The organism is Helicobacter pylori, assembly GCF_030062585.1.
Taxonomy (GTDB): domain Bacteria; phylum Campylobacterota; class Campylobacteria; order Campylobacterales; family Helicobacteraceae; genus Helicobacter; species Helicobacter pylori_CN.
Window position 1 is genome coordinate 1,477,611 of the sequence record NZ_CP071935.1, and the last position, 115,343, is coordinate 1,592,953.

The 115,343-nt window shown below is 39.3% G+C and carries 88 protein-coding genes, 2 tRNA genes and 4 pseudogenes (2 of these 94 cut by a window edge); 35 read left to right on the forward strand and 59 right to left on the reverse strand.

Translation table 11 applies throughout. From position 1 onward, the window contains the following. Positions 1–28, forward strand: partial view of a NanQ anomerase/TabA/YiaL family protein gene (locus J5F42_RS07140; RefSeq protein WP_097699373.1) — the end only. 509 nt of this gene lie to the left of the window's left edge; the window shows 28 of its 537 coding nt (coding positions 510–537); the start codon falls outside the window, past its left edge; its stop codon occupies positions 26–28. Next, positions 25–522 (forward strand): DUF2147 domain-containing protein, encoded by a 498-nt coding sequence (locus J5F42_RS07145; RefSeq protein WP_000844094.1) that lies wholly within the window; start codon positions 25–27, stop codon positions 520–522. The genes J5F42_RS07140 and J5F42_RS07145 overlap by 4 nt, the downstream gene beginning before the upstream one ends. Before the next feature lie 20 nt (positions 523–542). Here the strand turns inward: J5F42_RS07145 and fur are convergent, their stop codons facing one another. The 4 genes from fur to J5F42_RS07165 all read right to left on the reverse strand — a co-directional run bounded on the left by fur (position 543) and on the right by J5F42_RS07165 (position 3,574). Continuing rightward, entirely contained in the window at positions 543–995 is a 453-nt protein-coding gene (gene fur, locus J5F42_RS07150; RefSeq protein ID WP_001253271.1) for a ferric iron uptake transcriptional regulator, read from the reverse strand. Positions 996–1,154: 159 nt separating this feature from the next. Then, positions 1,155–2,330, reverse strand: coding sequence for a replication-associated recombination protein A (locus tag J5F42_RS07155; RefSeq protein ID WP_283491292.1), 1,176 nt, complete (start codon positions 2,328–2,330; stop codon positions 1,155–1,157). Continuing rightward, the gene (locus J5F42_RS07160; RefSeq protein WP_000332999.1) at positions 2,327–2,698 is read right to left on the reverse strand and encodes a heat shock protein transcriptional repressor HspR; all 372 of its coding nucleotides are present in this window, start codon (positions 2,696–2,698) and stop codon (positions 2,327–2,329) included. The genes J5F42_RS07155 and J5F42_RS07160 overlap by 4 nt, the downstream gene beginning before the upstream one ends. A 9-nt stretch (positions 2,699–2,707) precedes the next feature. Further along, positions 2,708–3,574, reverse strand: coding sequence for a DnaJ C-terminal domain-containing protein (locus J5F42_RS07165; RefSeq protein ID WP_097699371.1), 867 nt, complete (start codon positions 3,572–3,574; stop codon positions 2,708–2,710). Between the two features lie 167 nt (positions 3,575–3,741). Between J5F42_RS07165 and J5F42_RS07170 the strand changes: the two genes are divergently transcribed. Further along, a complete protein-coding gene (locus J5F42_RS07170) occupies positions 3,742–4,992 on the forward strand; it encodes a hypothetical protein (protein ID WP_097699370.1) in 1,251 nt (416 codons plus the stop codon). 106 nt (positions 4,993–5,098) lie between these two features. Here the strand turns inward: J5F42_RS07170 and J5F42_RS07175 are convergent, their stop codons facing one another. The 27 genes and pseudogenes from J5F42_RS07175 to J5F42_RS07305 form a co-directional block, all read right to left on the reverse strand. After that, the gene (locus J5F42_RS07175) at positions 5,099–5,965 is read right to left on the reverse strand and encodes a 5'-3' exonuclease (protein WP_097699369.1); all 867 of its coding nucleotides are present in this window, start codon (positions 5,963–5,965) and stop codon (positions 5,099–5,101) included. A 225-nt stretch (positions 5,966–6,190) separates the two neighbouring features. Then, positions 6,191–7,087: an OriC activity response regulator gene (locus J5F42_RS07180; protein WP_097699368.1), complete on the reverse strand. Its 897-nt coding sequence runs from the start codon at positions 7,085–7,087 to the stop codon at positions 6,191–6,193. 22 nt (positions 7,088–7,109) lie between these two features. Continuing rightward, positions 7,110–8,330, reverse strand: a complete 1,221-nt coding sequence (locus tag J5F42_RS07185) for a bifunctional 2-C-methyl-D-erythritol 4-phosphate cytidylyltransferase/2-C-methyl-D-erythritol 2,4-cyclodiphosphate synthase (protein ID WP_097699367.1) — start codon at positions 8,328–8,330, stop codon at positions 7,110–7,112. A 21-nt stretch (positions 8,331–8,351) separates the two neighbouring features. Next, positions 8,352–9,782 (reverse strand): Do family serine endopeptidase, encoded by a 1,431-nt coding sequence (locus tag J5F42_RS07190; RefSeq protein ID WP_000976622.1) that lies wholly within the window; start codon positions 9,780–9,782, stop codon positions 8,352–8,354. A 44-nt stretch (positions 9,783–9,826) separates the two neighbouring features. Continuing rightward, positions 9,827–11,269, reverse strand: a complete 1,443-nt coding sequence (locus tag J5F42_RS07195) for an amino acid permease (RefSeq protein WP_078243277.1) — start codon at positions 11,267–11,269, stop codon at positions 9,827–9,829. 196 nt (positions 11,270–11,465) lie between these two features. Then, a complete protein-coding gene (pgsA, locus tag J5F42_RS07200; protein WP_001890782.1) occupies positions 11,466–12,005 on the reverse strand; it encodes a CDP-diacylglycerol--glycerol-3-phosphate 3-phosphatidyltransferase in 540 nt (179 codons plus the stop codon). Next, positions 12,002–12,610 (reverse strand): hypothetical protein, encoded by a 609-nt coding sequence (locus J5F42_RS07205; protein ID WP_283491293.1) that lies wholly within the window; start codon positions 12,608–12,610, stop codon positions 12,002–12,004. Before J5F42_RS07205 ends, pgsA begins: the two co-directional genes overlap by 4 nt. A gap of 9 nt (positions 12,611–12,619) precedes the next feature. Continuing rightward, entirely contained in the window at positions 12,620–13,408 is a 789-nt protein-coding gene (locus tag J5F42_RS07210; protein ID WP_283491294.1) for an enoyl-ACP reductase, read from the reverse strand. Then, on the reverse strand, positions 13,405–14,307 hold the full coding sequence (dapA, locus tag J5F42_RS07215; RefSeq protein ID WP_283491295.1) for a 4-hydroxy-tetrahydrodipicolinate synthase: 903 nt from the start codon (positions 14,305–14,307) through the stop codon (positions 13,405–13,407). Before dapA ends, J5F42_RS07210 begins: the two co-directional genes overlap by 4 nt. A 14-nt stretch (positions 14,308–14,321) precedes the next feature. Continuing rightward, positions 14,322–15,656, reverse strand: a complete 1,335-nt coding sequence (gene pqqE, locus J5F42_RS07220) for a zinc protease PqqE (protein WP_283491296.1) — start codon at positions 15,654–15,656, stop codon at positions 14,322–14,324. Further along, a complete protein-coding gene (locus J5F42_RS07225; protein ID WP_283491297.1) occupies positions 15,653–16,708 on the reverse strand; it encodes a quinone-dependent dihydroorotate dehydrogenase in 1,056 nt (351 codons plus the stop codon). Before J5F42_RS07225 ends, pqqE begins: the two co-directional genes overlap by 4 nt. 36 nt (positions 16,709–16,744) lie before the next feature. Continuing rightward, on the reverse strand, positions 16,745–18,772 hold the full coding sequence (locus tag J5F42_RS07230; RefSeq protein WP_283491298.1) for an RNA degradosome polyphosphate kinase: 2,028 nt from the start codon (positions 18,770–18,772) through the stop codon (positions 16,745–16,747). 93 nt (positions 18,773–18,865) lie between these two features. Further along, positions 18,866–18,943, reverse strand: a tRNA-Pro gene (locus tag J5F42_RS07235). A 483-nt stretch (positions 18,944–19,426) separates the two neighbouring features. Further along, a complete protein-coding gene (locus tag J5F42_RS07240; protein ID WP_283491299.1) occupies positions 19,427–20,617 on the reverse strand; it encodes a restriction endonuclease subunit S in 1,191 nt (396 codons plus the stop codon). Further along, complete coding sequence (locus J5F42_RS07245; RefSeq protein ID WP_283491300.1) at positions 20,610–22,241, reverse strand: N-6 DNA methylase; 1,632 nt, start codon at positions 22,239–22,241, stop codon at positions 20,610–20,612. The genes J5F42_RS07240 and J5F42_RS07245 overlap by 8 nt, the downstream gene beginning before the upstream one ends. After that, the gene (locus J5F42_RS07250) at positions 22,234–24,513 is read right to left on the reverse strand and encodes a DEAD/DEAH box helicase family protein (RefSeq protein WP_283491301.1); all 2,280 of its coding nucleotides are present in this window, start codon (positions 24,511–24,513) and stop codon (positions 22,234–22,236) included. The genes J5F42_RS07245 and J5F42_RS07250 overlap by 8 nt, the downstream gene beginning before the upstream one ends. A 173-nt stretch (positions 24,514–24,686) precedes the next feature. Then, positions 24,687–25,363, reverse strand: a pseudogene (locus J5F42_RS07255) (type I restriction endonuclease). Between the two features lie 47 nt (positions 25,364–25,410). Next, complete coding sequence (locus tag J5F42_RS07260) at positions 25,411–27,306, reverse strand: motility associated factor glycosyltransferase family protein (protein WP_283491302.1); 1,896 nt, start codon at positions 27,304–27,306, stop codon at positions 25,411–25,413. A 24-nt stretch (positions 27,307–27,330) separates the two neighbouring features. Beyond that, positions 27,331–28,098: a TerB family tellurite resistance protein gene (locus J5F42_RS07265; RefSeq protein ID WP_283491303.1), complete on the reverse strand. Its 768-nt coding sequence runs from the start codon at positions 28,096–28,098 to the stop codon at positions 27,331–27,333. Positions 28,099–28,107: 9 nt separating this feature from the next. Beyond that, the gene (locus tag J5F42_RS07270) at positions 28,108–28,422 is read right to left on the reverse strand and encodes a hypothetical protein (protein WP_001861281.1); all 315 of its coding nucleotides are present in this window, start codon (positions 28,420–28,422) and stop codon (positions 28,108–28,110) included. Position 28,423: 1 nt separating this feature from the next. Next, a complete protein-coding gene (locus J5F42_RS07275) occupies positions 28,424–29,911 on the reverse strand; it encodes a DUF5644 domain-containing protein (protein ID WP_000114701.1) in 1,488 nt (495 codons plus the stop codon). Between the two features lie 11 nt (positions 29,912–29,922). Then, on the reverse strand, positions 29,923–30,411 hold the full coding sequence (locus tag J5F42_RS07280; protein ID WP_097699836.1) for a hypothetical protein: 489 nt from the start codon (positions 30,409–30,411) through the stop codon (positions 29,923–29,925). Beyond that, entirely contained in the window at positions 30,396–32,132 is a 1,737-nt protein-coding gene (locus J5F42_RS07285; RefSeq protein WP_283491304.1) for a M3 family oligoendopeptidase, read from the reverse strand. Before J5F42_RS07285 ends, J5F42_RS07280 begins: the two co-directional genes overlap by 16 nt. A 97-nt stretch (positions 32,133–32,229) precedes the next feature. Further along, the gene (locus J5F42_RS07290; RefSeq protein WP_053576552.1) at positions 32,230–33,480 is read right to left on the reverse strand and encodes a cation:proton antiporter; all 1,251 of its coding nucleotides are present in this window, start codon (positions 33,478–33,480) and stop codon (positions 32,230–32,232) included. A gap of 156 nt (positions 33,481–33,636) precedes the next feature. Further along, entirely contained in the window at positions 33,637–33,819 is a 183-nt protein-coding gene (locus tag J5F42_RS07295) for a hypothetical protein (protein WP_283491305.1), read from the reverse strand. After that, positions 33,803–34,363 carry an outer membrane beta-barrel protein gene (locus tag J5F42_RS07300; protein WP_000595776.1) on the reverse strand — a complete coding sequence of 187 codons (561 nt, stop codon included), beginning with the start codon at positions 34,361–34,363 and terminating at the stop codon, positions 33,803–33,805. The genes J5F42_RS07295 and J5F42_RS07300 overlap by 17 nt, the downstream gene beginning before the upstream one ends. A gap of 43 nt (positions 34,364–34,406) precedes the next feature. Continuing rightward, a pseudogene (locus tag J5F42_RS07305) lies at positions 34,407–34,555 on the reverse strand (orotate phosphoribosyltransferase). Between the two features lie 18 nt (positions 34,556–34,573). Here J5F42_RS07305 and modA point away from each other — a divergent pair. From modA to J5F42_RS07320, 3 genes are read left to right on the forward strand one after another with little or no spacing between them, the layout of a single operon-like run. Further along, positions 34,574–35,314 carry a molybdate ABC transporter substrate-binding protein gene (gene modA / locus J5F42_RS07310; RefSeq protein WP_283491306.1) on the forward strand — a complete coding sequence of 247 codons (741 nt, stop codon included), beginning with the start codon at positions 34,574–34,576 and terminating at the stop codon, positions 35,312–35,314. 21 nt (positions 35,315–35,335) lie between these two features. Next, positions 35,336–36,010 carry a molybdate ABC transporter permease subunit gene (gene modB / locus J5F42_RS07315; protein ID WP_097699877.1) on the forward strand — a complete coding sequence of 225 codons (675 nt, stop codon included), beginning with the start codon at positions 35,336–35,338 and terminating at the stop codon, positions 36,008–36,010. Further along, positions 36,007–36,804 (forward strand): ATP-binding cassette domain-containing protein, encoded by a 798-nt coding sequence (locus tag J5F42_RS07320; protein ID WP_097699878.1) that lies wholly within the window; start codon positions 36,007–36,009, stop codon positions 36,802–36,804. The genes modB and J5F42_RS07320 overlap by 4 nt, the downstream gene beginning before the upstream one ends. A 162-nt stretch (positions 36,805–36,966) precedes the next feature. Here J5F42_RS07320 and gltX read toward each other — a convergent pair whose 3' ends face one another. Next, complete coding sequence (gene gltX, locus J5F42_RS07330) at positions 36,967–38,358, reverse strand: glutamate--tRNA ligase (protein WP_097699879.1); 1,392 nt, start codon at positions 38,356–38,358, stop codon at positions 36,967–36,969. 236 nt (positions 38,359–38,594) lie between these two features. Here gltX and J5F42_RS07980 point away from each other — a divergent pair. Beyond that, positions 38,595–38,795, forward strand: a pseudogene (locus J5F42_RS07980) (DUF874 family protein); the annotation flags it as partial. A 225-nt stretch (positions 38,796–39,020) separates the two neighbouring features. Here the strand turns inward: J5F42_RS07980 and J5F42_RS07340 are convergent. After that, entirely contained in the window at positions 39,021–39,764 is a 744-nt protein-coding gene (locus J5F42_RS07340) for a carbonic anhydrase (protein WP_097699494.1), read from the reverse strand. 277 nt (positions 39,765–40,041) lie between these two features. Here J5F42_RS07340 and J5F42_RS07345 point away from each other — a divergent pair, with 277 nt between their 5' ends. From J5F42_RS07345 to J5F42_RS07355, 3 genes are all read left to right on the forward strand, one after another. Continuing rightward, on the forward strand, positions 40,042–41,217 hold the full coding sequence (locus J5F42_RS07345; RefSeq protein WP_097699495.1) for a sugar transporter: 1,176 nt from the start codon (positions 40,042–40,044) through the stop codon (positions 41,215–41,217). Positions 41,218–41,376: 159 nt separating this feature from the next. Next, a complete protein-coding gene (locus J5F42_RS07350; RefSeq protein ID WP_097699496.1) occupies positions 41,377–42,756 on the forward strand; it encodes an HP1184 family multidrug efflux MATE transporter in 1,380 nt (459 codons plus the stop codon). Positions 42,757–42,781: 25 nt separating this feature from the next. Continuing rightward, entirely contained in the window at positions 42,782–43,933 is a 1,152-nt protein-coding gene (locus J5F42_RS07355) for a cation:proton antiporter (RefSeq protein ID WP_000542870.1), read from the forward strand. A 4-nt stretch (positions 43,934–43,937) separates the two neighbouring features. Here the strand turns inward: J5F42_RS07355 and J5F42_RS07360 are convergent, their stop codons facing one another. Next, positions 43,938–44,699 carry a tRNA 2-thiocytidine biosynthesis TtcA family protein gene (locus tag J5F42_RS07360; RefSeq protein ID WP_097562633.1) on the reverse strand — a complete coding sequence of 254 codons (762 nt, stop codon included), beginning with the start codon at positions 44,697–44,699 and terminating at the stop codon, positions 43,938–43,940. 15 nt (positions 44,700–44,714) lie between these two features. After that, a complete protein-coding gene (locus tag J5F42_RS07365) occupies positions 44,715–46,007 on the reverse strand; it encodes an MFS transporter (RefSeq protein ID WP_341777798.1) in 1,293 nt (430 codons plus the stop codon). A 172-nt stretch (positions 46,008–46,179) separates the two neighbouring features. On the opposite strand from J5F42_RS07365, the gene J5F42_RS07370 reads away from it, so the two are divergent. The 7 genes from J5F42_RS07370 (at position 46,180) to J5F42_RS07400 (ending at position 55,476) form a co-directional block, all read left to right on the forward strand. Then, positions 46,180–46,257 (forward strand) — tRNA-Met (locus J5F42_RS07370). 104 nt (positions 46,258–46,361) lie between these two features. Beyond that, on the forward strand, positions 46,362–47,618 hold the full coding sequence (locus J5F42_RS07375; RefSeq protein ID WP_283491307.1) for a NupC/NupG family nucleoside CNT transporter: 1,257 nt from the start codon (positions 46,362–46,364) through the stop codon (positions 47,616–47,618). A gap of 11 nt (positions 47,619–47,629) precedes the next feature. After that, positions 47,630–48,871 carry a phosphopentomutase gene (locus tag J5F42_RS07380; RefSeq protein WP_097699499.1) on the forward strand — a complete coding sequence of 414 codons (1,242 nt, stop codon included), beginning with the start codon at positions 47,630–47,632 and terminating at the stop codon, positions 48,869–48,871. Then, positions 48,868–49,569: a purine-nucleoside phosphorylase gene (deoD, locus tag J5F42_RS07385; RefSeq protein WP_078260485.1), complete on the forward strand. Its 702-nt coding sequence runs from the start codon at positions 48,868–48,870 to the stop codon at positions 49,567–49,569. The genes J5F42_RS07380 and deoD overlap by 4 nt, the downstream gene beginning before the upstream one ends. Positions 49,570–50,408: 839 nt before the next feature. After that, positions 50,409–52,334 carry a Hop family adhesin HopQ gene (gene hopQ, locus J5F42_RS07390; protein WP_283491308.1) on the forward strand — a complete coding sequence of 642 codons (1,926 nt, stop codon included), beginning with the start codon at positions 50,409–50,411 and terminating at the stop codon, positions 52,332–52,334. A 482-nt stretch (positions 52,335–52,816) separates the two neighbouring features. After that, on the forward strand, positions 52,817–54,124 hold the full coding sequence (locus tag J5F42_RS07395) for an NCS2 family permease (protein ID WP_078243348.1): 1,308 nt from the start codon (positions 52,817–52,819) through the stop codon (positions 54,122–54,124). 128 nt (positions 54,125–54,252) lie between these two features. Next, positions 54,253–55,476, forward strand: coding sequence for a sugar MFS transporter (locus tag J5F42_RS07400; RefSeq protein ID WP_057112641.1), 1,224 nt, complete (start codon positions 54,253–54,255; stop codon positions 55,474–55,476). Positions 55,477–55,751: 275 nt separating this feature from the next. Here the strand turns inward: J5F42_RS07400 and J5F42_RS07405 are convergent, their stop codons facing one another. The 5 genes from J5F42_RS07405 to J5F42_RS07425 form a co-directional block, all read right to left on the reverse strand. Then, positions 55,752–56,303, reverse strand: coding sequence for a hypothetical protein (locus tag J5F42_RS07405; protein WP_283491309.1), 552 nt, complete (start codon positions 56,301–56,303; stop codon positions 55,752–55,754). Between the two features lie 119 nt (positions 56,304–56,422). Beyond that, on the reverse strand, positions 56,423–57,256 hold the full coding sequence (locus J5F42_RS07410; RefSeq protein WP_283491310.1) for a transporter substrate-binding domain-containing protein: 834 nt from the start codon (positions 57,254–57,256) through the stop codon (positions 56,423–56,425). Positions 57,257–57,304: 48 nt separating this feature from the next. Next, positions 57,305–58,051 carry an amino acid ABC transporter ATP-binding protein gene (locus tag J5F42_RS07415; protein ID WP_078248935.1) on the reverse strand — a complete coding sequence of 249 codons (747 nt, stop codon included), beginning with the start codon at positions 58,049–58,051 and terminating at the stop codon, positions 57,305–57,307. Position 58,052: 1 nt separating this feature from the next. Then, entirely contained in the window at positions 58,053–58,724 is a 672-nt protein-coding gene (locus J5F42_RS07420; RefSeq protein ID WP_078264905.1) for an amino acid ABC transporter permease, read from the reverse strand. Position 58,725: 1 nt separating this feature from the next. After that, a complete protein-coding gene (locus tag J5F42_RS07425; RefSeq protein ID WP_283491311.1) occupies positions 58,726–59,379 on the reverse strand; it encodes an amino acid ABC transporter permease in 654 nt (217 codons plus the stop codon). Positions 59,380–59,559: 180 nt separating this feature from the next. On the opposite strand from J5F42_RS07425, the gene J5F42_RS07430 reads away from it, so the two are divergent. Then, a complete protein-coding gene (locus J5F42_RS07430) occupies positions 59,560–61,653 on the forward strand; it encodes a carbon starvation CstA family protein (protein WP_283491312.1) in 2,094 nt (697 codons plus the stop codon). Between the two features lie 379 nt (positions 61,654–62,032). Here the strand turns inward: J5F42_RS07430 and hofH are convergent, their stop codons facing one another. Both hofH and pgi read right to left on the reverse strand, forming a co-directional pair. Further along, positions 62,033–63,448, reverse strand: a complete 1,416-nt coding sequence (hofH, locus tag J5F42_RS07435; protein ID WP_097700624.1) for an outer membrane beta-barrel protein HofH — start codon at positions 63,446–63,448, stop codon at positions 62,033–62,035. Between the two features lie 303 nt (positions 63,449–63,751). Beyond that, positions 63,752–65,389, reverse strand: coding sequence for a glucose-6-phosphate isomerase (pgi, locus tag J5F42_RS07440; protein ID WP_283491313.1), 1,638 nt, complete (start codon positions 65,387–65,389; stop codon positions 63,752–63,754). Between the two features lie 63 nt (positions 65,390–65,452). Between pgi and J5F42_RS07445 the strand changes: the two genes are divergently transcribed. Continuing rightward, positions 65,453–66,613 carry an HP1165 family MFS efflux transporter gene (locus tag J5F42_RS07445; protein WP_097699542.1) on the forward strand — a complete coding sequence of 387 codons (1,161 nt, stop codon included), beginning with the start codon at positions 65,453–65,455 and terminating at the stop codon, positions 66,611–66,613. Between the two features lie 197 nt (positions 66,614–66,810). On the opposite strand, the gene J5F42_RS07450 is transcribed toward J5F42_RS07445, so the two are convergent. After that, positions 66,811–67,779: an NAD(P)-binding domain-containing protein gene (locus tag J5F42_RS07450; RefSeq protein ID WP_283491314.1), complete on the reverse strand. Its 969-nt coding sequence runs from the start codon at positions 67,777–67,779 to the stop codon at positions 66,811–66,813. 25 nt (positions 67,780–67,804) lie between these two features. Next, on the reverse strand, positions 67,805–67,996 hold the full coding sequence (gene ccoS, locus J5F42_RS07455; RefSeq protein WP_001090949.1) for a cbb3-type cytochrome oxidase assembly protein CcoS: 192 nt from the start codon (positions 67,994–67,996) through the stop codon (positions 67,805–67,807). A 126-nt stretch (positions 67,997–68,122) separates the two neighbouring features. On the opposite strand from ccoS, the gene J5F42_RS07460 reads away from it, so the two are divergent. The 3 genes from J5F42_RS07460 (at position 68,123) to ybeY (ending at position 69,771) form a co-directional block, all read left to right on the forward strand. Further along, positions 68,123–68,704, forward strand: a complete 582-nt coding sequence (locus J5F42_RS07460) for a DedA family protein (protein WP_283491315.1) — start codon at positions 68,123–68,125, stop codon at positions 68,702–68,704. A gap of 90 nt (positions 68,705–68,794) precedes the next feature. Continuing rightward, a complete protein-coding gene (locus J5F42_RS07465; RefSeq protein ID WP_145816665.1) occupies positions 68,795–69,289 on the forward strand; it encodes a flavodoxin in 495 nt (164 codons plus the stop codon). A gap of 56 nt (positions 69,290–69,345) precedes the next feature. Next, positions 69,346–69,771 (forward strand): rRNA maturation RNase YbeY, encoded by a 426-nt coding sequence (gene ybeY, locus J5F42_RS07470; RefSeq protein ID WP_283491316.1) that lies wholly within the window; start codon positions 69,346–69,348, stop codon positions 69,769–69,771. Between the two features lie 86 nt (positions 69,772–69,857). Here ybeY and fic read toward each other — a convergent pair whose 3' ends face one another. The 6 genes from fic to fliW all read right to left on the reverse strand — a co-directional run bounded on the left by fic (position 69,858) and on the right by fliW (position 78,641). Further along, positions 69,858–70,391: a protein adenylyltransferase Fic gene (gene fic / locus J5F42_RS07475; protein ID WP_000280371.1), complete on the reverse strand. Its 534-nt coding sequence runs from the start codon at positions 70,389–70,391 to the stop codon at positions 69,858–69,860. Positions 70,392–70,417: 26 nt separating this feature from the next. Continuing rightward, the gene (gene proC / locus J5F42_RS07480; protein WP_283491317.1) at positions 70,418–71,191 is read right to left on the reverse strand and encodes a pyrroline-5-carboxylate reductase; all 774 of its coding nucleotides are present in this window, start codon (positions 71,189–71,191) and stop codon (positions 70,418–70,420) included. A gap of 14 nt (positions 71,192–71,205) precedes the next feature. Then, entirely contained in the window at positions 71,206–74,937 is a 3,732-nt protein-coding gene (gene hopL, locus J5F42_RS07485; RefSeq protein WP_283491318.1) for a Hop family outer membrane protein HopL, read from the reverse strand. 22 nt (positions 74,938–74,959) lie between these two features. Then, positions 74,960–77,053 carry a Hop family outer membrane protein HopI gene (gene hopI / locus J5F42_RS07490; protein ID WP_283491319.1) on the reverse strand — a complete coding sequence of 698 codons (2,094 nt, stop codon included), beginning with the start codon at positions 77,051–77,053 and terminating at the stop codon, positions 74,960–74,962. Positions 77,054–77,160: 107 nt separating this feature from the next. Further along, complete coding sequence (murG, locus tag J5F42_RS07495; RefSeq protein WP_283491320.1) at positions 77,161–78,222, reverse strand: undecaprenyldiphospho-muramoylpentapeptide beta-N-acetylglucosaminyltransferase; 1,062 nt, start codon at positions 78,220–78,222, stop codon at positions 77,161–77,163. Positions 78,223–78,233: 11 nt separating this feature from the next. Beyond that, positions 78,234–78,641 carry a flagellar assembly protein FliW gene (fliW, locus tag J5F42_RS07500; protein WP_001105855.1) on the reverse strand — a complete coding sequence of 136 codons (408 nt, stop codon included), beginning with the start codon at positions 78,639–78,641 and terminating at the stop codon, positions 78,234–78,236. 136 nt (positions 78,642–78,777) lie between these two features. Between fliW and valS the strand changes: the two genes are divergently transcribed. The 8 genes from valS (at position 78,778) to J5F42_RS07540 (ending at position 86,457) form a co-directional block, all read left to right on the forward strand. After that, positions 78,778–81,396 carry a valine--tRNA ligase gene (gene valS / locus J5F42_RS07505; RefSeq protein WP_283491321.1) on the forward strand — a complete coding sequence of 873 codons (2,619 nt, stop codon included), beginning with the start codon at positions 78,778–78,780 and terminating at the stop codon, positions 81,394–81,396. Positions 81,397–81,410: 14 nt separating this feature from the next. Continuing rightward, positions 81,411–82,757, forward strand: a complete 1,347-nt coding sequence (gene ffh / locus J5F42_RS07510; protein WP_283491322.1) for a signal recognition particle protein — start codon at positions 81,411–81,413, stop codon at positions 82,755–82,757. Between the two features lie 73 nt (positions 82,758–82,830). Further along, a complete protein-coding gene (gene rpsP / locus J5F42_RS07515; RefSeq protein ID WP_000216122.1) occupies positions 82,831–83,061 on the forward strand; it encodes a 30S ribosomal protein S16 in 231 nt (76 codons plus the stop codon). A gap of 16 nt (positions 83,062–83,077) precedes the next feature. Beyond that, a complete protein-coding gene (locus J5F42_RS07520; RefSeq protein WP_283491323.1) occupies positions 83,078–83,425 on the forward strand; it encodes a KH domain-containing protein in 348 nt (115 codons plus the stop codon). Beyond that, on the forward strand, positions 83,426–83,980 hold the full coding sequence (gene rimM / locus J5F42_RS07525; RefSeq protein ID WP_283491324.1) for a ribosome maturation factor RimM: 555 nt from the start codon (positions 83,426–83,428) through the stop codon (positions 83,978–83,980). Then, positions 83,981–84,670, forward strand: a complete 690-nt coding sequence (trmD, locus tag J5F42_RS07530) for a tRNA (guanosine(37)-N1)-methyltransferase TrmD (protein WP_078240924.1) — start codon at positions 83,981–83,983, stop codon at positions 84,668–84,670. 21 nt (positions 84,671–84,691) lie between these two features. Next, positions 84,692–85,048, forward strand: a complete 357-nt coding sequence (rplS, locus tag J5F42_RS07535) for a 50S ribosomal protein L19 (protein ID WP_000797699.1) — start codon at positions 84,692–84,694, stop codon at positions 85,046–85,048. A 620-nt stretch (positions 85,049–85,668) separates the two neighbouring features. Continuing rightward, positions 85,669–86,457 carry an NYN domain-containing protein gene (locus J5F42_RS07540; protein ID WP_097713187.1) on the forward strand — a complete coding sequence of 263 codons (789 nt, stop codon included), beginning with the start codon at positions 85,669–85,671 and terminating at the stop codon, positions 86,455–86,457. Between the two features lie 501 nt (positions 86,458–86,958). Here J5F42_RS07540 and J5F42_RS07545 read toward each other — a convergent pair. Together J5F42_RS07545 and gap are read right to left on the reverse strand one after the other, a co-directional pair. After that, positions 86,959–94,146: a vacuolating cytotoxin domain-containing protein gene (locus J5F42_RS07545; protein WP_283491325.1), complete on the reverse strand. Its 7,188-nt coding sequence runs from the start codon at positions 94,144–94,146 to the stop codon at positions 86,959–86,961. A 79-nt stretch (positions 94,147–94,225) separates the two neighbouring features. Next, the gene (gap, locus tag J5F42_RS07550; protein WP_283491326.1) at positions 94,226–95,224 is read right to left on the reverse strand and encodes a type I glyceraldehyde-3-phosphate dehydrogenase; all 999 of its coding nucleotides are present in this window, start codon (positions 95,222–95,224) and stop codon (positions 94,226–94,228) included. Between the two features lie 144 nt (positions 95,225–95,368). Here gap and J5F42_RS07555 point away from each other — a divergent pair, with 144 nt between their 5' ends. The 5 genes from J5F42_RS07555 to hofG all read left to right on the forward strand — a co-directional run bounded on the left by J5F42_RS07555 (position 95,369) and on the right by hofG (position 104,352). After that, positions 95,369–96,061 (forward strand): Bax inhibitor-1/YccA family protein, encoded by a 693-nt coding sequence (locus tag J5F42_RS07555; protein WP_097699430.1) that lies wholly within the window; start codon positions 95,369–95,371, stop codon positions 96,059–96,061. 98 nt (positions 96,062–96,159) lie between these two features. Further along, positions 96,160–99,417 (forward strand): carbamoyl-phosphate synthase large subunit, encoded by a 3,258-nt coding sequence (gene carB / locus J5F42_RS07560; RefSeq protein ID WP_283491327.1) that lies wholly within the window; start codon positions 96,160–96,162, stop codon positions 99,415–99,417. A gap of 4 nt (positions 99,418–99,421) precedes the next feature. Then, positions 99,422–99,853 carry a Sua5 YciO YrdC YwlC family protein gene (locus J5F42_RS07565; RefSeq protein WP_078250636.1) on the forward strand — a complete coding sequence of 144 codons (432 nt, stop codon included), beginning with the start codon at positions 99,422–99,424 and terminating at the stop codon, positions 99,851–99,853. 182 nt (positions 99,854–100,035) lie between these two features. Beyond that, positions 100,036–102,477, forward strand: a complete 2,442-nt coding sequence (locus J5F42_RS07570) for a TonB-dependent receptor domain-containing protein (RefSeq protein WP_283491328.1) — start codon at positions 100,036–100,038, stop codon at positions 102,475–102,477. Between the two features lie 330 nt (positions 102,478–102,807). Further along, positions 102,808–104,352 (forward strand): outer membrane beta-barrel protein HofG, encoded by a 1,545-nt coding sequence (gene hofG, locus J5F42_RS07575; RefSeq protein ID WP_097699926.1) that lies wholly within the window; start codon positions 102,808–102,810, stop codon positions 104,350–104,352. Positions 104,353–105,179: 827 nt separating this feature from the next. Here hofG and alpB read toward each other — a convergent pair. The 7 genes and pseudogenes from alpB to flgD all read right to left on the reverse strand — a co-directional run. Beyond that, complete coding sequence (gene alpB, locus J5F42_RS07580; protein ID WP_283491329.1) at positions 105,180–106,775, reverse strand: Hop family adhesin AlpB; 1,596 nt, start codon at positions 106,773–106,775, stop codon at positions 105,180–105,182. A 21-nt stretch (positions 106,776–106,796) separates the two neighbouring features. Further along, positions 106,797–107,456, reverse strand: a pseudogene (alpA, locus tag J5F42_RS07985) (Hop family adhesin AlpA); the annotation flags it as partial. A gap of 1,435 nt (positions 107,457–108,891) precedes the next feature. Then, the gene (locus tag J5F42_RS07590) at positions 108,892–110,922 is read right to left on the reverse strand and encodes an ATP-dependent helicase (RefSeq protein WP_283491331.1); all 2,031 of its coding nucleotides are present in this window, start codon (positions 110,920–110,922) and stop codon (positions 108,892–108,894) included. 8 nt (positions 110,923–110,930) lie between these two features. After that, positions 110,931–112,076 (reverse strand): Eco57I restriction-modification methylase domain-containing protein, encoded by a 1,146-nt coding sequence (locus J5F42_RS07595; protein WP_283491332.1) that lies wholly within the window; start codon positions 112,074–112,076, stop codon positions 110,931–110,933. After that, the gene (locus tag J5F42_RS07600; protein ID WP_097699337.1) at positions 112,057–112,674 is read right to left on the reverse strand and encodes a restriction endonuclease; all 618 of its coding nucleotides are present in this window, start codon (positions 112,672–112,674) and stop codon (positions 112,057–112,059) included. Before J5F42_RS07600 ends, J5F42_RS07595 begins: the two co-directional genes overlap by 20 nt. Positions 112,675–112,725: 51 nt before the next feature. Further along, the gene (locus tag J5F42_RS07605; RefSeq protein ID WP_097699338.1) at positions 112,726–114,543 is read right to left on the reverse strand and encodes a flagellar hook protein FlgE; all 1,818 of its coding nucleotides are present in this window, start codon (positions 114,541–114,543) and stop codon (positions 112,726–112,728) included. Next, positions 114,540–115,343, reverse strand: the 3' portion of a protein-coding gene (gene flgD / locus J5F42_RS07610) for a flagellar hook assembly protein FlgD (RefSeq protein WP_283491333.1). The gene runs 222 nt beyond the window's last position; only the last 804 of its 1,026 coding nucleotides appear in the window; its start codon lies beyond the right edge, outside the window; its stop codon occupies positions 114,540–114,542. Before flgD ends, J5F42_RS07605 begins: the two co-directional genes overlap by 4 nt.

Below are 115,343 nucleotides of genomic sequence, written 5' to 3' on the forward strand. Positions count from 1 at the left end.
TAAAGGATTGATCAAATTAAAATTATGAAATCGGTGAGTCTTGTTATAGTTTTTTGTTGTTTTTTAGGGGCTGTAGAGTTGCCTGGAATTTATCAAACTCAGGAATTTTTATACATGAAAAGCTCTTTTGTGGAGTTTTTTGAGCATAATGGGAAGTTCTATGCCTATGGTATTTCTGATGTGGATGGCTCTAAAGCCAAAAAAGACAAACTCAATCCTAACTCAAAGCTAAGGAATCGCAGCGATAAAGGCGTGGTGTTTTTAAGCGATTTGATTAAGGTTGGGGAACGATCTTATAAAGGCGGTAAAGCGTATAATTTTTATGACGGCAAGACCTACTATGTAAGGGTTACTCAAAATTCAAACGGGGATTTGAAATTCACTTCAAGCTATGATAAATGGGGGTATGTGGGCAAGACTTTCACTTGGAAACGCTTGAGCGATGAAGAAATCAAAAATCTAAAACTCAAGCGTTTTAACCTAGACGAAGTCCTTAAAACCATTAAAGATAGCCCTATTTAAGCTAGCTTCTTTAAATTTTTTTAATCATCACTCTCTTGGCATTCTTTACACCACACAAACATTTTCATGTCATGGCTAATCAGCTTGGCTTGATATTTTTTAACGACTTCATTCTGGCGGTGTTCAATTTCAGGGTCTGCAAATTCAATGATCTTACCGCAATGCAAACAAATGATGTGATCATGGTGCTCTTTAGCCGCAATTTCATAGCGCCGGCCGCTTTTTGAAGTCTCTAAAACGCAGATAAAATTTTCTTTTTCTAAGAAATTCAAAATGCGATAGACTGAAGAAATGCTGGTGTTTTTGTCCTTTTGGCGGATAGAGTGCGTGATTTCTTCAGGGCTTAGGTGTGTACCGCTGCGATACAAAACGCTCACCACTTCTTCTCTTTGTTTTGAATTTTTGAGTCCGTTTTTTTTGATAGACATCCTCAAGCGCTCTAAAATGGATTCTAAAGTTTCTAACCTTCTCATGCTAATATTTCCCTTGTCCGTAAAATGATTTTTATAACTAGAATGTTATTATACAATAATAATGCGATGAACCATAGATAAAACTCATTATTATTTTAATTCAATCAAAAAATGTTGATTTTTTATTACCATTGTCGCATTTTAATGCAACTTATAAGATCAATTTCTTATTTTATCAAGCCATTCTAAAAGGGTTTTTTCAAACCCTATGCCTTGAGAAGAAACCAAATCTAGGGGTTTTTCCAAATAATCTTGTTTGACATAGCCGTTATAATCATGTGGGTAAAGGTAGTCTTTAGCGTTAGGCAACAGGTGTTTAGGAATAGGGTAGAGTGAGCCTTTTTGAACGCAATCCAAAGCCTGATTGATCGCTCTATAAGCCGTGTTGGATTTAGGCGAACAAGCCAGATAAATCACGCATTGGCTTAAAATGATGCGCGCTTCAGGGTAGCCGATTTGTTTGACTGCAAACAAGCAAGAAGTGGCTAAATTAAGGGCGTTTGGGTTAGCGTTACCAATATCTTCGCTCGCAAAAATCACCAGCCTTCTGGCGATAAATTCCGGGTTTTCCCCGCCAGCAATCAAACGCGCCAGATAATAGATGGAAGCGTTTTCATCGCTCCCTCTTAAAGACTTGATTAACGCGCTAGTAAGGTTATAATGCGTATCATCGCTATAAGATCCGTCATTTAGGCTATGAGGCCGTAAGGATTGCAGCGTTTCTAAAGTGATAGGATTTTCTATTTTAGCGCTCAAATCTAAAAGGTTTAATAACGCTCTAGCGTCGCCAGCGCTGTTGTTTAAAAGATAGGTTTTAGCGTCAGGCTCTATTTGTTTTTTGAGCAATGTTAAAGCTTTAGCGCAAAGCTTGTCTAAATCGCTCTTTTTTAGGGGGGTTAATTCAAAAATAAAACTTCTTGAGCGGATCGCATGGCTTAGGCTGTAATTAGGATCTTGCGTGCTAGCCCCTAAGATTAAAGCGTGATTTTTTTCCATAATGGGGAGTAAAAATTCTTGTTGGGTTTTATTCAATCTGTGGGTTTCATCAATAAAAACAACGGGTTTTAAAAGGGTGTTTTGGTAATTTTTAAGCTTAAGGCGCAAATCCTCTAGCTTAAAATCCGTCGCATTGAATAAAAGAATGGGGCGCTCCAGCATGCAAGCGATGATTTGAGCTAGGCTTGTTTTGCCCACGCCAGGAGGGCCATAGAAAAAGGCATGGGGGAAGTGTTTGGATTGTAGGGCTTTAAATAAGGGGGCGTCTTTCCCCACTAAATGCTCTTGGCCTAAAAAATCTTCTAGGCTTGTGGGGTTTAAAAGTGCAGTCAAACTCATTTTTTAAATAAAATCAATTCGTAAAAATTCGTAGGGGTGTTTAGATTTTTCGTTGGGGTTTTGGTGTTTTTAGAGTGTTTTTGCAGAGCGTCTTGCAATTCTTTATTGAGATTGTCTAATTCATCAAGCTTTTCTTTTAAACGCAAGATAATATCCACGCCCGCTAGATTAACCCCCATATCCCTTGTAAGGCGTAAAATCGTTTTGATTTTGTCCATGTCTCGTTGGGAATACAAGCGCATTTTCCCATCAGTCCTGCTAGGCTCTATCAAACCCTCTTTTTCGTATTGGCGCAAGGTTTGAGGGTGCACGCCTAAGATTTTAGCCACAACGCTGATTAAATAAAGCGGTTCATCATAATCACACACGATTCCTCCTTACAATTCTTTTTCTAATAACGCTTTTAACTCATTAGAAAGCGTTTCCGTTTTAGGCAAAATCAAACGAGCCTGCAAATACAAATCCCCCACATGCGAAGTTTTTCTGTTTTTAATCCCTTTTTCTTTAATGCGGAATTTTTGCATCGCTTTGGTGTTAGGGGGAATGGTTAGGGTTAAGGTTTTATGCCAAGTAGCGATTTCAATTTTCCCTCCAAAAAGAGCCGTCTTTAAGGGTAAATCAAAGGTTTGGATAATATCGTCTTTTTCGCGCCTATACATTTCATCTTCTTCAATATGGATCTCTAAGAGCAAATCGCCCCTACCCGTTCGCCCCGTTTTCCCCTTGTTGCGAACCCTGATTTTTTCGCCCTCTTCCACGCCGATAGGGATTTTAAGGCTAAAAGTGTCATTATTGATGCTCACTTGTTTTTTATTGCCTAAAAGGGTGTCTAAAACAGAGACATTTAAAGTGGCGGTCATGTCTAAATTTTCAGGGGCGAAATTGGAAAAATTAAAGCCAGAAAAGCCTTGCGAGTTTTGAGAAAATCTTTGCGAAAAGCCTCCTCTCCCAAAAATAGAGCTTAAAATATCGTCTAAATCTTCACTAGTTCTGCGGCTTCTGGCAAAATCGCTGAAATTCTGCCCCCCAAACATGTTGTCGCCAAACTGATCGTATTGGCGGCGTTTTTCTTCGTCGCTTAAAATTTCATAAGCGGCGTTGATTTCTTTGAATTTCTCTTCGGCTTCTTTGGTTTTATTCAAATCCGGATGGTATTGCCTAGCTAAACGGCGGTAGGATTTTTTGATTTCATCTTGGCTGGCGTTTTCGCTCACGTTTAAAGTTTGGTATAAACTCTTACTCATGGATCACCTTTAAAATAGTTTTATTAGAATACTATCATAAATCTTTAGTGTTAGTCAATCAAGTTTATTGATAATGTTTAGTGGTAATTGAGATTTTAAACCCGTTTCAGCGCAATTAAAAGGAATTTTAACTAAAATATCGAGTTTAAATCAACGATGAGTTTTTAATGCAATATAAGAAAAATAAGAAAAAATATTATTATTTAGCGTTAGGGATCCTTTTTTTAAATGGTCTGTCTTTGAAAGCTTTAGAAATCGCAGTCAAACCTTTTGGCTATCTGGGGCTATTGTATAATCAAGGGGTGCAAAAAAACCCTCACAGCTATGTGGGGGCTTTAGCGCGCCTTGGGGTGGATTTTTCTTATAGCAATGGGTGGTCCTTTGGTATTGGAGCGATTGGGGCTTGGAATGTTTATAACAAACAGCGTTTGGCTAACCTTTACATCAGTCTAGGGAATTTTTTTGGTAACCCTAACAATGTTAAACCTTATTTGAGCGCTGGCGATGTTTCTGATGCGTATCTTCAATACGCTAACCAGCGTTTTAAAATCGCTTTAGGGCGTTTCAATACCGATTTTGTGGATTTTGATTGGATAGGGGGTAATATTCAAGGGATCTCTGTGGCTTTTAAGCAAAATTCCATGCGTTATTTTGGGATTTTTATGGATAGCATGCTTTATAATGGGCATCAAATCAACAAAGAGCAAGGGAATCGGATCGCTACTTCCCTAAACGCTCTAGCGTCTTATGATCCTGTGTCTAAACGCTTGTATGTAGGGGGGGAAGTGTTTGTTTTAGGAGCAGAATATAGGCATGAAAACCTTAAAGTGGTTCCTTTTATTTTAACGGACACCCGCTTGCCTTTGCCCACTCAAAATGTTTTAGTGCAAGTGGGGGGTAAGTTGGAGTATGACGCTTCTTTAGCTAAGGGTTTCACTTCGCGCACTCTAGTGCATGGCATGTATCAATACGGCAACACTGATAGTGCTACAAACGCTAAAAATGCCGGCTTGTTTTTGATCGATCAAACTTTTAAATACAAAATTTTTAATTTTGGAACGGGTTTTTATATCGTTCCGGCAAGGAACAATAAGGGCTATCTATGGACTTTTAACGACAGGACTAAATTCTATGGCCGTGGGATCAACGCGCCCGGCGTGCCAGCGATTTATTTTGCTAATTCTAGCATTTCAGGCTATGTTTTTTTAGGGCTTAAGACTAAAAGGGTGCGTTTAGACGCGATGGTGGCTTTTGGGGATTACCAAGAATATTCTTTAATGAGCAGCTTTAGGGTTTGGACTTATAGGAGTTTGTCTTTTGATATGGGTGGGGGGTATGTGTATGCTTACAATTCTAAAGCCACGAGAAAAAGCCTTGGAGATAGTTCTTTTGTCTTTTTTGGGAAGTTTTTGTTTTAAAAAAATGCCATTTTTGCAATCAATAGCAAAGGGCTTGCCAAAAGTAAGCGATAATTTCTTTTTTTAAAAAAACAATATTAAAAGAAGTTTTTGTTTTAAAAATGTTTTAAGAAATTCTTTTAAAATCAGGTCTTTGGGGTTTTTTAGGGAAAAAAGCTTTTTTAAACTCAGGTTCCCATAGTTTGATCACGCCATGGTGGGTCATCTGGTGCATATTGACTAAACGCATGTTTAAAAGAGCCTTTTCTTTAGCTTCGCTATCGCTCAAGTCTTCTTTAATTTTGAACGCTTGAATGATCTGCTCCCACAATTCATGCTCTTTAGCGTCTTCGTTTAAAAAATCTTTATAGTTGAAGCCACCAATCCCTTTGACCCCCTTAATATTATCCCCCTTATCCCCCACAACGCACTGGTAATAAGCAAAAAAATGGGCTTCTTTTTGACTCACATTAAAAAAAGCGTTGGTTTTCAAGTTGAAATGAGAACCTCTATTGGAATACAAAATATCCTTATCCATGCTGGCTATCACATAATTGTTGGGGTCTTTCTTTTTGTAAAAAGAGATAATATCATCGGCTTCATATTCAAAACAATGTTCGCCCTGGATTTTAGCCCCTTTTTTTAGGGGGTATTTTTCCACAATGGCGATTTTTAGGGTTCTTAGAAGGGCTTTAAAATCTTCATCAAATTGGTGGCGTTTTTGTTTGTAATGATCGCACAGCTGGTAGCGGAAACTCTCTCTACCTCTAGTGATAAAAAAAAGCGTTTTAGAGCAACGGGTTTTGCGCATGATAGATAAAATCTGAGTGGTAAGGAAAATAACGCCCACTTCTTGCAAGCTGTAAGCGGCGAATCTTTTAGGGAGTGTTTTATTAGAGAGCAAACGCCTAACAATATTAGGGATAACGCAATCAATGTCTAGTAAAAGAGTTCTTGAATGCGTGAATCTTGTTTTGTTAAACGCTTGTCTAATGGTTAATCCTTAAGTTGAATTTCTCTTTTTCAAAGGCTAAACTATTATAGCAAATATATAGCAAATAATAAGTTATTTTAATAATAATTAGCTCTATTCTCATTAAATACGCTAAATTTTGAGAGGTTATCGCTTGCTTTAGATCTTTTGATTGTAAAAACGCTTTTGGCATTTTTACATTTTGTGATCAAACACCCAATGAAAACAGGGCTTAAGGATTTTCTTTTATTTGCGCGGTAAGTTATACTTCCGGCGTTTTTCCCAAAGGCTTTTGCGGCTAATGCCAAGCTTGTTAGCCAATTCTGTATCGGTGCAAGTAGAAGAAAAATGCCTGATCGCTTCTCTTTCATATTCTTGAATGGAAAGGAAAGTCGTGTGGTTGCTAAACAAATTTAGGGGTCTGTTGCCGCATCCAATGCTCACAATTTTAGGAAATTCTAGGGGTTCTTTATGGGTATAGGACAAAACAATAGGGCATGAACGGGCCAATTCTAACAATTTCAATTGCTCATCTTTTTTAAGCTCTTCTAAATGCATGATGTAAAAAGGGCGTTCTAGTTTGTCTTTATTCTTGTATAGTTCTTTCCAAGTGGTATCCTTTAAAGAGAAAAAAGAAAAATCCATTTGCCTTTCTTTAGCGTATTGCAATAAATAAGCGTTCGCAAGCTCTTGAGAGGGCGTGTGGATGATAAAGGGCGGCCGGTAAGAAAAATCTTTAGGCAAGGGCAATTCCGCATGGATAAAGTCTAAGTAATTTTCATAAAATCCTAGGCGAGCGGTCATTTCTTGGTAGGCTTTGTGGTATTGGATCTTACGCAACAATTCATCCATTTTAAAAGGTTTTAGAATATAATCTCTCGCTCCCGCTTGAATGGGTTTATTCACGCCATCTTCATTGACATGCGAAGCCATCATGATAATGATTTGCTTGGAATTATAACGCACAAAGTGTTCGCAACGCCCTTGAGTGCAAACTTTAGAAGAAACCAAAATCACATCATAAGGCTCTTTATTTTCTTCTGAAATGCTAGAGATGATCTCGCAAAAATGCCCTAAATCATGCAAATTATGCGAAATACTCCTGGCTAGCGCTAAATCGTCTTCAATGATTAAGATTTTCATTAATCGTTCCTTTTATCACATTTTAAAGTTTTTGCTTATAACGCATGCTCACATGCACTTGGACTAACAGCCCTTCTTGTTTGCCAATGAACCCCATTTTTTCCATAGTAGTGGCTTTCAAGCTGATTTGAGATTTTTCTAAACCCAAAAGTTGGCTCAAATTCTCTAAAATCGCCGGTTTGTAAGGAGTGATTTTAGGGATTTCGCTAAAGATGGTCGCCCCCATTTCAAACAATTCAAACCCAATGCTTTGAGAAAAATCCAACACGATTTTTAAAAGTTCTTTAGAAGAGGCGTTTTTATATTTGGGGTCATTATCAGGGAACCATTCGCCAATATCCCCCCCTTTAATCGCCCCTAAAATCGCATCAATAACCGCATGCAACAAAGCATCGCCATCGCTATGAGCCTTTAACCCAAACCCGCAATCCAAAACAACCCCCCCTAAAACCATAGGCTTATTTTTAATGAACGCATGCGTATCAAAACCCATGCCGATAAAAGTGTCCTTTGCTGGGTTGAAAAAGAGCGCGAAATGTTTCAAATCGCCGCTCGTGGTGAGTTTGTGCAAATTTTTACTGCCTTCAATATAACTCACACGATTAGGGAAAGCTTGTAAAATCGCGCTGCTTTCATCTTTAAAATCCCCTTGGTTTAGGGCTGATTGGAGCGTTTTGGTGTGGCTTAATTGCGGGGTTTGAATGAGTTTGATCGCCTCTCTATCTAAAGCCTCGTTATAATAGATCGCTGTGTCATAGCAAGGCAAGTAAGGAGCGATGCAATAATGGCTCGTTTGTTGGAGGGTTAAAAACAAACTTTTGAGCGTTTCAATATTGGCTAAACCCCTAGCCACATCGCTGGTGAGCGTGTAAGCGCTATCAATTACTTTTAAAGCGTTACGCACGGATTCTTGCCTTGATGCCCCGCCTTTTACAAGCTTGATTTTGGGGTAATGGCGTTGGATATAAACATAATCCAATCCGCTTACGACTAAAACGACTTCCTTAAAGTCTAGGGCTTCTTTAAAGCTTTCATACACGCTGAGCCATAAGGGGGTGTGGTTAGAGCGCAACCATTGTTTTTTAATCGTTTGAGAAAAACGCCTAGATTCCCCAGCAGCCAATAAAACAACGCTCGTTTGTTTGATAAGCGTTTCTAGCGTTTCTTTAGTTTCAAAAGGATCTTCTTCTAAACTTTCTAAAGAGAGTTTAAAAGCTTCCCCATTCACTCTAATCAAAGACATGCGACTAACGACCCACCCCTATCATTTCACCAAAATGATCCTATAACCTTGATTCAAGTCTAAAACTAAGAATCGTTTGGGTTTGCCTTTATACTTTTCTAAAGCATGGTTAAAATCCGCAACGCTTTTCACTTCAATCTCTTCAATTTTTGTGATGATATTACCTTGCCTAAAGCCAGCTTGCTCCGCTGGGGAATTTTCATTCACTTGAGAGACTAAAACCCCTTGAACATCATCGCTCAAACGCATAGACCTTTTGGTTTTTTGGGTTAAATCTTCTACTTGAAGCCCGTTCAATTGGCCTTGCACACCGTTTTGAGCAGAAATGGTTTCTTTTTTGTTAGGGTTTTTCCTTTCGGCAAGAGTGAGGGTGAAGGTGCGTTCTTTTTTGTCTCTAATGACTTTTAAGGTTACTCTTTGATTGGGTAGCATAGAGCCGATTAGATTTCTCAATTCGTTCGTGTTTTTAACCTTTTTCCCATTGACTTCAGTGATCAAATCCCACACCAAAATCCCTGCTTTTTTAGCCGGAGAGTCTTTTTCTACGCTAATGACCACCGCTCCTTCTTTATTGTCATAAGAATTTTGCAAATCGCCACTCAAATCTTGCAAGCCCACGCCCAAGTAACCTCTTTCAATTTTACCGGTTTTGATGAGCTGGGTTACAATATCTTTAACCATGTTAGAAGGGATGGCAAAGCCAATGCCGTGGTTACCGCCGGTTTTAGAGATAATAGCGGTATTGATCCCCACTAACCCTCCACGGCTATCAATTAAAGCGCCGCCGGAATTTCCAGGATTGATAGAAGCGTCTGTTTGAATGAAATTTTCATAGCTGTTGATCCCAATCCCGCTTTTATTGAGCGCTGAAACAATGCCTTGAGTAACGCTTTCGCCCACGCCAAAAGGGTTACCGATCGCAAAAACCAAATCGCCCACTAAAATATCATTAGAATCAGAGAATTTGATGGTGGGCAGGTTGTCTTTAGTGATGCGAATCACGGCTAAATCGCTTTCAGAATCGGTGCCTACTAAAGTGGCGGAATACTCTTTATTGCTCCCTGGAATGGTCACTTTAATCTTATCCGCGCCATCAATCACATGGTTATTCGTAACGATATAGCCATCTTTAGAAATGATGACGCCGCTGCCTAAAGCCCTTTCCATTCTTTCTTTAGGGATCATACCGCCCAAATCCCCAAAAAATTGTTGGAAAAAGGGGTCATTAAACACACCGCCACCTATAAAATTGTTTTTAATCTTCTTTTCAGTGGAGATATTTACCACCGCTTTAATAGAGTCCTTAATAGAATCGTGGTAAGAATAGATCGTATCCTCTTTAGAGGGGACGCTTATTCGCTCTTTCACTTTGGGCATGTTTTGGATTTGGATATTGCCCGCATTCAAGCTTAACGCTAAAGCCAAAGAGATAAAAAGGGTTTTTTTCATCATGGTTACTTCCTTAAAATGTGCTAAACTTCAAAATTAAAAAAAGATTATATCAAATCTTTTTTGTTATTTTCATTAGCTTTTTGTGTAAAATAGTATCCAATGTAACAAATAACAGCAAAAACAATCGTTAAAATCATCCCAATGCGTTGATCCTTATCCATAGCCGAACCAATCACGCCGATGACACACCCAGTGATCCCTATGAGTTGCAAAAAGGGCAGGAAAGGGGCTTTATAGGGCAAATCCTCTAAAGAATGCCCGGCTTTTAAGTATTGCTTGCGGAAAGAATATTGCGAAATGGACACGCTAACCCACACAATAATCACCGTGAAACTGATCACATTAATCAAAGCTTCCACGACATTTTCTTTGGCATAAATTTGGACTAAAAGCCCTATGAGAGAAAAAGAAAGGGAAAAAAACATCGCATAAGTGGGCGTGCCTTGTCGGTTGAGTTGGGAAAAAACCTTAAAAAACATCTTTTGTTTGGACAGCCCATAAATCATGCGACTCGCTCCATAAAGCCCTGAATTAGCGGTAGAAAACATCGCCGTAATGATAACAGCGTTCATTATGTCAGCCACATAAGGGATACCCATGCCAATAAAGGGCAAGTTGATGCGTTCTAAAGCGCTCACAAAAGGGCTTTGCACGATAGAAGAATCGCTCATGGGTAAAAAAACAGAAATGACAAACACAGAGCCTAAAAAGAAAAAGACAATCCGCCACAAGGTCGCTTTAATCGCTTTGGGCATCACCTCGCTAGCGTTTTTAGTCTCTCCTACAGCCACCCCAATCACCTCTGTGCCAGTGAAAGCAAAAATGACAGCGAGCATCGCGCTAAAAACCGCTGCGCTCCCGTTAGGGAAAAACCCCTTATCGCCAAAATGGAAGTTATCAAAAATAGAACTAAACCCATGCAAATAGATTTGATAAATGATCCCAATCGCACCAATGCCTATAAAAGCGATCACCGCTAAAACTTTAATTAGGCTAAAGAAAAACTCGCCCTCGGCAAAAATTTTAACCGAAAAAAAGTTTAATAAAAAAACTAACGCAATGCATAAAATAACCCAATAATGGATAGGAATACCCGCAAACCAGCGTTGCATGAGCATGCCTATAGCAATATATTCTAACGCAACCGTGATCACCCAGCCAAGCCAATACATCCAAAAAACCATATAGCCCGTGCCAGGGCCTATGAATTTAGCCGCATAATCCCCAAAGCTTCCCGTAGTGGGATAAACGCTAGCCAATTCGCCTAAAGAGAGCATGATGCAATAGACCACAAGCCCTCCAAAACCATAAGCGATCAAGGTCCCTAAAGGGCCAGCGCTCGCAATATTACCCCCAGTGCCTACAAAAAGCCCTGTGCCGATCGCTCCCCCAAAGGCAATCATTAAGAGATGGCGCATTTTCATGTCTCTTTTAAGTTCGCCTTGTTTTTGCGTGGTATTTTGATGCGTTATCTTTTGATTGTCCATGCGACACCTCCTTAGATTGAAAATAAAAATAGCTTGAATTATAACAAAAATAAAATAAAATGATTTTTTTAATTGAATATTGAAAATAAAATTTAAAAAAAACGAAAGAATGCTAAAGTTAATGTTTATCAATATTTGATGAGAGCGGATTTTTAAGGTATTTTCTTAAAGAACGCTAAAAACTTCTTTTAAAACATTAAGATTTATAATATTTAATCGTGTAATCTATCCCCGAATAAAGGGTTAAAAAAACCGCTATGGCCACAAGCACATAAGAGTAAGTTAAATTGGCTAATAAAGCGCCAATCGCCACGACTTGAGACACGGTTTTATACTTGCCTAACGCATTGACAGGAATATCCTTTTTTTCATTAGCGGCTAAGACTCTAAGCCCTGAAATAAAAAATTCACGCCCTAAAATCACAAACGGGATCCACGCATTCACACGATCCAAATAAACTAACCCTAAAAACGCGCTCAAAATAAGGATTTTATCCGCTAAAGGGTCAAAGATTTCCCCAAAGCGCGATTTGGCTTTATAGCTTCTAGCGATGTAGCCGTCCAATAAATCCGTGAGCGCGGCAAACAAAAAAACCAATGAAGAGATCATGTTGATGTGAAAGGGGGTTAAAAAACTGAAATAAGTGTGCGTGTTTAACAATAAAAATAATAAAAATAAGGATAAGACAATGCGTAAAATCGTTAAAAAATTAGGCAGGAGTTTTAAAACTTTCATGCTTTCAAAAAGACTTGTGAAAAATTCAAAAACGCACGCCCCAAAAAGCCAAGCGCCACACACATTAAAATCACAGCGATCGTTAAAAAAATGATAACTAACGCTTGCACTAAAACCCCTAAAAGAGCCAGCATGAAACTAAAAAGCAATAACCTAAAACCGCTTAAAAAAAACCTTTCTTGCGTGTAAAGGCTCAATTCTCTATAGAGTTTGTGCAAATAAAAAATAGAAACACCATTACCGATTAGTGAAAGGGCGTTACTGGCGTTAGGGACAAGATAGCTTAAAAGAGCGCATAAAATCACCGCCAAAAAACTGAAAGCAAAATTTTCAAAAAACCCTAAATGGTGCGTGATTTTAGAAAGCTTATAAAAACCAACCGCTCCGGCAATAAACCCAAGCGCGCACAAAAAAAGAGACAATAACACGATATAAGCCAATTGATTATTGAAGAGGTTAGAAATTTGAAACGATTTCGCTCCGCTTGAAACAAGAAAAAGCACCAACAAAACAGCCCCACACAAAGGGGCGAAGAAATAGCCCAACAAGCATTTTTTAATGAATTGCAACTCTTTATTTTGGTGGATATGGATAATGTTTTTCAAAAAAAATCTTTATTTAAAAGTGGTCCCGCCATCTACAACGATCGTTTGCCCTGTAAGCCAACCGCTTTGGGTCTCATCGCATAAAAAATAAGCCGCTCCGGCTAGATCGTTAGGATTGCCCATGCGTTTTAGGGGCGATTGCTCTTCTACTTTTTCTTTAATCTCCACATAATCAGGGAAGGCTTTCAAAGCGTCCGTATCAATAGGCCCGCCACTAACCGCATTCACTCTAATGTTAAATTCGCCTAAATCCACAGCAGCGTATTTGACCATGGTTTCTACGGCATTTTTAGAATTGCCATGCCCAGCGTAATTAGGCATATAGACCAAATTCCCGGTAGAGCTTAAGCTCACGATCGCCCCACCGCCTATTTTTTGCATGCGTTTTGCCGCTTCTTGAGCCCCCACCACAAACGCTAACACGGTGGCTGTGTAAATGTTGTTTAACCCCTTAGGTTTTAATCGCATAAACGGTGCAAATCCCCCCACGACAGAACGCCCATAAATAATAGCGTTAGAAATAAAAAAATCCACTCTGTCAAAATCAGCGTCAATTTGCTTAAAAAGCTCTGTGTATTGCTCAGGCTCTAAAATATTAAGGGGGTAGGCTTTGGCTTTAATGGAATACTTTTGCTCCACATCTTCTATAATTTTGTTGGCTTCTTCAACATTTTTATTGTAAGTGAAAGCGATATTCACGCCGCTTTGAGCGAAACGATACAATATCGCCTTGCCAATCCCTCTAGTCGCGCCGCTAATCACTAGGGTTTTATTTTTCATGTGATTGGAACCATTCATGCAATTACCTCATATTGTTGTAAAGTTTTTTCTAAAAGTTTGATCGTTTCTTTGCTTGGGGCCACTAAAGGCAGTCTGTAGCTTGGGTTTTCAATCAAGCCGGCTAAATGCATAGCCATTTTAATAGGGATAGGGTTCGTTTCCACAAAAAGGGCTTGGTGCAAACTAAAAAGCTTATTTTGGATTTCTAGGGCTTGTTGGTATTTTTGCTTAATCGCACAATTGACCATTTGTGAAATCAAATTAGGCATTAAATTACCGGTCACTGAAATCACGCCACACCCCCCTGAAAACATGATAGAGTGGTTGAGCGAATCTTCCCCGCTAAAAATTTTAAAATCTTTTTCATAATAATGCAATTCTGTTACTCTTTTCAAAGAACCAGACGCTTCTTTAATGGCTTTAATGTTAGGGATTTCTCTAAAGAGTTTGAGAGCGGTTGGAACTTCAATAGACACGCCTGTTCTACTTGGCACATCATAAAGCATGACAGGGATTTCCACTGATTGAGCGATAGTTTTATAATGTTCAAACAAGCCTTGTTGGGTGGGGCGGTTATAATAGGGGCTTACGCATAAAATCGCATCTGCACCGATTTTTTGAGCGAACTTTGCTAAAGAAAGCGACTCGCTCGTGGCGTTACTGCCCACGCCGGCTAACACTTTCATGCGTGAATTGGAAGGTGTTTTAGTGCTTTTGCAAGTCTCTATGGCGATTTCAATGCAACGCATATGCTCTTTGTGGGTGAGCGTGGCGGATTCTCCTGTCGTGCCAACAGGCACGCATGCGTCCATACCCTGAAAAATTTGGCGCTTGATCAAAGTTTCATAAGCGGCCTCATCAACGCTCAAATCTTTTTTAAAAGGCGTAATCAACGCGCTAGATGAATGAAATTGCATGTTATAAGGCTCTTTTAAGGTTTCAAAAACACGGTGGTTGATTGGGTGTCTTTAAAATATTCATTAGCCACACGCACCAAATCGCTCACTTTTAAATCCAAAAATTGTTGCTGATAATCCGTCAAGCCTTGAATATCGTTTTGCACTAAATAGTCCGCAAAAAGCCCCGCAACATCGCTAGAACTTTCTAAGTTAGAAATAAAGTCAGCTTTTTGATTGATTTTGAGCTTGTCTAACTCCGCTTGAGTGATTTCGCCTTTTTTCAGCTTTTCTAAAAGCGCTACGATTTCTTTTTGTAAATCTTCAGCTTTGACATTAGGGTTACCCCCCGCAATGAATAAAAACACGCTTTCATCTTGTAATTGCATGTTGTGTGAGAAAGCTTGAGAAGCCAGGCGTTTTTTATCCACCAATTCGCTTTGTAACCATGAGCTTTTACCTTCGCCTAAAAGCCTGCTTAACGCATCTAGGGCGACTTGATCTTTATGCTTGAAAGCAGGCACTTTATACCCTAACGCTACCCACTCTAAATGGACCCCATCTTTATGTACGACTGCCGTTCTGGCCCCATCTTGTTTAGGCTCTTTCATGTAAGGGGTGGGGATAGCTTTTTCATCAAGGTTTTTTAAGGATTCAAAATGCTTTTTAGCTAATTCAAAAACCTTTTGAGAATTGACATCGCCCACCACTAAAATAATAGCGTTTTTAGGCTGATAATAGAGCGAATGGAATTTTTTAATGTCTTTTAAAGTCCAGTTTTGAATATCGTCCATAAAACCAATGGGTGTCCAATGGTAGGGGTGATAGACATAAGCGGTGTTGAAAAAGCGGAAATAAAGCATGCCGATAGGGGAATTATCAGTGCGCCATCGCCTTTCTTCAGCGACCACTTGACGCTCAGGCAAAAACTCATCTTCTTTTAAATTCAAAGAACCCATGGTTTCAGCGAACAATTCTAAAGATTTATCCAAGTTAGCTTGACTGGTTTTAATGAAGTAGCGCGTGATATCAAAGCTCGTAGAAGCGTTACTCACGCCCCCAAAACGCTTCACGATCTTATCAAATTCGCCGGCTTTAAGGTTTTTGGTGCTTTTAAAATTCAAATGCTCTAACATGTGAGCGATCCCGCTTTTGCCCATGACTTCGTTTCTAGAGCCGACTTTATAAAGCACATCCACTTCTATAACCCCGGTTTTATTTTCTAAGGGGACGCTTACGACTTGCAACCCGTTTTTTAAGGTAACGCTCTCATGTTTGGGTAAGTAAGATTGTGCGTGCATGCTCGCTCCTAAAGTGACTAACAAGACAGAACTAAGCCCTAAAAGTCTTTTAACAGAAAAGTGTTTCATCTTAAATCCGCTCCTATAGCCTCTTTGACGCTCAAAAATCCATCTTTTTGGAGTAATTTTACCAAATCTTTAAGAATATTTTGGCATAAATTTGGCCCGTTGTAAATAAAAGCGCTATAAATTTGTAACAGACTCGCTCCCATTTTAATCCTTTCATAAGCTTCTTTGGCATCGCTAATCCCCCCCACAGAAACAAGAACGCTTTTATTAAAAAAAGCTTTAGCCAATTCTTTAAAGACTTCACGGCTTTTTTTAGTCAAGCATTTCCCGCTCAAGCCCCCCATTTCTTTAGGAGCGAACACCAGGCTTTTATCAATGGTCGTGTTAGTCGCAATAATCCCATGCGCTCCCGCTCCAATAGCGCTATTGACGATTTCTAGCATGTCATCTGTTTCTAAATCCGGGGCGATTTTTAAAAATAAAGGCTTAGGGGTCATTTCTTTAGCCATGCAAAAAAGCTCATGCACAAACGCTTTATTTTGTAAATCCCTTAAATTAGGGGTGTTGGGCGAAGAAAGGTTGAAAGTGTAATAATCGCCAATGTTTAAACATTGATTTAAAACCGCCTTGTAATCTTCTAGGGCATGCGCTTGCTCTATGTGTTTGTTTTTGCCTAAATTGATGCCAATAGGGGTTTTATAGGGGGCGAAGCGATTGAAAGATCTCGCTCCTAAAATCGCCCCATGATTATTAAACCCCATCGCATTTTGTAAGGACTCTTCTTCAATGTGCCTGAAAAGCCTTGGTCTTTCATTCCCGCTTTGTGCGGTATTAGTCAATGTGCCTGCTTCCAAATAGCCAAACCCAAAAGCGATTAACGCCCTAAGCATGGAAGCGTTTTTATCAAAACCGGCGGCTAAGCCCAAGGGGTTAGGGAAATGCAAGCCTAAAATTTCATTTTCAAGCTTTGGGTTTTTATAACCCCATTGAGAATCAATCAAATTGCACAAAAAGGGCGATGAAGAAAGCATTCTTAAAATTTGACAAACTTTTTCGTGCGCGTCTTCAGCGTCTAGGCTAAAAAGATATTTTTTTACTAATGAATAAAGCATTTAAATCCTTGTCTTTTATGATTTGAACAATAACCCTTAAAAGGTTTTAAGGGCTTGTTTTTCAAAGTAATCTTGTGAATTTAAAGGATCGTTAGGGTTTGAAACTTTAGCGTAACGGCCTTTAGAATTTAACTCGTAGCGTTTTAAAGTGTCTTTGAGTTGGATTTCTAAAATATGCAACAATTTATGAGCGATCTTTGGGTTTGTGGCCGGAACAAGCAATTCCACGCGCCTTTCTAAATTCCTGGGCATTAAATCCGCACTAGAAAAATAGATATTTTCATGTTTAAAATAATAAATGCGTGCATGTTCTAAATATTTCCCCACGATAGAATACACCCTGATATTTTCGCTCAACCCCTTGACTTGGGGTTTTAAACAGCAAATCCCTCTAATAATGAGATCGATTTTAACCCCTTTTTGAGAGGCTTGATAGAGCCATTCAATGATTTCGCTATCCACTAGGGCGTTGGCTTTTAAGATGATATGGCCTTCTTGTTTGTGATTCATTTCATTTTGAATGATTTCAATGATTTTAGGCTTGATCTGTTTGGGCGCCATAAAAAGCGTTTCTAATGCACTATTAGTTGCGCTACTAGTGAGCAAGGAATGGAAAAGTTTGATAATGTCGTTAGCGATTTCATTTTTAGCGCTAAAAAAACTCACATCGGTATAGACTTTAGCACTCAAAGGGTTGTAATTGCCCGTGCTTAAATGGGTGAAATGGCGTAATTGGTTGTCTGTTTTTTTGGTGATCACTAGCATTTTAGCATGCACTTTGAGTTTGAAAACGCCATAAACGACTAACGCGCCCGCCCTTTCTAAAGCTTTTGCCCAATGCAGATTGCTTTCTTCATCAAAGCGTGCTTTTAATTCCACTAAAACGCTCACTTGAATCTTACTCGCCGCTTCAATTAAAGCTTTGACAATGGGGGAATGCTTGCCCACACGATAAAGCGTCATTTTGATAGAAAGGGTGGTCGGATCATTAGCGGCTTGCTCTATCAAGTCAATCACAGGCTCAAAACTTTCATAAGGGTGGAACAGCAACAGATCCTGTTTTTCTATGGATTTGAAAAGATCGTTTTCATTGAAATGAGGGTGGATCTTGGGCGTGAAATTGGGTGATTTGAGCGCTTTAAAGTCGCTATGATTGACTAATTCCCACAAATCCCCTAAATTGAGCATGATCGCGCTTTTATAGGCATGCATGCCGGTGAGTTTGTGTTTTTTGTAAGAGTGGGTTTGAAAGCTCCTTAAAGACGCTAAAAGGGTTTTTAAAAGCTCTTGACTCCCTTTTTGGGTTTGCAAGCGCACGATTTCGCCTTGATTGCGTTTCCTCAAACTCTTACTCATCAAATCCGCATAATCATGCGCTTCATCTTCAGTGATAGCAATATCCGCATCGCAAGTTACCCTAAACGCCATGCAATCTAAAATCTCATGCTCTAAAAACAATTCTTCTAAATGCGCTTCTACGATTTCTTCAGCCAGTGCAAACAAGCCTTTTTCTAGCTCTACAAAACGGAAGATAAAAGAGGGGAGTTTGATGAGCGCATAGGAGATGGTTTGGGTTTCTTTGTCTTTAATGCGGGCAAAAAGTGCGAAAGTCAAATTCCCTAAAGGCGGGAAAGTGTGCGAAGAATCCAACTTAAAAGGCAAGACTAACGCATAAAGTTGCTCTTTGAAATAGGTTTTAGCCTTAGCTTTTTGCTCCAAATTCAATTCATTATAGGGGGTGATACAAAGCCCTTTTTTAAAGAGTAGAGCCTGGATTTTTTGAAATTCCAACTCCCTTTCTTCAATTTCATGCGCTAAATAATGCTTGATTTTTTCTAGTTGCTCTTCAGGGCTTGCGCCATCAATGCCTTTAGAGGCGATTTTATGCTCATAGAGTTGTTTAAGCCCCGCCACTCTTATCATGTAAAATTCGTCTAAATTCGTGTCATAAATGGCTAAAAATTTCAAGCGCTCTAATAAAGGCAAGCTCTCATCTTTGGCTTCGTTCAAAACCCTTGTGTTAAAAGCTAACCATGAAAGCTCTCGGTTGAAGAAACGATTCAATAGAAATCCTTTAAATCATCATGTTTAAAAATCAGTTTGTTTGGTGTGATTATATAATGAAATGATAATCATTGAAGCTTTTTTAAAAAGTCATGGTCGGAGTAGCGGGATTCAAACCCACGACCTCACCCACCCCAAGGGTGCGCGCTAATCAGGCTGCGCCATACTCCGCAATCAAAAAGGGGGATTGTAGCGCGAGTTTGCTTAGTTGTTGTTTAAAGACTCTTTTTTGTAAAACTTCATTTTTTGAATAAAACTTCATTTAACCCTAAAAGATCGCTTAAAATTTTTTTAGCGTTTTTTGGGTTGATTGTTTCTATAATAAACGAACGCAAGTAATAATTTCTTGGTTTTCTCTTTGGTTGCGGCATTTGGAGTATGTTAGGGTTGGGGGTAACAGTGGGCGGTTACCTCGAAAGGAGATAACCTAACATGAGATTAGTAATCATAGTTTTAATGGCACTCGCAACGCCATTATACTAAAATTTTGGCTCTGGCGCAAGAGCGCTAGGGTCAAATCTTACTAGCGGATTTGACTCAAACTTTTAATTTTTGAAACTTCTTTTTCTTTAAAAAATTTCTTTTGATGACAAAACTTCTCTTTCCTGTAACTAAAGGGTTTTTACCCCTTAAAAAGTTTTGTTTTAAAATCTTTCATTGGGGTTTGACTTGTTGTTTTAGGAGTAGGGGGAGTAGAAAATCTCTGATCGCGGTTAGGGTTTGGGTTGCTTGCATGTTATTGTGAATTAAATTCCATAATAGACTAGATATATTATTCCACTTATTTAGGGTTTTTCTTTTGGGTATAAGAATTGGCATTGTGGATAGGTTTTGTCGTGTAATTTGGGGTTGAACGGATCCAGTTATATAATTTGTGAGCTTGTATTTCTTTATTGTGTGATAAAGATAAGTTTTAGAAGTATAAGATTTAGTAGGTCGTATTACCATCGCATTACCTGTAATCCAAGATTTTGGTAAAGTTAGATACGATATTCCACATTGACCACGACATGAAATAATAAATTCTGATTGCTCATGATTGTATTCTGTAAATCTCCCTATTATTCCACCGCCACCATATACGCTATAAGAATAACTATCATTTAGTAAGGTTTTGCTAATGGTTTTAGGTTGATAAGTTGATACAATTTTATGATTTAAAAATCTTACGCTCCACCCACTAGGGATAAGGCGGTTTAATTCTTTAGAAAATTTCATTTTTCCGCCGCTAGTTTGATAGGGTTTGTTGTTTTCATCTAAAAAATCAAAACGAACGAAGTATTGCTCATAAAGAAGTTCTAGGATTTTGTGTAAAAGCTCATTGATTTTGTGGTTGTTTTCAATCTTTTGATCCAGGATAGAAAGCGTGCGGGCGATTTTTTGTTGTTCATAATAAGTAGGGGGTATCTTAACTTTAAACAGACCTAAAGTAGCCCCTGAAACTTCTTTAAAAGTAGTTCCGCCCCCTATGTTAGAGATATTATCCTTATGGTATTTGAGTAAGTAATATAAAAATTCAAAATAAATTTTTTTGTTAGGGATAATGCTTTTAAAACCTTGATTGGTGCATAGCCTTTTTTTGGCAATAGCCACATAACCTATAGGAGCTCTTGAAGAAAATAAAATGGCATGTTTTGGGAGTAACACACAAGAGCATGACTTAAATCCTAAGCGTGAAATGCTGCGGCTACCTTTTTTAATGTAACGCCCTTGTAAAGTGGATAAATCTTTAGGGGTAATCCAAGCAATTTTATTGCCATAGTTTTTGGGGTTATTGGTAGGTGGGGTAGCACCACCGACGATTTTTCCTAAATCTTTTAAACAAAATGTTTGCCACTCACTCAAACCTAACCCCTTTTAAAGTTTCTAAAATTTCTTGTTGCAAGCTCTGGCTTTCATCAAAAAGGCTTGTCAGTTCGCTTGAATATTGCTGCATTAAGTTTTCAAACTCTGCTTGGCTGATTGTTTCGCTCGTGTCTTCTATAGTGAAATACTGCCCGGGGTTTAGAGAATAGTTTTTTTCTGTGATTTCATCAAAAGAAACCAGAGCGCAAAAATCCGCTTTTTGGGTTTTATTTTGAAAAGTTTCTAAAATCAAATCAATATCGCTCCCTCTTAAGCGCGTTTTTTTGTTTTTGTTTTCGGTGTATTCTTCGCCGAGTTTGGAAGCGTCAATCAAGATCACTTCATTTGCGCCTGGCGTTTTTTGAAAAAAGATGATGCTCACATTAGTGCCGGTGTTGGCAAAAACTTGACTGGGCATGCAAATCACCCCATAAACGAGCTTTTCATCCACTAAATGCCTGACAATCTTATTTTCTATCCCGCTTTTAGCGCTAATGAATCCGGTTGGCACGACGATAGCCCCCTTACCCTTATCGCTAAGCATGTTCAAGCAATGCTGGAAAAAGAGCGTGTAAATGGGCATTTTGCTTTTATCGTTTTTAGGGATATTAGGCACGCCTAAGAAAAAATCGTTTTTGTTTTGCGAAATTTCGGCATGCTCGTTGGAAAAATCCAGCTTGAAAGGGGGGTTACTCACGATGAAATCCATTTTCCCTTTGTGGTCTTTGGAGTGGTAGGGGTTGGTTAAAGTGTTTCCCTCAATGGCGTATCTTAAAGAGTGGGTCAAGTCGTTTAAAATCAGGTTGAGTTTGAGCATTCTTAAGGATTTTTGCGAAATGTCTTGGGCATAAAGGGTGCAAGAATCCGTGCCTATTTGGTGGGCTAACGCCATTAAAAGCGTTCCTGTGCCAGCGCTTGGGTCATAGATTTTGACGCTTTGAGTGGGTTCGATCACTAAAAGTTTAGCGATGATGCTAGCGATGCTTAAAGGGGTGTAGTATTCGGCGTATTTCCCTCCGCCGGCGTTATTGTAATCTTTGAGTAAGTATTCAAAAATAGGGGCGAAAAAATCATAGCCTTGTTGGTTTTGTAAGTTTAAAAAAGCTTGTTTGAAATTAAAATTTTTGAGTTTGTCTAATAAAGATCTTGTAAAACTAGCCCTTTTAGACTCTTCATTAATATATTGTGAGACGCTTTCAAATAAGGCGATAGTGGTTTTATCCGTGCTTTTGGTGTTAAAAAGTTCGGCATTATTGCTAGAAATACGATTAAAAATGGCATCTAGCTTAAGGTGTAAATCGTTATCGTTAAAATGCTTTTCAAAAAGATAGTTTAAAAGCTCATCATAAGAGAGTTTGGGGAGTTTTTTATCGTTTAAGGTAATAAAGAAATCTTCTTTTTCTTCTTCGTTCAAGTCTTTGTAATCTTGTATCGTTTGGTTGGGGAATTCTTGTTCAAAAAGGAATTCAAACTTATCGCATAAGAATTTATACAAAAAGCATTGCGTGATGATCTTGTATTCGTTGCCATCATTCCCTAAACCAAAACTCGTGCAAATGACTTTTAAATCGTCAATGAGGCTTAGGGTGTCTTGTTTGATTTGCAATAAGGCGTTATTAGGCATTCAAATTTCCTTGATGGTGGTTTTGCGTGAGTTCGTTAAAAAGGGTTTGAGCGATAAATTCTGTTTCTTTTTGTAAATCTTTTAAGGAGGGGTCTTTGTTGAAAGCGTCCCTTAATTCTACTTTTATGGCAGTTTTTAGGGTATCTTCTTCGTTTAAGATTTCTTGACGCTTAAAAATACGCGCATCAAGAGCTTTTTTGAGCGCGCTTAAAAGCGTGAAAATTCCCTTAGAAATGTTTTCTTCCATGAGGCGATTGTGAAGTCGCTTATGCGTGATCACATAAGCTCGATCATTATTGTATTTGTTTAATAGGTTGGTAGTTTGTTCTTTGTGTTGTTTTAGTTGTGAAATGATTACGCTATAGGAATGAGAAATTCCATCAAAATTATGATTGGTTAGGGGTTCTTGGATCAGTTTTGAAAGCTCTTTAGAAATCTTTTGAACTTCTTTGTCTTGTTTGTCCGGGATTTTTTCTAACATCTCTTTAGCTTGCTTGTATTTAGCGCTAATCTCTTCTTTTTCTTTAAAGCGTAATTCTTCGCTTTCTTTAAACTCTATTTTAAAGTCTAAAAGAGCGATGAGGTCTTCTAAAACGATTAAATCGTTTGGGTTTTTAGGCTCATTGATATTTTTTAATGCATGGAGTTGTTTGGCTTTTTTGCCAAGCATTGAAGAGATTTTGCTGATCTTTTCAATATCCATTTTTTCTTTTAAGGAAAGGATTTTTTCATCATTAGAAGTGCGGATTAAATTGTAGCGCTCTTTAAGCGTGTTAATGGCGTGTGAGACTTTTAAAAGCTCGTTCATTTCGCTGATATTGACAATGGCGCTAGTCATGTTCTCTACATCATCAATGGGGTAATTAAACAGATCATCATAAGCGTTTTTAATGTCTTTTTCTAAAATATTGCGATCCGCAAACATGTCTTTGAGATTATCTTTGATATTAAAATCGCCTTGATTGAATTGGTTTAACTCTTTCAAATAATCATCAGTTGTTTTGTCATAATTTTCTTTAATGCCTACAAAATCTATAAGGTAGCCAAAAGACATGTTTTTATAGGAGCGATTCACTCTGGCTAGGGCTTGGAGCAAATTGTGATCTTTTAATTCTCTGTGGATATAAAGGCGCTTGAGATTGGGTAAATCAAAGCCGGTTAAAAGCATGTTAAACACAAAGGCTATATCCGTATCTTCATGTTTGAAAGAATAAATCTTTTCTTTGACTTCTTGTTCGTCATGCAAAATCAGGCTGGATTGGAGTTTTTTTAAAATTTTCAGGTTAGGGTTTTCTTGTAAGACTTCTTCTTGGACTTCATTAAAAAGAAAATTAGCTAATCTAGCTTGCTTGCTTGAAAAACAAACCACCATAGCCTTTAATTGTTCGTTGTCGTCATGCAGTTGTCTGAATTTCAATAAATCTCTAATGATATAAGATAGCATGGCTTTAATGTATTTTTCATTATTAAAAATCGTTTCTTTTTTAACCTCTATGTCTTCAATAATGATGCTTTCTTGTAAAAGGCGATAGATTGCTTGTAGTTTTTCTTTGTAGCTCTTTTCAATGATTTCTAATTGGAGTTTTAGGGTGTGTCTGTCTTTAATGGATTCTGCATAAGAATAGGTGTGCAAGTAGTCGCCAAAAGTGTTTTTAGTGGCTTTATCTTGCGCGTTGTCTTCTAATAGGGGCGTGCCTGTGAGGGCGATTTTTACCGCTGTTTTGTCGCATTCTACCAAATTAGCGTAAAAGCAACCTTTAGGGTCATAGCTTCTGTGGGCTTCATCTATGATAAACACCCTTTGTAAATCGTGGCTATCTTTTGTCGCTTCTTGTAATTCTGTTTTAGAAATGATTTCTTTAGGAGCGCTATTAGAGGGGTCTTCATTGGGGGCTTTTTCTTCATTGGGGGCTTTGAATTTCTGGATATTCACAACGATGATTTCATCATTCCCTTGATGGCCATCAAACACGCTAGAGCTTTTTAATTTTTGGCTCAAATCCTCTTTATCTTTTGCCTCATGCACACAAAGGCCTCTTTTTGAAAACTCGCTTTTGGCTTGTTCTAATAAATCCAACCTGTCCACAATAAAATAAAATTTAGTCTTTTTGTTTAGCGGGCTAAAAAAGTCTCTTATGAGTTTGGTTAAATGGTAGGTTAAGGCGGTTTTACCGCTGCCTTGCGTGTGCCAGATGATGCCTTTTAGGGGATCTTTTGGGTTCGTTTCATAATGCTTTTGCAATTCTTTTAAAACATTCAAGCTCGCAAACATCTGCGCATAACGCCAAATGTGTTTTTTAAACTCTGATTTTTCTTTTAAGAAACTGATGCCGTATTTTAGGATAAAGCAAAGCCTTTTGTGAGAGCAAAACGAAGTTAAAAGGGGGTTTGTGGTGGCGTCTTTAGAGCTTTCTAGGGTGTCGGTATCTTTAAGGTTAAATTCGTTTAAGATGCGTTTTTGAATTTCTTCAAGCGATCTGTGGTTTTGATGGTTTTGTTCATTTTCGGGGGGGGGGGGTAATATCTAGCTTATGAGCTTCAACAAAGCGTTGGAAAATGGGCGAATAAGAAGCGCTATAAAACACGCCTTGATTGGGGTTTTTTTCATCATAGGGCAAGTTATCGCTAAAAAGCCAGATTTGCGCGAGGTTATAAAAAACCTTGTTTTCGGGGTTTTCATAGCGTTGGATATGGCGATTTTTTTCTTCTTTAATGCCTTGTCCGGCAAAAGGCTGTTTAACTTCTATATTCACCAAAGGCAAGCCGTTGATAAAAAGGGTTATATCAGTTCTTAGGGATTTGTAGGGTAATTCAGCCATCATTTCGTAAAGATTGTTGTTAGGGTTATCAAAGTCTATGATTTGATGCTCGCTTTTGAGCAAGTATTCATAAAAGCTTTTGCCTAAATCATCATAATTCAAGCGTTTTTTCATTTCAGTAAGCGAATCTTTTGCGTTTTTATTGGGGTTTAACCGCTCAAACGCTTGAGTGAAACTATCTATTAAGATATTAGTGTCCGTGTCCAGGTTAGGCTTATTTTTTTGAGAAACAAAGTTATAGCCCAACTCGGCTAAATGCATTAAGGCAGGGACTTGAACCCTTGTGATTTCATTGTATGGCATGAACACCCCTTTGATTTAAGGTTGTTATTATAATGTAAAAATAAAAATCATGGTTGTTTGAGTTGCATTTGCAATAACAAACAAGCTTTTTTAAGGAATTGTTTTAAGGCGTTTTGAGAGAATTTGACAAAATGCGTCAGCTCATTTTCTTTAAGGTGCAATGAAACGATTAAAACGCTTTGTAAGATATGAGCGACACTCCCTTCAAATAAAATGCCTATAGTGGGGGTTTTGGTGCTGGTTGTTTGGCAAAACCCACTCAAGCTATCCACCCATTCAAATATTTCTTGCTTGGTTTTACAAGGCGTGTTTAAATGCGTGAAAAAATTCTCTTTAAAATTCATAAGATTTTTTTGTAAATTGTTTAAATCCTTAGCATGGTTACTTCTAGGGCTAAACATGCTTTTAATGCGAGCGATAGCGTCTTTTTTATTAAAATTCTTTAATTTGATTTGAGAGCGATCCACGCTAACAGCATGCTTGATTTTAGCCCCATAGCTTAAATTATAGACTTTTTTAGGCTGGTAATAATGAAGGGCTTCTTCAATCCTTTCTTTAGAGAGCAAAAAAAGCGAGTCGCTAAAAGTTTCATAACCTTTAAAATTGCCCTCTATGCTGATTAAAGATGAGGTGTCAATTTCTTTTTCATTTTCATAATAGGAATTTTGAGCGTGCTTTTTAAACCCTTTGATATAAGCGCAATCTAAAGCGCACAAATAGATTTCATCGCTCATCAAACCCGCTAAAGCCACCCCGGCATTGCCCACAAAAGGCGCTGCGTATTCTATGCTTAAAGGGCTTATATACGCGCAAGCGCTCCCCCCACGCATAAACATCAACGCTTCTTTGGCTACATTAAAAGCGTTAGGATTGAGCATGTTGGCCCCCATTAAGGGGGTGTCTTCTAGGGGGGCTTTTTCTAAAACTTCCTTAAGATAGTCTATGCGCTCCACTTCTATTTGAAAATCCACTTTAACGCCGTGCGTTTTTAAAGGCTTTAAAGCGGTTCCGCATGAAAAAATGATGCAATTTTTTTCATTTTCTTTTAAAAAATCTAGCAATAAATCCAGGCTTGGCCCATTACCCACCACGCAAATGGGGGCGTTGATCTTTTTGGGCTTGGTTTTTAGGGTTTGGTATAGGGGTAAGTTTTTGAGCGTGTTCTTTAGCCCTAGCAATTCGTCTTCAAAACTCCCCCAACCCCTTAAGGCTTGTTTGTAATAGTTTTGAATGTTTTCTCGCATGCGCATATTAAAAGCGCTTTTATAGGGCATGATTTCTAGCTTTAAAAAAGAATGCGTAACAGGGCGTTTCAAAAAATCCATTTTCAATTCATTAGGGTTAAAAAACCCTTGAATAAAGAGTTTAGCCCCTTTTGTAATCAAATCTTCATAACGCGCAAAATAACAACTGATTTTAAACAAATCTAAATTTTCTTCAAACAAATAGAGCGAATGGAAGCGGTAATTTTGAGCCTGTAAAATAGCCAAAAACAAGCCGTCTAAGACGCCATAAATCATGGTAGGGGGTAAGAATTTCTTTAAAGAGCAAGGCGTTTGATAATTGTCTAAAAAGTTTGAGATCGCATGCGTGGCTTTAAGGGTTATGGGGAGTTTGGGGTTGTTTTGAGATTTTAAATAATTTAAAGAGAGGTGGTTATTGTCTAATGACCATCTGGGATTATTCAAGGGGTTTTTAGCCATGTTGAAAGCGATTTCTATCATTTGATTTTTAGGGTAGCTTAAAGCGTTTGTTGGCGTGTGTAAGAGATTGAAGTGGTTTTTTTCAAAAAGCAATTGGTAATTTTTAAAAGGCGTATTGAGGGCGTTAAAAAGATGGGGATTATAAGATTTGAAAAAAATTAAATTATCCCTAAAACGCTTTGAAATTTCTTTTTCTAAAAAGGGCGCATCAAAAGATTCTAGGGCTTTTAAAAAGGGCATTCAATAGCCTTTTTCATCACACCTCTATAAGTCTTTTAAATCTTTTTCTAAGAGTTGGGAAGCGAGGGCGATTTTTTTCAACGAGATAAAATCTTGTTCGCTGTAGCGTTTGTTGTCATTCATTTTATGGTAGTAGGGGGTGCTTAAATCTAGGGCTTTTTTTTCTAAATCTTGCTTGGTGGTGTTAGTTTGGATTTCAAAAAGACTTTTTGCTTCTTCTAAAGACATAGGGATTTCTATTGCATTGAAGCGTTCAAAATTATCATAAAGCTCGTTAAAATCCTGATTGTCTATCTGCAAAAACGCCCCCACATCTAAAAACAATTCTTTTTCTTTGCTATCTAGTATCCCATCAGCATAGGCTAATAACATAAGAAATTCCACTAATTTCAGGCGTTTGGTGTATTCTCCATGCGTGTGGTCGGCGATTTCTTGGCATAAGGATTCAAAATTTTCTTTTTTATCTACAGGCTCATTGAGAAGCTCTTTGGCTAAATCTTGTTGTTCGCTGTTTAAGGGCTGCTCTAATTCATGGATAAAAAGCGTCCTTAAGGCGTTATCCAAAGCGTTTTTTTGAATGTCTAAAAACTTTAAAAGACGCATATACGCACCCGTTTGGGTTTGCTTGAATTTGTCTAGGGGGCTAGATTGCGCTAACAAATAGGGGTCATTTTTCAAGTCGTATTCTTCGGTTTTGGTTTTAGGGTTTAGGGGGTTTTTCAAATATTCTTTGAGGGTGTTGTAAAAATAAAACAACACAACCGCCGCAACAATTAATAAAATGATTTCCATGATTTTCCTTTATGAGTATTTTTTCATTTGTTCTTTAAGGTCTTGTTTTTGCCTGCTCTCTCGCTCTTTTTTGGCTTGATAAAGACGCATTTGCTCTTCTTTTTGCTTGTCTTGTAAGATCATTTTCCTCTCATGGTTTTTTTTAAGCCGTTCTATGTATTCTTCTCGTTTTTCTGGGTCTTGGAAACTCACAGGGCGGATGAAAAAAACAAACAAAATCAACACAAAAATCCCTATAGCGACAATCTCAGAGCCTTCGCCATTGAAAGCATACCAAAGCCCTCCCATCAAAGAAGCGAGCGCGAGTTTTAAAAAAGCGTTCATTTTAAATGAAAGTAACCTTATGATAATGTGCATCAAGCCCTAGAGCTTGCTTATTTTTTTCCCCCATAGCCATTAGCGCGATTTGAGGTAAAAATAAAGTGGGGGTGTTATCATTATCTCTTTTATAAACTTTTGAAGCTTTTAAGCTTAAATTTTCAAAAGCGTGAAAAAGCCCTAAAGAATGCACGATTAAAAAATCCGCCCCCAAATCAATCCCCAAATAGCGTAAATGCGCGCACTGGAGTAAGCCGCTTGCTTCATTGACTTCTAAAAGGGGGGCGTAATTTTGAAAAGACTCTAAAAAATTAGGGGCTTTTAAATGGATTTTATTGAAAAAATGATCGCTTGGTTTGATGCGAGAAAATTCAGCCCCTAAAAACGCATCAAAAGGGCTTTTCAATTCCCATGCCAAAAACTCATTAACCCACTCATTAAGATAGGCTACCTCAATATCTTTTTCATAAACGAGCTGGTATTTTTTTAATTTTTCATTGACGGAGTTGGTGATTTCAGGGTTGTTGTCTAAAACTTCTTTAGCATGCAAAATATTCAAATACGCATCTTCTTCGCAAAAAATGAGCGAAACGCCATTGGCTTTGGCTAGAGCCAGATTATACGCAGAGGCCGTGAGGAAATCATGCGTGCTGATAATCTTCCCATAATAGCCCCCATCATAACAAAAAGGCAGATCAATGATTTTTTGCCCCATTTTTTCTAAATAGAGCTTAGCGCTTTTGAGAAGCGATTGTGCGTCTAAATGTTTCGCATAAGCGTTAAAGAGCGCGCAAGTTTTAGGGGGGTTGGGCGTTTTAGGGGGGTTAGAATGGTATTGAAAAAGGCTTAAAAGGTTTTTAGAAAAATCTTTCCATGGCTTGATTTTGGAATTGGTTAGGATTTCTTGCAATTCATAGATTTCATGGTCAATGTTGTCATCGTTTTTATAGAGATAATGCGCCACGCTTAAAAAATTCATCACGCCGCTTTCAGGCTGAGAAATCATCTCTAATAACCGGTTGCGCTCTGTGGGGTAGCGTTTCATCAGCCATTTAACATACAAGAAAAAGCCATCGCCCAGATATTTAGGGTTGGTTTGGGGGTTGATAAAATTGATTTGAATAAACTTTTCTAATTCTTCTTTTTCGCCTTTGGTGATGTAGGGGACTTGTTTGAAAAAGTCTTCATAATTTTTTAAAACCGCCTTTTCATCAATCATCAAGTCTTTTAAAGCGTATCGTTTGGATAGGGGATCTAGCACCCATTCTTTAGAAAAAAACGCCACCAAATCGCTCACTTTAGCGTCCTCAAACACCGCAATCTGGTTGATTTTAAGTGCGATGTTTTCATTATAGCTCACGCCTTTGAGTTGTTTTAAAAGATCCAAAAGGTATTGATCTTCTTGGTATTCTAAAAAATAAGACTCATAAGCCGGATTGTAATCTTTGTTGGTTTCAAAACGAAAGACTTTTACATGCAATTTCAAAACGCTCATCAATGATTCCTTTAGCTTTTGTGTAAATTTTCTAAAATCGTGCGGTTTTTGGAATTGGAAAAAAGGGCCTCTTTAGAATCCAGCCATTCTTTAGACTCTCGTTCGTCTTTCTTTGGCTCTTGAAAGGGCGGTTCTTCTTTGTGGAATACTTCAAGCGAATCGCAACGATTGAATAAAACGATATTTTCATTTTTTTCTTTGATAAGGATTTGAATGATGCCAGGAAGTTTTACTTGAACCACGCTGCCAATATTGTTAGGGCCAAACCCAGCTTCAAACTGCACGCTTTGCGCGTCAATCATCAAGCTTTCTAAGGTGTATCCGGCTAAAACAAACAGCACTAACGCACCGAATTTTTCATGAATTTCTTTAGGGAGCTTGGGGGAAAAATCAATCGCATCTCTTTCGCACAAAAGGTTGAAACTCAAATGGTTTTTGGACAGAAATTGCAAGTATTCAATGCAATGCTTGTTGTTTAAAAGCCTTAATTCTCTTTGCATGCGAGCAACCTTTCAAATTCTTCTAACAAATGACGCACCTCTTGCATGCCAATTTCCCAAAATTCTTTGCTATCAATGTCAAAGCCAAACATGGACACTAATTCTTTAGGGCTTTTTGACCCTCCTAAACTCAAAAATTCCGTGTAAGTTTTAACAAACTCTTTAGCGTCGCTTTTTTTATAAAGCCCATAAAGCGCTAAAGTCAAAAGCTGCCCGTAACTATAAGCGTAGCAATAAAAAGGCGAATGGATAAAATGGGGGATATAGCTCCACCACAAATGGTAGTTTTTAGTGAGTTTCACGCTCTTTTCAAACATTCTTTGGTTTTCTTCAAACCAGATTCGATCAAAATCTTTGGTGTCTAATTCTTCATCTATTTCATGGATTCTTCTTTCAAAATTCGTCATCACCACTTGCCTAAAAAGCGTAGAAAAAATATCCTCTAATTTGCCTGCTAGCATGAAAAGGAGTTCATCTTGTTTTAACCCTTTTTTTAAATGCTCAAAAAACAGCATTTCAGAAAAGACAGAAGCGGTTTCTGCGGTGGTTAAGGGTGTATCCATGTTCAATACGCCTTGTTTTTTGGACAATTCTTGGTGGATCATATGCCCAAATTCATGAGCGATAGTGAAAGCGTCTCGGCGGTTTCCTGTGTAGTTTAATAACACATAAGGGTGAGCGCTAGGCACCCCGCCATGGCTAAAAGCCCCACCTTGCTTAAAGTCTTTAGGGTGTGAATCCACCCAACCTTCTTTGATCGCTTTAGAAGCGATTTTATGAAATTCTGGGCTAAAGGCTTTGAGGGTTTTAAGCACTTCTTCTAAAGCTTGAGAGTAAGTCATGGTGATGCTCTCATCGTTTAAAGGGGCGTAGCGATCGTAATCTTTGAGTTTATGCCCTAAAATTTGCGCTTTTTGATGGTAGTAACGATGCACTAAAGAAAAATTAGCGTTCACAATCTCTATCATGCTATCCACGCTCTCTTGGGAGATCTGGTTGTCAATGTGGCGGAAACTCTCTTTTTTATCGTATTTTCTCAGCCTAGTTTCAATGAGCAAATCTTTACGCACCATGTTTAAAATATAAGTGAGTAAAGGGCGGGATTTTTCTAACGCTTTGCTGAAAGCTTTTTGAGATTTTTTACGGATCTTGCGTTTGGGGTTGTGCAAGAGGGCTAAAATTTCTTCTTCGCTTAAAGTTTTTTCTTCAAAAGGGATTTTCAAAGAAGAAAAATGCTCATCAAAAAGACGGCTAAACGCGCCCACTCCCACAGGCGAAAGGGCTAGAGCGATCTTTTCTTCATCTAAATTCAAAGTGTGCTTTTTCTTTTCTATGAGATTGTTTAGATAAAAAGCATGGTCTTTGCATTTTTTAATGAAAGCGAGTTGTTTTTTGGCGTCCAAATTCTTAAATTCAATTTCAAAGAATAAAAGGTGTTGTTGGATATTTGCGCAAGCCATTTCGCATTGCGAATAAAACTTCGATTCTTTAGTGTTCTTAGCAAAGAGTAATTGAGCGTAAGTCATCGCTCTAGAAATTTTTTCTAACAAATTTTCGTAATGTTTAAGAGCGTCGGCAAATTTTGCAGCGTCTAAATCCTTAAGGTTATTTTGATAAGCGCTCTCAAATTCTTGTGCTTCTGTTTGTAAGGTTTTTAAAAATTCTTCTGCGCTTTCTTTATTTTCAAATAAAGCACTTAAATCCCATTCTTGTTCTTTCATGAAATCCCCTTTTTATACCAATTTGAAGTTAAAATATGCTCGTATTTTAACATAACACTGACAATACAAGCAAACTTATCATTTGGTTTTTGCGCCATTATTTTTTAGCCGGCTCATTTTCTTGGCTCTTTTGGTGCAAAATAAATTGAGCGATAGATTCTAGGTATTTTAAAATAAAAGGGGTTGCCAACATAGAAAAGACCACCATGAGAATAAGGAGCTGGTGGATGTCATTTTGAGCGATACTTAAGATATTTTTTTGGTGTAAAAAACCAAGAATCCCTTTTTTTTCTTGCAAATTAAAGAGCTGGTGCGAGCCTGAATTTAAAAAGATAACAAAAGAAAACTCCCCGATTTGCGCTAAAGAAAGGGCGGTTTTTATGGCAGTTTTAGCGTCTCTAAAAAAACGCAATAATGCATAAATGATAGCTGTCTTAAAACCCATCACTAAAATGAGTAAAAAGATGACAACAAAGAACTTCTCCATAAAGAAACTCACATTAATTTGCATCCCTATCGTAATGAAAAAAAGGGCTAGAAAGAGATTTTTTAATTGCGCGAATTCTTCTTGAACATTGATTTTATAGCGCGATTTAGAAATCGCCATGCCCACAATGAATGCCCCCAAAGACATAGAAAACCCAAAAAAATGGCTCAACCCCGCCGCGCTGCAAACAATCACTAAAATCGTGCCTATAAAAATTTCAGGCAAGCGCGTGTCTTTCGCTTGCTCTAAGATGAGATTAGCCCCTTTTTTTCCAGGCAATAATAAAAGAACTAAAATAATCCCTGCGGAAATAAGGGTTTTAAGAATGAGTAAATTAACATTAGAATCTTTACTGCCTAGAATAGTGAGAATTAAAAGCATGGGAATGGCTGCAATATCTTGGAAAATCAAAATTCCCACCGCGCTCTTTCCCATGGGCGTGCTAAGCTGTTTGGAATCTTCAAAGAATTTCAGCACAATAGCGGTTGAAGAGAGCGAAAGCCCCATGCCTAAAACAAGGGAAAAAATGGGTGAAAGACCCAAAACAAAATACCCCACTAAAAAAGCGATTAAAGCGCACAAAATGACTTGTAAAAGCCCAAAAACCAGCACTTCTTGTTTGATGGATTTGAGCTTGTCAAAATTAAACTCAATGCCTATCATAAACATTAAAAAGACGATACCAAATTCACCAATATCAGACAACAAATTAAAATCATTAATTTTAAAAAAAGCCGCTAAGACCGTTCCTGTGCAAATGTAGCCAATGATAACGGGCATGTCTAATTTCTTTAAAAAGATTCCAAAGCCTACAGCAAGCCATAAGCCAGCAATAACAATATAAAGTGTGCTGTTTTCCATAAAAACCTTTCCCCAGTAGAATCAATTTGTTTTAAAGAAATAAAAGCGAAACTATCTTAATAAATTGATCTATTAAATAACACTATTGAATAAAATAATATCTATCAAATAAATATATATAAGTAATTTATTATTTAAACCTCACTAAACCCGCTTTCAAACGCAAACACCAAACACTCTGTTTAGTAAAATAAAAATTAAAACGCTAGGATTATACTGCACTAAAACAAACTTTCTATTTATGAAAAAGATTTTTGAACCCCAACCTTTTAAGAGTCGGCTAGGGTTTGATTTGATGAAGAAGAGCGGATGAAAGAATAAACTAGAAAGTGAAGACATAATCCACATACCAAGAATAGTAGCGGATAAGCCCTACATCTTTGCTGCCTTGATTAACCATAGGGAATTTTACGCCCGCTTCAAACGCGCTACGATCCCCAACACGCATTCTTCCGCCTAAATTCCATAAGAACTGGAATCTCGTTTGATTGACATCATAAGGGAACATCCAAGTGTTTCCGGCTAATTGAACGCCACCGATGAGACCTAGAGCGAATTTATCCAAAGGAATGAGATTGACGATCAAATCGCCGCCGCCGCCATAGGTGAGCAAATTGGTTTTGGTGTGTTCAGTCCCTGAAGTGTTAAACCAATCCAAAAAGCCATACACCCTAGCCCCAAACCATTTATTGGCAAAGCCTACAAAACCTAATTTGAAATTCAAACCATAAAGATCATTGCCATGGCGCCAATCAGAGTAATTGCTGTTATAAGGGCCATAACGACCTTGCTGATAACCCGCACCCATAAAAAACCCATTCACTTCGCCAGCCAGCGCTAAACTCGCACTCAAGCTTAAAATACAAGCAATTCTTTTAATCATAATAAATCCTTCTTGTTGAATTAAAGTTACACTCTAAAATCGGTTATTTTTCTAAAAGATTTAATTTTTTATCAAAGATGAGAGTTTTTAGAGTGAAAATATTGGTTAAATACTGATAAGTGGGATACACCCACCACAAAATGATCTCAAATTTTTAAGATACAAATAGGTATAATCACCAATTTCAATCATTTAATCAAAGGGAGTTCTATGAAAAATACTTTCAAAGCGTTTGCCTTTTTAATCGTATTTTTTTCAAGCGCTCTGTTGGCACAGGATTTAAAAATCGCTGCTGCTGCTAATCTCACGCGTGCTTTAAAAGCCCTTGTTAAAGAATTTCAAAAAGAACACCCCAAAGACGCTATTAAGATTAGCTTTAATTCTTCAGGCAAACTCTACACTCAAATCGCTCAAAACGCCCCTTTTGATTTATTCATTTCAGCGGATATTACTAGACCTAAAAAGCTTCATGATGAAAAAATAACCCCTTTTAAAGAAGAAGTCTATGCTAAAGGCGTGTTGGTTTTATGGAGTGAAAATCTAAAAATGGATTCTTTAGAGATTCTTAAAGACCCTAAAATTAAACATATCGCTATGGCTAATCCTAAACTAGCCCCTTATGGAAAAGCCAGCATGGAAGTCTTAGAGAATTTAAAACTCGCTTCTAGTCTTAAATCTAAAATCATTTATGGCGCTTCTATTTCTCAAGCCCATCAATTTGTCGCTACTAAAAACGCTCAAATAGGCTTTGGAGCGTTATCCTTGATGGATAAAAAAGATAAAAACCTCTCTTATTTCATCATTGATAAAGCCCTTTATAACCCTATTGAACAAGCCTTGATCATCACTAAAAATGGGGCTAATAACCCTTTAGCCAAAGTCTTTAAAGATTTTTTATTCAGCCCTAAAGCTAGAGCTATCTTTAAAGAATACGGCTATATTGTGGATTGAAACGCATAAAAAAGGCGAACAATGGATCATGAGTTTTTGATTACCATGCGTTTGAGCTTTTCTTTAGCTTTGATTACCACCCTTATTTTACTCCCTATAGGGATTTTTTTGGGCTATTTTTTAAGCCTTAAACGCAATCTTTTAACGAGCTTAACAGAAACGCTTGTGTATATGCCTTTAGTTTTACCCCCAAGCGTGCTAGGGTTTTATCTCCTTTTAATTTTTTCGCCTTCTTCTTTTTTGGGAGCGTTTTTACAAGATGTATTAAATGTGAAACTTGTTTTTAGTTTTCAAGGGCTTATTTTAGGGAGCGTGATTTTTTCCTTACCCTTTATGGTAAGCCCCATTAAAAGCGCGTTAATTTCCTTGCCCACTTCTTTAAAAGAAGCCAGTTATAGCTTGGGTAAAGGGGAATATTACACCCTTTTTTTTGTCCTGCTCCCTAACATCAAACCCAGTGTGTTGATGGCTATCATTACAACCTTTACGCACACTATAGGCGAATTTGGCGTGGTGATGATGCTTGGGGGTGATATATTAGGGGAAACAAGAGTGGCTAGTATTGCGATTTTTAACGAAACTGAAGCGCTCAATTACCCTAAAGCCCATCAATACGCCTTAACGCTCACGATTATCAGTTTTAGCCTCTTGTTTGTTACCCTATTTTTGAATAAAAAACAAAGCTCGTTTTTATGATAAAAGCGCGGTTTAAAAAACGCCTTTTAGGATCTAGGGGTGCGTTTGATTTGAATATAGACTTAGAAATTAAAGAAGCAGAAGTTGTCGCTTTATTAGGAGAATCGGGAGCGGGTAAAAGCACGATTTTACGCATTTTAGCGGGGCTTGAAGCGGTGAGTAGCGGCTATATTGAAGTCAATCGTTCAGTGTGGCTAGACACTCAAAAAAAGATTTTTTTAAAACCACAACAACGAAAAATCGGCTTTGTGTTTCAAGATTACGCTCTATTCCCTCATTTAAATGTGTATCAAAACATCGCCTTTGCTCACCCTAAAGATAAAAATAAAATCCACGAAGTGTTACGCTTAATGCGTTTAGAAAACCTAAGCCAGCAAAAAATTATTCAACTCTCTGGCGGGCAAGCCCAACGAGTCGCTTTAGCAAGAGCTTTAATCGCAGCCAAGAATTTATTGCTTTTAGATGAGCCTTTAAACGCCCTAGATAACGCCTTAAAAAACGAAGTGCAACAAGGTTTGCTTGATTTTATCAAGCGTGAAAATTTAAGCGTGTTATTGGTGAGTCATGATCCAAACGAAATAATCAAACTCGCGCGAACTTTCCTCTTTTTAAACAATGGCGTTATCAATCCTAATCAAGAAAATCGGCTTTTTTCAAACCGCTTATTGGTAAAACCTCTCTTTGAAGATGAAAATTATTGCCATTATGAGGTCATTCCTCAAACGATTAGTTTGCCCAAAGATTGTCTGAACCCAACTTTTAAGCTTGATTTCAATCAAGGCAAAAAATTTTAGAAATATTTTTTTATTTTCCTCTTAAAACCCTCTTATTTTTAAACTTTATACACCCGTTTTAGTGTTAGGAATAACGCTAAAGTTTTAGGGAGTCGCTCTCATAACAACCGCTAAAATCAAGCTCTTTTATTATCAGCGTTCCATGAAAACAGAGCCAATTTTTTAGCTTTTCAAAAATGCCTCTATCCTTTTGACGCTCTCTGTTTTGCCTAAAATAAAAAGCGCTTCTTTAAGGCCTATCCCGCCTCCCTTACCCAAAAGGGCTAATCTTAAAGGCTGCATAAAACTACCCGCTTTAATCTTTTCTTCTTCAATGATTTTGTGCATGGCGTTTTCTAGCGCGCTTTCATCGTTGAAATCAGTTTTATCTAACGCCAATTTAAATTTTTCTAACAAGGGCATGACGAGCGCTTGATTGAGTTTTTTAAAAACCTTTTCTTCATACTCTATAGGAGCGGTTAAAACCTCATCTATTTTAAGGGCTAATTCTTTTAAGGTTTGAGATCTTTCTTTGAGAGCGTCCAACAAGCGATCCAATTGAGTGGGGTTTAAATGAGAAAGATCGCTAAAACTAAAAGGCTTTAAAAGTTTTAACAATTCCTGCGCGCTTTGGTTTTTCAAATAATGAGCGTTGAGCCAATTAAGCTTGTGCCAGCTAAAGCAACTGGGCGAAGAATTCAAATCTTTAGGGTCAAAACATTCCAACAATTCTTGCATGCTAAAAACCTCTTTATCTTGATAGCTCCACCCCAAACGCGCTAAAAAATTCACTAAAGCTTCCTTAAGATAGCCCCTTTCTTGATAGTCCATCACATTAGTGGCCCCATGGCGTTTGCTTAATTTTTGCCCTTCTTCATTCAAAATCATCGGCACATGGAAAAAATTAGGGATTTTAAAATTCAAAGCTTTATAGAGAACGATTTGTTTAGGGGTGTTAGAAAGGTGATCATCGCCTCTAATCACATCAGTAATCCCCATTAAAGCGTCATCAATGGTAACCACAAAGTTATAAGTAGGCGTCCCATCGCTCCTGGCGATAATAAAATCGTCTATTTCGTTAGTGTTCACTTTCACTTCGCCTTTAACCCCATCATTAAAAACAATGATTTCATTTTGGGGGACTTTGATCCTTACCACAGGTTCTATGCCTTTAGGAGGCGTGCCTTTAAAATCACGATAACGATTGTCATAGCGTGGGGTTTCTTTCCTAGCCTTTTGCTCTTCTCTCAAAGCGTCCAATTCATCTTTACTCATGTAGCAATAATAGGCTTTGTCTTCGTTTAAGAGTTTTTGAATGTATTCTTTATAAATCTCAAAGCGTTTGGATTGATAGAGGATTTCTCCGTCGTGTTCTAGCCCCACCCATTTGAAAGCCTCTACAATGGCGTTAGCCGCTTCTATGGAGTTACGGCTCAAATCCGTATCCTCAATGCGTAAAAAAAACTTTCCTTGATTGGCTCGTGCAAAAAGATAATTAAAAATGGCTGTCCTTAAGCCTCCTATGTGGAGGTAGCCAGTGGGCGATGGAGCGAAGCGCGTAACGATCAAACTCATTATTCTAACCTTAATAATAAAATGCTCTTATTGTATTCAAAAATGGCTTAAAAATTGTTTCACTTTTTTCTATTATAATTAGTGTATGATTGAGATTATTTTTGATTAGGATCACCCATGCAATTTCAAAAAACCTTATTTCCTTTACCCTTATTATTTTTATCTTATTGTATCGCTGAAGAAAATGGGGCGTATGCGAGCGTGGGGTTTGAATATTCTATCAGTCATGCCGTNATCTAAAAATACGCTCTAAAGCTCAAGCTAAAATGCTTGAAATGAGGAGTTTAAAACCAGACTCACAAGCCCACCTTTTAACCTCTCAAAGCCTTTTGTTCATTCAAAAAATATTTGCTGATGTCAGTAAAGAAATAGAAGCAGCTGCTAATACTGAAAAGAAAGCAGAAAAAGCGGGTTATGGTTATAGTAAAAGGATGTAGGCATAAGAAAACACCATAAAATCGTTTTTAGCTTATTTATGGTATTTTAAAGACTCTATATTACCCAATTAGAACAGAGCCTTTTTTAAACTTCTTAGTAGGGATCCCAATCGTTTTTAGTGTTTGAGCGTTTCACAAAATACAAGCGGTTGCAATTTTTGGCGTTGTTTTATTATGAAGAATGATTTTTATACCTCTCTCTTTATAAAAGAGAGAGTTTCCATTTTAGCGGGTCTCAGCTGAGCTTTTAATGATCACGGTGTTGTAGTCAGGTTGGACGGGGCGTTGGTTAGGCGAATTTTTCATGCGTTTTTTGATTTCAGCCAATTGTTTGGCGGAGACTTCCAAAGGCTCTTCTATGACAAACCATGCCACCCCTTCTGTGCAAGGAGGAGCGGTGAGAGAGCCGTTAAAATGGTAGTAATTGATGCTTTTAGGCAAGAAAGCGTCTAAAGCCACTTCCTTAAAATTCTGTTTCTTTTGAATGCCTTCTAAAATAGGATCAAGGTTGGGGTTTTCTTTCCCTTCTTCAAACCCAATCGCTAAGACTAATAAGCGCCCTTTAGCGTCTTTATGCACGAGATGCGCGCTCAAAGGCCTGGTTTTATTATTGATTAAAAATTCCATAGGGGCGTGGAAATGCACATTATCCAGCACATAATCATGCCCTCTATAATTGATGTGGTTAGTCGGCTCAAACGAAGCTTTTAAAGTGTGGTGGGTGAAAAAGACCGCTTTAGGCTTAGAAGCGGCGTATTTGAATTGCAAATCGGCTTTATCTTGCGTGTGGTAGTAATGCTCAATGTTGATGGGCGATTGGCTTTTACCGCTTTTGCACACTTCAAAATCTTTGTGCAATTTGTCCCAGCGGTGCGGGCCGTTTTCTTTATTTTTATAATCCCATTTGGTGTTTTCAGCGCCTGTAAGAGAAGTGGCTAGCGCTAAAGCGATCAAAAAAGTTTTTTTCATTTTAATTATCCTTTATTTTAAAATTCTAAAATTATTAAAAAGGCAACGGCTTAATTTTAGCGCTTAATCAACAATGACCGCAGTTACAAAAAACAGATTGGTTAAAAGTTGGAAATGATTTTAAATTCTGTTTTATATGGTAACAACTCCATTAAATTAATGCGCCTATGGAGCGGGAATATTTGTTTCAATCAGCCCCCAATTTACAAGCGGTTAAAATTTTTGTCTTATACTCCAAGTTTTCAAATGGAATAAAATTTAACCCCTTAAGATTTAAATGATGATTACCAAACAATCGTATCAAAGATTCGCCTTAATGCGGGTTTTTGTGTTTTCGCTTTCGGCGTTTATTTTTAACACCACGGAGTTTGTCCCTGTCGCACTCTTATCAGACATTGCGAAAAGCTTTGAAATGGAGAGCGCAACAGTAGGGCTTATGATCACTGCTTATGCATGGGTGGTGTCTCTTGGCTCATTGCCTTTGATGCTGATTAGCGCTAAAATTGAAAGGAAACGCTTATTGCTTTTTCTTTTCGCCCTTTTTATTGCTAGCCACATCCTTTCAGCGTTAGCGTGGAATTTTTGGGTGTTACTCATTTCTCGTATGGGTATCGCTTTTGCCCACTCTATTTTTTGGTCCATCACGGCTTCTTTAGTCATTCGTGTCGCGCCAAGAAATAAAAAACAACAGGCCTTAGGGCTGTTAGCGTTAGGGAGTTCGTTAGCGATGATTCTAGGGTTGCCGCTTGGGAGGATCATTGGGCAAATCCTGGATTGGCGCTCTACTTTTGGCGTGATCGGGGGCGTTGCGACTCTTATAATGCTACTTATGTGGAAATTGCTCCCGCATTTACCCAGTAGAAACGCAGGCACGCTCGCAAGTGTCCCTATATTAATGAAACGCCCGCTTTTAATGGGGATTTATTTGCTTGTGATCATGGTCATCTCTGGGCATTTCACCACTTATAGCTATATTGAGCCTTTTATCATTCAAATCAGCCAATTTTCTCCTGACATTACGACGCTAATGCTGTTTGTTTTTGGGTTAGCGGGCGTGGCGGGGAGTTTTTTATTCGGCCGTTTGTACGCGAAAAATTCAAGAAAATTTATCGCTTTTGCGATGATTTTAGTCATTTGCCCGCAACTCTTGCTTTTTGTGTTTAAAAACTTAGAGTGGGTGGTTTTCTTGCAAATTTTCTTATGGGGAATAGGGATCACTTCACTCACTATTGCGTTGCAAATGAGGGTGTTACAGCTCGCACCAGATGCTACGGATGTCGCGAGCGCGATTTTTTCGGGGAGCTATAATGTGGGGATTGGATCAGGTGCGTTGTTTGGCAGTATTGTGATCCACCAATTAGGGCTAGAATATATTGGCTTTGTGGGTGGGGCTTTGGGGTTATTGGCGCTGTTTTGGCTTAGATTCATTACGATAAAGTTTAAAAAAACATAAAGAGCGTTAAAAGGATTAACCCAATAAAGGAAATCCTTTTCGCTCTAAAAACCATTTTTTAATGATACCGCTTAATAACCGCACTAACGGATAGATTGCCTCTCTTTTTATGTTAAAATAGAAAAATTTGTCATAAATTTTAAGCGGTGTGTGGTTTAAATGCTCAAAAAAAAGATTGATTTGCATAAAGATTCGATAAGGAAGCTCTTTTTTTATTATTTTATCCCTTTAGCTTTTTCTATGATTTCACTTTCTACTTACTCTATGATAGATGGCATGTTTGTGGGCAAGAAACTGGGTAAAGAAGCGATCGCTGCGGTCAATATCGCATGGCCTATTTTTCCAGGACTCATTGCGTATGAATTGCTTTTTGGTTTTGGGGCAGCGAGTATTGTGGGGTATTTTTTGGGTCAAAATAAAACCCATAGGGCTAGGCTTGTGTTTAGCAGCGTGTTTTATTTTGTCGCTCTAAGCGCCTTTATTTTGAGCATGGCACTACTACCTTTTAGCGAAAATATCGCGCGTTTTTTTGGGAGCAATGACGCTTTATTGAGCATGTCTAAACGCTATATTGAAATCATTTTAATGGGCTCTGTTTTTATGGTTTTGCACCCTTTAGCAGATGTTTTTGTGGTGAATGACAAACGCCCCATTTTAGCGATGGTAGCGATGTTGATTGGCTCGTTAGCGAATATCTTTTTCAATTACTTGTTTATTTTTGTTTTGGAAGTGGGGGTTCAAGGCAGCGCAATAGCCACCGTGATAGGGCATGCGATAGGGGTTTTAGTCTTAATGCAGCATTTTTGGCGCAAAAAAGGGCAATTGTATTTCATCAAACGATTTTCCTTGTCTTCAGTCATTTCTTCAGCTAAAAGCGGCGTGCCTCAAAGCACGGCAGAATTTAGCGCTTCTATTATGATTTTATTGTTTAATACCGCTATCATGCACACGGCTGGGGAAAGGTTTGTGAGCATGTATGGGATCGTTATGTATAATGCGATTATCTTTTTTACGACTTTATTTGCGATTTCTCAAGGCATCCAACCGATTGCGAGTTTTAGCTATGGGGCTAGAAATTTAGAACGCGTGCGAGCCGTGTTTGTTTTTGGTTTGAAAGCGGCGTTTTGTATAGGGATTTTCTTCTATGGTGCTTATTATTTCCTAGATGAATTTTTAATCAAGCTTTATTTGCAGCCAAGCGAACAAGACCCCCTTTTTATGCAAGAGACTAAAAGAGCGATGAATATTTACTACGTTGGCTATGTTTTTTTAGGCATGAATTTGTTGTGCGCGGTGTTTTTCCAATCTATTCAGTGCACTAAAAGTTCGTTTATCATCACTCTTTCGCACACGCTGGGGTTTATGGTTATTTTATTGCCGATTTTAAGTCATTTCTATGGGATTAATGGCATTTGGGTAACTTACCCTATCGTGCAATTTTTAGCGTTTTTGGTAGCGTTAGGGGTAACTTATTACGAAATCAAAAAAGGGGTTTTCACCACTTATAAAGAGCAAAATCTCGTTATTTTGAAAACTTAACCAATAAATAAGGTAAAATTAAGACATGCATGCAGAATTTTTCACTTTCGCGCTCATCATGCTTTTAATTGTGATGGCCCCCTATATGTCTAGAATCTCTCGTTTGCCTATCACGGTCGTGGAGATTTTATTTGGGTCTGTTGGGGCGTATGTGGGTTTTATTGAGCCAACTAAAGGCTTTGAAATCATGTCTGAAATTGGCTTTTTGTTTTTAATGTTTTTATGCGGTTTGGAAGTAGAAATTTATTTGTTTAAAAAATTAGGGGTTTCTCTTTTAAAACGCATTTTTGCTTATCTGTTGATTTTATACACGCTTTCATTCATTCTTACTTTTAGCCTTAATTTAGAGCCTATTTTCATGGTGATTTTCCCTATTATTAGTTTGGGCATGATCATGACTTTAGTCAAAGATTATCGTAAAGAGATTTTGTGGCTTGATTTGGTTTTGAAAGTGGGCGTTATTGGGGAATTGTTAAGCATTTTTGGTTTGGTGGTCGTGGATGGGGTGTATTCGCATGGTTTGGGCATGGATTTGATTAAAGATTTAGGCATTCTCATTGTTTTTTTAATTTTAATTATCGTGGCGTTTCAAATCTTTAAGACTTTGTTTTGGTGGTTCCCGCATTTAAAGCTTTTTGTGATGCCTAAAAGCAGTCAGTTTAACCAAGATGTGCGTTTTTCGCTCATGCTCTTTTTTTCCTTGGTTGCGATCGTGGTGTGGCTCAAAATAGAAATGGTTTTAGGGGCGTTTTTGGCGGGGTTAGTTGTTTCTACTTTTTTCCCTCACAAATCAGAATTGATCCACAAGCTCAATGATGTGGGGTTTGGGTTTTTTGTGCCTTTGTTTTTCATCCATGTAGGCTCTACTTTAGACTTAAAATTAGTGTTTTTAAACCCGCATTTGATCCTCCAAGGGATACTGATTGTCATAGCGATGTTGAGTTTGCACTTGATCACTTCAACCTTATTGTGGCGCAAATACTTTAAAGAAGCTAAGCATTTATTTTCATTCGCCTTAGGGGCTTCTATGCCTTTAACTTTTTTAGTAACCACCGCAGCAGTGGGTTTAAAAGCGCAAGCGATCTCACAAAACACCTATTACGCATTACTCATGGCGGCTATTTTTGAAGGGGTGTTATTCACCATTGCGATTAAAATGCTCAACAAAAAAGCTTAAAGCTTTAAGCGTCTAAATACTTAGCGTCGCTAAAGCTGTTCGCTTGGACATTATTAAACGCATTCTCTAAGCTATCAAAGAAACGAGGGTGCAAGTTTTGCATTTCTTTTAAGAAATTTTTAGTGGCTAATCGCGCGATAGGGGGTTTATCGGAAGTGGGCTGTTTGGCTGGGCAATTGCAATCAGGGGCGACGGGGATATTTTGAGAAGTGACAAAATGAATGCTGCTGGCTTCTCGAACCTTAATCAAAGGGCGGATCACCAACAAGCCGTTTTCAGCCCTATAAATGGGGGGCATGCTCCTCAAACTCCCGTTATAAGTGAAATTCATAAAAAAGCTCTCCACCGCATCGTCTAAATGGTGTGCGATAGCGACTTTATTATAGCCTTCCTCTAAAGCCTTAGAATACAAAGTCCCTCGCCTCAAACGAGAGCAAAACGAACAAAACGAGCTTTTTTCACGGCGTTTTTCGTTGATCGTGGCAGCGATTTGGGTGTAAATGATCTCATGCTCAATGCCTTGTTCTTCGCACAAATCGCTCAACCATTTTAAATTTTCACCCAAACCATAATGCACGGTAACCGCTTTAAAATCAAATTTGAAAGGGGCATGTTTTTGCATCCTGGCTAAGATGCAAGCGAGCATGATAGAATCCTTGCCCCCACTCAACCCTAACAAGATTTTATCGCCTTCTTCTATGAGTTTGTAAGTGGCGTTTGTCTTGCCTACAATGTGTAAGACTTTTTTGGAAATTTCATAGGCCATTTTTGATCCTTGATTTTATTTTCTAAACTTTCGCGATAAGCGAATGATTTCTTCTTCGCTAATGTGATCGGAATTATATTTCACAATAATGATTTCTTCGCTAATATTGACATACCATTCAATGATTTTGTCCCCTAAAGTTTCAAATTGTTCCTCATTATAAGCGTCTAAGGGGAAATAGACATTTTTTTGCTTGGAAGGGTTATGGAGTAAAAAGAGTGATAGTCCCCAAATAAACCCTAAAGCTACAACGATTAAGCTTGTGTTAGAAACGCCTAAATGATGATAACTCAACCCCCCGCTCACGCCCCCAACAAAGCTCCCTAAATAGCCAAAAGTAGTGAATTGCCCTAAAACTTTGCCTTTTTCGTTTGCTTTAGCGAATTTAGACGCTAAAGATTGCATGATAGGCTCTAAGGTAGCAAAACCAATGAAGAAAAACGCCACCCCAAGAATAAAGAGCCATAAATATTTTCCTAAAAAGCTAGAGTCGGCTAAAAACAAGCACAAATAACTCACAATAAACAACAATACACCAGAAAGCATCACCCCTTTAGGCTTGTTGTATTTTTCAGCCATAACGCTCGCTATTCCCATGCTTAAAACCCCCAATAAGGCTCCAGGCACATACACCAAGATCAAAAAGCTTTCATCTTTATGAAATTCATTCACTAAGGCTAAAGGGATTAATACAAAAATAAGCGTCATGAACGCTTTTTCAAAAAAAGAGCTTAGATACAAAAGATACAAGGCTTTAGAGTTGGGTTGATAAGCCCTTATGTTTTTGATTTGGTAAGAAATTTTAGGGGCGTCTTTGACTTTTAAAAGCATCAACAAACTCAATAAGGTTAAGATCGCCGTGAGTAAAAAGAGCCATTTTGCCCCCCCAAAAAACGCCACAACCCCAGGGCCTATGGCCATGCTTATAGTGAAGCTAATGAAAATAAACGCCCCCATGATCGCCATGGCTTTGGTGCGCTCTTCTTCTTTCACTTCATCAGCCACCATCGCGCTAATAACCCCCCCTAAAGCCCCCATGCCTTGAATGAAGCGCCCGATAACGAGCGTAATAATATCATTCGCTATAAAGCACACTAACGATCCAACCAAAAACAACAACAAGCACACCATAACCACCACTTTACGGCCTATCTTATCGCTAAGAATGCCCATGGGGGTTTGAAAAATAATTTGCGTGAGATACGCCCCACCCACCGCTAAACCTATAAGCAAGGGACTGCTTGAATGGAAACTATCCGCATACAAACTAATGACCGGCAAAACAATAAAAAGCCCCAAAAACCGCAACGACGACACTAACGCTAATGGAAAAATTTTCTTAAACATGCGTAGTATTTTACAAGAAAATCTCTAATTTCTATCATTAATTTAGGAAAGTAGGATTGATAATAAAAGTTTAATGTAATTTTAATGGATTTTTAAGAAAATTTTTTGTATAATCTTATTCTTTTATTTTTTTGTCAAGGTAGCTCAGCTGGTTTAGAGCGCTGGTCTCATAAGCCGGAGGTCGGGGGTTCAAGTCCCCCTCTTGACACCATGATTTGATTTAATCTTCATTTAATATCCGTTTAATCTTTTTTTTAGCAAAACTAAACTACAATAACTCTGCATCTTTTAATTTCTTACATTAGGGATTTGACGATGATTTTTAGCTCTCTTTTAAGTGTTGTAGGGATGGCGGTGCTTTTTCTTATTGCTTGGGTGTTTTCTGGCAATAAAAGGGCTATAAATTATCGCACGATTGTCAGCGCCTTTGTGATTCAGGTGGCTTTAGGGGCGTTGGCTTTATATGTGCCTTTGGGTAGGGAAATGCTGCAAGGTTTAGCTAGCGGCATACAAAGCGTGATCAGTTACGGCTATGAGGGGGTGCGTTTTTTATTTGGCAATCTCGCTCCAAACGATAAGGGTGATCAAGGGATAGGGGGGTTTGTCTTTGCGATCAATGTTTTAGCGATCATTATCTTTTTTGCTAGCTTGATTTCACTTCTATATTATTTAAAAATCATGCCTTTATTTATCAATCTCATCGGTGGGGCGTTGCAAAAATGCTTAGGCACTTCTAAAGCAGAAAGCATGAGCGCAGCGGCTAATATTTTTGTAGCGCACACAGAAGCGCCCTTAGTCATTAAACCTTATTTGAAAAGCATGAGCGATTCAGAGATTTTTGCGGTCATGTGCGTGGGCATGGCTAGCGTTGCGGGGCCTGTGTTAGCCGGGTATGCGAGCATGGGCATTCCTTTGCCTTATTTAATCGCCGCATCGTTTATGTCCGCTCCTGGGGGGTTGTTGTTCGCTAAAATCATTTACCCGCAAAACGAAACCATTTCTAGCCATGCAGATGTTTCTGCAGAAGAGCATGTCAACATTATAGAAGCTATCGCTAATGGGGCAAGCACAGGGCTTCATTTAGCCTTGCATGTGGGGGCGATGCTTTTAGCCTTTGTGGGGATGCTCGCGCTCATTAACGGGCTTTTAGGGGTTGTAGGGGGATTTTTAGGCATGGAGCATTTGTCTTTAGGGGTGGTTTTAGGCACGCTTTTAAAACCTTTGGCCTTTATGTTAGGCATTCCTTGGAGCCAAGCCGGGATTGCCGGGGAAATCATAGGCATTAAAATCGCGCTCAATGAATTTGTGGGCTATATGCAATTATTGCCTTATTTGGGCGATAACCCTCCTTTAATCTTGAGCGAGAAAACCAAAGCGATCATCACTTTTGCGTTGTGCGGGTTCGCTAACTTAAGTTCAGTCGCCATGCTCATTGGGGGGCTTGGCAGTTTAGTGCCTAAAAAGAAAGATTTCATTGCCAGGCTTGCTTTAAAAGCGGTGCTTGTAGGCACGCTTTCTAATTTCATGAGCGCGACTATCGCTGGGTTATTCATAGGGCTAAACGCTCAGTAAAAGGACAAAACATGCAAAAAAGAGTGGTAATCTTATTATTGGATTCTTTTGGTATAGGGGCTAGCGAAGACGCTAAAGATTTTGGCGATTTGGGGGCGAACACTTTAGGCAATATCGCTAAGGCTTGTTTTAATAACCTGGCTGATTCTAACGATCGCAATGGGGCTTTGAAACTGCCTTATTTAGAGAGTTTGGGTTTAGGGTTGAGCGCTTTAAAAGCTACAAATGAATTGCCCTTAGGCTTTCAATCCCAACCTAATTTAATAGGGGCTTACACTTATGCGCAAGAACTTTCTAGCGCTAAAGATACGATTTCTGGGCATTGGGAGATGATGGGCGCGCCCGTTCTTTTTGAATGGGGGTATTTTAAAGACAAAAATGATTCGTTTCCTAAAGAAATTTTAGATGAAATCATGCACAAAACTAAGATTAAGGGCTATTTGGGGAATTGCCACGCATCAGGGACAGAAATCATTAAAGATTTAGGCGAAAAGCATTTAGAAACTTTATACCCCATTTTTTACACTTCAGCAGATTCAGTGTTTCAAATCGCTGCGCATGAAGAAAGGTTTGGGCTGGATAACTTATACGCTCTTTGTGAAGAAGCGTTTCAAATTCTAGAGCCTTTAAAGATCGCCAGAGTGATCGCAAGGCCTTTTATTGGCACCAATAGAGAGAGTTTCAAACGCACTGCTAATCGCAAAGACTATGCGATAAAGCCCCATAAAAAATTGCTTTTTGAAACATTCATTGAAGAAAAGCAAGGCGAAGTCATCAGCATTGGAAAAATCGCTGATATTTACGCTCATGTGGGGATCACTCAAAAGTTCAAAGCCGGTAGTTTGATGGAGCTATGCGATGTTACTTTAGAGCAAGTCAAAAACGCTAAAAACAACAGCTTGATTTTTACGAATTTTGTGCATTTTGATAGCGATTATGGGCATCGGCGCGATATTAGCGGGTATGCTAACGCTTTAGAGTATTTTGATGCACGCTTAAAAGAGGTTTTAGACAATTTAAGGGAAAACGATTTGCTCATTCTTTGCGCCGATCATGGGTGTGATCCTAGCTTTAAAGGTACCGATCACACACGAGAATACATTCCTGTTTTGTTCTACCATAAAGATTTACAACCAGCTTTTTTAGGCAAGAGCGAGTCGTTTGCGGATATTGGGCAAAGTATCGCTCACTTTTTGGGATTAAGCCCCCTAGATTATGGCAAAAACTTATTAAACTTTAAAGGACAACCATGACCCCTCACATTAACGCTAAAATCGGCGACTTTTATCCTCAATGCCTTTTATGCGGCGATCCCTTAAGGGTGAGCTACATTGCAAAAAAATTTTTACAAGACGCCAAAGAGATCACGAATGTGCGTAACATGCTAGGCTTTAGCGGGAAGTATAAGGGTAAGGGGATTTCTTTAATGGGGCATGGCATGGGCATTGCATCATGCACGATTTATGTTACTGAACTCATTAAAACCTATCAGGTTAAAGAGCTTTTAAGGATTGGCACTTGCGGGGCGATTAGCCCAAAAGTTGGCCTGAAAGACATTATCATGGCGACGGGGGCTTCAACGGATTCTAAAACCAATCGGGTGCGTTTTTTAAACCACGATTTGAGCGCAACGCCTGATTTTGAATTGAGTTTAAGAGCGTATCAAACAGCAAAGCGTTTGGGCATTGATTTGAAAGTGGGTAATGTTTTTTCAAGCGATTTTTTCTATTCGTTTGAAACGCATGCTTTTGATTTGATGGCCCAATACAACCACTTGGCTATTGAAATGGAAGCGGCAGGGTTATACGCCACGGCGATGGAATTGAACGCTAAAGCTTTATGCTTATGTTCAGTCTCAGATCACTTAATCACTAAAGAAGCCTTAAGCCCTAAAGAAAGGGTAGAAAGCTTTGATAACATGATAATTCTGGCTTTAGAGATGATGAGTTAGCCTTTTTTGTTGCCCCCATAAGTTAAGGATAAACTTTTAAGGAAAACCCTTAAAGCTAAAAAGCCTTAAGGGAACTTTGGAAAAACTAAAGCTATCGTTTTACAGAAACTTCGTTTTACAAAACTATCGCTTCAATAAAACAACAACTTTACACCCCAAAAATGAAATTTCAAGGTATAATGTTTTCCAAGAGTTTTTACCATTTTCTGTTTTCATGGCAAACTCCCATTAAAAATTATCCCCATAATTGCACTTATGGGGGCGTTTATTTTACAACAATTTTTCTTAAAGCCCCAATCTAAATTAAAAAAGAAAACCTTACCCCAAGTAAAGAACACTAAAAAAGAACGCTAAAAAAGAATATTAGGGCTAATTTAAAAGAGTTTTTATAACCCCATAAGTTAAGGATAAACTTTTAAGGAAAACCCTTAAAGCTAAAAGCCTTAAGGGAACTTTGGAAAAACTAAAGCTATCGTTTTACAGAAACTTCGTTTGACAAAACTACCGCTTCAATAAAACAACAACTTTACACCCCAAAAACGAAATTTCAAGGTATAATGTTTTCCAAGAGTTTTTGCCATGTTTGGTAGCCATGACAAACTCCTTTTATGGATTTATCCCCATAATTGCACTTATGGGGGTGTTTATTTTACAACAATCTTTCTAAAACCAAATCCCAATTAAATTAAAAACACTCTTAAAAACTTGATTGAGCACATCAAAACACCCTAAAACTTTTTTTGAAATCCAATAAATTTATGGTAAAATTAAACGCATTGTAAATCTATTATCATTTTAGAATATTTTTGCAACAAAAAAATTACTTTAAGGAACATTTTATGAAAAAAACGAAAAAAACGATTCTGCTTTCTCTAACTCTTGCGGCATCATTACTGCACGCTGAAGACAACGGCGTTTTTTTAAGCGTGGGCTATCAAATCGGTGAAGCGGTTCAAAAAGTGAAAAACGCCGACAAGGTGCAAAAACTTTCAGACACTTATGAACAATTAAGCCGGCTTTTAACCAACGACAATGGCACAAACTCAAAGACAAGCGCGCAAGCGATCAATCAAGCGGTTAATAATTTGAACGAACGCGCAAAAACTTTAGCCGGTGGGACAACCAATTCCCCTGCCTATCAAGCCACGCTTTTAGCGTTGAGATCGGTGTTAGGGCTATGGAATAGCATGGGTTATGCGGTCATATGCGGAGGTTATACCAAAAGTCCAGGCGAAAACAATCAAAAAAATTTCCACTACACCGATGAGAATGGCAACGGCACTACAATCAATTGCGGTGGGAGCACAAATAGTAATGGCACTCATAGTTCTGGTGGCACAAATACATTAAAAGCAGACAAAAATGTTTCTCTATCTATTGAGCAATATGAAAAAATCCATGAAGCTTATCAGATTCTTTCAAAAGCTTTAAAACAAGCTGGGCTTGCTCCTTTAAATAGCAAAGGGGAAAAATTAGAAGCGCATGTAACCACATCAAAGTATCAACAAGATAATCAAACTAAAACGACAACTTCTGTTATTGATACGACTAATGATGCGCAAAATCTTTTGACTCAAGCGCAAACGATTGTCAATACCCTTAAAGATTATTGCCCCATGTTGATAGCGAAATCTAGTAGTGGAAGTAGTGGCCAAGCTACTACAAACACCCCTTCATGGCAAACAGCCGGTGGCGGCAAAAATTCATGCGCGACTTTTGGTGCGGAGTTTAGTGCCGCTTCAGACATGATTAATAATGCGCAAAAAATCGTTCAAGAAACCCAACAACTCAGCGCCAACCAACCAAAAAATATCACCCAACCCAATAACTTCAACCTTAATACCCCTAGCAGTCTTACGGCTTTAGCTCAAAAAATGCTTAAAAACGCACAATCTCAAGCAGAAATTTTAAAACTAGCCAATCAAGTGGAGAGCGATTTTAACAAACTTTCTTCAGGCCATCTTAAAGACTACATAGGGAAATGCGATGCGAGCGCTATAAGCAGTGCGAATATGACAATGCAAAATCAAAAGAACAATTGGGGGAACGGGTGTGCTGGCGTGGAAGAAACTCTAACTTCGTTAAAAACAAGCGCCACTGATTTTAATAGCCAAACGCCTCAAATCAATCAAGCGCAAACCCTAGCTAACACCCTTATTCAAGAACTTGGCAACAACCCTTTTAGGAATATGGGCATGATCGCTTCTTCAACCACGAATAACGGCGCCTTGAATGGCTTTGGCGTGCAAGCGGGTTATAAACAATTCTTTGGTCAAAAAAGAAGGTGGGGGTTAAGGTATTATGGTTTCTTTGATTACAACCACGCCTATATCAAATCCAATTTCTTTAACTCGGCTTCTGATGTATGGACTTATGGGGTGGGTAGTGATTTATTGTTTAATTTCATCAACGATAAAAACACCAACTTTTTAGGCAAGAACAACAAGATTTCTTTTGGGCTTTTTGGAGGCATTGCGTTAGCAGGGACTTCATGGCTTAATTCTCAATTCGTGAATTTAAAAACCATCAGCAATGTCTATAGCGCTAAAGTGAATACGGCTAATTTCCAATTTTTATTCAATTTGGGCTTGAGAACCAATCTCGCTAGACCTAAGAAAAAAGATAGCCATCATGCGGCTCAACATGGCATGGAATTGGGCGTGAAGATCCCTACCATTAACACGAATTACTATTCTTTTCTAGACACTAAACTAGAATACCGAAGGCTTTATAGCGTGTATCTCAATTATGTGTTTGCTTATTGAAAACCCTCTTTTTTAAAAAGGGGGGGATTTGAACTCTAATAAAAAACCTCTAAAGCTAAAAATTTTCAAAAAAATAGTTATTAAACCTAAAAAAAGAAATTTTAAGGTATAATGTTTCCGCCATTTTTATTTTTCGTTTTTAGTTTTCCATGGCAAACTCCTTTTTAGAATTTATCCCCATAATCGCACTTATGGGGCGTTTGTTTTGCAACAATCTTTCTTAAAACCAATGCTCATCAAAAAACGCTCTCTCAAAAACCACTAAAGAGTGAAATTACCTTACAAGATGAGCTTTTTTGCGATTTTCGTTAAAACGATTATTTTTTAGCGGAGTTTTTAAAAAAAAGGGTTTTTTACTCACTTCTTTTGATTGGAACAACACAATCAAGCATCTTAAGGCAATTTAAAATAAAATAGCGCTAGCATGACCCCAAAGCCCCTTATTAAATTAATCTATACCAAATAGTAAGGAGTTATCTAACATGGGGTTTTTCAAGCTTAAAGAACACAACACTAACATTGCCACCGAGTTTAGAGCGGGTTTAACGACTTTTATCACCATGATTTACATCGTGCCCTTAAACGCTCTTATCCTTTCTCACGCCAACATGCCTTATGAAGCCCTTTTGAGCGCAACGGCCATTATCACTATCTTATCGAGCGTGTTTAACGGATTATGGGCAAACACCCCCATCGCCATGAGTGTAGGATTAGGGCTATCAGCTTATTTTAGCTTTGGGCTAGTTCAGGGGCTAAAACTCCCTTGGCAGAGCGCTTTAGGCATCGTAGCGCTCTCGGGAGCGATTTTTGTGATTTTGTCTTTCACTAAATTTAGAAGTTGGGTCATGCGAAGCATTCCTAGCGATTTAAGGCGTGCGGTGAGCGCGGGGATAGGGGCTTTTATCGCGTTTATTGGCCTTAAAGAAATGCATATCGTCGTTACCCATAAGGCTACGCTTGTAACCTTAGGCGATTTTGGCGATCCGCATGTGTTATTGGGGGTTGTGGGGATCATTCTAACTTTCGCGCTCTACACGCTCAAAATCAGGGGTTCTTTCATTATAGCGGTCTTAATCACTTCCATTCTCGCATGGGTTTTAAAGCTAGCCCCTTACCCTAGCGAGTTTTTTTCCATGCCCGCTAGCATTGGCCCTATCGCCTTTCAATTAGATTTTAAGGGCATTTTTTTTGATGCGAGTGGGGCTTTCACTTTAGCGTTAGTGCCAGTTATTATCACTTTTTTTGTAACCGATTTGTTTGATTCTTTAGGCACGCTTGCAGGGATTGGCCACAAGACTGATTTTTTCAATGATGAAGAAAAAAATAAGGAATTGGAAAAGACTTTGGAAGCGGATGCGGTGGCTTCTTTAGGGAGCGCGGTGGTGGGCGTTTCTACTACGACAGCTTTTATAGAAAGCGCAAGTGGGGTTGAAGAGGGGGGTCGCACAGGGCTGACAGCGGTTTTTACCGGATTATTTTTTGTTTTAACGCTCTTTTGCTTGCCTCTTTTAAAAGCCATTCCTGGCAATGCGATTTATCCGGTGCTAGTGGTAGTAGGGGTTTTGATGTTTAGCGTGTTAGAGGGGGTGAATTTTAAAGACATGGCCATTAGCGTTTCCACTTTTTTAACCGTGGTGATGATGCCCTTAACCTTCTCCATTGCCGATGGCTTAGCCTTTGGCTTTTTGTCTTATAGTATCATCAAATTGGTTCAAAAAGACTTCAAAGCGCTCAATTCAGGCATCATCATTCTCTGCATCATTTCTGTTTCTGTATTTATCTTTCGTTAAGCTCTTTTTAAGGGGCTTTGCATTTTTTACTCATTTCATGCCTCTTTTTCTTTATTTAGACAGATTATTATCTTAAAATAATTGTAATATCATTATTATTATATCAACTCAATAAAAAAGGAGAAGGTATGCAAAAAACTTCTAACACTTTGGCGCTGGGGAGTTTGACAGCGCTATTCTTTCTAATGGGTTTTATCACGGTTTTAAACGACATTTTGATCCCGCATTTAAAGCCCATTTTTGACTTGACCTATTTTGAAGCTTCACTCATTCAATTTTGCTTTTTTGGGGCGTATTTCATCATGGGAGGAGTTTTTGGGAATGTGATCAGTAAAATCGGCTACCCTTTTGGCGTGGTGCTTGGTTTTGTGATCACAGCGAGCGGGTGCGCGTTGTTTTATCCGGCGGCGCATTTTGGATCCTATGGGTTTTTCTTGGGCGCGTTGTTTATTTTAGCGAGCGGGATTGTGTGCTTACAAACCGCTGGTAATCCCTTTGTAACCTTGCTTTCTAAAGGTAAAGAAGCCAGAAACCTGGTTTTAGTCCAGGCGTTCAACTCGCTTGGCACGACTTTAGGGCCTATTTTTGGGAGCTTGTTGATTTTTAGCACGACTAAAATGGGCGATAATGCAAGTTTGATAGACAAATTAGCGGACGCTAAAAGCGTTCAAATGCCTTATTTGGGCTTGGCGGCGTTTTCGCTTCTTTTAGCGCTCATCATGTATCTTTTGAAATTGCCTGATGTGGAAAAAGAAATGCCTAAAGAAACGACGCAAAAAAGCCTGTTTTCGCACAAACACTTTGTTTTTGGGGCTTTGGGGATCTTTTTTTATGTGGGGGGAGAAGTGGCGATTGGCTCATTCTTGGTGCTAAGCTTTGAAAAGCTTTTGAATTTAGACCCTCAATCAAGCGCGCATTACTTGGTGTATTATTGGGGAGGCGCGATGGTGGGCCGTTTCTTAGGCAGTGTGTTGATGAATAAAATTGCCCCTAATAAATACCTGGCTTTCAACGCTTTAAGCTCTATCGTGCTTATCGCTTTGGCTATTCTCATTGGAGGCAAGATCGCTTTATTCGCTCTGACTTTTGTGGGCTTTTTCAACTCTATCATGTTCCCTACAATCTTTTCTTTGGCTACGCTCAATTTAGGGCATCTCACTTCTAAGGCTTCTGGGGTGATTAGCATGGCGATTGTAGGAGGGGCGTTAATCCCCCCCATTCAAGGTGCGGTTACAGACATGCTAACAGCAACCGAATCAAATTTGCTCTACGCTTATGGTGTGCCGTTATTGTGCTATTTTTATATCCTCTTCTTTGCGCTTAAAGGGTATAAGCAAGAAGAAAACTCCTAAAAAAAAGGGGGGGGTTTCTTTCTTCTTTCCTTTCTTTTAGCTTGTTTTAAAAATCAGTAATAAATAACTTGACTTTAATCAAGCAAGTGCTCCATAAAAGGGTTTATTTGTTAGTATTTGATGAGGACAGAGCTTTTTTTTAACAACTTGAAGCAAAAACACAAACAGGGTTTTTAAAATTTTTAAGATGCGATCAAAAATATCCGCAATGAATAAGAAAAACCTCCTAACCACAAAAGATTAAGAGATTTTAAGAATGAAGCGAAGAATAAAGACTAGTAAATGGGTTTAGCGTCTTTGAATTTATATTCCGTAAGAAACCCAGTGCCATCAAAATTACCCACCAAAGAGATCTTTGCAATATCACCCACTTGGCAATCGGTTTCTAAAATAAGATAAGGCACTTCATCTTTACCGATTAAGGTGATCACTCGGCCCTTTTTTTCACGACTTTGCTTGGGGAACTCTTTAGAATCAAGGCCTGTGGTATTATCGCCGGTTTGGAGCATTCTAAAAGCATAGCACATGCCATCATTGATTTGAGCGCTATAAATTTTGCCTTTTTTAACTTCTTTTTTAACCCCCGGTTTAAGTGCAATGCGTATTTCTGAGTGGATCTCAGCCTCTTGCATTTTACCCTTATAATCTCGCACCTGAACCTTATGCACGCCATTAGGATCTCCCTTTTTAAGCAAAGAATCTTCATAGCTGAATTTTTGAATGTCTAAATCCCCATCAATAAAACTCCTGGCATTAAGCTGAACGCTCAAAAGCCCTAGCAATCCAATTAATGAAAATTTCAAACAACGCTTATAAAAATGATTCATCAACAATCCTTTCAATGTAAAATCAAACAAATATATCCCAAAATTAAAAACAAAAAGATCACAAAACCGCTAATTTAGCAACAAAAACACGCTCTATCAAGAAATCAAAGCCTAAAAAATCATTCAAAAATAATTTCTTCCGGTTTGATTCCATCGCCATAAACAGGCTCTAAAGTCTCCTTATAAGCTTCTTTTAAGAAGTCGCTAGAAATGAGGGAATCAATCTCGTTATTCAACCATTCTAAAAGCTTAGGGTTGCCTTTTTTAATCGCTGGAGCGATCACATCCTTATCGCCAAGGCTTGTAATGCCTAGTTTAAATTCAGGGTGTTGTTTCGTCCAAGCGAGCAATAAAGTGTTGTCATGGGCTAGAGCGATAGCCTTATTGTTTAAAAGGGCTAAAAAAGTCTCTGTGTTTTGCTCAAATTTCAAAAGTTTGATATTGGGGTAATTTTTAGTGAAATAAAAATCCGCTGTCGTGCCTTTATTCACAATCAACTCTTTATCCTTCAACTCTTCTATATTTTTAATGACTCCATCTTTAGAAATCACCCCTAAAGCGACTTTCATATACGGATTAGCGAAAGTAACGACTTTTTCTCTTTCTTTGGTGCGCGTGAAATTAGCCATGATAATATCCACTTTATTGGCTTTTAAAAATTCCACCCTAGCTGAAGCTTCTACAGGAATAAACTCAATCTTATTTTCATCGCCCAATAAATCAAGGGCCATGCGTTTGGCGATGACTACATCATAGCCTTGATATTTCCCTTTAGAATCCACAGAGCCAAAAGGAGGCTTATCGCTAAAAACCCCCACCTTTAAAACCCCCCTTTGTTTAATGACTTCTAAAGCGTCCTTCTTTTCTTTATGGCTATCAGAACATGCACTAAAGACTAAAGCGATTAAAACTAAAAATAGCCCCCACATTTTAAAAAGCCCGTTTGTTTTCATAAAAACACCTTTTTTTGAAATTAAAACCATCTTTTTAGCAAACTTTATTTAACAGCTCCCTAAAAAATGGAAAGTTTCTAAAAATTTTTGCGCTCTTTGAGATTTCGGGTGGTTAAAAAATTCTTTAGCGCTGTTTTCTTCAGCGATCTTACCGCTATCAAAAAACACGATTTTATGAGCGATTTTTTGCGCGAATTTCATTTCATGCGTTACAATCACCATGCTCATGCCCGTTGTGGCTAGTTCTAAAATCACTTCTAAAACTTCTTTAACCATTTCAGGATCTAATGAGGCGGTTACTTCATCAAAAAGCATGATTTTTGGCCGCATACATAAAGAACGCACGATGGCTACTCGTTGTTTTTGCCCACCGCTCAATTCTTTAGGGTAAGCTTGTTGTTTATGCTCCAAACCCACTCGCTTTAAAAGCTCTACGGCTTGAGAAATGACCTCATCTTTGGATCGTTTTTGCACTTTTAAAGGAGCGAGTAAGATATTATCTAACACGTTTAAATGCGGGAACAATTCATAATTTTGAAACACCATGCCTATTTTTTGGCGCATTTGATTCCAGTTAGTGGCCTTATTGTTAAGGTTAGTGTTTTCAAAAAGAATTTCACCTTCATCAATCTTTTCAAGCCCGTTTAGGCATTTTAAAAAAGTGCTTTTCCCGCACCCGCTAGGCCCTAAAATCACTGCCACTTCACCCTTATTTAAAGTGAAATTGATGCCGTCTAAAACCAAATGGTTTTGATAGGTTTTTTTTAACCCTTTGGTTTCTAAAATCGCGCTCATTTTACCCTCTAATGTGTTGGAATTTTTTTTCTAAATAGGAACTATACAGGCTCAAACTATAGCATAAACTAAAATAAAACATTAAGATAACGCCATAAACCACAAAGCTCGCATTGGGCATGCGTAAGAGGTTAAGCTCTATGATTTGCTGGCCCACTTTTAACAAATCAATCGCTCCAATGAGAGAGACTAAAGCCGTGGTTTTGATCATGCGCGTGAATAAATTAAGGCTTGAGGGCAATAAAGACAAAAAGCTTTGAGGGAAAATAATATTAAAAATCACCTTTTTTGAATCTAAACCTAAGGCTAGAGCGCTTTCTACTTGGTGTTTGCTCACGGAAGTTAAAACCCCTCTGGTTAAATCCATCATTTCAGCGCCCCCCCACAAACTAAAAACAATAACGCTCGCTAAAACAGCGCTAATATGCAAATCAAACCAGCTCGCTAACCCGAAATACACGATAAACAGCCATGCTAAAAGCGGGATAATGCGAATGCTTTCTAAATACACACGACACGCCAAAACCATTATTTTAGAGCCAAACGCCATCAAACTCCCCAAAAGTATTCCAACAACGATTGAAATAACCGCAGAGCTAAGAGCGATTAAAAGAGTGGTTTCAAACCCTTCTAACAAACGCTTAAGGTTGTCTAATTCTAACAAAACTCCCATTTTAAGCCACTTTCTTTTTAAAGGAACGCTCTAAGATCACAAACAAAACGCTTAAAGGGAGCAAAGCGATCAAATAAGTGAGGCTTAACATCAAAAGGCTTTCAGTCGTTTTATAATAAATGCCAATCAAATCTTTCGCCACAAACATAATATCGGTTAGGGCTATCGCGCCCACCACAGAAGTTTCTTTGAGTAAAAAAATCACATTCGCCCCTATGGAAGGCATAGAAACGCTTAAACTTTGAGGCAGAATAATATAATACATCATCTTCAAAGGGCTAAACCCTAAACTCAAAGCGCTTTCTCTTTGAATGGAAGCTAAGCTTTTAAACCCAAGCAAAAAACTTTGACTCATATACCCCCCACCCAAAAACCCTAACGCTAAAACCGCGCACTCTAAAGCGCTCAAACCGATTTCATTCAACCCGTAATACAAAAAGAAAAGCTGGATAAGTAGGGGCGTGTTCCTAGCGATTTCGCCATAGATATAGATAATAGGGGAGATAAAGCGCGTTTTAAAATACAAAACGATCGCGCACAAAAACCCCACCAAAAGAGAGAGCAAAATCCCAAAGAAAGAAATATAAAGCGTGAGTTCTAACCCCTTAAAAAACGCAGGGATGGAGTGAAACATAAAATCCCAATCTAATGCCATAACGCTATACCTTAAAATTAATGACGCTTTAAAGCATCATGTTTAAAAACAGCTCTTATTTGCCCTAATTGTTAGAAGTTTGGAAACCCAAGCCCTTATTATGGGAAGTTTATGAGCCATTCAGTCCTTATTCAAAGAAAATTTGGATTATAATAAAAAAACTGGCTGAAATTAACAACAATGGTTAAACAATCATTAAATGGAGAGGACATGCAAAAAAGTTTAGTTTCTTTGGCTTGGGTTTTTGTCGCTATTTTAGGGGCGATCTGTTTAGGGGTGTTAGCCTTACACAAGGGTGAGAGCATTAACACGCTATGGCTTGTAGTAGCGAGCGCTTGCATTTATAGCATAGGCTATCGTTTTTATAGCCATTTTATCGCTTATAAGGTGTTAAAGCTAGACGATAACAGAGCCACGCCCGCATGCGTAAGGAATGACGGCAAGGATTTTGTGCCAACCGATAAAGCCATCACCTTTGGGCATCATTTCGCCGCTATTGCTGGGGCTGGCCCTTTAGTAGGCCCGATACTGGCCGCTCAAATGGGTTACTTGCCCTCTATCTTATGGATTTTGATAGGCTCGGTTTTAGGGGGTTGCGTGCATGATTTTGTGGTACTTTTTGCTTCCATTAGGCGCGATGGCAAGTCTTTAGGCGAAATGATCAAGCTTGAAATGGGTCAATTTGTAGGGATGATCGCAAGTCTGGGCATTTTAGGGATCATGCTCATTATCATTGCGATTTTAGCGATGGTGGTGGTGAAGGCTTTAGCGCATTCGCCTTGGGGCTTTTTTACGATCGCAATGACTATTCCCATTGCGATTCTTATGGGGCTTTACATGCGGTTTTTCAGGCCGCATAAGATTTTAGAAGTTTCTGTTATCGGCTTTATTTTGTTGATTATAGCGATTTATGCGGGTAAATACGTTTCTTTAGATCCCAAACTAGCGTCAATTTTTACTTTTGAGGCTAGCTCTTTAGCGTGGATGATCATGGGTTATGGTTTTGTGGCTTCTATTTTACCGGTATGGTTTTTACTCGCTCCACGAGATTATTTAAGCACTTTTTTAAAAATTGGCGTTATAGGGGTGTTGGTTGTGGCTATTGTTTTTGTCGCTCCGCCTTTACAAATCCCTAAAATCACGCCCTTTGTAGATGGCAGTGGGCCTGTGTTTGCAGGAAGCGTGTTCCCTTTCTTGTTTATCACGGTGGCTTGCGGGACGATTAGCGGCTTTCATGCTTTAATTTCTTCAGGCACGACCCCTAAAATGCTCGCTAAAGAAAGCGACGCCAGGCTAGTGGGCTATGGCTCTATGGTGATGGAGAGCGTTGTGGCTCTTATGGCGTTGGTGTGCGCAGGGATCTTGCACCCAGGGCTTTATTTCGCTATCAATTCGCCAGAAGTGAGCATCGGTAAAGATATAGCTGATGCGGCTTCGGTGATTAGCTCATGGGGGTTTAGTATCAGCGCTGAAGAAATCCGTGAAATGACCAAAAACATCGGCGAAAGCTCCATTTTGAGCCGCACCGGTGGGGCGCCCACTTTTGCGATCGGTTTAGCGATGATCGTGTATCACATTTTAGGGGATCCAAGCGTGATGGCGTTTTGGTACCATTTTGCGATTTTGTTTGAAGCTTTGTTCATTTTAACCGCTGTGGATGCTGGCACACGAACCGCTCGTTTTATGATTCAAGATCTGCTCGGTAATGTTTATAAGCCTTTGGGTAATCTTAGTTCTTATAAGGCTGGGATTTTTGCCACTCTTTTGTGCGTGGCAGGGTGGGGGTATTTCTTGTATCAAGGCACGATCGATCCTAAAGGGGGGATTTATACGCTATGGCCTTTATTTGGCGTGAGCAACCAGATGTTAGCGGGCATGGCGTTGTTGTTGGTTACGGTGGTGTTGTTTAAAATGGGGCGTTTTAAGGGGGCGATGATAAGCGCCTTACCGGCAGTTTTGATTTTATCCATCACTTTTTATAGCGGTATTTTAAAGGTGGCGCCAAAGAGTAATGATAGCGTGTTGAATAATGTTTCTCATGTGGCGCAAATGCAAATCATCAAAGAAAAAATGGCTACCACTACCGATGAAAAAGCGCTAAAAACGCTCCAAAAATCCTTTTTTAACCATGCGATTGATGCGATTTTGTGCGTGTTTTTCATGCTTGTAGCGCTTTTGGTGCTGATTGTGAGCGTTAGGATTTGCTCAAACGCTTATTTCAAAAACAAAATTTACCCGCCGCTGGCTGAAACGCCCTACATCAAAGCCGCTTGAATAAAAAAGGGGTTTTAACCCCCTTTAAATCCATAAAAAAAAATTTGACCCTATTCGTGAAGCGTGCAAACACTAAAGATATTTGGGATTTCTGTTTTGGTTCTTAAAAAGCTATCGCTTGCTTTTTTAAAAGCTCAATTTTGAAGATGATGAAGATGATGATTTTTGCTTAATGGGTATGATTTAAAAGGGGCTTTTGCTTGAAAAGAAATTTTATATAATAGAGATTAGAGGAACAGCGTTAAAAAACGCCTATCATATCGTAGGAGACAGCATCAAAATGATGCCTATCGTATTTTGTGATCATAGCGTCAAAAAGATGCCTACCATAATCATAGGGTAGCATCAAAAAGACGCCTACCATAATCATAGGGTAGCATCAAAAAGATGCTACTAGAGCCGTGTATAAAGCGCTCCTGTCAGAATAAAGGGCGGGGAAGTCTTTAGGCACAGGCCCGTTTTCACCCGGTTTAAAGCCTTTGTTAGTATGCACGCCATAATACGCAAGATCCACGCTACCGCTCAAATATTCATTGAATTTATAGCCTAAAGAGATCATCGCTCTCGCTTCCCAAGAGACTACTGAATTGGAATATTGCGTGGCGAATTTCCATGTGAATTTTTTGGCAAAATGAGTGCCGCCACAAGAAAGGAAAATGGTAGCGGCGTCTCTTTTAAGGGCTGTGCCTGTAAAACCCGCATAGACGCTGTTACTCCCCATGATCACACCGCTTGGATTCCCCATGTTGCCTATCCAACCATTAGCGTTTTGAAAGACTTTATAAAAAGCGATGGAAACATTGTAATTGTTTATATCAAAGCGTTGGCGGATAATGAGGTTTTGCCCGTTTTGAGTGGCTGGCGTGTCGTATCTATAGACTGGGCTTCCATTGGATTTAACGATCATCCAAGGGTAGTAAATGGGGAAAAACCCTATGACAGCTGTATCAGAGCGAAAGCCTGTGCCGCTAAAATTGGGGTTAGAGTCCCAACCAATCTTAACGCCTGGAGCGTTAAAGATTTGAGGCGAAAGGTAATAAAAGCCTTCTATGAGAAAACGATGAGGTTTATAGGTGAGTTGCACCGCATGCGTGCCATAAAGCACCTTTCGCCCATGGCTATCATAACCTCCCTTATCGTTTTTGGTAAAGCCTCCGCTATAAGTGGTCCGTGCGGCAAACCAATCCATTAAAAACGAGCCGTAAGCGAACGCCCTCCCAAAAGAGCTAAACCAAGTCAAGCGCGCATGCTTGTATTGCCCAGAAACTTGAAAGCCTTGCGTTTGACCGCTTTTATAAGGCATAGTGGAGAGATAGCGCCCGGCTTTTATTTCAAAATAATTCTTATAAGCGTATTCTAAATACGCGTCGCTAAAGACATAGTTGCGGACATTTTTATTGTGTTTCATGTTCTGTGTCTCAAGGCTATCGGTCTGTAAGATATTCGTATAGCCCCCCATGAACCCATCGTAATAACCAAAGAGGTTGTAAGCCACAGATCCGTCTTCAAACTTCTTCGTGCCGTCATAGAAAATAGATCCGACCATGCCCCCTATTTTGCCTTTTAGAACATGATCTGAAACCTTTTTGGGTAACAGGCTAAAACCAAGCCCTAAATAGCCCGCAATCGTTGCGAATTGCTGCATAGGGTAGATGCCTCTTTCTTTATTGATTTTATGCTGGTTAAAACCGATAGTGCTGGATTGATCCACAAAGCCATTGAGCTTAGCTTCAAAACCTTGTAAAGAAGAGCTTAAAAATGCCCCAAAGAATAAAACCTGACTTGCCTTTTTCATGCATGCCTCCTAAAATGAGATTGATAAATGCAAATACTTTTAAAGATAAATCTATTCTTTAGTTTTTATTATTCTTAGCTTTGAAATAATTATAATATGTAAAATAATGCGTATGATGAGAAAGTCAAGCTTTTAAAAGCTAAAAACGATTAATTTGTGGAAAATTTACTCTCTTTAAATTCAAATGGCTAATATATGGCGCTAAAATCCGTTATGATTGACGGATTATTTTGAATGGAGCGCTTGAGAATGGGGTTAAGCTTCGCTTCATTGTTTTTAGGTTTCACTTTGCCGCAAAGAAACCTATTGGTTATAGTTCTTATACAATTCTATTAAATGCTTAGTGGAGCTGTCAAAATAAGCGTTGCTTTTATGCCCTTCTAATTCCTGTAAAATCGGCACGGCTAATTCTTTCCCAAGCTCCACGCCCCATTGATCAAAGCTGTTAATATCCCAAATAACCCCCTGCACAAAGACCTTATGCTCATAAAGAGCCACCAACGCCCCAATATTGCTTGGTGAAATCTTTTCTAATAAAAGGATATTAGAGGGGCGGTTGCCAAAAAACACCCTGTGGTGGGCCAAGTCTTTGGCTTCATCTTTGTCTAAGCCTTTAGAAAGCAATTCCCCAAGCGCTTCTTCATAACTCTTGCCTTTCATGAAGGCTTGTGCTTGCGCTAAAACATTGCTGAATAAAATCTCATGGTGGCCTTTAGCGTTAGGCTTTTTATCCAAAGAGGCGATAAAATCGATGGGGATTAAATGCGTGCCTTGATGCAAGAGCTGGAAAAAGGCGTGCTGAGCGTTAATGCCCATATCGCCCCAAACAACAGGGCAGGTGTCATAGGGGATGATTTCGCCTTTTTTGCTGATGCGTTTGCCATTGCTTTCCATATCTAATTGCTGAATGAATTTGGGGAAATGCCTTAAATACTGATCATAAGGAGCGATCAAGTGGCTTTTGGATTGGAAAAAATTGATATACCACACGCCAATTAGCCCCATTAAAACGGGTAAATTGCTTTCAAAAGGGGTGCTTCTAAAATGCTCATCCATCAAATACGCTCCTTTCAAAAGAGCGTTAAAATTTTTCTTCCCTAAATAGATCATAATGGATAAGCCAATAGCCGACCACAAGCTATATCGCCCCCCTACAAAATCCCAAAATTCAAACATGTTATGCTCGTCAATGCCAAATTGTTGCACGGCTTCTTTATTGGTGGATACCGCTACAAAGTGCTTAGCGATATGCTTTTCATCGCCGCTCCTTTCTACAAACCATTTTCTAGCGGTTAGGGCGTTGGTTAAGGTTTCTTGAGTGGAAAAAGTCTTAGAAGCCACGATAAAAAGTGTGCTAGCCGGATTGATTTTTTCCAAAATGTCTAAAATCTGCGTGCCATCCACATTAGACACAAAATGCATTTTTAATCTCGGATGGCCGTAGCGTTTTAAGGCGGTGCAAACCATTAAAGCGCCTAAATCTGACCCCCCAATGCCGATATTGACAATATCAGTGATCACTTGATTGGTATAGCCCAATCTTTTACCACTCCTCACGCTATCGCTAAAGGCTCGCATGCGTTTTAAAACGCTCCGAACGCTTTTTAACACTTCCATGTTGTCTAGCAAGATTTCTGCGTCATTCAAGCTTCTTAAGGCGGTGTGTAAAACGGCCCTTTTTTCGGTGGTGTTGATTTTTTCGCCCTTAAACATCGCTTCAATCTTTTCTTTTAAAGAGCAATCGTTCGCTAATTCAAAAAGAAGCTTTAAGGTGGTATCGTTCAAGCGGTTTTTGGAATAATCCAAGCTCAAGCTTTCCAATTGCACGAAATAACGGCTCGCTCGCTCTTTATCTTTAAAAAACCAATCGCGCATATGCGCTTCTTTGATTTCTTCATAATGTTTGAGTAATTTTGGATAAGTTTTTAATTGGGTTAGCATCAATACCCCTTAATGAAAAGATATAACGCCGTATTATAAGCTAGTTTTAATTATAATTTTCAAATGTTAAGAAAAAACATTTTAGCTTACTATGGAGCGAATTTTCTCTTAATCATCGCTCAAAGCTTGCCCCATGCGATTTTAACCCCCTTGTTGCTTTCTAAAGGGCTTAGTTTGAGTGAAATCTTGCTCGTGCAAACCTTTTTTAGCTTTTGCGTGTTGGTGGCTGAATACCCAAGCGGCGTTTTAGCGGATTTGATGAGCCGGAAAAACCTATTCCTGGTTTCTAATGCCTTTTTAATCGCTAGTTTTTCGTTTGTTCTGTTTTTTGATAGCTTTATTCTCATGCTTTTAGCGTGGGGGCTGTATGGTTTGTATAGCGCATGCTCTAGCGGCACGATTGAAGCTTCACTCATCACAGACATTAAGGAAAACAAAAAAGATTTATCCAAGTTTTTAGCCAAAAACAATCAAATTACTTATTTAGGCATGATTATAGGGAGTTCTTTGGGGTCGTTTTTGTATCTCAAAATCCATGCGATGCTGTATATCGTGGGGATTTTTTTAATCATGCTTTGCGCGCTAACGATCATCATTTATTTTAAAGAAAAAGAAGCGGATTTTAAAAGCCAAAAAAGCCTGAAACTCCTTAAAGAGCAAGTCAAAGGCAGCCTTAAAGAGCTTAAAGATAACCCCAAGCTTAAAATTTTATTAGTGGGGCATTTGATTACGCCTATCTTTTTTATGAGTCATTTTCAAATGTGGCAAGCGTATTTTTTAAAACAAGGCGTTAAAGAGCAATACCTTTTTATGTTTTATATCGCTTTTCAAGTGATTTCCATCCTCATTCATTTTTTAAAAGCCAAAAATTACAGCCAAAAAATCGCCTTGAGTTCGCTTGTGGTGTTGCTAGGCGTTAGCCCCTTGTTGCTTAGCAATATCCCTTATTGTTTCATAGGGGTGTATGCGCTCATGGTGGCGTTTTTTGCTTACATGAGTTATTGCTTGGGGTATCAATTCTCCAAATTTGTTTCTAAAAACAACATTTCATCGCTCTCATCGCTTTTATCAAGCTGTGTGCGCGTGGTTTCTGTGCTAGTTTTATCGCTCAGCAGTTTGGAACTGCGTTACTTTTCACCCCTAACTATCATCACCATGCATTTTGCCTTGACGCTTCTCATCCTCTTTTTCTTTTTGTATAAGGCTAAGCCGTTTGATGAGTGATGGATATTGAACACAGAATGCAAAAAATGCCAAAAAACATTTTTTTAAATAAAAATATAAAAGAGCTTGACGCTAGTCAAGCGATAGCTTATTAAAAAGGCGGTCTTAGGGGGTTAGGGGGTTTTTAGTTGGGGGTTATAGGGGGAATTATTTCAAAACACCCCCTTAAGGAAATGAGTTTTGCTATAGAATAAAAACTATAACCTTTTAGCGATTTCTTGCGCAACATCATAGCCATGATTGAGTGCGGTAGCGATGCTCGCTCCTGATTTGAATAAAATATCGCCCACGATGAATAAATTAGGGATATTGTTGCTCTCTAAATTTTCTTTCACTACAGGGATATTAGTGCTAGGATCTAATTCTAAAGAACAGCGTTTAAAAAATTCTAAAGGGGTAGAGCCGCCGATCGCATACAGCAAGCGATCAAAACTCTCGCTCGTGTTATCAGTGAAATTAACCTTAATTTGAGTGCCATCTTCTTCTAGGCTTTCAATATCCACTCCAAGCTTGCTTTTAAGCGTGTTATTGTCTAGAACTTCTTGCAAGTTTTTAGCGTTGTCTTCATTGATGCGGCTGAATTCTTTTTTGCGGTAATTGAGAGTGGTAGGGGTGGTTTTGCACAAAGCAATGGCGTATTCCACCGCTGAGTTGCCTCCGCCGATCACAAGGGTTTTTTCATTTTCCTTACAATCATTGATGCTAAAAACCACTTGTTTGGAGAGCGCGACAGGGATTTTATAAGCAGTAGGGCGGTTTGGCTGGCCCATTTTCCCGATCGCAACCACCACAAATTTAGCATGATAGGTTGTATTAGAAGTGGTGGTAACTTTAAACAGCTCGCCCTCTTTTTTCACACTTTCAATATCGGTTTTATAGCTTGGCGTGATGTGATGCTCTTTTAAAAGGTTAGTGAAATTCTCTAAAGTTTCTTCTTTAAAGCTGTCTTTAAAAGGGATATGCCCTCTAAGCTCTACGATTTGTTTTTTATAATCTTTATCAATCCTTTTACCGGCTTTATAAAACTTTTCCAACATGCCTGAATGGCTTTCGGTTTTTTCGCATAAAAGCACTTTTTTAACGCCGGCTATTTCGCATTCTACGGCCGTAGCAATGCCCCCAGGCCCTGCGCCTACTATCAACACGTCTAAAATTTCTTGGTTCATTCCTATCCTTTTATTTTAATTCTTTTTAATTCTTTTGGCGTTTTTCTTGTAAAATCGCTTCGTTCAAATCGCTCGCGCTGTCATATAACACGCTTTCAAGCATGCGTTTTTCATCGTCAAACTGACCGCTTTTAACCCCCCATAAAAACGCTATTAAGCCTACCAATCCCATAAGCACTGAGACAACTAACATGATGGTTAAAATTTCTGTATTCATCTCTTTAATCTTTATGATTAGGATTGCATGAACTGATTATTATACTAAAAGATAGCGTTTAAATCACCAATAGGTTGAATAAGTTTGGATAACATGAAAATAAAAACGAATCAAAAGAGGGTTTTTATGCAAGAAGCGTTGTTGCGTTTTCAAGAGGGTTTTAAGGAGTGGGGTTATCTTATTTTATTTTTATATTCTTTAGGGGGTGGGTATGTGGGGATTGTCATCGCCTCTATTTTGAGCGCTACCACGCACGCTTTAGATATAAAAATAACCATTCTTGTCGCTTTTTTAGGGAATATGGTAGGGAGTGGGGCTCTTGTAATCTTTGCCCGCTATCAAAAAAGAGAGTTTTTAAAGTATTTCCAAAAGCATAGAAGAAAGCTTGCTTTGGCGAGTTTGTGGGTGAAACGCTACGCCTTGCTCATGATTTTTGTCAATAAATATTTGTATGGGATTAAAAGCGTTGTGCCTTTGGCAATTGGTTTTAGCAAATACCCTTTAAAAAGGTTTTTATGGCTTAATGTTTTTTCCAGTTTTTTGTGGGCGTTAATCGTGGGGAGCGTTTCTTTTCAAGCGAGCGATTGGGTGAAAACGCTGTATGAAAGGCTTTCTCATTACACTTCGTTTTTTGTGATAAGCTTTGCTCTTATCGCGCTTTTAATATGGTTTTTATTGAAACGATATTCGTGCAAAATGGGTTTTTAAGCAAGATGTTTAATTAAATGCGCTAGACTACGCCCACAAGCATTCGCTAAAAGCGGATGCGTTAATATCTTAAAAATAAGGATTGAGAACATGGGAAAAATTGGTATCTTTTTTGGGACAGACAGCGGGAACGCTGAAGCTATCGCTGAAAAAATCAGCAAGGCTATTGGTAATGCCGAAGTGGTTGATGTGGCTAAGGCTTCTAAAGAGCAATTTAATAGCTTCGCAAAGGTTATTTTAGTCGCTCCAACAGCGGGTGCGGGCGATTTGCAAACAGATTGGGAAGACTTTTTAGGCACGCTAGAAGCGAGCGATTTTGCGAATAAAACCATTGGGCTTGTGGGCTTGGGCGATCAAGACACTTACAGCGAAACTTTCGCAGAAGGCATTTTCCACATTTATGAAAAAGCTAAAGCCGGCAAAGTGGTAGGGCAAACTTCTACTGATGGTTATCATTTTGAAGCTTCTAAAGCGGTAGAAGGCGGTAAATTCGTGGGTCTTGTGATTGATGAAGACAATCAAGACGATCTCACTGATGAGAGGATTTCAAAATGGGTAGAACAAGTTAAAGGTTCTTTCGCTTAATCTTTAAAAGCCCTAAATTTTAGGGCTTTTTTAAAACTTCTTTTTATATTTTATTGATGCTAGAAATAGACAACCAAACCCCGCTAAAATCAGACTTTTTATTATTAGAAAAAATCGCAAATTTTTTAGCCCCCACTCAAATCATTGAGCTTGTTTTAGTGAGCGATGAAACCATGCGAGAAATCAACCGGGATTTAAGGGACTGCGATTACGCCACTGATGTTTTGAGCTTCCCTTTAGAAGCGATTCCTCACACCCCTTTAGGGAGCGTGGTGATTAATGCGCCATTAGCTCAAGAAAACGCCCTGAAATTAGGGCATAGCTTAGAAGAGGAGATCGCTCTTTTATTCATTCATGGGGTGTTGCACTTGTTAGGCTATGACCATGAAAAAGATAAGGGCGAACAACGCCAAAAAGAGGGCGAACTCATTAAAGCTTTTGACTTGCCTTTGAGTTTGATTGAACGGACGCAAGAGTGTTAAATCTGCTCTAATACTGACAAATAAAGCTTTTAATTTTTAAGAAATGGTATTTTTTAAAATTTGCAAAAATGCTTTTTAGTATTTTTTCAAAGCCCTTCATAGTAATACGACTGCGTGATGCCTTTAATGAAAGTTAAGGGATCGTTGATATTAGAACTCAAATGCTTTTTTAAAAGCGTTTTGATTTCCAAATCATTCACAGGACTCCTTTCCATTGCGCTCAAATAAGCGGCTTTATCAATCCTATCCCAAAGCACGATTTTTTTCAATTCCTTTTTAAGCAACAAATCAAGCCATATCCTTGTGGCTCTGCCATTACCCTCCAAAAAAGGGTGGGCGATATTCATTTCCACATATTTTTCTATGATTTGATTGAAATTATTTTGCGGCATGCTCTCAATTCTGGGTAAAATCAAATCCAAATACAAGCAGTTAGCGAACCTGAAATTCCCTTTAGAAATATTTTTATCCCTGATTTTCCCGGCAAATTCATACAACCCTTCAAACAAAAACCGATGGATTTCTTGCAAGCCCTTGATCGTGCCTACTTCTATGGTGTCAATCAGACCGCTTTGGATCAAATGCTTGGCTTTTTCTAAACTCTGCCTGTCTAAATACATCGCACTGTTTTTTAAGAGTGTAATTTTTAGAGACGCATTTTTTTCACGCTTTCATGGCATGCTTTGATGAACGCTCCCCTAACCCCCTTTTTTTCTAAAACGCTCAAGCCTTCAATCGTTGCGCCTTTAGGGGTGCAAATTTGCTCTATAATCATTTCAGGGCGTTCTTTTTCTAACAGCTTGGCAAAGCCTTTAAAACTCATCTTCACCAATTCTAAAGAATCTCTAGCGTTCAAGCCCTCTCTAATACCGGCATCTTTCAAACTGCTCGCTACCAAGCTTAAAAACGCAAGCGCGCTCCCATTGGTCGCTATACTGGCATCCACCTGCTCTTCATTACCCACTCGCACGCAATTCCCAAAACTCTCAATAATGCTCAAAGCCTTTTGGCTTATTAAGGGCATGGGCGATTTTTCACACACCGCCGTAGAAGATAGGGCGAACTTGCTCGCAATGTTAGGCATGCATTTTAAGTAATGTAAAGAATCTATCGCATCACTTAAAGCTTCAAAATTTACGCCAGCTAAAGCGCTCAAAACGCTTTTAGCCTGCCCTTGATAATTAAAATCCTTAAGGTTATAAGGCTTAAACAATAAAAACACGAATTTTTGGTGTATATTAATAGCGTCTTTGTAAGGCACGATCTGGGCTTGAATGTTTTTTTCTTGTAAAAAGGGGGCGATTTTTTCAGGGTTTCGCCCGGTAACCTCTAAAATAAAACGCTTGGATAAAATTTCATGAGAGCCTTCTAAAATCGCTTGAGCCATATTCCCATAGCCGATGAATTGTAAGATTTCCATGACACACCCTTTTTTTAAAACCCCATGATGTAATTGATATAGAAAGTATAAAGCCTCCTGTAGCTCACATCAGCCCCGGCGCTATTCAAATACGCTTGATTGATGAGAGGCACTTTAATCCCAAATTCCACGCTCTTTTGGCTGATGACCCCTTGATTGTGGAACTTCTTAGCGAAACGCTTAAACTCCGCAAAGTTGGTGCGCACCCCAAAATTCAGCGCCACTTGAAAATTCGTTGAATGGATGTCATTGGCGTTCCCCCAATTGTCAATGATTTGTTGCCTTAAAGAGCTAAGCCAAGTCGCGCCTCCTAGTTGGACCCCAGCAAACAGCCCAAAATTCAACGCTTTAGTGTTGTAAGTCCTCCTGAATAGATTCCATAAAAAATCCGTGCCTACCCCATAAGCAAAGATATTCGCTTTCACGCTTTGATTGGCTAGGCCTATTTCACTAAAGCCGTAATCAAAGAAAAAATAATGCCTAAGGCCTAATTTTCTCGCTTTACCAAAGAAGTATTTATAGCCCAAACCAACCCCTAAGCCATTGCTCATGCCGTGTTGGGTGCTTTTAGCGGCCGCATACTGGCTTAAAACGGGTTGAGAGCCGTAGTTATTGGCTTGGTTTTGCGCGTTTTGAACCTGATTTCTGGCGTTAATCATCGCATCAATGAGTTTTTGTTGCACCATAAAGAAGGTTTTATCCCCTAAAAGCTGCCGTAAGGTTTGCGAGAACGACTGAATGGTGGTGGTGTTAGAAGTGATTTCTTGGAGCAAGGTTAAAATCGCATTAGGGCTAATGTCGTTTTGTAAGGCTTGAAACCCTTGAGAAATAGCGCTCGTAATGGCTTGAAAAGCGCTTGTAAGACTAGTAGACACATTACTATCATTATTTTGGATAAACCCGGCGGTTTTAATAAACTCGGTGAGCAAATGGATTAAATTATTCGTATCGCTCACCCCATTTATAGGGATTGCCCCTAAAAGGTTGATAAGCCCACCGGAGCAAGTAGTGCCACTACTACCGCTACTACCATTACACAAATTACTGAGACTGCTACTATTATTTTTTAGCGCTTCAAAGAATTGTTTTAAGCCGTTTTCAACGCCTTTATTATTCCCAGAGCTGGCGATAATGTCGGCTATTTTTTGGGCGTCATTATAGACTTTTTGCAAATTGCTGTCGGTTGTGGTGGCTGTGTTTGCGGTAGTAGTGCTTGTGGCACTTTGTTTGTTGGGGGTGTAGCAATTACTGCTATTTCCATTCGATCCATTGGTGCATGTTTGATAGCCGTTGTTACTGCCACTATTAGCACTACTATTATAAGTCCCTAATTTCCCATCACTGGCGTCTGTGAGCATCTGGTAGGCTGTAGTGATTTGACTAGTGCCATTCCCGCTTCCACTGCTTCCGCCACTCGCACCATTGCCCCCATTAACGCCCTTAAGATTTGTGATAATTTGATTGAGCAAACCACCGCTAGTGAGCGTGATTTGTTGGACATTGTAGGTGATAGTGTTCCCACCACTGCTCCCGCTTTGAGTTGTCGCTTGTGTTTGATACCCTAAAGCGCTTTGCAGCCCGCTGTAATAAGCCTTAGAATCGGACCATTGCTGATAGCACCAATTGCCACCACTCCCATTCGTTCCGCTCGCGCATGCGTTATTGTTGTTTGCTGCCCCGCTTGTTTGTTGGGTTTGTTGGCTTTGAGCGATTAAAGCGCTCATGTCTGCAGGCACTTGCTGGTTAATGGTATTGATGAGCTGGTAAAAATTCGCCCTCAATTGGATGCGTAAATCTTGGTTATTATTAGTAGTTAAATTTTGCGATTGACTCCCATTAGGGTTATTAGTGTTATAAATCGCATTCGCCCAAGCTTGGATATTACTTTCTTGGTTTTGAAAAGCGCTTTGAATGCTTTGCTGGAAATTGCTGACATTTTGCAATACGGTGTTTAAAGCTCCCATCACCGTGCTGTTAGGGGATTGGGTGGTTGGCCCGCTGCTTTGAGCTAAATTAGTCGTTTTAGCTTCTTCTTCATTATTCACCACCACCATCGCTTTCAGTTTGGAAGCGTTGCTTTTAGCTTGAGCGGTAGTGGTAGTCCCATTAGAGCTTAAAATGTTTTGCAATTGGGCGTTCCCGCTGATGCTCAAACCCCCTGAAGAGCTTGTATTGCATGAACTTGTCCCGGATTGTGTCCCATTAGCGCATAAGATCTTGGCGTTTTTTTGCAAATTTTCTTCTGAAGTTTTTAAAGAGTTATAAACGCTCCACACTTGAGAGACAAGGTTAAAAGAATTCACGCCGATCTGCTCTTTGCCGTTGATGGTTTGGACTTTGGAGGTAGCGACTAAAGAATTGTCAAAGCTGTTTGTGTTATTTGCGGAGTTTGTGTTGCTTGTGGAGCTTGTCGCTGAGCATGAAATCCCGCTAGAAGCGCTGCTAGTAATACTCCCGGTAGCAGTCATGCAATCATAGGCGCTGATATTTTGCCCTTGAGCGTTGGTAACCGTGCCGATTTGGTAGTTATTGGAAGTGTTTTTGAGCAAGTTTTTAGGCTCGCTAAAACTGATCCAAGAAATTTGTTTTAAAGCGTTATTGTATTGTTCTATCGTGCTTTCATAGGCTTGGAAATTCAAAGCGTTGTGCAAGTTGTTTAAATTATAAGTGGTGTTGTTGATCGCATTGTTGTCTAAAGTGTTGATAGCCACGCTTTGAAGCTTTTGGGCAATGGCTTGGACTTGCTGGTTGGCTTGGTTGTTTGAAGTGGGGGTTGCGGCTAAAGGGGCTAAATTTTGGATGAATTGCTCTAAACACTGGACTTGATTAGTGCAACCATTGGGGTTATTTTGATTATTAGTGCTTAATGTCCCTTGTAAGGTGTTCATTAAAAGGGTGTTGTTGTATTGTTGTTGGTTATTGCTGTTTGAATAAGTGGAGCCTAAAATGGAATTAGCTGGATAGAATACGATTTGACCTGGTGGGTTTAACACCACATGCGTTGAGGTTGTGGTGGGGAAAACCCCAACCCCTAAAGTGTTTAAAGCGTTAACAAGAGCGCTCACATAAGCGGTATTATTGCTAGAAGCGTTCACCGCATCGGTTAGATTGGAGAGTAAGGATTGCGCGTAAGTGGTGCTAGTGGTTTTAGTGATGCTGTGTTCAATTTGTTGCAATAATTCTGTCATGGATTGCGCGGTGTTTTGGAGTTGGGCTTTGACTTCTTTGGTGTTGTTGCTAGGATTAAGGCTATTGATAGAGCTAATGATGCTAGTGCTTAGCGCGATGCCCTGATCAAACGCGCTTTGGGTGTTGGAAAGGAGTTTGGCTGTGATTTGTGAAGAGTGGGCTTTTAAGGGGTCAGAGCTTCCTTTAAGCCCTATGATTTGTTGGGAAATGCTAGAGATTTGACGGCTAGAATAAAAGTCTTTTCTTTTGCCAATTTGATTTAGGATATTAGAAATGCCTTCTAATTGGTTGCCCACCGTGTTACTCACGCCATAGCCTAAAGCGTCAATGATGCTTTGAGAGCTTAAAGTGATAAGGCCGGTAGTAGGCCCTGCAATATTGATCGCGCTTTGAGTAACGCTATTGATGATGTTTTCATTTTCTAAGAGTTGTTTGTTATTGATGAATTGTTGCGTGCCACCGATTTGATAGCCTACAGACATATACCAGCCATTGTCTTCAGCTAAGAGAGAGCCAATTAAAAAGAATGGTATGAATTTTCTAGCTTTTTTTATCATATTTTTCCCTTATTTTGTTTAATCAAAAGCCTATGTTGTAGCCCACATAAAAACTAAAGGCTCTTCTATACTTCGCTGTAACGCCTTCTGATTGGTAATAGGTGTGATAAAGCACCGGTATTTTAAGACCAAATTCTACCCCTTGAGAAAAACGAGATCTTTTTTGATGAGCGATTTTGGAAAAATTAGTCCTTATGCCTAAATCAAAAAGGAATTGGAAAGAAGTGTCTTTGGGCTTGAGATGGTTGCCATCCACTTGATCTAAAAAATTCGTTTTCCAGGTTTGCCCTGCCAGTTGGATACCGGCAAAAAAACCTATATCTATCGCTTCAGTCCCCCTTTTTCTCGTGAAAACGTTATAAAGAAAGTCCGTGCCCGCTCCATAGCTAGAGAGGGTGGCTTTCACTAAAGAAGATTCTGCGCCAAATTGAGCGTAACCAAAATCATAAAAGCCATAATACCTAAGCCCAAACATGCGCTTTTTGCCAAAGAATTGCTTATAGCCCATTTTCACGCTAAAGCCGTTCATGTTATTAGAATTAGAGTTATGCTCCAAAAAATTCCTAGCAAAGCCCATTTGATAGACTTGATTCACTTTAGTTTGCATTTCATCAATCACCCCGCCAATCACTGCTTTAGAGCGATAAAGCCCATAAGCCATTAAAGTTTTTGCTGTGGGGGAATAGGGGTTGGCTAAGATCTTGTCTATTTGCGCAGGGGTGGGGGCGTTTGTGGCTTGCTCTAGTTGGTTCATGATGACTTTTTGCTCTTGTTGGGCTTGTTGCGGGGTTAAATTATTTTGTGGGGTTACATTATTGGTATTAGCTTTTCCTCCATAGCTAGGCAAGAAATTCAAACTTTTGTTGTTTAAATCCAAATAGGGGGCGACCCAATTGGTGATAAAATCCCCATACGCTACGGTGTTATTGAGCAAGCTTTCCCCATAGTTGATCGCTTCTTGCATCTGGTTATAGCTTGAAGTGCCTGTCAGTTTAGCGGCTTTATTGGCGAAATTTTGCATGCCTGAAAAGATCATAGAAGCGGTGATGCCATTAGCGATGATGCTATCGGCTAAATAATAGACTGCCGAGCTAGGGTGGTAGGTGTATTGGCCATTGCCTGATCCAATTGTCGCTCCAGCGGGTAATGCTTTTAAGGGCACTTGCGTAGTTCCATTAGCGTCGTTTTTGGTGTAATAACCCGGGCCGCTAAAGCTTTGGTAGCCTTGTTGGGAATCGCTGCCATTAGGGGCTTTATTATAAGTGAAGCCAAATTGCTTTTCATTCGCTAAGCCCCCTAAAATCCCTGCTTGCATTAAAGCCTGGAAGATGTTTTGGGCGTTTTGAGCGATAGATTTAGCTTCGTTAGTAGCGGTGCATTGGTTTTGAGTGCTGCAAATGGTTTGATTGTTATTAGCTGTGGCTAAGCCGTCTTGTAAAAGGTGTTGCAAGACTTCAGGGCTAAAATTCACGGAATTACCGCTATTAAAAGATTTATTCGTTAAGGTTTGATTATACCAGAGCGTGGTTAAAGCGTTGGTAATATCATCGTTTAAAGCGTTCATGGTATTAGCTAGACCCTCAGGTAATGCAATAACAGTGCTTTGATTGCCAAACTTGACGTTAAAGACTTTGGCGTTAGAAAGATTTTCAGGGTTACGGATTAAAGTCTCGCCGATGAGTTGGGTGAGCTTGTTTAAATTATTGACCAGAGATTGCATATCAAAGGTGGCATTGACATTGCCTCTTGGGGGGTTGTTGCCTGTATCGCCATTTTGGGCGTTTTGTTGATAGCCCCCCGCATAGAGCAAACATCTTTTAGAAGGATCAGGGCAGAGCATTTGCATTAAAACTCTCGTTTGTTGGCCCATCGCTTCTAAATAATAGGCTAAAGGCACTGCCGCAGATTCTAGAGCGATAGCGTTTTGGCGGATGTAGGTGGATGCGGCTTGACTGGCGTTAAGCCCTGAGTTATCCACCCTTTGAATGGCTAGAGAAGTTTGATAACTCACCCCCATAAAAAACCCATCGTCTTCTGCCACTAAGGGATTGAGAAAAAATAAGGGGAGTAGGCTAGAATAGATAAGCCATTTTTTATTAAAAACAAAGTTTTGCAAGGGGTTATCCTTTTCTTTTTAAAAGATTTGAGCTATCCTAAATTTTATCTTATTTATCGCTTAAGTTTAATGGTTAGTCGCTTAATTGTTGATTAAAATGGGCTATTTTAGGCGCTCAAAATCGTTTCAATGATGGTTTTTGCGCCGTCTTTAGCGATTTTTTGTTGCAATTGGTTGCTGATAGCGGTTAGGTTTTTATTGCCTTGATCGTCTTTTTGGTTGAGCTTTCTAATGACTTCAAAGAGTTTTTTAGGCAATAATTCATTTTGAGGCACGACATAGCATAAGTTTTCTTTTTCAAATTCTAAGACATTGTAATACTGGTGGTTATTGCTCGCAAAAGGGTAGGGGATAAAAATCGTGGGTAAGCCATTGGCGCACAATTCCCACACGCTACTAGCACCCGCTCGGCTCACACACAAATCCGCTCTATGCATGACTTCTGTGATGTTGTTGTGGAAAGCGAACAATTCTACCTTGTCCAACAGCCCTAATTCCTGGTAAAAAAAACGCATTCTTTCATGAGCGTTTGAGCCACAAATATGCGTGATTTTAATCCCTTGTTTGGTGAGTTTGGGAGCGTTTAATAAAGCGAATTCATTGATCGCTTTTGCCCCTTGCGAACCGCCTAAAAATAAAATATGCTTGATTTCAGTTCGAGTCCTAGCGGAATCAAAAAAAGCGTTTTGCACGGGATAGGAGGTTAAAACATGATGACCCTTATCTTTAAAAGCATAGCTTGAAAACACCGCTTTAGCTTTGGGGGAAAGGTAGCGATTAAGAGAGCCTTTAATCGCATTTTGCTCATGGATATAAAGGGGTATTTTATTGAGTAAGCTTGCAAAACTCGCCGGCCCTGCACTAAACCCTCCCACGCTAATGGTGTGCGTGATCTGGTGTTTTTTTAAGATTTCTTTAGCCTTAAATGTGGCTTTAGCTTGCAAAAATAAAGAGCCTATTTTTTTAAAAAAGCTTTTATTGACCACGCCTTGCGTGTTGAAAAAATAGCGTTCGCTAAATAAGGGGCTGTTTTCAAACCATTCTTTATCTTGCCCATAAGTGGAGCCTAAATAAATAGCCTCTATGCCTTGCTTTTCTAATTCTATGGCTAAGGCTTTAGCGATAGAGAGATGCCCCCCTGTGCCTCCCCCTGTAAGAGCGAATTTCATGCTAAAAACCCTTAAGCTCGTTCTCTTTCTTTAACCACAAAGCTTTTTAAAGGATCTCTAAAGCCAAAATCCGGATAATCCATCATAGAAAGCGCGACTTGAGCGCCAAAGCCATTTTTGGAATTAAACACTAAGGGGGCTAAGAAATTAACCATAGAATCTTCTAAATTTTTTTGCAACACGACCACGCAATACACCTCCACTTTGGAATGAGAATCTAATTCTAGCAGTAATTCTATGTATTTGGGTATCACAAAGCTGTATTCCCTCAAACAATAAGGATTCACTAAGACCATATCCAACGCCATGGGTGAATTGGTTTGGCTAATTAACCGGCTGAATAAGGAATCAATTTTTTCCAAACGCACTTCATTGATATGCTCAAATCCTAAAATAGGGGCTTTTAAAAAGTAATTCACTGGACTATCCTTTTTAATTTAAATGCTTTGTTGTATAATTTTAAAAAAATACGCAACAATTAAAAGCGTAAAAGCAAAAGGCGTTCCAAATCCAACCATTTTTGAAAGAACGCTCTATTTTAGGATAATAATAATAATGAAACAAGAACCCACCACCTACCAACCCCAAGAGATAGAAAAAAAGATTTATGAAATTTGCTCTCATAGGGGGTATTTTGAAATTGATGGCAATGAAAAAATCCAAGAAAAAGGCAAGCGATTTTGTTTGATGATGCCCCCTCCTAATGTGACCGGTATTTTACACATAGGGCATGCTTTAACTTTAAGCTTGCAAGATATTTTAGCGCGCTATAAACGCATGGATGGGTATAAGACTTTGTATCAGCCAGGGCTTGATCACGCTGGCATTGCGACGCAAAATGTTGTGGAAAAGCAGCTTTTAAGTCAAGGGATTAAAAAAGAAGATTTAGGGCGTGAAGAGTTCATTAAAAAAGTGTGGGAGTGGAAAGAAAAGAGCGGGGGAGCGATTTTAGAGCAAATGAAGCGTTTAGGCGTGAGCGCGGCTTTTTCTAGGACTCGTTTCACGATGGATAAGGGCTTGCAAAGAGCGGTCAAATTGGCGTTTTTGAAATGGTATGAAAAGGGCCTCATCGTTCAAGATAACTACATGGTGAATTGGTGTACTAAAGACGGGGCGTTGAGCGATATTGAAGTGGAGTATGAAGAGCGTAAGGGGGCGTTGTATTATATTAGATATTATTTAGAAAATCAAAAAGATTATTTAGTGGTGGCTACCACACGCCCTGAAACTTTGTTTGGCGATAGCGCGATTATGGTCAATCCTAACGATGAGAGATACAAGCATTTAGTGGGGCAAAAAGCGATCCTGCCTTTAATCAATCGCACAATCCCTGTTATCGCTGATGCACATGTGGAAATGGAGTTTGGCACAGGGTGTGTGAAGGTTACCCCCGGGCATGATTTTAACGATTATGAAGTGGGCAAACGCCACCATTTGGAGGCGATTAAAATCTTTGATGAAAAGGGGATTTTAAACACGCATTGCGGAGAATTTGAGAACCTGGAGCGATTAGAGGCCAGAGATAAGGTTGTAGAAAGATTAAAAGAAAACGCCTTATTGGAAAAAATAGAAGAACACACGCATCAAGTGGGGCATTGCTATCGTTGTCATAATGTGGTAGAACCTTATGTGTCTAAGCAATGGTTTGTCAAGCCTGAAATCGCTCAAAGTTCTATTGAAAAAATCCAACAAGGTTTGGCGCGATTCTACCCTTCTAATTGGATCAATAATTATAACGCTTGGATGAGGGAATTACGCCCTTGGTGTATCAGCAGGCAATTGTTTTGGGGGCATCAAATACCGGTATTTACTTGCGAGAATAACCACCAGTTCGTAAGCCTTGATACCCCTTTAAATTGCCCTACCTGTAAGAGTGAAAAACTAGAGCAGGATAAAGATGTGCTAGACACATGGTTTAGTTCAGGGCTATGGGCGTTCTCTACTCTAGGGTGGGGGCAAGAAAAAAGCGGTTTGTTTAATGAAAACGATTTGAAAGATTTCTACCCTAACACCACGCTCATTACCGGGTTTGACATCCTCTTTTTTTGGGTGGCCAGAATGCTTTTTTGCAGCGAGTCGCTTTTAGGCGAATTGCCCTTTAAGGATATTTACTTGCACGCCTTGGTTAGGGATGAAAAAGGTGAAAAAATGAGCAAATCTAAAGGCAATGTGATCGATCCTTTAGAGATGATAGAAAAATACGGCGCGGATAGTTTGCGCTTCACTTTAGCCAATTTGTGCGCTACGGGCAGGGACATTAAGCTTTCTACTACGCATTTAGAAAATAACAAGAATTTCGCCAACAAGATTTTTAATGCGGTGAGTTATTTGAAACTCAAACAAGAAGCTTTCAAAGATAAAGAGCGTTTGAACGAATACCAAACGCCTTTGGGGCGTTATGCGAAATCGCGCTTGAATCTTGTTACTAAAGAGGTTCGTAACGCTTTAGACAATTATCGTTTTAATGACGCCACGACTTTGTTATACCGCTTTTTGTGGGGGGAATTTTGCGATTGGTTCATTGAATTTTCTAAAGTGGAAAATGAAGCGATAGACGAGTTAGGGAGCGTGTTAAAAGAGGCTTTAAAACTTTTGCACCCTTTCATGCCCTTTATCAGTGAGTCTTTATACCACAAGCTCAGTAACACGGAACTAGAAAACGCTCATTCTATCATGGTCATGCCTTACCCTAAAGATTTGGTGCAAGATGAAAAATTAGAGCATGAATTTGAAGTGATCAAAGATTGCATCGTGTCTTTAAGGCGTTTGAAAATCATGCTAGAAACCCCACCGATTGTTTTAAAAGAAGCGAGCGTGGGATTGAGGGAGAAAATAGAAAACACAGAGCGTTTGCAAACTTACGCCCAAAAATTAGCGAAATTAGAAAAAGTCAGCGTGATTAGTTCTAAGCCTTTAAAAAGCGTGAGCGATGTGGGGGAATTTTGCCAGACTTATGCAAATTTAGAAAATCTTGATTTAAGCCCGCTCATTGCTCGTTTAAAAAAGCAGCTAGAAAAACTGGAAAAAGAAAGACTAAAACTCAATTTGCACAATGAAAATTTTGTCAAAAACGCGCCTAAAAGCGTGCTAGAAAAAGCCAAAGAGGGTTTAAAAACGCTTTTAGAAAAAGAGGGTAAGATCAAGCAAGAATTGGATTTGTTAGAACAACCATAATAAAAGGATAGAAAATGTTTCAAGCGTTAAGCGATGGGTTTAAAAACGCACTCAATAAAATCCGCTTTCAAGATGATGAAAAGGCGCTAGATCGGGCGTTAGATGAATTGAAAAAAACGCTCTTGAAAAATGATGTGCATCATAAAGTGGCTAGAGAATTGCTCAAAAAAGTGGAAAGCCAGACTAAACTTAGTGGCATCGGTAAGCAGCAATTTTTAGACGCTTTAGAAAAGAGTTTGTTAGAAATTTTAAGCGCTAAAGGGAGCAGTGGTTTCACTTTCTCTCAAACGCCCCCCACCGTGGTTTTAATGGCCGGTTTGCAAGGGAGCGGTAAGACAACCACCACCGCTAAACTCGCTCATTATTTAAAAACCAAAAATAAAAAAGTGCTTTTATGCGCATGCGATTTGCAACGCTTAGCGGCAGTGGAGCAATTAAAGGTTTTGGGCGAACAGGTGGGCGTGGAAGTTTTTTATGAAGAAAATAAAAGCGTGAAAGAAATCGCCAACAACGCTTTAAAAAGGGCTAAAGAAGCGCAATTTGATGTTTTACTCGTGGATAGCGCGGGGCGTTTAGCCATTGATAAAGAGCTTATGCAAGAATTAAAAGAAGTTAAAGAAGTCTTAAACCCCCATGAGGTGCTGTATGTCGCAGACGCCTTGAGCGGGCAAGATGGGGTCAAAAGCGCGAGCGCATTTAATGAAGAAATAGGCGTGAGCGGGGTGGTGTTAAGCAAATTTGATAGCGATTCTAAAGGGGGTATCGCTTTAGGCATCACTTACCAATTAGGCTTACCCTTGCGCTTCATTGGGAGCGGGGAAAAAATCCCTGATTTAGATGTGTTTGTGCCTGAAAGAATCGTGGGGCGTTTGATGGGGGCTGGAGATATTATCTCGCTCGCTGAAAAAACCGCTAGCGTTTTAAACCCTAATGAAGCCAAAGATTTGAGCAAAAAACTCAAAAAAGGGCAATTCACTTTCAACGATTTTTTAAACCAAATTGAAAAGGTGAAAAAATTAGGCTCTATGAGTTCTCTAATTTCTATGATTCCAGGTTTAGGGAATATGGCAAGCGCGCTAAAAGACACGGATTTAGAGAGTTCTTTAGAAGTGAAAAAAATCAAGGCCATGGTCAATTCCATGACCAAAAAAGAGCGAGAAAACCCCGAGATTTTAAACGGCAGCCGAAGAAAAAGGATCGCTTTAGGGAGCGGCTTAGAAGTGTCTGAAATCAATCGCATCATCAAACGCTTTGATCAGGCGAGCAAAATGGCGAAACGCTTAACCAATAAAAAGGGCATTAGCGATTTGATGAATCTAATGAGTCAGGCTAAAAATCAAATGCCCCCTAAAATGCGTTAAGTTTTAAGCATGTTTTAGGCGCTTTTGTTGTATAATCTCAAATTTAATACGAATATTTTAGGAGATTTTTATAATGACAGTCATTAGACTCACGCGCATCGGGAGAAAGAAAAAGCCTTTTTATAGGGTGGTGGTAACCGATTCTAGGAAAAGAAGGGATGGAGGCTGGATTGAATCCATTGGGTATTACAACCCTTTAAGCGAGCCTAAAGATATTAAGATTGATAAGGAGCGCTTGGATTATTGGAAAGGCGTGGGGGCTAAAATGAGCGAGAGGGTAGAAAAACTTTCTCAAAAAGCCTAAGGTTTTGTGAGGCTAAATGCGCGAATTAGATCCTTTGAACACGCCTTTTTCTCAAGCTGAGTGTAAGGACTATTCGTATTGCGTGGCAACTTTTTTAGAAAAATATTTAAAAAAGATTGTTTCTTTTCCTCAAGCTTTGAGCGTAGAGTACACGCTTTTAGAAGATAAAGTCAAACAAATCACTATTTATACCCACCCATCAGATATAGGGCATGTGATCGGTAAAGAGGGCAAAATGGTGAGCGCGATTAAGGCGTTTGTTTCTGGCGTGAAAGCCAAAGACGGGTTTTCTTATAAAATCGTTGTTTTTGCTAGTAAAAATGGCGATAAAAATCCCCATGTTTTAGGCGATCAAACGCCTTGAATGGTTTCTATGCTTTTAGTGGGCAGAATTGGTAAAAGCGTGGGGCTTAATGGGGGATTAAAGCTCCATTTAGAGAGCGATTTTCCAGAGTGCTTAAAAAAGGGCGTTAAGGTGAGCGTCGCTCCCTTGAACGCTTTCTCTCGCGCTTCTTCTTTTAAAGAATATACAATCCATTCTTATGAACATGCCAAAAATTTGTTGTTTTTAGAAACGATCCACACGCCCGAAAAGGCTAAAGAGCTGACTAATTTAGGGCTTTTTATGAGCGAAGCAGAGAGTAAAAAACTCTGTGTTTTAAAAGAGTGGGAGTTTTTTTATTGCGATTTAGTAGGGCTTAGCGTGGTGGAAGAAAACGAGATTCTAGGAAAAGTCATAGAAATCCAAAGGATTTCTCAAACAGATTATTTCATGGTTGAAACCACGAGAAGTTTGGTTGAAAAAGGTTTGGCTAAGATTTTTTTAATCCCTTATAGGGATTTTTATATCAAAGAAATCCTTTTGCAAGACAAAAAAATAACCACCCATAACGCTAAAACGCTTTTAGAGAATAGTTGAGTGAAATTCAGCGTTTTGACCCTTTTTCCGCAACTTGTATGGCCTTATTTTGAAGATTCTATTTTAAAAAGAGCGTTAGAAAAAAATCTTTTTGAATTGGAAGTGTTAAACCTTAGGGATTTTAGCGCTAATAAATATCAAAAAGCGGATCACACGCTCATTGGTGGGGGTGCGGGGCAAATTTTAGACCCTGAGATGATAGAAAACGCACTCTATTCTGTTAAAAACCCTAAACACACGATTTTTTTAAGCGCGGTGGGCAAGCCTTTCAAGCAAATAGACGCGATGCGTTTGGCTCAAAAAAAGCATGTCGTTTTGGTGTGCGGTCGTTATGAGGGCTTTGATGAACGATCTATTGAATTGAGCGCTGATGAGGTTTTTTGTATAGGCGATTTTATTTTGACAGGGGGCGAGCTTGGGGCGTTGTGCTTGATAGATAGTATCGCTCGCCACATTCAAGGGGTCTTGGGTAACGCCCAATCTTTAGAAAATGAGAGCTTTGAAAACCATTATTTGGAAGCCCCTAATTTCGCTAACGCTGTTTTTAAATCCAAAGAAATCAATAAAATCCCTGCCCCTTTAGAATATTCTAAAGGAAATCATGCTAAAATCAAGCAACTAAAACTTGATTTGTCAAAATTAAGGACGAAATTCTACCGCCTTGATTTATTCAAACAGCACAAATCATGAAATTGACATTAAGGAAAACACATGAAAAACCGCTACATTCAGCAGTTTGAAGACGCTCAATTAAAAGACAAGACCATGCCAGCGTTTAAGGCCGGCGATACTTTGAGATTGGGTATTACCATTAAAGAAGGCGAAAAAACACGAACTCAGTATTTTGAAGGCGTGTGCATTGCGATTAGAGGCAATGGCGTGGATAAGACTTTTTGCGTGCGTAAAATAGGGGCTAACAATATCGGCGTGGAGAAAATTTTCCCTTTTTATAGCGAAAGTTTGGCGAGCGTTGAGGTGTTGCGTGTGGGTAGGGTGCGCCGTGCGAAGCTCTACTACTTGCGCGATAGGAGAGGTAAGGCAGCAAGGATTAAAGAAGTCCGCCATTAATTTCTGTTAAGATTCTTTTATCCATCATGCTGATGGGTAGAACGCTCTTTAGGGGTTGAAATCCGTTTTTTAACGCTTTTTAAAAATAGGGCAAAGCTTTTTTCAATTGATTGGATTGGCTTGAAAAAGAGTTTTTTAATCCCTTTTTAGTTTTACCACCGACTTTTTTAAAACTCTAAACTCTTTTTAGCGTTAGCGTTCGTTTTTTTTTCAAGGCAAAGCTTTAATCGCTTCTTTTCTAGCTTGCTGTTTGCTAAACTGAATTTTTGGCTCTGTTTTTTAATAGGGCGTTGGTTGTCAAATTTTAAAAAAGGTTAAAAAGCGTTTTTTACCATCAAAATACAAAAAACTTGACGCAAGTTAAACGATAACTCCTTGAAAAAGCGATCAGGTTAAGGGGGATTTAAAGGGTTTGAAAGAACATTAAAGCGCGAAATATCCCCTCATATTCTCAAGAAAGTTTTACTATAAAGTTTTTAAAAAATGAAAGAAATTAATTAAGGCTTTGAGTGTCTGTTTGATGAGAACAGAACCTTTATTTTATTTTAAAAAACAAGGCATGTTTAGATCCCCATGCTACACTCAACCCTTATGGCAAAATTCATATTTTGGGAGAAAGCATGGAAAAAACTGAAACCACGATTTTTGTGGATTGGGAAAATCTTCTCGCCGATTTGAAAGCAATCCAAGAAACGGATGAGCGTTTAAAAGAGCCTAATTTTAGTTTCAACAATCCCGATCAACTCTTAGCGCTAATCCGTTCGTTTTTGGAGCCTGAAGAGGAATTGAAGCGGATCTATTTTTATGTATCTGAGCCTTTCACAGAAGTTGAACCTAGAATCAAGGGCAATAAAAACGAAGAAGTTGAGGAGTATAAAGAGAAGAATCCTAAAGATTATGAGAAAAGAGTGAATAAATTAGGGATTATCCAATCTTTCAACCATGCGATCGCCCAACAAAATCAAGTGAAATTACGAGTCGGGCGGGTAAAGTTCAAATTCGTATATAAGTTCGAAGACAAAGAAGTCTATGATCTAGAAGCCAAGATTTTCATACCTTACTTAAAGTTGCGTCAAAAACAAGTTGATGCACTGTTGGTGCACGATATTACCAAGCTGTATTGCACCAAACAAGGAGGGTGTATTTTGCTGTTCAGCAGGGATACCGATTTTGTGCCTGTGTTAGAAGCCGCTTGGGAGAAAGGCTTTGAAGTCTTCATCGCCAACATTCAAGAAAGCCCCAATTCTGTCCCTTCAGACTTGAAGAAGTCTTGCAATGTGAGAGAACGCAGTGTCGCTGACATTGTAGATAACTTGCCAAAAAATCAGTACACCTCCAAGAAAAAGAACTTTTCCCCCAACGAGCCTTTTAACAACCCATTTAAAGACCAACTCTTTAAGAAGAACTAACACGATCCCCCCACCAAGGGGACAAAAAAGCACCCATTTTAAAAGGGTTAGCTTAAGCGGATTTTTCTAATCCATGATTTCATTTTTTGCTCTCTATTATGGAGTGATTTTTGAAAACAGAGATAAATTAGTGCTTATAATAGTGGTTTTATGGGGAATGCGCACATGTTTTGGCGGTATTTAGATTTCTCAAAACCCAATCGTTTTAAAATTTTAACTTACTTTGTCTTTGTCAAAAATTTTTATAATTTAAGCAAACCTTAAGCTTTCTATGACTATAATTTCATTTCCTTGTTTCAGCAAGGGCTTTTAAAAAGCCGCTTGNACGGCATGACTGATAGAATATTCAAACCCCACGCTCGCATACGCCCCATTTTCTTCAGCGATACAATAAGATAAAAACAAAGGTAAAAAGAATGATGAATGTAATAAGGCTTTTGGAAATTGCATGGTTGATCCTGCTATGAATTGGGCTTGTTAAAAATAGGTTTAATGATACCATTAAAAAGCATAGCGCATACCAATATTTCCGGTAATATTAATATCTTTATAATCAAGCCCAAACCTAGCCCCAATGCCCGCATTCACATAAAAGGTTTTGAATAACCTTAGCTCCCCGCCTGTGATAATGCTGGCAAAAGTGTTGTATCTGCCGCCATCTCTATAGCTTAGGGTGTTGTTACCAATAAAACGCACCATTTTATCCCCCATAGAATTAATGAATAAGTCTCTGCCCACATCCGCAATCACAAAATAATAAGAGTTTTTATTGAAGTAGTGCCGACTTTCTAGGGCAAAATTGATCGTTAGAACGGATTTTTTATTGGGGTCAGCATTGGCTCTGAATTGATTGTAAATAGGATCATCCATAATACCCCTTAAACCAGACAAACCAATGTAATAATAGCTTAAGCCTACTTGGGGTTTAAAAATAACGCTTTTATCTTTAAACATGAAATCATAGCCGTAATTGATTTTAGCGTCAGTCGTCCAGGTGTCGTATTTGTAAGACTGATTGATGATTGAGAGTAGGGGGTCATAAGAGTTGATGAAAGTCTTATTGTATCCCCAAGTCTCATTCAAGCTCATCGTTAATTCGCTTCTTTTGATAAACGCTCGGCTATAAACACCCATATTGACATTGCTAGAGCCTGATTGCGTGATGTTTGCATGAAACCCGCTATACCCATAAGCGGCATAACCCCCCACAATCACGCCCTTAATAAATCGGTCATACCCTACATTGATACCATATAAAGTCCCAGTGCCTCCATTAATAAAACTAGCCCCTCCAACTCCTGTCGCCCACACATTATTTTTGACTCTGTTTCTTTGAGAGTATTTTAAAATCACATCCATAGCGTTAGGGATCGCATCAGCGAATCGCTTGTTTTTAAGGGCTTCTAAGCGTTCCAAGAAATCAGAACGAGCGAAAGTTGAAGTGTCAGAGAGCTTGGCCAAACGGCTCATTTGTTGCGTGTAGGTATTGATCTGTAAAATATTAGTGGCGTCATTTTTAAAATCAGGGTTAGCGATGACTTCTAAAGTGTTAGCAATATCTCCAGCGATTGTGGTTAAATCTTTTGTGGAGTGGCTCTCTAAATAATAGGGAGCGAATAAAGGGCTTCCCTTAGTTTCAAAGATTTTATTGAGCCAATCAATCGCTTGGTTGCCTCCAGCTTGATCAATACTATCCACGCTTTGAACGCCCTGAATTTGAGCGATATATTGTTTTAAAGTGGGGGCTTGTAGGTTATTGATAGGATCATTAGAAACAGCGATTTTCACTTTATTATAAAGAATGGAAGTGTAAATATATTGATTTTGAGAGTCTTTAAAGCCCACAACTAAACCGCCATCTTTAATATTCACGGCTTGCCCGTTATAGGTTAAGCCGTTGCCAGTCATCACCATGTGCTTGCCATTAATGTCAATGAGCGTGTAAAGCTTAAGGTAATTATCTAGGCTGCTGCCTCCTGTGATTTGGTTGTTATACCCGTAATAAATGGCTTTAGCGCTATCAATAAGCGTGTAAGTGCCTGTTTCTTTTGAAGAAGTGTTGAATTGGATTAAGGGGTTATTGTTATTAGCCATGATTGTCGCTGCACCTTGAGCGTTGATAATAGCATGGCTAGCTGAATGGCTAAGGTTAAACACCAAATCGCCATAGCTGTTAAAATTCCCCATGACATTCAAGCCGCTAGCGTTAGTGCTTAGAGTCGCTTGTTGGTTTAAGGTGAAATTACCATTAATGTTAGCCGTAGAGTTAGAGGCGTTGTTAAAAGCGTTAGTGATCGTTAAATTATTGGCTTGCAAGGTCGCGTTTTCATTGAGATTGAGCGTGCCTATAACGCTATTATTTCTTACTTGAGACAAATCAATAGCCCCATTAGAGGTGATTGCGCCTAAAAAAGTGAAGTTATTAGCGCGCACGCTTAAAGATTCATTGGTGGGGGTTACGCTGGAGTTTGTAGAAGAGCTGTTTTTGGTTGTAGGGCAACTGGCTAAATTGACACAAATTTCTCCTTTTTGAACGCTCACGTTATTCAAACCCGCATTAAGGCTTAAGCCATTCGTAGCGTTTAGGGTGGTGATATTGATATTAGAAACACCATTAGAAGCAAAAATCAATGCGCCTTGATACTTGCTAAAGTCAATCGTATTATCGCCATTAAAAATAATAGACTTGTTGGCGACAAAATTCAAACTGCCCCCTGTAGCGTTGCTAAAAGAGCTGTTATTGACAAAAACATAGCCATTGCTTAAAAAGTTAAAATACCCTTTTTGCCAAAAATCATGCAAGCCTCTAGGCGATAAAAGAGCGCCTAAATCGTTTTCTTTGAGCGCGTTTTGTAAAGAGGGCGGCAACACGCTCCCTAAACCTTGATTATAAACGCCGCTCAACCCGCCTTGAGAAATAATATTATTGATGATATTGCTCACTAAGCCTTGACTTTCTAGCTTTTTGACCACATCTTGTCCTAAAAACTCGTTCAACAAGTCGTTCGCTACCACGCCGATGTCTTTTTGCAGGCTTGTAGGGGGGTTAGTAATATCCTTTAAAATCACGCTTAAAATAGAGCTTAATTCAGAAGCGTCTATATACCCACCGATAAAATTCAAAAGCCCTTTATCGTCTAGCATGCTTTTTAAAGACTGCTTAGCAAGGTAGTTTTCTATGATGGATGGGGTAACAAAATTACCAAAAATGCTTAGTTTTTTACTGATAATGTTTTGGATTTCATTCATGACTCCACTATTATTCAATAAATTGTCTAAGTTATTTTGACCTATAAGTTGGCCTAAGGTTTCATCTTGCAAGCTAGCGGGTAATTCCTTACTCAAAGGGCTTAGAGCGTTTTCTATAAAGTTCCCTAAACCTCCGGCTTGCTTGATTTTTTCCATAGCCACTTGACTGAGAACATTCGCTAAATTCCCTTGATTAAAGATTTTATCAATCCCTTCTTGACCCAAAAGATTAAAGATATTGTCTGTAGCCTGAGCTTCTATATTAGCTTTATTCAACACTAAGTTATTAGCGCTTTGAAAGGTTACATCCGCGCTCCCTCCGCTTTCAAAAGCGTTACCACTTCCAATTGTCCCGGTAATATAAATGCTTTTAGCTTTAAAATCAGCGTTAATGTAGCCCAAATAAGGGGAAGTTGAGCCTAATAATTGCCCCAAGTAAGTGTTCCTAAAAGAAGAACAAGTGGTGCTATCTAGCACGCAAGGACTGCTATAGCCATTGCCCCCAAACCATATAGAGCTGGTAGAGTTTGTAACATTATCTTGGGTAGCGCCTATAACGAGATTCCCGTTATTAAAGGTTTGATTGATGTTGTCAGTCAAATGGTTGATCGTTTCTAGGAGCGCTTGCTTTTGCGTTTGGGTGATTTTAATTTTATCCAAGAGTTGCAACACTTCATTGATGTTAGTGATATTGTCTAATTGGTTGGATTCAATCATTTCTTTTAAGGTAGCGGAATTTTGAGAAAGGATCCCTAAAAGCGTTTTTAAATTCTCGCTAGAAAAACCCTTATTGTAGATATTTAAACTATTCAAAGGTTGGTTAAACGGGCTATAAGTGCCTGGGGCTTGAGGCGTTTGAGAGCCTTTAGGGGTGAAAAGACCTTTAATATTGCTTGTCAAGTAATAAGTGCCTGCTTGATTGTCGCTATAATCATAACTATAGCCGGTAGGATTTTGCTTAGAAGCTTGGTAATTATAAAGCTCAGGGGCGATATTAAAAATAGTGTTGGAAGCCGAGTTGGGGTTATTTAAAACTTCTATGGTTAAATCCCCATTTTTAATGCTCTCTTGAATGATTTGAGAAGAATTGAGAGGGTTTATAAACGACCAAGTTTGGATGTTGTTATTGTCGCTATAAGTAGCGTTTTGGATTTTCATGCCATAAAAAAGGATTTTTTCATAGCCATTAGCCCCACTAATGCCAGTAATCCCTTTTTGAGCGTTTAGGATGTTGTAGGTTACAGATTTTGTAATGTTATCAAAAATATTGATGTCAGATAAATTAATATCCCCATTACTCCCTAAAACAAACTGCCCGCTAACGCTCATTAAAGCCTTAGTCAAAGAGGGCGCATAACCATTAAAATTTAACGCTCCATTAGCCGTAAGGTTATTAAAATTCAATGAACTTGCGCTGTCAAAATTAAAGCTTGCTGTATCAATAGTCGTGTTGCCTCCAAAATCAGCCTGGCTTGCGCCTTGAAAATTGATATTAGCGTTTAAAGAGCTTGTGTTATTCGCTGATAAAACGCTATCGTCTAAATTAATAGTGGTGTTGTTTGAAAAACTAGCGCTAGAAGCGTTGAGCTTACTGCTAGCGTTAAGACTGAGTGTCCCGCCATTAAAAAAGAGGCTATTAAAGGCCGCTTGACTCCCATTATAAATATTGAGACTCGCTTGATTGTTAAAGGTGCTCGTGCCATTCGCGTTCAAAACGCTTTGATTGTCTAAACTTAAATTAGAATTATTGTCAAGCGTTAAAGAATTTTTAAAAGCGGCTTGACTTTTATTGCCAAGCGTGATATTAGCGTTGTTTTGCAAGGTTGTATCGCCATTAAAGTTCAGTAAACTTTGAGAGCTGAGCGTAAAATTCGTGTTGCCTAAAAGCTGTGTGGTAGCGTTAAAATTGCTTGTCCCCCTAGAATACAAAACATTAAAAACCGCTTGCGTGTTATTGAAAATAAGGCTATTAGCCTGCAAATTATAAACCGCTCCCCCATTCAAACGAGAATTGATAAAGCTTAAAGAATTAGAAGCGTTAGCGCTGATAACGCTTGATCCTCCAGGGTTTGTAAAGCCGCTGAACGAAGCGTTAGAAAACGAAATATTCTTAGCGCTAAAACTGAATTTCCCCCAAGTCATATCGCTAAAACTGGAATTGGTTACACTGATATTATTTAGAGCGTCAAAAGCGGCATAGGAATGCTGACTGGCCCCCGTTTGAATCATTTTAGTAACGGTTTCAGCGTCATTATAATTCAAGCCATCCATAGTGATGTTATCGCTTGCTTTAAAGGTAATATTCGCTCCCCCACCATCTGAATTTGAAACGCCTTCACCGGTTTTAAAATTATTGGTCAAGTAAATGTTAGCCGCATTAAAAGTCCCAGTAATATAACCAAAGCCTCCATGCCCTATCCAAATCAACCCATTATCATTCGCGCTCTCTGTGTCATTCCCTATGATCAAAGTGCCATTGTTAGCATTGACGCCAAAACTTCTCCCAAACAAATTGGCTGTATAAGTGCTGAGCGTGTTGCCGCTTTGACCGCTCTGTCCTGAAAGGTTAGGATCGATATAATAAACCCCTTTGTTTGAGTAAGTTTGATTTTGGAGGTTATAGACTCCATTCCACACATTCGTTGTGGGTAAATTTTGAGTAGGGGGTGTGGGTGGAACTTTATTAGGGGGAGTGTTTTGTGCTGTGTGTTTTGTGGGAGTGGGTGCATGGCTTGGTGTGGGGTTGGCATGCTTAGCGTTAGCTATCGCTTGTTCTAATCCCTCTTGTTCAGTATTAAAAGCGTTTTCATCGTTTTGTAAGGTTTGTTCATCTTGTTGTTCTTTGCTTTGCGCTTGATTGAAAGCTTGTTCATTAAAGCCTGTGGTGGAGTTGGCTAATTGTTTGATTTGAGCTAAATCTTTTTCTAACGCTTGTTCATCTTGAGCGATTTGTTGGTTGGTGTTTTCTAAATTCTGAGCGTCTTTAGCGATAGTGGGATTTTTGCTTTGAGTGTAGCTTGTATCGTTGCTTGCGATCTTATTATCACTAGTAGCGTTATTTAAAGCAGTTTGGGAGTTGGTTACATCCTCTTGATAGGTTTGTTGGGCTTGTTGTTGTAAATCGTCTCCTAAAAATTGGGTAATAATGGATTGTTTGTTAAAGGTTTCTTGTAAGGTTTCATCTTGCCCATTAATGTCAAAGGTTACATCATAAGTGTTATTGCCCACTTCAACATGGCTGATGGCTTTATCGCCCTTATAGTTGATTAGATCCCACAAATAGCTTTGATAAACCCCATACTGGATCGCTCCGTTTGTAGTGAGAATGTCATAGGTTTGGTTGCTATTAAGGGTTTGATTGAGGTTAAAGATCGCACCAGAATTAAAAGACACACTACCTTTAAGGTTAGCAAAAGGCGAACTTGAATTTAAAGTGTTAATGCCTGAGAAACTCACCTTGCTAGTATTAAAGCTATAAGTGCCTTGATTGAAGGTGTCGTTATTAAAGCTAGTATTGTTACTAAAATCATAAGTCCCTTGATTGAAAGTGCTGTTTTCAAAAGTGGATTGGGCGCTATTAAAGTGATAAGTCCCTTGATTGAAACTACTATTATCAAAGCTTGAACTTGCGCTGTTACTAAAGTTATAAGTGCCTTGATTGAAGTTCGTTTGATTGAAGGAGATAGTGCTATTATTGTTATTACCGCTGAAACTAAAGCCCCCATTCGTGTCATCTTTAAAGCTAGAGCCACTGACCTTGATATTCGAGCCTTTAAAATTCATGTAAGATTTTTGCGTCCCTGCATCGCTGTTATCAAAACTCGCTTGATTGATAGTGAGGTTATTAGTTGCATTAAAATTGAGCGTGGCCCCACCACCATCAGCGTATGAGTTTCCGGTTGTTAAATGGCTGGTCAAGTAAATGTTAGCCGCATCATAAGTGCCTGTGATATAGCCGACATCACCTCCATTAATACCTGTGCCTCCAAAGCGGATATTCCCTCCCACATTAAGCGTGCCACCATTGAATTTTTGCGTGAAACTAGCCCCACCAGCGCTATAAGTGGTAAGAGTGTTTAAATAATAAGTCCCAGAGCCTTGAGCACTACTAAAAAGGCAATAAGAGTTGTGCGTGGGTGAATTAGGACCGCTTTCAATATTATCTTGATAACTCCAAGTCGACCATGACCAATAAGTGCATTCGTTAGCCCTTAGGTGAGATAATCCCCCCAACGCTCCTATCAATAAAACCGAAGCTTTTAAAAAAGATTTGTTTTTATTAAAGGGCTTTTTAATGGATTTTGTTTTTTTATGGCGTTTTAAGGGCTTTTCACGCTTTAAGATTTGATTCAATTTGAAAATTTTCTTTGAGATCTTATTCAATTTGAAAAATCCCTTTGAAATAAACCTAGAAATCAATCTGGCCTTTTTAAACGCCATTAAAACTCCAATCGTTTTTATTAAATCCCACATTATACAATTTGATGTTAAACAAACTCAAAAAGATTCGCAAAATGACTTAATAATGATACATAAACTGCACCATATCCACCAAACGATTAGAATACCCCCATTCATTATCATACCACCCCATGATTTTGACCATATTCTCTAGCGTGAAAGTCAAATCGGGCGCGATGATGACGCTGCTAGGGTTAGAAATGAAATCAGAACTCACCCTTTCTTTTAAATCTATCTCTAACACGCCTTTTAAAACCCCTTTGGAAGCTTCCATCAATAAATCATTGATCGGATCTTTAAAGGCCTTTTTTTCTAAAAATAAACTCAAATCTATCATGGACACATCAAGGCTAGGCACCCTCACGCTATGCCCATGCATTTTATTTTTGAGATTGGGTAACACTTTATGCAAGGCTAGAGCGGCTTTAGTGGTGGTGGGGATAATGTTGCTTGCAGCCGCTCTGGAGCGCCGTTTATCCAAAGGGTGGGCTAAATCAATGAGTTTTTGATCGCTTGTATAACTATGAATGGTCGTTAGCATGCCTTCTTTAATGCCAAAAGCTTTATCTAAAATCGTGCAAATGGGCGCGATAGCGTTAGTCGTGCAAGAGGCGTTAGAAACAATGGTTTGGTTTTGATAGAGAGAATGATTGACCCCATACACTAAAGTGGGGTATTGTTTTTCATCGTATTCGCCCATAAAAGGAGCGGATAACAACACCTTTTTAGCCCCAAGCAAAAGGTAATTTTCTAGCGTTTTAGGCTCTAAAAACTTCCCTGAACACTCTATGATAACACCCACGCCTTTCAAGTCTTTGATGCTATTAAAAACAGGGATTTCTAACGAGCCGATAATAAGCTTACCATTAGAGTAACGCGCCTCTTTATTAAGCAACCCATGCACGCTGTCATGCTCTAAAAGATAAGCGAGAATTTCCCAATTAGCAGGGTCATTGATGCCTATCACTTCTAGTTGAGGGTTTGTATCATTGCGCTCTAAAATCGCTCTTAAAACGCATCTCCCAATGCGGCCAAATCCATTGATAAAAATTTTCATCGTAACTATTATCCTATTTTCAGACTTCAATTTCAATTTTAGGGGGTTTTGTTTGGTATTTTACTACATTTTGCGCTATTATATTGGACCTAGCTATAGGGTTAATTAAAATTATTTATTGAGTTGAAATTCAAGGAGTAAAACATGGCATTGTATGACAGAGCTAATTCTCGTAATGCGTATGCAGAAGATTCTTTATTGCATGAAAGCGAGCTGGTGGGTTTTGTTAAAACGACTTACAAGTTCTTTGCGGGCAGTTTGTTATTAGCGACTATTGGGGCGTTACTAGGTTTAATGAACTTTCAAGCCGTAGTGCAGTATAAGTGGGTATTTTTTATCGCTGAAATTGTGGCGTTTTTTGGTTTGATGTTTTCTAAATCTAAACCCGGATTGAATTTGTTCATGCTGTTTGCTTTCACTTCATTATCAGGGGTTACTCTAGTGCCTTTGTTGGGTATGGTGATTGCAAAAGCTGGTTTAGGAGCGATTTGGCAGGCTTTGGGCATGACAACTATTGTTTTTGGTTTGATGAGCGTGTATGCCCTTAAAACTAAAAACGATCTAGCGAATATGGGTAAAATGCTCTTTATCGCTTTGATTGTGGTGGTGGTGTGTTCGCTCATTAACTTGTTTTTGGGTAGCCCCATGTTCCAGGTTGTCATTGCGGGAGCGAGCGCGATTTTATTCAGTCTTTACATCGCTTATGATACTCAAAACATCGTTAAAGGCATGTATGATAGCCCCATTGATGCGGCGGTAAGCTTGTATTTAGACTTTTTGAATGTCTTCATTTCTATCCTGCAAATCATTGGTATTTTTTCAGACAGAGACAAATAGTTTGAAAAAATAGGGGGGGACGCCACGCAAAAACCTAACAAAAAATACTTTAAAATATTGATAACGCTTCGTTGATATTCTTTCTTTAAGGATTAGTTATGCCTAAACGCACCGATATTTCTAACATTCTACTGATAGGCTCAGGCCCTATTGTGATCGGGCAAGCTTGTGAGTTTGACTACTCAGGGACTCAAAGTTGTAAAACCTTAAAATCTTTAGGTTATAGAGTGATCTTAATCAATTCTAACCCAGCCACCGTGATGACTGACCCTGAATTTTCTCATCAAACTTATATCCAGCCCATCACCCCAGAAAATATCGCCGCTATCATCAAAAAAGAAAAGATTGACGCTATTTTACCCACAATGGGCGGGCAAACCGCTTTGAATGCAGTCATGCAGATGCACCAAAAGGGCATGTTAGAAGGCGTGGAGCTTTTAGGGGCTAAGATTGAAGCGATTAAGAAAGGCGAAGACAGGCAGGCTTTCAAAGAAGCGATGTTAAAAATCGGGATGGATTTGCCTAAAGGGCGTTACGCTTATAGCGAGTTAGAAGCCCTAGAAGCCATTAATGAAATTGGCTTTCCAGCCATTATTAGAGCGAGTTTCACTCTGGCGGGGGGAGGGAGTGGGGTCGCTTATAATATTGAAGAGTTTCAAGAATTGGCTAAAAACGCCCTAGACGCTTCGCCCATTAATGAAATTTTGATTGAAGAGTCCTTATTGGGGTGGAAAGAATACGAAATGGAGGTCATACGAGACAACAAGGATAATTGCATCATTGTATGCTGTATTGAAAACATTGACCCCATGGGCGTTCATACCGGCGATAGCATCACCATCGCTCCAAGCCTCACCTTAACCGATAAAGAATACCAACGCATGCGCGATGCGAGCTTTGCGATTTTGAGAGAAATTGGCGTGGATACGGGCGGGAGTAATGTGCAATTTGCGATCCACCCAGAGACTTTAAGAATGGTTGTGATTGAAATGAACCCACGAGTGAGCCGCAGCTCCGCACTAGCTTCAAAAGCGACCGGGTTTCCCATTGCAAAAGTCGCTACCATGCTTGCGGTGGGTTTTAGCTTAGATGAAATCAAAAACGATATTACCAACACTCCGGCGAGTTTTGAGCCTAGTTTGGATTATATCGTGGTGAAAATCCCTCGCTTTGCGTTTGAAAAATTTGCCGGTGTTTCTAGCACTTTAGGGACTTCTATGAAAAGCATTGGCGAAGTGATGGCGATAGGGGGGAATTTCTTAGAAGCCTTACAAAAAGCGTTATGCTCTTTGGAAAATAATTGGCTAGGGTTTGAATCGTTAAGCAAAGATTTAGAAGCGATAAAAAAGGAAATCCGCCGGCCCAATCCCAAGCGCTTGCTCTATATCGCTGATGCGTTCAGGCTCGGCGTTTGTGTTGATGAAGTGTTTGAATTATGCCAGATTGACAGGTGGTTTTTATCTCAAATTCAAAAGCTAGTCAAAGCAGAAGAGGGCATCAATTCTAGCGTTTTAACGGATGCCAAAAAATTGAGAGGGCTTAAAAATTTAGGCTTTAGCGATGCCATGATTGCCGCTAAAATCAAAGAAAATGAAAATTTAGAGGTCAGCCCTTTTGAAGTGGAATTAGCTAGATCTAATTTACAAATCGCGTCCAATTTTGAAGAAGTGGACACTTGCGCGGCGGAGTTTTTATCGCTCACGCCTTATTTGTATTCCACTTATGCCCCTAATCCTTTGCCCCCTATTGAAAACAAACAAGAAAAACAAGAAAAGAAAATCCTAATCATAGGCTCTGGGCCTAACCGCATCGGTCAAGGCATTGAATTTGATTATTGTTGCGTGCATGCGAGCTTTGCTTTGAAAGATTTAAACATTAAAAGCGTCATGCTCAATTGCAATCCAGAAACGGTTAGCACAGATTATGATACCAGTGATACGCTCTATTTTGAACCCATTCATTTTGAGTGCGTGAAAAGCATCATTCAAAGGGAGCGCGTGGATGGCATCATCGTGCATTTTGGGGGACAAACCCCTTTAAAACTCGCTAAAGATCTAGCTAAAATGCAAGCCCCTATTATTGGCACGCCTTTTAAGGTGATTGATATTGCTGAAGACAGGGAAAAATTTTCCCTCTTTTTAAAAGAGCTTGACATCAAGCAGCCCAAAAATGGCATGGCTAAGAGCGTTGATGAAGCCTATAGTATCGCTAATGTGATTGGTTTCCCTATCATTGTGCGCCCTAGTTATGTGCTAGGCGGCCAACACATGCAAATTTTAGAAAATATTGAAGAACTGCGCCATTATTTAGAAAGCGTTACGCATGCTTTAGAGATTAGCCCTAAAAATCCGCTCCTCATTGATAAGTTTTTAGAAAAAGCGGTGGAATTAGATGTGGATGTTATTTGCGATAAAAAAGAGGTCTATATTGCCGGCATTTTACAGCATATTGAAGAAGCCGGAATCCATTCAGGCGACTCTGCATGCTTTATCCCTTCCACTTTAAGGGCTGAAATTTTAGATGAAATTGAGCGAGTGAGCGCGAAAATCGCTCTGCATCTAGGCGTAGTAGGGCTATTGAATATCCAATTTGCTGTTTATGAAAATTCGCTGTATTTGATTGAAGTCAATCCCAGAGCCAGCCGGACCGTGCCTTTTTTAAGCAAGGCTTTAGGCGTTCCTTTAGCCAAAGTGGCGACTAGGGTTATGGTGCTAGAAGACTTGAAAGAAGCCCTGAAGTTTTATGATAAAAAAAATATCGTAGAATATTCTAAAGGCGTTTATAAGCCTAAAATGCCCCATTTTGTGGCTTTAAAAGAAGCGGTTTTCCCTTTTAATAAACTTTATGGATCGGATTTGATTTTAGGGCCTGAGATGAAAAGCACCGGCGAAGTGATGGGGATTGCTAGATCTTTAGGGCTTGCATTTTTCAAGGCTCAAACGGCTTGCTTTAACCCCATTAAAAACAAGGGGCTTATTTTTGTTTCTATTAAAGATAAGGATAAAGAAGAAGCATGCGTTTTAATGAAGCGATTGGTTGAATTGGGTTTTAAACTGTGCGCCACAGAAGGCACGCATAAAGCTTTGGAAAAAGCTGGGGTGAAATCTTTAAAAGTGCTTAAAATCTCTGAGGGCCGCCCCAATATCATGGATTTGATGATGAATGGGGAAATCAGCATGGCTATCAACACCAGCGATCACAAATCTCAAGATGACGCCAAACTCATACGCGCTTCTGTGCTTAAAAACCATGTGAGTTATTTCACGACTTTAAGCGCGATAGAAGTCTTACTTTTAGCGTTAGAAGAAAGCTCTCAAAAAGACGAATTACTAGCCTTACAAGATTATTTAAAGTAGTCTGATGGCGTTAGTGTATTTGGCTCAAAGCGATACCACGATAGGACTGCTTTCTAAAGACAGCGAAAAGCTCAACGCCTTAAAAGGCCGCCCTAAAAACCAAAGCGTTTTAATAGAAAGCACTGATTTTAGCACCTTAAAAAGTCTGGTGCGCGCGCCTAACGCTTTTAAAAACCTCATTAGAAGAAGCGCTAAAACCACTTTTATTTACCCTAACTCTAAAGCCGTTCGTGTGATTAGGGGCAGACATGGGGATTTTTTAAAGCGTTTTAAAACGCTTTATAGCACCTCAGCCAACCTCACCCAATGCGCTTATGATAAAGAAATCGCTTCCAATCTCGCTGATGTGATTGTGAGCGATGAAAGGGGTTTGTTTGAAAGCGCTAGTTCTAAAATATTTAGGCTTTATAAAAATAAAAAAGTGAGAATAAGATAAAATTACCCTTTATTATTTCGCATTCTGCGCGCTTTGAAAGGGGTTTTTTGGGATTTTTCTAAAAGTTTATCATTTGTTTATCAAAAATGGCTAGCTCTTTTAAGGCGATTGTAATATTTTTTTGATTATAATAACACCTTTATTTTTTAAGAGAAATTATTATCATATTTAGGATTTTAAGAATGAATGACAAGCGTTTTAGGAAATATTGTAGTTTTTCTATTTTTTTGTCCTTATTAGGCATGTTTGAATTGGAGGCTAAAGAAGAAGAAAAAGAAGAAAAAAGACAGAAAGAAAAAAAAGATAAGAACGCCCAACACACTCTGGGTAAAGTTACCACTCAAGCGGCTAAAATCTTTAATTACAACAACCAGACAACCATTTCAAGTAAGGAATTAGAAAGAAGGCAAGCCAACCAAATCAGCGACATGTTTAGAAGAAACCCCAATATCAATGTGGGCGGAGGCGCGGTGATAGCGCAAAAAATTTATGTGCGCGGTATTGAAGACAGATTGGCTCGGGTTACGGTGGATGGCGCGGCGCAAATGGGCGCAAGCTATGGGCATCAAGGCAATACGATTATTGACCCTGGAATGCTCAAAAGCGTGGTGGTTACTAAGGGGGCGGCTCAAGCGAGCGCGGGGCCTATGGCTTTGATTGGTGCGATCAAAATGGAGACTAGGAGCGCGAGCGATTTTATCCCTAAAGGTAAAGACTACGCTATGAGTGGGGCTGCAACTTTTTTAACCAACTTTGGGGACAGGGAAACCATTATGGGCGCTTATCGTAACCATCATTTTGATGCGCTTTTGTATTACACGCACCAAAATATTTTCTATTATCGTGATGGGGATAATGCGATGAAAAATCTTTTTGACCCTAAAGCGGATAATAAAGTTACAGGGAGTCCTAGCGAGCAAAACAATGTGATGGCTAAGATCAATGGCTATTTGAGCGAAAGGGATACTTTAACGCTCAGTTACAACATGACTAGAGATAACGCTAACCGCCCTTTAAGAGCGAATTTTACCGGCACTTTTTTACCCTATTCTTGCGGCGATTTCAACGCTTTCCCTAACGAACAAAACCCTGATGATTGCTTGTTTGAAAATGACGCCAGTTTGTTTAAAACTTATAGCGTCAATTTAGTGCATAATGTGAGTTTGAATTATGAAAGGGAAGGGGGGAGCCGTTTTGGTGATCCTAAATTAAAAATCAATGGCTATACGAGTATCAGGAATGTCCAAATTGATCCGCTTTTTAGGCCTAACGATATAGCGGCTATCATCCCTTTCACCCCAAATCCGCAACTCTCTCAAAATGAAGAAAATGAATGCGTGGCGCAAGGGGGCATTTATGACGCTCTTAAACAAACCTGCTCTATCACTTTTAAAAGCCTTGGAGGGGGTTCTGTGGTGGCTAATAAAAATTTATTCATCATCAATTCTGGGTTTAATGCGAATGTGATCCACACCATAGATCATAAGAATGACAATCTTTTGGAATACGGGTTGAATTACCAAAACTTAACCACTTTTGATAAAGCGATCCCTAATAGCGAATTAGTCAAACCGGGCGATGCCCCTGACGCATGCTTAAGGGTTATGGGCCCTAATGATCCCAACATGAACGGGCGCTGCCAACGAAATGGCGCTACGGCGAATGTGGTTGGGGTGTATGTGCAAGCGAATTACACCTTGCATCCTATGGTAACTTTAGGGGCAGGGACTCGTTATGATGTCTATACTTTAGTGGATAAAGACTGGCAATTGCACATAACCCAAGGGTTTAGCCCGAGCGCGGCTTTAAATGTCTCGCCTTTAGAAAATTTGAATTTCAGGCTTTCTTACGCGTATGTAACCAGAGGCCCTATGCCTGGAGGTTTGGTGTGGATGCGTCAAGACAATTTGCGCTATAACCGCAATTTAAAGCCAGAAATTGGGCAAAATGCGGAATTTAACACCGAATACAGCAGTCAGTATTTTGATTTTAGAGCCGCCGGTTTTGTCCAATTGATTTCTAATTATATCAACCAATTTTCTTCAACGCTTTTTGTAACTAATTTGCCCGCGCAAGATATTATTTATGTGCCGGGTTATGAAGTTTCAGGGACGGCTAAATACAAGGGCTTTTCTTTAGGCTTGAGCGTGGCGCGATCATGGCCTTCTTTAAAGGGGCGCTTGATCGCTGATGTGTATGAATTGGCGGCTACAACCGGCAATGTGTTTATTTTAACGGCAAGCTATACAATCCCACGCACAGGCCTTAGCATCACTTGGCTTTCACGCTTTGTTACGGATTTGAGTTATTGCTCTTATAGCCCCTATCGCAACGGCCCTACGGATATTGACAGACGGCCTAGTAATTGCCCTAAAACGCCCGGGATTTTTCATGTGCATAAACCGGGTTATGGGGTGAGCAGTTTCTTTATCACTTACAAGCCCACTTACAAAAAACTCAAAGGGTTGAGCCTGAATGCGGTGTTTAACAATGTTTTTAACCAACAATATATTGATCAAGCAAGCCCGGTGATGAGCCCTGATGAGCCTAATCAAGACAAATACGCAAGGGGCATGGCAGAACCTGGCTTTAACGCTAGGTTTGAAATTTCCTATAAGTTTTAAAATTTGAGCGCGTGGGGGGCTATTTTCTTTGAAGCGATTAAAGAAGCGAAGAAATAAAAACGCCCGCGCAAAAACAAAAAAGGAGGGTTAAAAGAAACGAGAATTTCATGCGTAATAAGCCCAATCAAAAATAACGCATTCTTTAAAAGTAACAAACATATGATTTTAATCCTTTAATTTTAAACCAATTTACAATGAGGGGTTATTTTTTGTAAAATAAGGTTGCGGATTTTAATTAATATTTTAACTTCATGCTATTTTTTTTTTTTTTTTGATTATAATTATAATCTCAATAAGAAAAATCATACAATTAAGTTCAGGGAGAGTTTAATGAAACAAGAAAAGTATTTTCTGACTTCTTCTTTATCGCTTTTATCGTTTTTATTGTGTCCTGTAGAAGCTTTTGATTATCGGTTTAGTGGTCGTGTGGAGAACTTTTCTAAGATTGGTTTTAACAATTCTCAAATCAATACCAAAAAAGGGATTTATCCTACCGAAAGTTTTATAGATATTGTAACTTTAGCGCAAGTTAAAGTCAATTTACTCCCTAAAGGCATCGAAAACCACAGGCTCTCTGTTTCTTTGGGTGGGGCGATTGCAGCCATTCCTTACGATAAGACTAAATATTATATTAACCAGGCTAACGGGAAAGTTTTTGGCTCAATTGTGGAGAATTTCATTGGGGGCTATCATGGATACTTTTTTAACAAGTATCTTGGCCCTGCTTATGCGGGGACTTCTCAATCAGCGAGCTATCATGCAAGGCCTTATGTGGTGGATACCGCTTTTTTACGATACGATTACAAAGACATTTTTGGGTTTAAAGCGGGGCGTTATGAAGCGAATATTGATTTTATGAGCGGTTCGAATCAGGGGTGGGAAGTGTATTATCAGCCCTATAAGACTGAGACGCAAAAATTAAGGTTTTGGTGGTGGAGCTCTTTTGGGAGAGGTTTGGCGTTTAACTCTTGGATTTATGAGTTTTTTGCGACCGTGCCTTATTTGAAAAAGGGAGGCAATCCTAGTAACAGCAACGATTTTATCAATTATGGCTGGCATGGGATCACCACGACTTATTCTTATAAAGGTTTAGACGCTCAATTTTTTTATTATTTTGCGCCTAAGACTTATAACGCTCCTGGTTTTAAGCTAGTCTATGACACGAACAGGAATTTTGAAAATGTAGGCTTTCGCTCTCAAAGCATGATCATGACAACCTTTCCTTTATACTATAGGGGGTGGTATAACCCAGAGACAAACACTTATAGTTTAGAAGACAGCACGCCCCATGGATCGTTGTTGGGGAGGAATGGCGTTACTTTGAATATCCGCCAGGTTTTTTGGTGGGATAATTTCAACTGGTCCATTGGCTTTTATAACACCTTTGGCAATTCAGACGCTTTTTTAGGCTCTCACACGATGCCAAGGGGGAATAACACTTCCTATATCGGTAGTGAAATCTCCATAACGACTAGGCATGCCGGAATGATTGGCTATGATTTTTGGGATAATACGGCTTATGATGGGCTGGCTGATGCGATCACTAACGCGAACACTTTCACTTTTTACACTTCGGTTGGAGGGATCCATAAGCGTTTTGCATGGCATGTTTTTGGGCGCGTCTCTCATGCGAATAAAAATGCGTTAGGGCAAGTGGGGAGGGCTAATGAATATTCCTTGCAATTCAATGCGAGCTATGCGTTCACTGAATCGGTTCTCCTTAACTTTAGGATCACTTATTATGGTGCTAGGATCAATAAAGGCTATCAAGCAGGGTATTTTGGAGCGCCCAAATTCAATAACCCTGATGGCGATTTTAGTGCTAATTACCAAGACAGAAGTTACATGATGACCAACCTCACGCTGAAGTTTTGATTTTCAATCAAATCGCAGCAAGTTAAAAACACTCCAAAGTATTTTTTAAAATCTGAGTATAAAAGACTTTGTGCAAAGCTAGTTTTGTGAAGTGATCAAACGCTAAAGCGATTGGGCTTCCTAGGCTGATGTTGGAGGAGAGTTTGGTTCTTGTTCTGTGTGCCTAATGGATTTTACAGAGTTTGAGCTCCAACGCATTCCTTACAGCTCTCACGCATCATATCTATAAAGGCGTAACTTTGCACGCTTCCTACGCTAGATGCAAATGTATGGGGGTGTTATACTGCAAATTAGCGGTATTCACCCCAAACACTAAAGATGTTTAGGATTTCTGCTTGGGGGTTTTAAAAGCGGTTTTCTTGGGTTAGGGGGATTTAGTTGTGGGGGTTGTGGGGGAAAATACTTCCTATCCCCTTAAAAAATGGGTTTTACCATAAAATTTAGAACCACAAAACAAAGTTTTAAACCACAGAAATCCTAAATATCTTTAGCGTTTGAACGCTTTTACCATTAAAGCGTTCTTGGGGGATAATCTCAATATTTGACAACATTTGATAAATATTTTGGGTTGTTTTTCTAAGTATAAAAATTTTGAAGCGCTAAAGCTTTTTAAAAGTTTTTAATCAAGCGTTTTAAAATCTCAATAAGCCTTGAGCGTTAAGCTTTTTGTGAGTGGTAGCTTTTAATCAAGCGTTTTTATTTTTAAGCGTTCTTTTAGGGGGGATAATCTCAATATTTGACAACATTTGATAGGGATTTTAGGTTATTTTTAAAGTGGGGGGGTTATAAAAAGTTCGTTCAAAGCCTATAAAAGGCCTTGAGCTTTTTTAGAAGGCGTAGCCATAGACCCAATACACGCTATAAGGGCGGAAGTATTTCACTTCAGCGCCACCAGCTTTATAATAAGTGTTGTAAATCGTAGGGATTTGCACGCCGATTTCTATAGAATGCTGGTTATGGCTTTTCAAGTCTTTTTTCAAGATACCAAAGTTCATGCGTAAGCCCACATCAAACAAGAATTGGAATTTTGTCGCTGTAGGTCTGCTCGCAAGCTGAGGGCTATTTTTTAGCGTGCTGATGTAAGTATCCCCTGCGAGTTGGATCCCCCCAAAGAAGCCCGCATTAAGACTTCGGCTACCAAAAGAGCGGCTAAACACATTGTAAAGCACATCAGTCCCCACCCCATAAGTGAGCAGATTGACTTGATTGTAAGTGGGGCCATTACCCACGCCCGCACCGTTATAGCTGAAGAAGCCGTAGTAGCGTAAGCCCACATTCTTGTTTTCCCCGAAGAATTGCTTATAACCGATTTTAGTGATAAACCCGTTAAACGCATTCACTTGAGAGCTGTTACCGGCAGCGAAATTCCCAAGCCATGGGTTAGCTTTAAGCTCGTTATTCAAAGCGCTAACTTTAGCCAAAGTGTTTGTGGTGTTGTTTAACAGTTGGGTAGAGCGCGCTTGATCAATATTCCCGCCATAGCTCACTTGATAGCCGGTTGAATTGCTGATGTTAGCGTTGTTAGCTAGCGTTAAAGCGTTTTGAGAATTATTGACGATGTTTTGCACCAAGCTAGTGAATTCCTTAGCGCTCAAATCGTTCCCAGCGTTAGCGGAGTTGAAAACATGTTGCGCTAAAGCGGCATCCAAAAACGCTGCGGCAGCCCCGCTATCACCGCTTGGCCCCATAGTGATTGAAGCTTGCTTTAGGATATAAGCGATTTGTTGGGCGGTAACACCATTTCCATAAGCTTGATTAGTGTTGTTTTGAAAAATCCCACCCGCTTGGTTGTTGGCGTTTAAGAAGGAGTTCATGTAAGTCAAATAAACGCTAGCGGTGTTAAGCTCACTGAGCTGATTGGAGAGATTAGCGCTCGTGGTGTTGTTGTTGCCTTGAAAGATATTCTTGCTGATGTTTTGACTCAAAGTTTTGATAGAGCTAACCATTTCGTTATAAAGAGTCAGGTTACCTTGGAAACAAGGGCTAGTAGAGCTACCACTAGTAGTAGCGGCTGCGGTCGCACCATTAGCGGTTGTGCCGTTACTACCACATTGACGGATATTGTTAGTGTTCAAAGTAGGATACAAATCAATCAAATTGCCCAATTGGTTCATAAAAAGGTTGCCCAAAGTCCCGGCGACATTGCCTCCTGTGCCTGCAATGTTGATATTGGTGTTGTTTGTCGTATTAGAGTTTAACAAGCCGGCTAATTCTTCGGCTTTGATTTTACCCGGGTTTTTCACTTGTTGGACCACCTGACCTAATTCATACCCAAAGGTCATAAAGCCCCCATCTTCTTCAGCGCCCACTGGATTGAAGCTCAAGCTTAACGCTAGGCTTAAAGGGGCTAAGAATCTTACTTTTTGAGATTGTGTCATTAAATTTTCCTTAATCATTTTGAATGGCTTTAAATTTTGTTTCATGTTTGTCTCTTCCCCCCTTTCTTAGAATGAATACCCATAAGACCAATAAACGCTATAAGGACGGAAATACTTCACGGTAGTCCCTGCTGATTTGTAATAAGTGTTATAAATCGTAGGCACCACTACGCCAAATTCCACCGTGTGCTGGTTGTGGCGGTTGGATTTCCCGTCTAACTTACCGAAGTTCATGCGCATACCAAAGTCAAAGAGGAACTGGAAGTGCGTGTTATTGATTTTGCCATGCAATTTCACATTGGGGTCATCTCTGAGCGTGGATTGGACGGTCTCACCGGCTAATTGGATACCGCTAAAAAAGCCCATATCCACAGAGCGGTTTTGATAGGAGCGGCTAAAGATGTTATACAACACATCAGTCCCCACCCCATAAGTGTATAACCCTACATTGTTTTGAGTGGATCTAAAGCCCACGCTCGCTCCGTTATAAGAAAAGAAACCATAATAGCGCAAACCGATATTCCTTTTCTTCCCAAAGAATTGCTTATAGCCTATTTTGGTGTAAAACCCGTTTAAAATATTCGTCGCACGGCTGTTCCCGGCTCTGAATTGGGGCAAGTAAGGCATGCTCCTAACTTGATTATTGAGCGCATTGATTTTATCCAAAGTTACTTGCGCGTTATAAAGAGCGTTAGGGAGCTGACTGGCGCGCCCTTGCACAGCGTTAGCTTGGTTGCTATTTATCCCAGCGCTATTAACCGCGCTTCCGCTAATGGTGTTTTTAGTGAGCTCGTTATAAACCGCTTGAGATTGATCAATAATGCCTTGCACCAAACCTGTAAAAACGGCTGAATTGAATTCCTTATTCCCAATGTTGGCGGCTACGGCAGAGTTGAAAGCTTCTAGGAGCAATTCATCTTGCTTGAGCAAGTTAGCTGCGTTATTGAGAATATTTTGTTGGCCTTGAAGGTATTGAATAGCGTTTTGAGAGTAAGTTTGACCATTTTGACCAGTCGCACCACTAGCTCCACTAGTTCCATTTTTCTCTAAAGCCTTATTCATCGCATTAAAAAACACATTCGCCGCATTCAAGTAGGTGAGCTGTTGTTGCATGTTGGGGAAATTGGTGTTCGTGCCGTAGTTAGTCTGGCTACCGATCGTGCTTAAAATCCTGTCAGTCAAGCTAGGGAGCCAGTAATAGCCCGCAGCGGTGCAAGCGCTTTGAGTGTTAAGAGAGCTACTACCAGCCGTCCCTGCAGCCGCACAAGTCCCACTGCCTACCGCACCCCCTAAAAGGGCGTTCGCAGACACATCGTTACCATTGAGTTTCTCTGGATACGCCCCTAAAAGCGAATAAAGGTATTGGGAGAAAGCGTTACTCAACGCCCCTGCGACATTGCCTCCGGTGTTGTTGTTTAAAATGTTGTTCGTTGTATCAGCGTTAAGCTCTCTTGCGAGTTCGTCTCTTTTAGTGCCACCTGGATTCTGGACATCTTGCATGACTTGCCCGAGCTGATAACCGACGGTGAAAAACCCTCCATCATCTTCGGCATAACTTATGCTAGCGCAAAGGGCTAGACTAAGAAACAGCGTTCTATTTTTCTTTATCATGATTTTCCTTATCAATGGGATGCTCCTTGATTGAGATTAAATTGGGATTCAGTTACATCAGAGCTTGTAAATTTGTAAATAATGTTTAGTAATACAAATTGTCAAATGTAATTGTGATATTTTCACATAATGAAAATTAAACTAACCTTAAAACCCCTTTTAAAACCCCTTATCAAGGAAATAAAGTTACAACAACCAGAGCGCTTTTTACAAAAAAAAAAAAAACGGGATTTCATAGGGGATTAGCCTTAAATTTTGGGGTTTTTAAAAACGCTTTTTGGCATTTTTAGGTTTTTTAATGTAAAATCACGCCAACGCAAATAGTCATTTCAAGTTATCTCTTTTGTTGTGAAAATTTGGAGCATGTTAGGGTTTGGGGTAATAGCGGGTGGTTACCCCGAAAGGAGATAACCAACTATGAAATTACTATTAGCAATCATAGTTTTAATGGTTGCCACAACGCCATTATACTAAAATTTTGGCTCTAGCGCAAGCTAGAGCTAAAATCTATGGTTGCTAGCGTTTTAAACAAACAATACAAAAAGTAATTTTATTTTAAATCGGGTTTTAAAAGCCCCGCTTCATACAAAAACACCGAGGGCTTATGCTCTTTAGGTTTGGCGTTTTCTCTCAATTCGTTTTTCGCATAAGAAAGCCATAAATTTTCCTTAGCCCTAGTGATAGCGACATAAAAAAGCCGCCGCTCTTCTTCAATACCTCCACCGGTATTCATGAGCTTATGGTTAGGGAAACGGCCCTCCATTAGATCTATAATATAAACGTCTTTAAACTCTAAGCCTTTAGAAGCATGCACGCTCAATAGATTCACGCCCTCGCCTTGCGTGGCTTCACTTGAGCCTATTAAAGTGCCGTTTAAAAAACGCCCTAAATTTTGGTAATTTTTTGCTAAAGAACTCAGCAAGTCCATTTTTTCATTGAAGCGTTTTTGCGCTTGGAGTTTTTTAAATTCGTTATAAGAGCCGTCCTTATTTTTGGATCGCTCTTTTAAAAGGCGTGTTTTAAAGGTTTGAAAAAACGCGCTTCCTAGAATGTGTTTGATCAAAGCGCTAGGGGAATGAATAGGGGCTTTGGTATAAAGAATGAAAAAATCGCTCAGCATCTTAGCCCCATTGAGTGAGATTTTAGGGTGCATCAACACCGGGTGCGAATGAAACGCCTTATTTATCACGCCGTTAAACCTTGAGCTGTTTTCTAGGGCAAAAATTTCTTCAAAAAGCCCCATGGAGGTGATTTCTTTTTTCTTCGTGTAAATTTTGGCTTCTTTGCTTGGGTGGGTTAGGGCTAGTTTGAGATCGCCATTGCCTAAAAGCATTAAGGCTTCATGAATGTCTTTAGCGGTGTTAGAGCCAATATCGCTGATATAGCTTAAAATGTGAATCGCTGCCATAATGTCTTTAGGGTTAAATAGTAGCGCGCAAATATCTAACGCTAACGCCACTTCTTTGGATTCAAAAAAGCTCGTGCTCCCTTTTCTCTTGCTTGGCACGTTGTGGGATCTTAAAGCGGCTTCTAATTGATCCGCGCTGGCGTTATTCCTAAAAATCACCGCCACTTCTTTAAAACCTTTTCGCATGACAATGCGTTTAGCGATGTCTTGGCATTGCGCGATGTTGTCGTTGTAATTTAAAAGCGTGGGTTTATTGAATTTCCCTGATTTCACCACTTCTAAATTTTTAGGGTAAATGCGTTGGTTATGCTGTATCACTTGATTGGCGAGATCCAAAATCTCTTTAGAAGAGCGGTAGTTTTTAGTGAGTGTGAAAACCTGGGCGTTTTTGTATTTTTGAGTGAAATTAGAAATGATAGAAATATCCGCCCCATTAAAAGCGTAAATGCTCTGATCGTAATCGCCCACGCAAAACAAACTAGGGGGGTTGATAGCGTCTAAAATGGATTCTTGTAAGGGGTTAGTGTCTTGAAATTCATCGCAAAGCACTTCTTTATAAGGGCTGGGTCTTTCTAGCATCGCCTTTTTAAATAACAGCAGTAAGTCGTTATAGTCAATATAATCATGCTTTTTTTTAGTGTTTTCAAACTCTTCTAAAATGTTTTCATAAAAGGCGGCGTATGGTGCGTGTTCAGGGCTTTTACTAGAAAGCCAAGCGCTAAAATCTTCTTGTTTTAGAGCGTTAGTGTAAAGCGAATAGAGGGCGTATAAATGCTGCGAAGTGTAGGGCTTTTTATCGTCATCTGTTAGTGCGTTTTTGGTGTCCACAATGCTTTCTAAAAGTTTTCTCAATTCCTTAGGTTGCTTCAGGCTTAAATTGGGGTAATGCTCTTTTAGATAGCGATACGCCACCGCATGGAAAGTGCCCGCTTCAATTTTGGAGCTTAATTTGGAGTATTTAGCCACCCTAGCGATCATTTCGTTACTCGCTTTATTGGTGAAAGTCAAAAGCAAGATTTCTTCAGGCTTGATGCCGTTATCAAGCAGGTATAAAATGCGCCCCACAATCGTAGAAGTCTTCCCTGTGCCAGCGCTCGCAATGATTAAATTATACCCTTGTAAAGCCGAAGCCGCTTTCAGTTGCTCAGGGTTTAACTGTAAGGTTTCTAGCAAGTTTTATCCTAGTTTAAAAAGTCTTTAGGCAAAAGGGCGTTTTCTAAAGAGCGCTGCGAAAACAAAAAACGCCCACCGCACACAAAGCCCAATTCTTGCCAGTTGATAGCGTTGAGTTTGTCGCAGAGGTTTTGTAAATCTAAGTTTTGGTTATAAGGGAATAGCGCTAGAATAGAGCCGTCATAATTAGGGCATTGGTGGATGAAAAAAGGGTTTTTTTGGCGCGTTTTGGCGTTGACATAAATGCGTTTTTTAGGGGATATGTGATGCATCCTCCCCCATTCAAACCAGTTGGCTTCATTGAATTTTTTAATCTTTCTTTGCATCAAGCTGTCTTTATGCTGGAGTAAATAATCATTAGGTTCATTGACAAAAACCATTTTTTCTAAAACATTGGTTCTTTTGGTGATTGAGGTGACAAATTCTAAATTCCCGTATGTTTCGTTTTTAAAAATTCTATCGCACCCGCTCACTGCCCCCACCTTAACCTTAAAAACCTCGCTTAATTTTTGCGTGTAAGATTGGTTGAGGAAATACAAAATGCCTTTTTTGCACATAAATTGCAAACCATCGTTGGTGATTCTACTGAAATCACCCTTACAAAAACGAAAAATCACGCAATTAGGCATGGCGTTTGGGAAAACCTTTTGATCGCCTAATTCAAAAAAATGCGTTATCGTGCCTTCTTTGTAAATCCATTCGTTTAATTTCACGCTAGAAGTGGATTTTAAAAAATCCCTTGGGGTGATGAAAATCAATTCGCCTTGAGGCTTTAAATGCTTGATTGCTTTTTCTATGAAAAACAAGTAGAGATTGCTCCTTTCATCAAAAAGGCTGTAATGGAGTTTTTCTTTGGTGCTTGGCGCAATATCCTTGTGCTTGACATAAGGCGGGTTACCAATAATGGTGTCAAATTGATTTTCTAAAGGGTAGTCAAAAAAGTCCATGCAAAGGGCATTTTTAGGGCAGATTTTAGGATCGATTTCAATCCCTACAGCCTTTTTTAAACGCTTTAAAAAACTCCCATCGCCCGCACTTGGCTCTAAAACACTCCCATGATTGTGTTTTAGAGTGAGCATGAAATCCACTATCTTTTTAGGGGTGAAAACCTGCCCTAAAGTTTTAATGTCTAAATTATTCAAAAAACTCTCCAAAAACTTCTTTGAATGTTAAATAAATATTAGATCGTAACTTAACGCTTTCAGCTAGAGCGCTTAAGATGAAGTTTTTACTTTCAATAAAGCTTCTTTGAACGATTTCTCTGTTGTTATCCCACTTGCATTGAAAGGGCAAGTTATTGGGCTGAAGAGTTTGAATGCCTTTTAAGGAATTGATAAAAATGTCTTTAGGATCGTTTTTGTTGATAATCAAAAAATAATAATCCCTATTGGTGTTTGTGCCTAAGTCTTTATGAAGTTTTTGAAAGTATTTTTCCCATGCAATTTCGTTATTGAACTCCGGCAATAAGCCACACAACGCATAATAAATCCCTAATTTACCATTAAGATTGTCAGCGGTTTTTGTGGTGGTGGTTTTAATATTGACAGGATAAAAAATATCGTTTTCTTCAAAACTAAAATCCCACCACTCTCTGGCTTTTGGCAGTTGGATAGGAAAAAAATGTTTGATGGTGTTTAAAATTTCTTCTTCATTGATCGATGAATTTAAGCGCCCATCTTGTAAGGGTTGAGACAAATTATAAGGGTTTGTTTTTAAAAATTCTGCAATTTCATTAAGCTGTGTGGGTATCATTAAATATCCTTATTAAAAAGGATATTTTACCACACTCCTTATTTTAGCCCCTTATTTTTTCAAGCTAATGGCTTCTTTAATCATGTCATCGCCCGCACCAAAGGCTCTAGCGTTCATAGAATAGCCTCTTTGCATTAAAATGAGATTGGTTAGGGCGTTCCCGGCATTCACGTTGCTCGTTTCTAAATATTTATGCCTGATTTTCCCAAACTTGAGCTTGCCCTCTTCGTCCCACCCTAAAATGGGGTTACCGCTTAGGGGTCTGTTTTCGCCATTAATGGTGCCTTCTTGCATTTCATAGAGGTTACCGCCGATTTTCCTTAGGCCTTGATCGTTAGTGAAAGCTAAAATACCGATGCGAGCGACTGGCTCTACCACCCCGTTACTAAAGGCCAGAGAAATCACGCCATTTTCTTCAATGCGCATGTCTCTAAAAATGCCCCTAGGCTTGCCGTCTTGACTCGCTTCTAAGAGTTTAGAGTCTTGATAAGACAAATCGCTAGAATCATGGTTTTCGCTTTTATCTAAAGAGTAGGTGAGCTTATTGCCTTTAAAATCCAAAGTCATGGGAGCGGATTTCATCTTGTGTGTGGCTGAATCAAAGCCGACAATTTCCCAAGTAGGATCATTGATAGGGGTTTTGTTTTTGGGATCTGCGATGTAGCTTTTCACTTCCCAAGTTTGGTTTTTCCTTTTACTCGTGGGGCTTGATGTGGGATCGTTGGAATTGGTCATGTAATATTCGCTTTGGAGCAAGTATTTATCTCCGGCTTTATCATAAATATCCACTTCTGTGCTGTAATAAGGGATTTTAATCGCTACTGAATCCCTGCTAATGCCCTTTTTCAGTTCCATTCCGTTCGCGTTCAAGCCCAATTTATCCGCAATGCCCCCACTCAAGCTGAATGTGATAGGCGTTTGGCTAGGATTAGCGATCTCTAATAAAAGGGGGGGGCTTTTGGCGTCTTTTTCGCTTTTGATGAGGTTTAGGTCTAGCCCGGTTTTTTCTTTAAGGAGTTTTTGCAAATCGCCTAAAGTTTTGAATTGGTTTTCGCCTTTTTCAGCGTCCCCATAAGTGAAAACAAAATCCTCTTTTTTGCCATTTTCTTTTTGGATACTCACATTCAATTTGCGATTGGTGATCGCGTCTATGGGCTCGTTATCGTCATTCGCCAAAGCGTTAATATCCTGGTTTAAAAAACGCTCTTTAATGATTTCGCCCTTGTCGTTTAAGAAAAAATCTTGCACGCCCTTTAAATGGTCTTTAGGGTTTAGATTCACGCTAATATTCACTTTCGTGCTAAGCACTGGTTGGTAAGTCAAATCCTGGGGGATTTGTAAGGGCGAAAGGGTGTTGCCATGCAATTTTTCAATGTCTTCATCTCTAGCGGTGGAATTGAGCGTGCCGTCTTTGATCTTTTTCAAATCAATACCATAAACATAATAGCCCTCAGGGGTTACTAAATAGCCATCAGCGTCTCGTGCGAAATTGCCGGCGCGCGTGAGAAAATTATCCTGTTTTTTGCTAAAGCCGTCTTTATTGATGGTCATTTCCCCATTTTTGTTGGGCCCTATCACAAACCAACCCTTGCCTTGATACGCCATGTGGAATTCCCCCTCGCTTGGCATGTATTCCCCGTCTTTATTAGAAAGGACATTGCCTGATCCTGTAACGCCGTAATTTCTATCATTAGCCACAACGGATTTGGCGTTCAAAGCGTCTAAATGCGAAGAAAACAGGGTCTTAAACTCCGGATCATTGGAGCGATAGCCTAAAGTATTGACATTGGCGATGTTGTTTGAAAGGCTGTCAATACCAAACTGGTGGGTCTTAATCCCGCTATAAGCGTTTAATAAGGTGTCGTTCATGTTGTCTCTTTAGGGGGGGTTTGGGGTTTTTGTTCAAGGGGTTTTTGTTCAGAGATTTTCTGTTCAATGGGTTTTTGCTCAAGGGGTTTTTGCTCAGAGATTTTCTGTTCAATGGGTTTTTGCTCAAGGGGTTTTTGCTCAAGGGGTTTTTGATCGGAGAGTTTTTGATCAATCGGTTTTTGATCGGAGAGTTTTTGATCAAGCGGTTTTTGATCCGGTTTGTAAAACTCTATCGCGCTGTCTATGGGTAAAACCATTTCGCCCATTCTTAACATGGGCTTGCCTTTATCAAAAATCACGCTTTCCACTTCGCCCCTACCAATGCGCGTTTGCAAATACTGCTTGCTTTGAGAGTCTAAATTGTATTCAGCCTTGATCTTATAATTGCCTTTAGGGACTTTTTCGCCCTTTTCGTTTGTGCCGTCCCATTCAAAATTGATATACCCCTTTTGCCCGTTATAATCTTTTAAAGGAATCGTTTTGACTAATTCATTGTTTTCATTCAGGATTTGAATCGCTGGCACTCCTTTAGAAGCGTCAATTTTTTCATCAAAAAAGAGCGAAAAAGAAAGCTTGTTGTTGCCATCAAAATTCGCCCCGCTCACATCGGTTTCAGCGATTTTGCCTATCATGCTCACCGAATTAAGGGCACTTACTTCCCTTAAAGCGTTATTCGCTTTCAAGCTATCGTCCATGCCCTTGTTAAGGTTTTCCATGGTGTCTTTTAAAGCGCCTTGAAAGTCTTTTAAAGATTCGTTAGTTTCTTTATTGGATTTCATGGCACTGGCGACTTCTTGCAT

Excerpts from the sequence above, each read along its gene's own strand:
- J5F42_RS07145 (WP_000844094.1), top strand. The coding sequence starts at position 25 with ATGAAATCGGTGAGTCTTGTTATAGTTTTTTGTTGTTTTTTAGGGGCT.
- fur (WP_001253271.1), bottom strand. The coding sequence starts at position 995 with ATGAGAAGGTTAGAAACTTTAGAATCCATTTTAGAGCGCTTGAGGATG.
- J5F42_RS07155 (WP_283491292.1), bottom strand. The coding sequence starts at position 2,330 with ATGAGTTTGACTGCACTTTTAAACCCCACAAGCCTAGAAGATTTTTTA.
- J5F42_RS07165 (WP_097699371.1), bottom strand. The coding sequence starts at position 3,574 with ATGAGTAAGAGTTTATACCAAACTTTAAACGTGAGCGAAAACGCCAGC.
- J5F42_RS07170 (WP_097699370.1), top strand. The coding sequence starts at position 3,742 with ATGCAATATAAGAAAAATAAGAAAAAATATTATTATTTAGCGTTAGGG.
- J5F42_RS07180 (WP_097699368.1), bottom strand. The coding sequence starts at position 7,087 with ATGAAAATCTTAATCATTGAAGACGATTTAGCGCTAGCCAGGAGTATT.
- J5F42_RS07185 (WP_097699367.1), bottom strand. The coding sequence starts at position 8,330 with ATGTCTTTGATTAGAGTGAATGGGGAAGCTTTTAAACTCTCTTTAGAA.
- J5F42_RS07190 (WP_000976622.1), bottom strand. The coding sequence starts at position 9,782 with ATGATGAAAAAAACCCTTTTTATCTCTTTGGCTTTAGCGTTAAGCTTG.
- J5F42_RS07195 (WP_078243277.1), bottom strand. The coding sequence starts at position 11,269 with ATGGACAATCAAAAGATAACGCATCAAAATACCACGCAAAAACAAGGC.
- pgsA (WP_001890782.1), bottom strand. The coding sequence starts at position 12,005 with ATGAAAGTTTTAAAACTCCTGCCTAATTTTTTAACGATTTTACGCATT.
- J5F42_RS07210 (WP_283491294.1), bottom strand. The coding sequence starts at position 13,408 with ATGAATGGTTCCAATCACATGAAAAATAAAACCCTAGTGATTAGCGGC.
- dapA (WP_283491295.1), bottom strand. The coding sequence starts at position 14,307 with ATGCAATTTCATTCATCTAGCGCGTTGATTACGCCTTTTAAAAAAGAT.
- pqqE (WP_283491296.1), bottom strand. The coding sequence starts at position 15,656 with ATGAAACACTTTTCTGTTAAAAGACTTTTAGGGCTTAGTTCTGTCTTG.
- J5F42_RS07225 (WP_283491297.1), bottom strand. The coding sequence starts at position 16,708 with ATGCTTTATTCATTAGTAAAAAAATATCTTTTTAGCCTAGACGCTGAA.
- J5F42_RS07245 (WP_283491300.1), bottom strand. The coding sequence starts at position 22,241 with ATGCCTAATAACGCCTTATTGCAAATCAAACAAGACACCCTAAGCCTC.
- J5F42_RS07250 (WP_283491301.1), bottom strand. The coding sequence starts at position 24,513 with ATGTTTGCGAGCTTGAATGTTTTAAAAGAATTGCAAAAGCATTATGAA.
- J5F42_RS07260 (WP_283491302.1), bottom strand. The coding sequence starts at position 27,306 with ATGCCCTTTTTAAAAGCCCTAGAATCTTTTGATGCGCCCTTTTTAGAA.
- J5F42_RS07265 (WP_283491303.1), bottom strand. The coding sequence starts at position 28,098 with ATGGAAATCATTTTATTAATTGTTGCGGCGGTTGTGTTGTTTTATTTT.
- J5F42_RS07270 (WP_001861281.1), bottom strand. The coding sequence starts at position 28,422 with ATGAACGCTTTTTTAAAACTCGCGCTCGCTTCTTTGATGGGAGGGCTT.
- J5F42_RS07275 (WP_000114701.1), bottom strand. The coding sequence starts at position 29,911 with ATGAGCGTTTTGAAATTGCATGTAAAAGTCTTTCGTTTTGAAACCAAC.
- J5F42_RS07280 (WP_097699836.1), bottom strand. The coding sequence starts at position 30,411 with ATGCAAAGAGAATTAAGGCTTTTAAACAACAAGCATTGCATTGAATAC.
- J5F42_RS07285 (WP_283491304.1), bottom strand. The coding sequence starts at position 32,132 with ATGAAAGAACAAGAATGGGATTTAAGTGCTTTATTTGAAAATAAAGAA.
- J5F42_RS07290 (WP_053576552.1), bottom strand. The coding sequence starts at position 33,480 with ATGGAAAACAGCACACTTTATATTGTTATTGCTGGCTTATGGCTTGCT.
- J5F42_RS07295 (WP_283491305.1), bottom strand. The coding sequence starts at position 33,819 with ATGTCTTCACTTTCTAGTTTATTCTTTCATCCGCTCTTCTTCATCAAA.
- J5F42_RS07300 (WP_000595776.1), bottom strand. The coding sequence starts at position 34,363 with ATGATTAAAAGAATTGCTTGTATTTTAAGCTTGAGTGCGAGTTTAGCG.
- modA (WP_283491306.1), top strand. The coding sequence starts at position 34,574 with ATGAAAAATACTTTCAAAGCGTTTGCCTTTTTAATCGTATTTTTTTCA.
- modB (WP_097699877.1), top strand. The coding sequence starts at position 35,336 with ATGGATCATGAGTTTTTGATTACCATGCGTTTGAGCTTTTCTTTAGCT.
- J5F42_RS07320 (WP_097699878.1), top strand. The coding sequence starts at position 36,007 with ATGATAAAAGCGCGGTTTAAAAAACGCCTTTTAGGATCTAGGGGTGCG.
- gltX (WP_097699879.1), bottom strand. The coding sequence starts at position 38,358 with ATGAGTTTGATCGTTACGCGCTTCGCTCCATCGCCCACTGGCTACCTC.
- J5F42_RS07340 (WP_097699494.1), bottom strand. The coding sequence starts at position 39,764 with ATGAAAAAAACTTTTTTGATCGCTTTAGCGCTAGCCACTTCTCTTACA.
- J5F42_RS07345 (WP_097699495.1), top strand. The coding sequence starts at position 40,042 with ATGATGATTACCAAACAATCGTATCAAAGATTCGCCTTAATGCGGGTT.
- J5F42_RS07350 (WP_097699496.1), top strand. The coding sequence starts at position 41,377 with ATGCTCAAAAAAAAGATTGATTTGCATAAAGATTCGATAAGGAAGCTC.
- J5F42_RS07355 (WP_000542870.1), top strand. The coding sequence starts at position 42,782 with ATGCATGCAGAATTTTTCACTTTCGCGCTCATCATGCTTTTAATTGTG.
- J5F42_RS07360 (WP_097562633.1), bottom strand. The coding sequence starts at position 44,699 with ATGGCCTATGAAATTTCCAAAAAAGTCTTACACATTGTAGGCAAGACA.
- J5F42_RS07375 (WP_283491307.1), top strand. The coding sequence starts at position 46,362 with ATGATTTTTAGCTCTCTTTTAAGTGTTGTAGGGATGGCGGTGCTTTTT.
- J5F42_RS07380 (WP_097699499.1), top strand. The coding sequence starts at position 47,630 with ATGCAAAAAAGAGTGGTAATCTTATTATTGGATTCTTTTGGTATAGGG.
- deoD (WP_078260485.1), top strand. The coding sequence starts at position 48,868 with ATGACCCCTCACATTAACGCTAAAATCGGCGACTTTTATCCTCAATGC.
- hopQ (WP_283491308.1), top strand. The coding sequence starts at position 50,409 with ATGAAAAAAACGAAAAAAACGATTCTGCTTTCTCTAACTCTTGCGGCA.
- J5F42_RS07395 (WP_078243348.1), top strand. The coding sequence starts at position 52,817 with ATGGGGTTTTTCAAGCTTAAAGAACACAACACTAACATTGCCACCGAG.
- J5F42_RS07400 (WP_057112641.1), top strand. The coding sequence starts at position 54,253 with ATGCAAAAAACTTCTAACACTTTGGCGCTGGGGAGTTTGACAGCGCTA.
- J5F42_RS07405 (WP_283491309.1), bottom strand. The coding sequence starts at position 56,303 with ATGAATCATTTTTATAAGCGTTGTTTGAAATTTTCATTAATTGGATTG.
- J5F42_RS07410 (WP_283491310.1), bottom strand. The coding sequence starts at position 57,256 with ATGAAAACAAACGGGCTTTTTAAAATGTGGGGGCTATTTTTAGTTTTA.
- J5F42_RS07415 (WP_078248935.1), bottom strand. The coding sequence starts at position 58,051 with ATGAGCGCGATTTTAGAAACCAAAGGGTTAAAAAAAACCTATCAAAAC.
- J5F42_RS07420 (WP_078264905.1), bottom strand. The coding sequence starts at position 58,724 with ATGGGAGTTTTGTTAGAATTAGACAACCTTAAGCGTTTGTTAGAAGGG.
- J5F42_RS07425 (WP_283491311.1), bottom strand. The coding sequence starts at position 59,379 with ATGGCATTAGATTGGGATTTTATGTTTCACTCCATCCCTGCGTTTTTT.
- J5F42_RS07430 (WP_283491312.1), top strand. The coding sequence starts at position 59,560 with ATGGTTAAACAATCATTAAATGGAGAGGACATGCAAAAAAGTTTAGTT.
- hofH (WP_097700624.1), bottom strand. The coding sequence starts at position 63,448 with ATGAAAAAGGCAAGTCAGGTTTTATTCTTTGGGGCATTTTTAAGCTCT.
- pgi (WP_283491313.1), bottom strand. The coding sequence starts at position 65,389 with ATGCTAACCCAATTAAAAACTTATCCAAAATTACTCAAACATTATGAA.
- J5F42_RS07445 (WP_097699542.1), top strand. The coding sequence starts at position 65,453 with ATGTTAAGAAAAAACATTTTAGCTTACTATGGAGCGAATTTTCTCTTA.
- J5F42_RS07450 (WP_283491314.1), bottom strand. The coding sequence starts at position 67,779 with ATGAACCAAGAAATTTTAGACGTGTTGATAGTAGGCGCAGGGCCTGGG.
- ccoS (WP_001090949.1), bottom strand. The coding sequence starts at position 67,996 with ATGAATACAGAAATTTTAACCATCATGTTAGTTGTCTCAGTGCTTATG.
- J5F42_RS07460 (WP_283491315.1), top strand. The coding sequence starts at position 68,123 with ATGCAAGAAGCGTTGTTGCGTTTTCAAGAGGGTTTTAAGGAGTGGGGT.
- J5F42_RS07465 (WP_145816665.1), top strand. The coding sequence starts at position 68,795 with ATGGGAAAAATTGGTATCTTTTTTGGGACAGACAGCGGGAACGCTGAA.
- ybeY (WP_283491316.1), top strand. The coding sequence starts at position 69,346 with ATGCTAGAAATAGACAACCAAACCCCGCTAAAATCAGACTTTTTATTA.
- fic (WP_000280371.1), bottom strand. The coding sequence starts at position 70,391 with ATGTATTTAGACAGGCAGAGTTTAGAAAAAGCCAAGCATTTGATCCAA.
- proC (WP_283491317.1), bottom strand. The coding sequence starts at position 71,191 with ATGGAAATCTTACAATTCATCGGCTATGGGAATATGGCTCAAGCGATT.
- hopL (WP_283491318.1), bottom strand. The coding sequence starts at position 74,937 with ATGATAAAAAAAGCTAGAAAATTCATACCATTCTTTTTAATTGGCTCT.
- murG (WP_283491320.1), bottom strand. The coding sequence starts at position 78,222 with ATGAAATTCGCTCTTACAGGGGGAGGCACAGGGGGGCATCTCTCTATC.
- valS (WP_283491321.1), top strand. The coding sequence starts at position 78,778 with ATGAAACAAGAACCCACCACCTACCAACCCCAAGAGATAGAAAAAAAG.
- ffh (WP_283491322.1), top strand. The coding sequence starts at position 81,411 with ATGTTTCAAGCGTTAAGCGATGGGTTTAAAAACGCACTCAATAAAATC.
- rpsP (WP_000216122.1), top strand. The coding sequence starts at position 82,831 with ATGACAGTCATTAGACTCACGCGCATCGGGAGAAAGAAAAAGCCTTTT.
- J5F42_RS07520 (WP_283491323.1), top strand. The coding sequence starts at position 83,078 with ATGCGCGAATTAGATCCTTTGAACACGCCTTTTTCTCAAGCTGAGTGT.
- rimM (WP_283491324.1), top strand. The coding sequence starts at position 83,426 with ATGGTTTCTATGCTTTTAGTGGGCAGAATTGGTAAAAGCGTGGGGCTT.
- rplS (WP_000797699.1), top strand. The coding sequence starts at position 84,692 with ATGAAAAACCGCTACATTCAGCAGTTTGAAGACGCTCAATTAAAAGAC.
- J5F42_RS07540 (WP_097713187.1), top strand. The coding sequence starts at position 85,669 with ATGGAAAAAACTGAAACCACGATTTTTGTGGATTGGGAAAATCTTCTC.
- J5F42_RS07545 (WP_283491325.1), bottom strand. The coding sequence starts at position 94,146 with ATGGCGTTTAAAAAGGCCAGATTGATTTCTAGGTTTATTTCAAAGGGA.
- gap (WP_283491326.1), bottom strand. The coding sequence starts at position 95,224 with ATGAAAATTTTTATCAATGGATTTGGCCGCATTGGGAGATGCGTTTTA.
- J5F42_RS07555 (WP_097699430.1), top strand. The coding sequence starts at position 95,369 with ATGGCATTGTATGACAGAGCTAATTCTCGTAATGCGTATGCAGAAGAT.
- carB (WP_283491327.1), top strand. The coding sequence starts at position 96,160 with ATGCCTAAACGCACCGATATTTCTAACATTCTACTGATAGGCTCAGGC.
- J5F42_RS07565 (WP_078250636.1), top strand. The coding sequence starts at position 99,422 with ATGGCGTTAGTGTATTTGGCTCAAAGCGATACCACGATAGGACTGCTT.
- J5F42_RS07570 (WP_283491328.1), top strand. The coding sequence starts at position 100,036 with ATGAATGACAAGCGTTTTAGGAAATATTGTAGTTTTTCTATTTTTTTG.
- hofG (WP_097699926.1), top strand. The coding sequence starts at position 102,808 with ATGAAACAAGAAAAGTATTTTCTGACTTCTTCTTTATCGCTTTTATCG.
- alpB (WP_283491329.1), bottom strand. The coding sequence starts at position 106,775 with ATGAAACAAAATTTAAAGCCATTCAAAATGATTAAGGAAAATTTAATG.
- J5F42_RS07600 (WP_097699337.1), bottom strand. The coding sequence starts at position 112,674 with ATGATACCCACACAGCTTAATGAAATTGCAGAATTTTTAAAAACAAAC.
- J5F42_RS07605 (WP_097699338.1), bottom strand. The coding sequence starts at position 114,543 with ATGAACGACACCTTATTAAACGCTTATAGCGGGATTAAGACCCACCAG.